Origin of the sequence: Citrobacter sp. KTE30, from assembly GCF_000398825.1 — a bacterium.
Classification (GTDB): Bacteria; Pseudomonadota; Gammaproteobacteria; order Enterobacterales; family Enterobacteriaceae; genus Citrobacter; species Citrobacter freundii.
The window spans coordinates 2,800,585-2,915,927 of record NZ_KB976055.1 but is presented as its reverse complement, the minus strand read 5'-3'; the positions used below and the strand labels follow the sequence as shown (position 1 = coordinate 2,915,927).

The 115,343-nt window shown below is 51.6% G+C and carries 99 protein-coding genes and 1 riboswitch (2 of these 100 only partly in view); of the genes, 59 read left to right on the top strand and 40 right to left on the bottom strand.

The features are described 5' to 3' along the window. Nucleotides 1-305, bottom strand: the 5' end (the start) of a protein-coding gene (locus WC1_RS09070; protein WP_016150648.1) for a class I SAM-dependent methyltransferase. The gene continues 430 nt to the left of window position 1, outside the view; 305 of the gene's 735 nt are visible here — the first part of the coding sequence; the start codon lies at nt 303-305; its stop codon lies off the left edge, out of view. A 169-nt stretch (nt 306-474) separates the two neighbouring features. On the opposite strand from WC1_RS09070, the gene mdtQ reads away from it, so the two are divergent. Next, on the top strand, nt 475-1,914 hold the full coding sequence (gene mdtQ, locus WC1_RS09075; protein WP_016150647.1) for a multidrug resistance outer membrane protein MdtQ: 1,440 nt from the start codon (nt 475-477) through the stop codon (nt 1,912-1,914). 37 nt (nt 1,915-1,951) lie between these two features. Here mdtQ and WC1_RS09080 read toward each other — a convergent pair whose 3' ends face one another. Further along, on the bottom strand, nt 1,952-2,521 hold the full coding sequence (locus WC1_RS09080; RefSeq protein WP_016150646.1) for a DedA family protein: 570 nt from the start codon (nt 2,519-2,521) through the stop codon (nt 1,952-1,954). Between the two features lie 242 nt (nt 2,522-2,763). Here WC1_RS09080 and WC1_RS09085 point away from each other — a divergent pair, with 242 nt between their 5' ends. Together WC1_RS09085 and pbpG are read left to right on the top strand one after the other, a co-directional pair. Beyond that, entirely contained in the window at nt 2,764-3,351 is a 588-nt protein-coding gene (locus WC1_RS09085; RefSeq protein ID WP_003840142.1) for a Yip1 family protein, read from the top strand. A 180-nt stretch (nt 3,352-3,531) separates the two neighbouring features. After that, nucleotides 3,532-4,479 carry a D-alanyl-D-alanine endopeptidase gene (pbpG, locus tag WC1_RS09090; RefSeq protein ID WP_003027363.1) on the top strand — a complete coding sequence of 316 codons (948 nt, stop codon included), beginning with the start codon at nt 3,532-3,534 and terminating at the stop codon, nt 4,477-4,479. Nucleotides 4,480-4,543: 64 nt separating this feature from the next. Here pbpG and dld read toward each other — a convergent pair whose 3' ends face one another. Continuing rightward, entirely contained in the window at nt 4,544-6,253 is a 1,710-nt protein-coding gene (gene dld, locus WC1_RS09095; protein ID WP_003027361.1) for a D-lactate dehydrogenase, read from the bottom strand. 232 nt (nt 6,254-6,485) lie between these two features. On the opposite strand from dld, the gene bglX reads away from it, so the two are divergent. From bglX to WC1_RS09120, 5 genes are all read left to right on the top strand, one after another. Then, nucleotides 6,486-8,783 (top strand): beta-glucosidase BglX, encoded by a 2,298-nt coding sequence (gene bglX / locus WC1_RS09100; RefSeq protein WP_016150645.1) that lies wholly within the window; start codon nt 6,486-6,488, stop codon nt 8,781-8,783. A 195-nt stretch (nt 8,784-8,978) separates the two neighbouring features. Then, nucleotides 8,979-9,896 (top strand): glycine betaine ABC transporter substrate-binding protein OsmF, encoded by a 918-nt coding sequence (locus WC1_RS09105; RefSeq protein WP_003840148.1) that lies wholly within the window; start codon nt 8,979-8,981, stop codon nt 9,894-9,896. Nucleotides 9,897-9,911: 15 nt separating this feature from the next. After that, complete coding sequence (locus tag WC1_RS09110; RefSeq protein WP_016150644.1) at nt 9,912-11,078, top strand: ABC transporter permease; 1,167 nt, start codon at nt 9,912-9,914, stop codon at nt 11,076-11,078. Beyond that, complete coding sequence (locus WC1_RS09115) at nt 11,071-12,018, top strand: ABC transporter ATP-binding protein (RefSeq protein WP_016150643.1); 948 nt, start codon at nt 11,071-11,073, stop codon at nt 12,016-12,018. The genes WC1_RS09110 and WC1_RS09115 overlap by 8 nt, the downstream gene beginning before the upstream one ends. Beyond that, nucleotides 12,002-12,733 carry an ABC transporter permease gene (locus WC1_RS09120; protein WP_016150642.1) on the top strand — a complete coding sequence of 244 codons (732 nt, stop codon included), beginning with the start codon at nt 12,002-12,004 and terminating at the stop codon, nt 12,731-12,733. Before WC1_RS09115 ends, WC1_RS09120 begins: the two co-directional genes overlap by 17 nt. On the opposite strand, the gene WC1_RS23845 is transcribed toward WC1_RS09120, so the two are convergent. Further along, nucleotides 12,714-12,821 carry a protein YohO gene (locus WC1_RS23845; RefSeq protein WP_003027354.1) on the bottom strand — a complete coding sequence of 36 codons (108 nt, stop codon included), beginning with the start codon at nt 12,819-12,821 and terminating at the stop codon, nt 12,714-12,716. The genes WC1_RS09120 and WC1_RS23845 overlap by 20 nt on opposite strands. Nucleotides 12,822-12,872: 51 nt before the next feature. Then, nucleotides 12,873-13,604 carry an HTH-type transcriptional regulator MlrA gene (gene mlrA, locus WC1_RS09125; RefSeq protein WP_003844381.1) on the bottom strand — a complete coding sequence of 244 codons (732 nt, stop codon included), beginning with the start codon at nt 13,602-13,604 and terminating at the stop codon, nt 12,873-12,875. A gap of 225 nt (nt 13,605-13,829) precedes the next feature. Between mlrA and WC1_RS09130 the strand changes: the two genes are divergently transcribed. The 3 genes from WC1_RS09130 to WC1_RS09140 are packed head-to-tail and all read left to right on the top strand — an operon-like array spanning nt 13,830 to nt 16,748. Next, a complete protein-coding gene (locus WC1_RS09130; protein ID WP_003027348.1) occupies nt 13,830-15,515 on the top strand; it encodes a sensor histidine kinase in 1,686 nt (561 codons plus the stop codon). Then, nucleotides 15,512-16,231 carry a two-component system response regulator BtsR gene (btsR, locus tag WC1_RS09135; RefSeq protein WP_003840155.1) on the top strand — a complete coding sequence of 240 codons (720 nt, stop codon included), beginning with the start codon at nt 15,512-15,514 and terminating at the stop codon, nt 16,229-16,231. The genes WC1_RS09130 and btsR overlap by 4 nt, the downstream gene beginning before the upstream one ends. A gap of 46 nt (nt 16,232-16,277) precedes the next feature. After that, nucleotides 16,278-16,748, top strand: coding sequence for a YehS family protein (locus tag WC1_RS09140; protein ID WP_003027346.1), 471 nt, complete (start codon nt 16,278-16,280; stop codon nt 16,746-16,748). Between the two features lie 42 nt (nt 16,749-16,790). On the opposite strand, the gene WC1_RS09145 is transcribed toward WC1_RS09140, so the two are convergent. Beyond that, nucleotides 16,791-17,249: a YehR family lipoprotein gene (locus WC1_RS09145; protein WP_016150641.1), complete on the bottom strand. Its 459-nt coding sequence runs from the start codon at nt 17,247-17,249 to the stop codon at nt 16,791-16,793. A gap of 206 nt (nt 17,250-17,455) precedes the next feature. Further along, complete coding sequence (gene metG / locus WC1_RS09150; RefSeq protein WP_003844377.1) at nt 17,456-19,489, bottom strand: methionine--tRNA ligase; 2,034 nt, start codon at nt 19,487-19,489, stop codon at nt 17,456-17,458. Nucleotides 19,490-19,653: 164 nt separating this feature from the next. On the opposite strand from metG, the gene apbC reads away from it, so the two are divergent. The 6 genes from apbC to WC1_RS09180 all read left to right on the top strand — a co-directional run bounded on the left by apbC (nt 19,654) and on the right by WC1_RS09180 (nt 26,396). Then, nucleotides 19,654-20,763, top strand: a complete 1,110-nt coding sequence (gene apbC / locus WC1_RS09155) for an iron-sulfur cluster carrier protein ApbC (protein WP_003027343.1) — start codon at nt 19,654-19,656, stop codon at nt 20,761-20,763. Between the two features lie 264 nt (nt 20,764-21,027). After that, the gene (locus WC1_RS09160; RefSeq protein ID WP_003844376.1) at nt 21,028-21,309 is read left to right on the top strand and encodes a DUF2574 family protein; all 282 of its coding nucleotides are present in this window, start codon (nt 21,028-21,030) and stop codon (nt 21,307-21,309) included. Between the two features lie 277 nt (nt 21,310-21,586). After that, entirely contained in the window at nt 21,587-22,117 is a 531-nt protein-coding gene (gene yehD / locus WC1_RS09165) for a fimbrial protein YehD (RefSeq protein ID WP_003844375.1), read from the top strand. A 63-nt stretch (nt 22,118-22,180) separates the two neighbouring features. Next, nucleotides 22,181-22,861, top strand: a complete 681-nt coding sequence (locus WC1_RS09170) for a fimbrial assembly chaperone (RefSeq protein WP_016150640.1) — start codon at nt 22,181-22,183, stop codon at nt 22,859-22,861. 14 nt (nt 22,862-22,875) lie between these two features. Next, nucleotides 22,876-25,362, top strand: coding sequence for a fimbrial biogenesis outer membrane usher protein (locus WC1_RS09175; protein ID WP_016150639.1), 2,487 nt, complete (start codon nt 22,876-22,878; stop codon nt 25,360-25,362). 11 nt (nt 25,363-25,373) lie between these two features. Continuing rightward, nucleotides 25,374-26,396, top strand: coding sequence for a fimbrial protein (locus WC1_RS09180; protein ID WP_016150638.1), 1,023 nt, complete (start codon nt 25,374-25,376; stop codon nt 26,394-26,396). A gap of 55 nt (nt 26,397-26,451) precedes the next feature. Here WC1_RS09180 and WC1_RS09185 read toward each other — a convergent pair whose 3' ends face one another. Beyond that, a complete protein-coding gene (locus WC1_RS09185; RefSeq protein ID WP_016150637.1) occupies nt 26,452-26,784 on the bottom strand; it encodes an RcnB family protein in 333 nt (110 codons plus the stop codon). Nucleotides 26,785-27,018: 234 nt separating this feature from the next. Next, a riboswitch (TPP riboswitch) is annotated at nt 27,019-27,115 on the top strand. A gap of 31 nt (nt 27,116-27,146) precedes the next feature. Here WC1_RS09185 and thiM point away from each other — a divergent pair. The 3 genes from thiM to WC1_RS09200 are packed head-to-tail and all read left to right on the top strand — an operon-like array spanning nt 27,147 to nt 29,521. Beyond that, nucleotides 27,147-27,929 (top strand): hydroxyethylthiazole kinase, encoded by a 783-nt coding sequence (gene thiM, locus WC1_RS09190; protein ID WP_016150636.1) that lies wholly within the window; start codon nt 27,147-27,149, stop codon nt 27,927-27,929. A 2-nt stretch (nt 27,930-27,931) separates the two neighbouring features. Then, a complete protein-coding gene (gene thiD / locus WC1_RS09195; protein WP_016150635.1) occupies nt 27,932-28,732 on the top strand; it encodes a bifunctional hydroxymethylpyrimidine kinase/phosphomethylpyrimidine kinase in 801 nt (266 codons plus the stop codon). Nucleotides 28,733-28,774: 42 nt separating this feature from the next. Beyond that, nucleotides 28,775-29,521, top strand: coding sequence for a GntR family transcriptional regulator (locus WC1_RS09200; protein ID WP_003027325.1), 747 nt, complete (start codon nt 28,775-28,777; stop codon nt 29,519-29,521). On the opposite strand, the gene WC1_RS09205 is transcribed toward WC1_RS09200, so the two are convergent. The 3 genes from WC1_RS09205 to WC1_RS09215 are packed head-to-tail and all read right to left on the bottom strand — an operon-like array spanning nt 29,495 to nt 32,735. Beyond that, complete coding sequence (locus WC1_RS09205; RefSeq protein ID WP_016150634.1) at nt 29,495-30,460, bottom strand: PfkB family carbohydrate kinase; 966 nt, start codon at nt 30,458-30,460, stop codon at nt 29,495-29,497. The two genes, WC1_RS09200 and WC1_RS09205, sit on opposite strands and share 27 nt — an antisense overlap. Further along, the gene (locus tag WC1_RS09210) at nt 30,457-31,461 is read right to left on the bottom strand and encodes an ADP-ribosylglycohydrolase family protein (RefSeq protein ID WP_016150633.1); all 1,005 of its coding nucleotides are present in this window, start codon (nt 31,459-31,461) and stop codon (nt 30,457-30,459) included. Before WC1_RS09210 ends, WC1_RS09205 begins: the two co-directional genes overlap by 4 nt. Beyond that, nucleotides 31,458-32,735, bottom strand: coding sequence for a nucleoside permease (locus tag WC1_RS09215; RefSeq protein ID WP_016150632.1), 1,278 nt, complete (start codon nt 32,733-32,735; stop codon nt 31,458-31,460). The genes WC1_RS09210 and WC1_RS09215 overlap by 4 nt, the downstream gene beginning before the upstream one ends. 252 nt (nt 32,736-32,987) lie before the next feature. Between WC1_RS09215 and fbaB the strand changes: the two genes are divergently transcribed. Further along, nucleotides 32,988-34,040 (top strand): class I fructose-bisphosphate aldolase, encoded by a 1,053-nt coding sequence (fbaB, locus tag WC1_RS09220; protein ID WP_003027312.1) that lies wholly within the window; start codon nt 32,988-32,990, stop codon nt 34,038-34,040. 22 nt (nt 34,041-34,062) lie between these two features. Here fbaB and yegS read toward each other — a convergent pair whose 3' ends face one another. The 7 genes from yegS to WC1_RS09255 form a co-directional block, all read right to left on the bottom strand. Continuing rightward, nucleotides 34,063-34,962, bottom strand: coding sequence for a lipid kinase YegS (gene yegS, locus WC1_RS09225; RefSeq protein WP_003027310.1), 900 nt, complete (start codon nt 34,960-34,962; stop codon nt 34,063-34,065). Nucleotides 34,963-35,093: 131 nt separating this feature from the next. Then, entirely contained in the window at nt 35,094-35,825 is a 732-nt protein-coding gene (gene artJ / locus WC1_RS09230; protein ID WP_003027308.1) for an arginine ABC transporter substrate-binding protein ArtJ, read from the bottom strand. A gap of 227 nt (nt 35,826-36,052) precedes the next feature. Then, nucleotides 36,053-36,721 carry an arginine ABC transporter permease ArtM gene (gene artM, locus WC1_RS09235; protein WP_003840185.1) on the bottom strand — a complete coding sequence of 223 codons (669 nt, stop codon included), beginning with the start codon at nt 36,719-36,721 and terminating at the stop codon, nt 36,053-36,055. Continuing rightward, nucleotides 36,721-37,437: an arginine ABC transporter permease ArtQ gene (gene artQ, locus WC1_RS09240; RefSeq protein ID WP_003027301.1), complete on the bottom strand. Its 717-nt coding sequence runs from the start codon at nt 37,435-37,437 to the stop codon at nt 36,721-36,723. The genes artM and artQ overlap by 1 nt, the downstream gene beginning before the upstream one ends. 6 nt (nt 37,438-37,443) lie before the next feature. Beyond that, entirely contained in the window at nt 37,444-38,175 is a 732-nt protein-coding gene (gene artI / locus WC1_RS09245; RefSeq protein WP_003027298.1) for an arginine ABC transporter substrate-binding protein ArtI, read from the bottom strand. 16 nt (nt 38,176-38,191) lie between these two features. Continuing rightward, complete coding sequence (artP, locus tag WC1_RS09250) at nt 38,192-38,920, bottom strand: arginine ABC transporter ATP-binding protein ArtP (RefSeq protein WP_016150629.1); 729 nt, start codon at nt 38,918-38,920, stop codon at nt 38,192-38,194. Nucleotides 38,921-39,145: 225 nt separating this feature from the next. Further along, nucleotides 39,146-39,661, bottom strand: coding sequence for a lipoprotein (locus WC1_RS09255; RefSeq protein ID WP_016150628.1), 516 nt, complete (start codon nt 39,659-39,661; stop codon nt 39,146-39,148). 126 nt (nt 39,662-39,787) lie between these two features. Between WC1_RS09255 and WC1_RS09260 the strand changes: the two genes are divergently transcribed. Together WC1_RS09260 and WC1_RS09265 are read left to right on the top strand one after the other, a co-directional pair. Beyond that, nucleotides 39,788-40,111, top strand: coding sequence for a heavy metal-binding domain-containing protein (locus WC1_RS09260; protein WP_001160725.1), 324 nt, complete (start codon nt 39,788-39,790; stop codon nt 40,109-40,111). Then, nucleotides 40,108-40,938 (top strand): N-acetylmuramoyl-L-alanine amidase, encoded by an 831-nt coding sequence (locus tag WC1_RS09265; protein WP_003027275.1) that lies wholly within the window; start codon nt 40,108-40,110, stop codon nt 40,936-40,938. Before WC1_RS09260 ends, WC1_RS09265 begins: the two co-directional genes overlap by 4 nt. Nucleotides 40,939-41,043: 105 nt before the next feature. Here the strand turns inward: WC1_RS09265 and WC1_RS09270 are convergent, their stop codons facing one another. From WC1_RS09270 to poxB, 4 genes are all read right to left on the bottom strand, one after another. Further along, complete coding sequence (locus tag WC1_RS09270) at nt 41,044-42,057, bottom strand: NAD-dependent epimerase/dehydratase family protein (RefSeq protein WP_003840192.1); 1,014 nt, start codon at nt 42,055-42,057, stop codon at nt 41,044-41,046. 97 nt (nt 42,058-42,154) lie between these two features. Beyond that, nucleotides 42,155-43,585: an SDR family oxidoreductase gene (locus WC1_RS09275; RefSeq protein WP_016150627.1), complete on the bottom strand. Its 1,431-nt coding sequence runs from the start codon at nt 43,583-43,585 to the stop codon at nt 42,155-42,157. A 10-nt stretch (nt 43,586-43,595) separates the two neighbouring features. Then, nucleotides 43,596-44,597, bottom strand: coding sequence for a low-specificity L-threonine aldolase (ltaE, locus tag WC1_RS09280; RefSeq protein ID WP_016150626.1), 1,002 nt, complete (start codon nt 44,595-44,597; stop codon nt 43,596-43,598). A gap of 155 nt (nt 44,598-44,752) precedes the next feature. Next, on the bottom strand, nt 44,753-46,471 hold the full coding sequence (gene poxB / locus WC1_RS09285; protein WP_003027264.1) for a ubiquinone-dependent pyruvate dehydrogenase: 1,719 nt from the start codon (nt 46,469-46,471) through the stop codon (nt 44,753-44,755). A gap of 153 nt (nt 46,472-46,624) precedes the next feature. Here poxB and WC1_RS09290 point away from each other — a divergent pair, with 153 nt between their 5' ends. Continuing rightward, nucleotides 46,625-47,059, top strand: coding sequence for a DoxX family protein (locus WC1_RS09290; RefSeq protein WP_003840198.1), 435 nt, complete (start codon nt 46,625-46,627; stop codon nt 47,057-47,059). 76 nt (nt 47,060-47,135) lie between these two features. Here WC1_RS09290 and WC1_RS09295 read toward each other — a convergent pair whose 3' ends face one another. The 5 genes from WC1_RS09295 to aqpZ form a co-directional block, all read right to left on the bottom strand. Next, a complete protein-coding gene (locus WC1_RS09295) occupies nt 47,136-48,749 on the bottom strand; it encodes an FAD-NAD(P)-binding protein (protein ID WP_016150625.1) in 1,614 nt (537 codons plus the stop codon). A 201-nt stretch (nt 48,750-48,950) separates the two neighbouring features. Continuing rightward, a complete protein-coding gene (hcr, locus tag WC1_RS09300; protein ID WP_003027256.1) occupies nt 48,951-49,919 on the bottom strand; it encodes an NADH oxidoreductase in 969 nt (322 codons plus the stop codon). A gap of 10 nt (nt 49,920-49,929) precedes the next feature. After that, nucleotides 49,930-51,582, bottom strand: coding sequence for a hydroxylamine reductase (gene hcp / locus WC1_RS09305; RefSeq protein WP_003840204.1), 1,653 nt, complete (start codon nt 51,580-51,582; stop codon nt 49,930-49,932). A 155-nt stretch (nt 51,583-51,737) separates the two neighbouring features. Continuing rightward, entirely contained in the window at nt 51,738-52,637 is a 900-nt protein-coding gene (locus tag WC1_RS09310) for a LysO family transporter (protein ID WP_016150624.1), read from the bottom strand. A gap of 144 nt (nt 52,638-52,781) precedes the next feature. Then, a complete protein-coding gene (aqpZ, locus tag WC1_RS09315) occupies nt 52,782-53,477 on the bottom strand; it encodes an aquaporin Z (protein WP_016150623.1) in 696 nt (231 codons plus the stop codon). 371 nt (nt 53,478-53,848) lie between these two features. Between aqpZ and WC1_RS09320 the strand changes: the two genes are divergently transcribed. After that, nucleotides 53,849-55,507, top strand: coding sequence for an ATP-dependent endonuclease (locus WC1_RS09320; RefSeq protein ID WP_003840210.1), 1,659 nt, complete (start codon nt 53,849-53,851; stop codon nt 55,505-55,507). On the opposite strand, the gene WC1_RS09325 is transcribed toward WC1_RS09320, so the two are convergent. Beyond that, complete coding sequence (locus WC1_RS09325; protein WP_016150622.1) at nt 55,504-56,451, bottom strand: VirK/YbjX family protein; 948 nt, start codon at nt 56,449-56,451, stop codon at nt 55,504-55,506. The two genes, WC1_RS09320 and WC1_RS09325, sit on opposite strands and share 4 nt — an antisense overlap. 159 nt (nt 56,452-56,610) lie before the next feature. Here WC1_RS09325 and macA point away from each other — a divergent pair, with 159 nt between their 5' ends. Next, nucleotides 56,611-57,726, top strand: coding sequence for a macrolide transporter subunit MacA (gene macA / locus WC1_RS09330; protein WP_016150621.1), 1,116 nt, complete (start codon nt 56,611-56,613; stop codon nt 57,724-57,726). After that, on the top strand, nt 57,723-59,669 hold the full coding sequence (macB, locus tag WC1_RS09335) for a macrolide ABC transporter ATP-binding protein/permease MacB (protein ID WP_016150620.1): 1,947 nt from the start codon (nt 57,723-57,725) through the stop codon (nt 59,667-59,669). The genes macA and macB overlap by 4 nt, the downstream gene beginning before the upstream one ends. 74 nt (nt 59,670-59,743) lie before the next feature. On the opposite strand, the gene cspD is transcribed toward macB, so the two are convergent. Beyond that, the gene (gene cspD, locus WC1_RS09340; RefSeq protein WP_003036813.1) at nt 59,744-59,968 is read right to left on the bottom strand and encodes a cold shock-like protein CspD; all 225 of its coding nucleotides are present in this window, start codon (nt 59,966-59,968) and stop codon (nt 59,744-59,746) included. Between the two features lie 323 nt (nt 59,969-60,291). On the opposite strand from cspD, the gene clpS reads away from it, so the two are divergent. Then, nucleotides 60,292-60,612 (top strand): ATP-dependent Clp protease adapter ClpS, encoded by a 321-nt coding sequence (gene clpS / locus WC1_RS09345; RefSeq protein WP_003036810.1) that lies wholly within the window; start codon nt 60,292-60,294, stop codon nt 60,610-60,612. A gap of 30 nt (nt 60,613-60,642) precedes the next feature. Then, on the top strand, nt 60,643-62,919 hold the full coding sequence (gene clpA, locus WC1_RS09350) for an ATP-dependent Clp protease ATP-binding subunit ClpA (protein ID WP_003036804.1): 2,277 nt from the start codon (nt 60,643-60,645) through the stop codon (nt 62,917-62,919). A gap of 269 nt (nt 62,920-63,188) precedes the next feature. Here the strand turns inward: clpA and yegQ are convergent, their stop codons facing one another. From yegQ to WC1_RS09390, 8 genes are all read right to left on the bottom strand, one after another. Continuing rightward, complete coding sequence (gene yegQ, locus WC1_RS09355; RefSeq protein ID WP_016150619.1) at nt 63,189-64,550, bottom strand: prephenate-dependent tRNA uridine(34) hydroxylase TrhP; 1,362 nt, start codon at nt 64,548-64,550, stop codon at nt 63,189-63,191. A gap of 159 nt (nt 64,551-64,709) precedes the next feature. Continuing rightward, nucleotides 64,710-65,042 carry a YegP family protein gene (locus WC1_RS09360; protein ID WP_016150618.1) on the bottom strand — a complete coding sequence of 111 codons (333 nt, stop codon included), beginning with the start codon at nt 65,040-65,042 and terminating at the stop codon, nt 64,710-64,712. A 135-nt stretch (nt 65,043-65,177) separates the two neighbouring features. Beyond that, the gene (gene baeR / locus WC1_RS09365; RefSeq protein ID WP_003036797.1) at nt 65,178-65,900 is read right to left on the bottom strand and encodes an envelope stress response regulator BaeR; all 723 of its coding nucleotides are present in this window, start codon (nt 65,898-65,900) and stop codon (nt 65,178-65,180) included. Then, a complete protein-coding gene (baeS, locus tag WC1_RS09370) occupies nt 65,897-67,300 on the bottom strand; it encodes an envelope stress sensor histidine kinase BaeS (protein WP_003841761.1) in 1,404 nt (467 codons plus the stop codon). Before baeS ends, baeR begins: the two co-directional genes overlap by 4 nt. Then, nucleotides 67,300-68,712 carry an MFS transporter gene (locus WC1_RS09375; RefSeq protein ID WP_016150617.1) on the bottom strand — a complete coding sequence of 471 codons (1,413 nt, stop codon included), beginning with the start codon at nt 68,710-68,712 and terminating at the stop codon, nt 67,300-67,302. The genes baeS and WC1_RS09375 overlap by 1 nt, the downstream gene beginning before the upstream one ends. Continuing rightward, the gene (gene mdtC / locus WC1_RS09380) at nt 68,709-71,789 is read right to left on the bottom strand and encodes a multidrug efflux RND transporter permease subunit MdtC (RefSeq protein ID WP_016150616.1); all 3,081 of its coding nucleotides are present in this window, start codon (nt 71,787-71,789) and stop codon (nt 68,709-68,711) included. The genes WC1_RS09375 and mdtC overlap by 4 nt, the downstream gene beginning before the upstream one ends. Continuing rightward, nucleotides 71,790-74,912 carry an MdtB/MuxB family multidrug efflux RND transporter permease subunit gene (locus tag WC1_RS09385; RefSeq protein WP_016150615.1) on the bottom strand — a complete coding sequence of 1,041 codons (3,123 nt, stop codon included), beginning with the start codon at nt 74,910-74,912 and terminating at the stop codon, nt 71,790-71,792. It abuts the gene before it with no gap. Continuing rightward, nucleotides 74,912-76,159 (bottom strand): MdtA/MuxA family multidrug efflux RND transporter periplasmic adaptor subunit, encoded by a 1,248-nt coding sequence (locus WC1_RS09390; protein ID WP_016150614.1) that lies wholly within the window; start codon nt 76,157-76,159, stop codon nt 74,912-74,914. The genes WC1_RS09385 and WC1_RS09390 overlap by 1 nt, the downstream gene beginning before the upstream one ends. A 278-nt stretch (nt 76,160-76,437) precedes the next feature. Here WC1_RS09390 and WC1_RS24750 point away from each other — a divergent pair, with 278 nt between their 5' ends. Beyond that, complete coding sequence (locus WC1_RS24750; protein ID WP_106672390.1) at nt 76,438-76,497, top strand: type I toxin-antitoxin system Ibs family toxin; 60 nt, start codon at nt 76,438-76,440, stop codon at nt 76,495-76,497. Nucleotides 76,498-76,596: 99 nt separating this feature from the next. Here WC1_RS24750 and yegD read toward each other — a convergent pair whose 3' ends face one another. Further along, the gene (gene yegD / locus WC1_RS09395; protein ID WP_016150613.1) at nt 76,597-77,949 is read right to left on the bottom strand and encodes a molecular chaperone; all 1,353 of its coding nucleotides are present in this window, start codon (nt 77,947-77,949) and stop codon (nt 76,597-76,599) included. A 136-nt stretch (nt 77,950-78,085) separates the two neighbouring features. On the opposite strand from yegD, the gene alkA reads away from it, so the two are divergent. Then, complete coding sequence (alkA, locus tag WC1_RS09400; protein WP_016150612.1) at nt 78,086-78,955, top strand: DNA-3-methyladenine glycosylase 2; 870 nt, start codon at nt 78,086-78,088, stop codon at nt 78,953-78,955. On the opposite strand, the gene WC1_RS09405 is transcribed toward alkA, so the two are convergent. Further along, entirely contained in the window at nt 78,923-82,252 is a 3,330-nt protein-coding gene (locus WC1_RS09405) for a diguanylate cyclase (RefSeq protein ID WP_032948115.1), read from the bottom strand. The genes alkA and WC1_RS09405 overlap by 33 nt on opposite strands. A 315-nt stretch (nt 82,253-82,567) precedes the next feature. Here WC1_RS09405 and udk point away from each other — a divergent pair, with 315 nt between their 5' ends. The 3 genes from udk (at nt 82,568) to asmA (ending at nt 85,762) form a co-directional block, all read left to right on the top strand. Further along, nucleotides 82,568-83,209 (top strand): uridine kinase, encoded by a 642-nt coding sequence (udk, locus tag WC1_RS09410; protein ID WP_003036776.1) that lies wholly within the window; start codon nt 82,568-82,570, stop codon nt 83,207-83,209. A 91-nt stretch (nt 83,210-83,300) separates the two neighbouring features. Next, nucleotides 83,301-83,882, top strand: a complete 582-nt coding sequence (dcd, locus tag WC1_RS09415; protein ID WP_003036774.1) for a dCTP deaminase — start codon at nt 83,301-83,303, stop codon at nt 83,880-83,882. A 26-nt stretch (nt 83,883-83,908) separates the two neighbouring features. Continuing rightward, nucleotides 83,909-85,762 (top strand): outer membrane assembly protein AsmA, encoded by a 1,854-nt coding sequence (gene asmA / locus WC1_RS09420; protein ID WP_003844331.1) that lies wholly within the window; start codon nt 83,909-83,911, stop codon nt 85,760-85,762. A 44-nt stretch (nt 85,763-85,806) separates the two neighbouring features. Here the strand turns inward: asmA and WC1_RS09425 are convergent, their stop codons facing one another. Continuing rightward, nucleotides 85,807-87,390: a TerC family protein gene (locus tag WC1_RS09425; protein WP_003841782.1), complete on the bottom strand. Its 1,584-nt coding sequence runs from the start codon at nt 87,388-87,390 to the stop codon at nt 85,807-85,809. A gap of 656 nt (nt 87,391-88,046) precedes the next feature. Between WC1_RS09425 and WC1_RS09430 the strand changes: the two genes are divergently transcribed. The 25 genes from WC1_RS09430 to WC1_RS09550 all read left to right on the top strand — a co-directional run. After that, the gene (locus WC1_RS09430) at nt 88,047-89,186 is read left to right on the top strand and encodes a polysaccharide export protein (RefSeq protein ID WP_003036765.1); all 1,140 of its coding nucleotides are present in this window, start codon (nt 88,047-88,049) and stop codon (nt 89,184-89,186) included. A gap of 5 nt (nt 89,187-89,191) precedes the next feature. Beyond that, entirely contained in the window at nt 89,192-89,641 is a 450-nt protein-coding gene (gene wzb / locus WC1_RS09435) for a low molecular weight protein-tyrosine-phosphatase Wzb (protein WP_016150609.1), read from the top strand. Then, on the top strand, nt 89,638-91,800 hold the full coding sequence (wzc, locus tag WC1_RS09440; RefSeq protein WP_016150608.1) for a tyrosine-protein kinase Wzc: 2,163 nt from the start codon (nt 89,638-89,640) through the stop codon (nt 91,798-91,800). The genes wzb and wzc overlap by 4 nt, the downstream gene beginning before the upstream one ends. 72 nt (nt 91,801-91,872) lie before the next feature. Continuing rightward, entirely contained in the window at nt 91,873-92,715 is an 843-nt protein-coding gene (wcaA, locus tag WC1_RS09445; protein WP_003036760.1) for a colanic acid biosynthesis glycosyltransferase WcaA, read from the top strand. Between the two features lie 2 nt (nt 92,716-92,717). Then, nucleotides 92,718-93,206 carry a colanic acid biosynthesis acetyltransferase WcaB gene (gene wcaB, locus WC1_RS09450; protein ID WP_003841792.1) on the top strand — a complete coding sequence of 163 codons (489 nt, stop codon included), beginning with the start codon at nt 92,718-92,720 and terminating at the stop codon, nt 93,204-93,206. Beyond that, nucleotides 93,203-94,420 (top strand): colanic acid biosynthesis glycosyltransferase WcaC, encoded by a 1,218-nt coding sequence (gene wcaC, locus WC1_RS09455; RefSeq protein WP_003841794.1) that lies wholly within the window; start codon nt 93,203-93,205, stop codon nt 94,418-94,420. The genes wcaB and wcaC overlap by 4 nt, the downstream gene beginning before the upstream one ends. Further along, nucleotides 94,395-95,612: a colanic acid polymerase WcaD gene (gene wcaD, locus WC1_RS09460; RefSeq protein ID WP_016150607.1), complete on the top strand. Its 1,218-nt coding sequence runs from the start codon at nt 94,395-94,397 to the stop codon at nt 95,610-95,612. The genes wcaC and wcaD overlap by 26 nt, the downstream gene beginning before the upstream one ends. 5 nt (nt 95,613-95,617) lie before the next feature. Continuing rightward, nucleotides 95,618-96,364 carry a colanic acid biosynthesis glycosyltransferase WcaE gene (wcaE, locus tag WC1_RS09465; RefSeq protein ID WP_016150606.1) on the top strand — a complete coding sequence of 249 codons (747 nt, stop codon included), beginning with the start codon at nt 95,618-95,620 and terminating at the stop codon, nt 96,362-96,364. A 9-nt stretch (nt 96,365-96,373) separates the two neighbouring features. Further along, nucleotides 96,374-96,928 carry a colanic acid biosynthesis acetyltransferase WcaF gene (gene wcaF, locus WC1_RS09470; protein WP_003036750.1) on the top strand — a complete coding sequence of 185 codons (555 nt, stop codon included), beginning with the start codon at nt 96,374-96,376 and terminating at the stop codon, nt 96,926-96,928. 24 nt (nt 96,929-96,952) lie between these two features. Continuing rightward, nucleotides 96,953-98,074 carry a GDP-mannose 4,6-dehydratase gene (gene gmd, locus WC1_RS09475; protein WP_016150605.1) on the top strand — a complete coding sequence of 374 codons (1,122 nt, stop codon included), beginning with the start codon at nt 96,953-96,955 and terminating at the stop codon, nt 98,072-98,074. A 2-nt stretch (nt 98,075-98,076) separates the two neighbouring features. Continuing rightward, nucleotides 98,077-99,042 carry a GDP-L-fucose synthase gene (locus tag WC1_RS09480; RefSeq protein ID WP_003841801.1) on the top strand — a complete coding sequence of 322 codons (966 nt, stop codon included), beginning with the start codon at nt 98,077-98,079 and terminating at the stop codon, nt 99,040-99,042. A 2-nt stretch (nt 99,043-99,044) separates the two neighbouring features. Continuing rightward, complete coding sequence (locus tag WC1_RS09485; RefSeq protein WP_016150604.1) at nt 99,045-99,524, top strand: GDP-mannose mannosyl hydrolase; 480 nt, start codon at nt 99,045-99,047, stop codon at nt 99,522-99,524. After that, entirely contained in the window at nt 99,521-100,744 is a 1,224-nt protein-coding gene (gene wcaI / locus WC1_RS09490) for a colanic acid biosynthesis fucosyltransferase WcaI (protein WP_016150603.1), read from the top strand. The genes WC1_RS09485 and wcaI overlap by 4 nt, the downstream gene beginning before the upstream one ends. Nucleotides 100,745-100,746: 2 nt before the next feature. Then, the gene (gene cpsB, locus WC1_RS09495; protein ID WP_032948011.1) at nt 100,747-102,183 is read left to right on the top strand and encodes a mannose-1-phosphate guanyltransferase; all 1,437 of its coding nucleotides are present in this window, start codon (nt 100,747-100,749) and stop codon (nt 102,181-102,183) included. Nucleotides 102,184-102,318: 135 nt separating this feature from the next. Next, nucleotides 102,319-103,689, top strand: coding sequence for a colanic acid biosynthesis phosphomannomutase CpsG (gene cpsG, locus WC1_RS09500; protein ID WP_016150601.1), 1,371 nt, complete (start codon nt 102,319-102,321; stop codon nt 103,687-103,689). Between the two features lie 54 nt (nt 103,690-103,743). Then, on the top strand, nt 103,744-105,138 hold the full coding sequence (wcaJ, locus tag WC1_RS09505; RefSeq protein WP_016150600.1) for an undecaprenyl-phosphate glucose phosphotransferase: 1,395 nt from the start codon (nt 103,744-103,746) through the stop codon (nt 105,136-105,138). A gap of 1 nt (nt 105,139) precedes the next feature. Continuing rightward, the gene (gene wzxC / locus WC1_RS09510) at nt 105,140-106,618 is read left to right on the top strand and encodes a colanic acid undecaprenyl disphosphate flippase WzxC (RefSeq protein ID WP_003841812.1); all 1,479 of its coding nucleotides are present in this window, start codon (nt 105,140-105,142) and stop codon (nt 106,616-106,618) included. Nucleotides 106,619-106,641: 23 nt separating this feature from the next. After that, on the top strand, nt 106,642-107,922 hold the full coding sequence (wcaK, locus tag WC1_RS09515) for a colanic acid biosynthesis pyruvyl transferase WcaK (protein WP_016150599.1): 1,281 nt from the start codon (nt 106,642-106,644) through the stop codon (nt 107,920-107,922). Then, a complete protein-coding gene (gene wcaL / locus WC1_RS09520; protein WP_003841815.1) occupies nt 107,919-109,139 on the top strand; it encodes a colanic acid biosynthesis glycosyltransferase WcaL in 1,221 nt (406 codons plus the stop codon). Before wcaK ends, wcaL begins: the two co-directional genes overlap by 4 nt. 11 nt (nt 109,140-109,150) lie before the next feature. Further along, a complete protein-coding gene (gene wcaM / locus WC1_RS09525) occupies nt 109,151-110,545 on the top strand; it encodes a colanic acid biosynthesis protein WcaM (protein WP_016150598.1) in 1,395 nt (464 codons plus the stop codon). A 165-nt stretch (nt 110,546-110,710) separates the two neighbouring features. Then, nucleotides 110,711-111,604, top strand: coding sequence for a GalU regulator GalF (gene galF, locus WC1_RS09530; RefSeq protein ID WP_016150597.1), 894 nt, complete (start codon nt 110,711-110,713; stop codon nt 111,602-111,604). Between the two features lie 342 nt (nt 111,605-111,946). Next, nucleotides 111,947-113,200, top strand: a complete 1,254-nt coding sequence (locus tag WC1_RS09535; protein WP_003844308.1) for a flippase — start codon at nt 111,947-111,949, stop codon at nt 113,198-113,200. A 6-nt stretch (nt 113,201-113,206) separates the two neighbouring features. Beyond that, a complete protein-coding gene (locus tag WC1_RS09540) occupies nt 113,207-114,040 on the top strand; it encodes a glycosyltransferase family 2 protein (RefSeq protein ID WP_016150596.1) in 834 nt (277 codons plus the stop codon). Between the two features lie 19 nt (nt 114,041-114,059). After that, nucleotides 114,060-114,968 (top strand): glycosyltransferase family 2 protein, encoded by a 909-nt coding sequence (locus tag WC1_RS09545; RefSeq protein ID WP_003844304.1) that lies wholly within the window; start codon nt 114,060-114,062, stop codon nt 114,966-114,968. Beyond that, nucleotides 114,961-115,343, top strand: the 5' end (the start) of a protein-coding gene (locus tag WC1_RS09550) for a glycosyltransferase (protein ID WP_016150595.1). Its footprint extends 757 nt past the window's final position; the window shows 383 of its 1,140 coding nt (coding positions 1-383); it begins with the start codon at nt 114,961-114,963; the stop codon falls past the right edge of the window. The genes WC1_RS09545 and WC1_RS09550 overlap by 8 nt, the downstream gene beginning before the upstream one ends.

Here is a 115,343-nt window from a genome sequence, read left to right as displayed (position 1 = left end):
AAGGTAAGCGTTTCGAGATCTTCACGCTGATAAACGATGCCATTACCCTGCGTCATACTGTGCGCCTGAGTTAACATTTTTTGTGAAATATCCAGTCCCACTACACTGGCAGCCTGATTATCGCGTGCGTAGCGGCAAAACCAGCCATATCCACAGCCCAAATCAAGAATGTTTTTGCCTTGAAGAGAGGGGAGCATCGCTTGTATTGTCGGCCATTCTGGCGCGCCGTCGAGCCCCTTTACTGAACGATCCAGCGTGGCATATCCGGCAAAGAACTCAGGATCGTCATAGATATTCTGTGACATAAAATCTCCATCCATTAATTATTAAAACTATTTAACCTATATTATTCGCGAGGTGTATATTTTTCTGATTTTATATTTTTATTGCCAAAGATGTATTGCCACGCGTAACTAAAAAAGCAAAAGCGACAAGTCGTAATCTCTGCACATCTTTTCTTACCTGTATATCTCCATGAATCGTAATTCTGTGTTTATCACCACGGCATTGTTGCCGCTTTTTGTTCTGATGACAGACTGTGCGCCTATGCATGATGACCGCCAGTCTCTGTCACAGCAGACCCCTGCTGCGAATGTCGATACCACATTGCCTGCCGCGTTAAAAAATGGCTGGCCGGACAGCCAGTGGTGGAGGGCATATCACGACCCACAACTTAATGCGTTGATTGACAGCACGTTGCGAAATTCTCCTGATATGCAGGTAGCGGAACAGCGCATTCAACTGGCGGAGGCGCAAGCTAAGGCTGTGGAAGCACAGGATGGCCCGGAGATCGACTTCTCCGCAGACGTTGAGCGTCAGAGAATGTCAGCTGAGGGGCTGATGGGACCGTTTGCCATTACCGATCCGGCCGCCGGAACAACAGGACCGTGGTACACCAACGGAACCTTTGGTTTAACTGCTGGCTGGAATCTGGATCTGTGGGGTAAAAATCGGGCTGAAGTGACGGCGCGCATTGGGGCCGTTAAGGCACGTGAGGCTGAGCGCGAGCAAACCCGGCAGTTGCTGGCGAGCGGTGTCTCCCGCCTTTACTGGGAATGGCAGACGCAGGCGGCGCTGAAAACTGTACTGACGCAAATCGAAAACGAGCAGCAAAATGTGATAACCGTCGATCGTCAGCTGTATCAAAACGGTCTAACTTCTTCAGTGGAAGGCGTTGAAACTGATATTGATTCCAGCAAAACAGAGCAGCAGTTGAATGATGTCAGCGGTAAAATGAAGGTGATTGAAGCACGGCTGAGCGCGCTGACCAATGCCCAGTCCACTGCCCTGAAGCTCCATTCGACCCCACTGCCCGCGGTCGAAAGCCAGCTCCCGTCACAATTGGGTTACTCGCTACTGGCCCGTCGCCCGGATTTACAGGCGGCGCACTGGTACATTGAATCATCGCTGAGCAGCATTGATGCGGCGAAAGCGGCGTTTTATCCCGATGTGAATCTGATGGCATTTTTACAACAGGATGCGTTACATCTGAGTGACCTGTTCCGCCATTCCGCGCAGCAAATGGGCGTAACCGCCGGGCTGACACTGCCTATCTTTGACAGAGGCAGGCTGAACGCGAATCTCGATATTACGAAAGCGCAAAGCAATCTGACGGTGGCGAATTACAACAAAGCGGTGGTGGATGCGGTGAATGACGTGGCACGTGCCGCATCGCAGGTAGAAACATTAGCGCAGAAAAATCAGCATCAGCAGCAGATTGAACATGACGCTCAGCGCGTAGTGGGGCTGGCTCAGGCACGCTTTAATGCGGGTATTATTGCGGGCTCCAGGGTCAGCGAGGCAAAGATCCCGGCATTACGTGAGCAGTGCAACGGTCTGCTTTTGCAAGGCCAATGGCTGGATGCCTCAATTCAGTTGACCAGTGCGCTGGGCGGCGGTTATCACGCGTCCTGATTAATCGGCCCGACGGTGTTCCGCTGTCGGGCCATCTTCATTGCGCTTTACGCGTGCTTCGCCGTTTCATCCACCAGCGGACGCCCGCGACAATCCCGATAACCAGCACCAGCCAGATGCCATGCTTGATATGCTGGTCAAGGCTGTGCAGCCACGGCGCTATCACTTCACCACCGATGTAGCCCAGAGTAGTAAATAACGATGCCCAGACAAACGCGCCAAGAATATTTAGCGGTAAAAAGATCTTCGGCGGCAGGTGACTGGCGCCAATCAGTAAGGGACCAATAACGCGAAAGCCGTACATAAAGCGCGTACCGACCACAAACAGGTAAGGACGTCGCTGGATCATCTTCTGTGCGTAATCAATTTTCGCCTGGTGGCGCGAGAAACGCTGCAAAATTTTGCCGCCAAAACGACGTCCGAGTAAATAAAGCAACTGATCGCCAATCATCCCGCCCAGCGCGACCGAGAGTACCACCAGGGGAAATTTCAGGACGCCCTGATGCGCCGCAACGCCGCCTAACAGGGTAATGGTTTCGCCTTCCGCCAGACTGCCGATGATTAACGCAGCATAGCCGTATTGCGCAACATAATGATTTATATCCATACGATTGTATGACCTCCACTGCTAATAGCATACACCCTATGATTATTTGATGCCGGAAAAGCCGCGTAGTAGCGCTTAAGGTCGCTCAGCTCTCCAATGCCTGATGGCGCTTCGCTTATCATGCCTACGCCTGAACAAACTTTTTACCCGGCGCTTCGGTATTTTTTCTGTGTACATAAAATAATCAAAAGCTGAATTATACTTGAAGTGTTGAGGTCCGGAGCTGACAACAAGGGGGCGGTATGAACCATGTCTGGGGGCTGTTTTCCCATCCCGATCGTGAAATGCACGTGATCAACAGCGAAAACGAAAGCGTTTCGCATCACTATACCCACCATGTACTGCTGATGGCGGCAATCCCGGTGGTTTGCGCATTTATCGGCACCACGCAAATCGGCTGGAATTTTGGCGATGGCAATATTCTGAAGCTATCTCTGTTGACCGGATTTGCGATGGCAATTCTGTTTTACGGGGTGATGCTGGCGGGCGTCGCCGTTATGGGGCGGGTTATCTGGTGGATGGCGCGTAATTACCCGCAGCGCCCGTCGCTGGCGCATTGTATGGTTTTTGCAGGATATGTCGCGACGCCTCTGTTTTTAAGCGGACTGGTCGCACTTTATCCGCTGGTCTGGCTGTGCGCATTGGTGGGGACCATCGCGTTGTTTTACACCGGCTATTTACTTTATCTCGGTATACCTACGTTCCTGAATATCACACGCGAGGAAGGGTTAAGTTTTTCCAGTTCGACGCTGGCGATCGGTGTGCTGGTACTGGAAGTTCTGCTGGCTATTACGGTAATTCTGTGGGGTTACGGCTACCGATTATTCTGACGGATAAACCTGTCTGCGCTGCGTTGTTGACGTAAAAGTCAGCAACGCAGCATTTCGAGACGATTCTCCTGTGGCGGCAAACCTGCCGGATCGCTATGATGCCTGAGCTAGCTTGAGATAATACTTAGTCTCTGGCGGTGTGCGTTGTGACGTGCGTGAACCATTATCAGAAATCTCATCATGCTGAAATTCCGAGTTTCATTATTAAGCCTTGCCCTGGTGCTGGCCGTTCCTTTTGCACCCCAAGCCGTGGCGAAAACGGCAACTACCGCAGCGGCTTCTCAACCTGAGATAGCGTCCGGTAGCGCGATGATTGTTGATCTGAATACCAACAAAGTTATCTATTCGAACCACCCGGACCTTGTGCGTCCGATTGCGTCGATTACCAAGTTAATGACCGCGATGGTGGTGCTTGATGCACGACTGCCGTTGGATGAGAAACTGAAAGTTGATATCAGTCAGACACCGGAAATGAAAGGCATCTACTCTCGTGTGCGACTGAACAGTGAAATTAGCCGTAAAGACATGCTGCTGCTGGCGCTGATGTCGTCAGAAAACCGTGCGGCAGCCAGTCTGGCGCACCATTACCCTGGCGGTTATAACGCGTTTATTAAAGCCATGAATGCCAAAGCGAAAGCGCTCGGCATGACTCAGACACGCTTTGTGGAACCAACCGGCTTATCGATTCATAACGTCTCGACAGCTCGTGATTTAACCAAGCTGCTGATCGCCAGCAAGCAGTATCCGCTGATTGGCCAGTTAAGCACTACGCGTGAAGATATGGCGACCTTTGCCAACCCGGCTTATACGCTGCCATTCCGTAACACCAACCATCTGGTATACCGCGATAACTGGAATATTCAGTTAACCAAAACCGGATTTACCAATGCGGCGGGCCACTGTCTGGTGATGCGCACCGTGATCAATAACAAACCGGTGGCGCTGGTGGTGATGGATGCGTTCGGTAAATATACCCACTTTGCCGATGCCAGCCGTTTACGCACCTGGATTGAAACCGGCAAGGTGATGCCGGTTCCGGCAGCAGCGCTGAGCTACAAAAAGCAAAAAGCGGCGCAGATGGCGGCGGCAGGTTCAGCTACGGGTGAGCAAACCGCGCAGAACGATTAAACCGTAGGTTGGCCAAGCGAAGCGCCCCCGGCAACGTGCCCGATGGCGCTTACGCTTATCGGGCCTACGATTCTTTCCAGAACTTTTGCTTACTCGTTTTACCAATACCCGGATTCATACTGTTGGTGGGGTCATTCTCGCGGTAAAAACGGGTTAATGTTTCCGGTGCTTTATACAGATGTCCGACGTTATGCTCTGCCGGATACTGTGCTCCGCGTTCGTGCAGAAGCTCCAGCATCTGCTCTTTCAGCGCATGTGCATCCACGCCTTTTTTCACGATGTAATCCTGATGGAATACATAGCACATAAAGTGACCGTAATAGAGCTTATGCACCAGTTGACTGTCGATTTCTGGCGGCAGATGCTCATACCATTCGGTGTCGTTACGACGCAGCGCGATATCCAGCGCCAGAATATCTTCTACTTCATCGGCATGTACGGCCTGATAACGAATCGCCGCGCCAGCAGCCGCAAAGCGATGCAAAAACGCCTTACTGCCTTCTTCTGGGGTACAGGCAAAGAAGTCGCCTTCAGCGGTTTTGAAATATTCGCTGAGCCAGTTTTGCGCTTCAGCCACGCCGCCGCCAGCCATTTTTAACAGCAGGTGATGCTCGTACTTATCGCGCCAGCTTTTCATGCGTGCCGGTAAGTGACTGGGGAACAAATGACCAAATTTCTGCATTGCCCGGTCGGTGAAATGCGGACGGAAAATTTTCACTTTTTCCAGCATCGCATCGGTGCGACCTTTCAGGGTGAAAAAGAACGGCATTTTGTCGGTGCCGAGCTTGTCGATCATTAGAAACGTATCTTTGCCATATTGCTCGGCGATGTCGTAAATATCGCGGTGCATATATTCACCGGCGACCGGCAGGTGCTCAAATTTTGCCAGAATATGACGGCGGATTTCTGTCAGCACTTCAGGCTGATTGGTACCGATGTAAAAGACCTGCTGATTTTTTTCGGCTTCGAAGGTGTCCAGACGCACGGCGAAAACCGCGAGCTTACCTGCACAACCGGATGATTCAAACAAGCGATCCGGGTCGGCGTTATAGCGGGCGGGCGTGTCCGCCTCAATATCTCTGACGCGGGTGACATAGTCGTGATCGTGCGCGTGTCGCCCGTCGTGGCGGACATCGTCATCTTTAATCCGCTCGTCATCAAGTTTGCTCAGGATCTGTTCCGGGGTCTGGCCCAGCTCGATACCCAGATGGTTGACCAGCTGCAATTTACCTTGTTCGTCAATACGCGCAAACAGCGACATCTCGGTATATGCCGGGCCGCGCTGTACCAGCGAGCCGCCGGAGTTGTTGCAAATGCCGCCAATTACCGAAGCGCCAATACAGGATGACCCGATCACAGAATGCGGCTCACGGCCAAACGGTTTGAGCGCCTTTTCCAGCGAATACAACGTTGTACCGGGATAAGCCAGCACTTGTTCGCCTTTGCCGATGACGTGCAGTTTATCCAGGCGCAGGGTGCTGATAATGACAATTTCGCGGTCGTAATCATTTCCGCTCGGCGTAGAGCCTTCGGTCAGGCCGGTATTGGCGGCCTGCATCAGGATAATTTTATCTGCGGCGACGCAAGCATTGAGAACGCGCCACAGCTCTAAAAGCGAGCCGGGGAACACAACGGCGAGCGCTTCGCCCTGGCCGGAGCGGAATCCCTTGCGATAGCGGGCCGTTTTAGCAGGTTCAGTGAGCAGGTGAGAATGACCAACCAGACGGGTCAGTTCATTCAGGAAAGCTTTATTATCTGTTGTAATGGAAGACATTCTCCACTCCTTGTGGTGGGACTCAATATCAGGAACAAGCATAGCGCTTTGTATGACAATACGCTTTCTCATTCATATTGTCTCTGGTTCGTCTTCTAATGATTTGCGCTGGTTTTGAAAATTAGGAGAATAACCTTAGCTTTCTTTATCGCTCCCGTTTAGTCTTACGGCAAACTGCGGTTTTTGTTATATTTTCGCTGCCTCGTCGGGAAAAAATAAAGAGAGAATCAACATGAAATGGCTATGTTCTGTAGGTGTCGCGGTGAGTCTGGCGTTGCAACCAGCGCAGGCGGACACGCTGTTTGGTAACCATCCTCTGACGCCAGAAGCGCGGGATGCATTCGTTACCGATTTACTTAAACAGATGACCGTGGATGAGAAAATTGGGCAACTACGCTTGATAAGCGTCGGGCCTGATAACCCGAAAGAAGCCATCCGCGAGATGATCAAAGACGGGCAGGTTGGGGCAATTTTTAACACCGTCACGCGCCAGGATATCCGCAAAATGCAGGATCAGGTGATGGAACTCAGCCGCCTGAAAATTCCTCTCTTTTTTGCCTACGACGTATTGCACGGCCAACGTACCGTGTTCCCGATAAGTCTCGGCCTGGCGTCCTCTTTTAATCTCGATGCGGTCAGAACCGTTGGCCGTATTTCCGCGTATGAAGCCGCCGATGATGGTCTGAATATGACCTGGGCGCCAATGGTCGATGTCTCTCGCGATCCGCGTTGGGGCCGTGCTTCAGAAGGTTTTGGTGAAGACACGTATTTAACGGCTACGATGGGTAAAACCATGGTTGAAGCGATGCAGGGTAAAAGCCCGGCGGATCGCTATTCGGTGATGACCAGCGTCAAGCACTTCGCCGCTTATGGCGCGGTTGAAGGTGGCAAGGAATATAACACCGTCGATATGAGCCCACAGCGTCTGTTCAACGACTATATGCCGCCGTATAAAGCCGGGCTGGACGCTGGTAGCGGTGCGGTAATGGTAGGACTTAATTCGCTAAACGGTACGCCTGCAACCTCAGATGCATGGCTGCTCAAAGACGTGCTGCGTGATGAATGGGGCTTTAAGGGTATTACCGTTTCCGATCACGGCGCGATTAAGGAACTGATTAAGCACGGTACTGCCTCCGATCCTGAAGATGCGGTGCGTGTGGCGATCAAGTCCGGCATTAATATGAGTATGAGCGATGAGTATTACAGCAAATATCTTCCGGGCTTGATTAAATCCGGCAAAGTGACGATGGCGGAGCTGGATGACGCCGCGCGCCACGTGCTGAACGTGAAATATGATATGGGGCTGTTTAACGACCCGTACAGTCATCTGGGGGCCAAAGAATCTGACCCACAGGACACCAACGCGGAAAGCCGTTTGCACCGTAAAGAGGCGCGTGAAGTAGCGCGAGAAAGCCTGGTGCTGCTGAAAAACCGTCTGGAAACGTTGCCGCTGAAAAAATCCGCCACCGTGGCAGTCGTCGGTCCGTTGGCCGACAGCAAGCGTGATGTGATGGGCAGTTGGTCCGCTGCCGGTGTTGCCGATCAGTCGGTAACGGTACTGACTGGGATTAAAAATGCCGTCGGCGATCAGGGCAAAGTGCTGTACGCCAAAGGGGCGAATATCACCAACGACAAAGGCATTGTCGATTTCCTCAATCTGTATGAAGAGGCGGTGAAGGTTGACCCGCGCTCGCCGCAGGCGATGATCGATGAAGCCGTGAACGCAGCGAAGCAGTCTGACGTGGTGGTTGCGGTAGTCGGCGAAGCGCAAGGTATGGCGCATGAAGCTTCCAGCCGCACCGATATCACTATTCCACAGAGTCAGCGTGACCTGATTGCCGCGCTGAAAGCCACCGGTAAACCTCTGGTTCTGGTACTGATGAACGGACGTCCGCTGGCGTTGGTTAAAGAAGATCAACAGGCCGATGCGATCCTCGAAACCTGGTTTGCCGGGACGGAAGGCGGTAACGCCATCGCCGATGTGCTGTTTGGTGATTACAACCCGTCAGGCAAGCTGCCGATGTCTTTCCCGCGCTCTGTCGGACAGATTCCGGTCTATTACAGCCATCTCAATACCGGTCGTCCGTATAACGCAGATAAGCCGAACAAGTACACGTCGCGCTACTTTGATGAAGCGAATGGTCCGTTGTATCCCTTTGGTTATGGCCTGAGTTACACCACGTTCACGGTTTCTGATGTGAAGCTCTCTTCTCCAACGATGAAGCGTGGCGGGACCGTGACGGCCAGCGTGCAGGTGACCAACACCGGCAAGCGCGAAGGTGCGACGGTGATTCAGATGTACTTGCAGGACGTGACCGCTTCCATGAGTCGTCCGGTAAAACAGCTGAAAGGTTTTGAGAAAGTGAATCTTAAGCCGGGTGAAACCCAGACCGTCAGCTTCCCGATTGACATTGAGGCGCTGAAGTTCTGGAATCAGCGTATGCAATACGATGCAGAACCTGGCAAATTTAACGTTTTCATCGGCGTGGATTCCGCCAGAGTGAAGCAGGGCGAATTTGAACTGCTGTAATTGATTAGCGAGTAAAGGCCGGGTTTCCGGCCTTTATCTTTAGACGTACGCGCCGCGTCTGCTTCTTATTTCTCATCACGTTATTGCTAACGAATCCCTCTCTTACTCCCCAATTGCCAGGTTAAGCCCTGATTTTTCGACTATGCTTTTTCCTCAAGTCTCTGAAAAGGGCCGCAAAAGGATGAGGAGTACAGCATGATAATCTCAAAAGTATCGGTGGGTTCGCTGGCGCTGTTAGCTGCGATAAGCCTACCCTTACAGGCCGCGTCACCCGTCACGGTCGGTTCAAAAATAGATACCGAAGGGGCGCTGCTCGGCAACATTATTTTGCAGGTGCTCGAAAGCCATGGCGTGAAAACCGTCAATAAAATACAGCTTGGTACCACCCCAGTGGTGCGTGGGGCAATCACCTCCGGTGAGCTGGATATTTATCCGGAATATACCGGTAATGGCGCATTCTTTTTTAAAGATGAAAATGATCCCGCGTGGAAAAATGCGCAGGCTGGATTCGACAAAGTGAAAAAGCTGGATGCAGAGCAAAATAAGCTGGTCTGGCTAACCCCTGCACCCGCCAACAACACCTGGACTATTGCAGTACGCCAGGATGTCGCGCAAAAGAACAAACTTGAGTCCCTTGCTGATTTAGGCCGTTACCTGAAGGACGGAGGAACGTTCAAACTTGCCGCCTCTGCGGAATTCATCGAACGGGCTGACGCGCTGCCAGCGTTTGAAAAAGCCTATGATTTCAAACTGAATCAAAATCAGCTGTTGTCGCTGGCTGGGGGGGATACCGCGGTAACGATTAAAGCGGCGGCGCAGCAGACTTCTGGAGTCAATGCGGCGATGGCTTATGGCACCGATGGCCCGGTTGCGGCGCTCGGTCTGCAAACTTTAAGCGACCCAAAAGGTGTCCAGCCCATTTATGCGCCAGCACCCGTCGTACGTGAATCGGTGCTGAAAGACTATCCGCAAATGGGAGAGTGGCTACAGCCGGTTTTTGCCAGTCTGGATGAAAAAACGTTGCAGCAGCTGAATGCCAGTATTGCCGTGGAGGGGCTGGATGCGAAAAAAGTCGCAGCAGATTACCTGAAGCAAAAAGGATGGGTGAAGTAACGGCGTTTGCAGCGGGTGGGTGTTTTGTCGAATATTTCAGTTAATCGGGTGCTGTTGCTGCTGGTGCTTCTTACTTTCGCGGCGGCAGCGCTGCCTTTCATTAGCTATGCACCTAATCGCCTGGTGTCCGGCGAAGGTCGTCAACTCTGGGATATCAGCTCCGACACGGCATGGGGATTGGCGGTGGCCTGTTTGCTGCTGTGTCTTCTGAGCGTTGTACCGGGAAAGCCCGGCAATATATTGGCGCTTATCGTTTGCCAACTGTTGGTGATCGCCGCGCTGGTAACCGCAGGTACAACGGCAACGTATCTGGCGAAGACAGGGAGTCCGCTGGCCAGAACCAGTCTGGGCAGTGGATTCTGGTTGGGCGTGGGGCTGATGCTGCTGGCCGCCAGTGACGCTATTCGTCGCATCACCGCTCAGGCACTGTGGCGTTGGGCGCTGCATGTTCAAATATTCATTGTGCCGCTGGTGCTTTTGTTCTCCGGCACGTTTAACGATCTATCCCTGCTTAAAGAATATGCCAACCGCCAGGATGTCTTCAACGACGCCCTGGCGCAGCATCTGACAATTCTGTTCGCTACCGTGGTGCCCGCGCTGCTCATTGGTGTGCCACTGGGCATCTGGTGTGCTTTCTCTGTCGCCCGTCAGGGGCCGGTATTTGCACTACTGAACATCATCCAGACCATTCCCTCCGTCGCGCTGTTTGGCCTGTTAATTGCGCCACTTGCCGGGTTGGTGAAGCACTTTCCTTTATTGGGCAAGTTCGGCGTCGCGGGAACTGGTATGACGCCTGCGCTTATTGCGTTGGTGCTGTATGCGTTGTTACCGCTGGTACGTGGCGTTGTGGCTGGGTTGAATGAGGTACCGCGGGATGTACTGGAAAGCGCACGAGCGATGGGAATGAACACTTTCCAGCGATTTGTCTCGGTGCAGTTCCCCCTGGCGCTGCCGGTCTTCTTACGCAGTTTACGGGTAGTGATGGTCCAGACGGTGGGGATGGCCGTGATAGCCGCTCTGATTGGCGCAGGGGGATTTGGCGCGCTGGTCTTTCAGGGATTGCTCAGTAGCGCCGTCGATTTAGTGCTGTTGGGCGTGATCCCGGTCGTTGTGCTGGCAGTGTTGATTGATGCGCTGTTTGATTTAGGTCTCGCGCTGCTAAAGGTATCGAATAATGATTGAATTTCGCCACGTCAGTAAAACCTATGGTCAGCAAAAAGCCGTTGATGACCTTAACCTGCATTTAGGGGAGGGCAGCTTTTCGGTGTTAATCGGCACGTCGGGTTCGGGGAAGTCCACCACGCTAAAGATGATCAATCGGCTGGTTGAACACGACAGCGGGCAGATCCGCTTTGCCGGAGAAGAAATTCGTAGCCTGCCGGTGCTGGAGCTACGACGGCGCATGGGGTACGCGATTCAGTCTATTGGCTTGTTTCCCCACTGGACCGTCGCGCAGAACATCGCCACCGTACCGCAACTGCAAAAGTGGTCGCGCTCACGTATTGATGACCGAACAGATGAACTGATGGCGCTGCTGGGTCTTGAGGAAAGTTTGCGCCACCGTTATCCGCATCAGCTTTCCGGCGGACAGCAGCAGCGGGTCGGGGTTGCGCGTGCGTTGGCGGCGGATCCGCAGGTGCTATTGATGGATGAGCCTTTTGGCGCGCTGGACCCGGTCACCCGCGGTGCGCTGCAGCAGGAGATGACGCGTATTCACCGTCTGCTCGGGCGTACCATTGTGTTAGTGACGCATGATATCGACGAGGCGCTAAGACTGGCGGAACATTTGGTGCTGATGGATGCAGGAAAGGTCGTGCAGCAAGGCACGCCGCTGTCGATGCTCACTGCGCCAGCGAATGATTTCGTACAAACCTTTTTTGGCCGCAGTGAACTGGGCGTACGTCTGTTGTCGCTGCGTACGGTAGGCGATTTTATCCGTCGAGGAGAACACTCAGACGGCGAGCCGCTGGTGGATGAGATGACGCTTCGTGATGCGTTATCGGTGTTCGTGGCGCGCGGTTGCGACGTTTTACCGGTCGTGACGCTGCAGGGGTTACCCTGCGGAACGCTCCATTTTCGCGATTTGCTTTCGGAGATGCCGACCCGTGAAACGTCTTGCTGATCCACTGCTGTGGCTTGTTACGTTGTTTCTGATCCTGTTGGTTGGATTGCCTCACAGTCAGACCCTGTTTAGTTCGCTGTTTCCTGAGTTGCCACGTCCCGTGTATCAGCAGGAAAGTTTTACGGCGCTGGCTTTGAGCCATTTTACACTGGTGGGGATCTCAAGCCTTATCGCCGTATTGATTGGCGTTGGGGCGGGAATTGCGGTAACCCGGCCCTGGGGCGCGGAATTCAGGCCGGTAGTGGAAACGATTGCCGCCGTGGGGCAGACCTTTCCGCCAGTTGCAGTGTTGGCGATCGCCGTACCAGTGATGGGGTTTGGTCCTGAACCGGCAATTATTGCGCTGATCCTGTATGGGGTATTACCGATCTTGCAGGCAACCCTGGCGGGACTCGGCGGTATTTCTCCCAGCGTGATTGAGGTAGCCAGCGGAATGGGCATGAGTCAGGTGCAGCGGCTGCGTAAAGTAGAGTTACCGCTGGCCGCCCCGGTTATTCTGGCCGGGATTCGCACGTCGGTGATTATTAATATAGGCACCGCAACCATCGCCTCAACCGTTGGAGCGAACACGCTGGGTACGCCGATTATTATCGGGCTGAGTGGGTTCAATACCGCCTATGTGATTCAGGGGGCGCTGTTGGTCGCGCTGGCAGCGGTAATTGTTGACCGCGGTTTTGAGAAATTAGCGAGACATCTTACCCGGCACGTAAAATAAAGGTATAACCTGCCAGCATGACACCGCCGATACCGCCGATGGCCATCAGCAGGAAGAGGGTAATGACACCGATTTTAGCTGCGCTCATTATGCACTCCTTATGTGAATCCAAGGATTGTACACGTTTGTTAATAGAATATTAAATACCGAGTGGATAAATATCGTGACCTAACGCGCGCCATTCATTCAGCTGTTGTTGCTGAGCGGGCGTTTGGTTCTCGCCGCACCAGACAAGCAAGGTGCGACCTTCAAACAGCTCCGGTCGCAGTTGGTTCAGCGAATGGGCAAGGACGTCAATGCGCCACCCCTGCTGGCTGGCGACCCAACCTTCCAGCCATAAGCGGGTCGTATCCTGAATGTTCCAGCCAACCACCAGAGCATCTTTGCCCTGTTTCTTGCGTGCTGAGGCAAGACAAATCGCGATGTAGTTGATCAGTACGCCGTCGAGGATCCCCAGTAACGCCTGGAGGATCGGCTGCTGACATTGCAGACGTCGGCGTAACGGAATGAATAAATGGGTGTTGAGCGTTTGTGCGGGATAATCCTGACCACGCTCTTTTATCCACAGTCTGAGGCTATGCAGATTATTACTTTGCAAATAGTTCAACAGCGTCTCTTGTTGTTCACGCCAGCCGTTATGCACATCAATGCTCTCATTGCTGAGCAACATTTTAACCTTGCTGACCTGGACACCGTTGTTGATCCAGCGTTTTATCTCACGGATCCGATCGATATCCGCGTCGTTAAACAGGCGATGTCCGCCGTCTGTCCGTTGCGGTTTCAGTAATCCGTAACGCCTCTGCCACGCGCGTAAAGTGACAGGGTTGATATCACAAAGCAAAGCCACTTCACCTATTGTGTAAAGCGCCATCGTCGTCTCACTTATGCTTGCGAGGTCCCAGTTTTACTTTAGACGCTCTTTTGCGAACCAGGTAGTTTTGCCTGTTTTTTGATCAATAAATGGGTGAGTTTGTAGTCATGATCGCGCTTTCGAGTGATCGTTCTCACAAATTCCTTTTTTTTTGCAACACTTCAAAGAAAGTTACGCGCAGCCCATGTATGTTACGCGCTTTTAAGAGATGTGTGGTTGGCGGGTATGTACGAGTTTAATCTGGTGTTGCTGCTGCTTCAGCAGATGTGCGTGTTTCTCGTTATCGCGTGGCTCATGAGCAAAACGCGTTTGTTTATTCCGCTGATGCAGGTGACTATCCGGCTGCCGCACAAACTGCTTTGTTACGTTACCTTTTCCATTTTCTGCATTTTGGGCACCTATTTCGGGCTGCACATTGATGACTCCATTGCGAATACTCGCGCTATTGGTGCGGTAATGGGCGGGCTGCTTGGCGGCCCTGTGGTTGGCGGCTTAGTCGGTCTGACCGGTGGTTTACATCGTTATTCAATGGGCGGAATGACGGCGCTTAGCTGCATGATCTCGACCATTGTGGAAGGGTTGCTCGGCGGACTGGTGCACAGCGTGCTCACCCGTCGTGGTCGTACCGATAAAGTATTCAGCCCGCTGACGGCGGGCGCCATTACCTTTGTTGCTGAACTGGTGCAGATGTTGATCATCTTATTGATCGCCAGGCCGTTTGATGATGCCTATCGACTAGTCAGCAATATTGCCGCGCCTATGATGGTGACCAATACCGTCGGTGCCGCCTTATTTATGCGTATTTTGCTCGATAAACGGGCGATGTTTGAAAAATATACCTCCGCTTTTTCCGCCACCGCGCTCAAAGTTGCCGCTTCAACGGAAGGGATTTTGCGCCAGGGGTTCAACGAGGTTAACAGCATGAAGGTTGCTCAGGTGCTGTATGAAGAGCTGGATATCGGTGCGGTGGCGATTACCGATCGTGAGAAACTGCTGGCATTTACCGGTATTGGTGATGACCATCATCTGCCGGGCAAACCTATCTCTTCCTCGTACACCCAGCGGGCGATTGAAACCGGAGAGGTGGTTTATGCTGACGGCAATGAAGTCCCTTATCGCTGCTCTTTGCATCCGCAATGCAAATTAGGTTCGACGCTGGTGATCCCCTTGCGGGGTGAAAACCAGCGGGTGATGGGGACCATCAAACTGTATGAAGCCAAAAACCGTCTCTTTAGCTCAATCAACCGCACGCTGGGGGAAGGGATCGCCCAACTGCTTTCGGCGCAGATTCTGGCCGGACAGTATGAGCGGCAAAAAGCGATGCTCACGCAGTCGGAAATAAAACTCCTGCACGCCCAGGTCAATCCCCATTTTCTGTTTAATGCGCTCAACACCATCAAAGCTGTGATCCGACGTGATAGCGAGCAGGCCAGCCAACTGGTGCAGTATCTGTCGACGTTCTTTCGTAAAAATTTAAAACGCCCGTCGGAAATTGTGACGCTGGCCGATGAAATTGAACACGTTAATGCTTATCTGCAAATTGAAAAGGCACGGTTCCAATCGCGTCTTCAGGTGACCTTGACGGTGCCAGAAGAACTTTCGCATCAGCAATTACCCGCTTTTACTCTGCAACCCATCGTGGAGAATGCTATCAAACACGGTACTTCTCAGTTATTAGATACCGGTGAAGTATCGATTACCGCCCGTCGAGAAGGGCAATATCTGATGCTGGATATCGAAGACAATGCCGGGCTGTATCAGCCAACATCAGAAGCCAGTGGACTGGGTATGAATCTGGTCGATAAACGACTGCGCGAGCGGTTTGGCGATGATTTTGGCATTAGCGTAGCGTGTGAACCTGACCGCTTTACCCGAATCACTTTACGACTTCCTCTGGAGGAACTGGCATGATCAAAGTGCTAATTGTCGATGACGAACCGTTAGCCCGGGAGAATCTGCGGATCCTGTTGCAGGAGCAAAGCGACATCGAGATTGTCGGCGAATGTTCGAATGCGGTGGAAGCCATTGGCGCGGTACATAAATTGCGTCCGGATGTTCTGTTCCTTGATATTCAGATGCCGCGAATCAGCGGCCTGGAAATGGTTGGCATGCTTGATCCCGAGCATCGTCCGTACATTGTTTTTCTGACCGCCTTTGATGAGTATGCGGTGAAAGCCTTTGAAGAACATGCGTTTGATTATCTGCTCAAGCCGATCGAAGAAGCTCGGCTGGAAAAAACGCTGATCCGTTTGCGTCAGGAGCGCACGAAGCAGGATGTATCACTCCTGCCAGAAAATCAGCAGGCGCTGAAGTTTATTCCGTGCAGCGGTCACAGCCGAATTTATTTGTTGCAAATGGATGACGTGGCGTTTATCAGCAGCCGTATGAGTGGCGTATATGTGACCAGCAGTGATGGTAAAGAAGGCTTCACTGAGTTGACGCTCAGGACGCTGGAGAGCCGTACTCCTCTGCTGCGTTGTCATAGACAATATCTGGTAAATATGGCGCAATTGCAGGAGATCCGTCTGGAAGACAACGGCCAGGCAGAACTGATTTTGCGTAACGGGCTGACTGTTCCGGTGAGTCGTCGTTATCTTAAAAGTCTAAAAGAGGCGATTGGACTGTAAAACTGATACACTGCGCGCCATTGCATCACCGACAGTTGAAGGCTCTATGCTAAGTAACGATATTCTTCGTAGCCTGCGCTACACCCTGAAAGCGAACAATAACGACATGGTGCGTATTCTTGCGCTTGCTGACATGGAATCCATCTCCGCAAATTTCGATACCTGGACGACAAAAGAAGATGAAGACGGGTTTGTTCGCTGCCCGGATATCATTCTCTCCGGTTTTTTAAACGGTCTGATTTATCATCTGCGTGGTAAAGATGATTCTGCACCGGAACTGGCGCTTGAGCGTCGTGTTAACAATAATACGGTGCTGAAAAAACTGCGTATCGCTTTTTCACTGAAAACCGATGATATTCTGGCAATTATGACCGAGCAGAAATTCCGTGTGTCGATGCCGGAAATTACCGCCATGATGCGCGCGCCGGACCATAAGAATTATCGCGAATGCGGCGATCAGTTCCTGCGTTATTTTCTGCGTGGTTTAACGTCGCGAGAGCATAAAAAGAAAGCGTAAAGCAGCGCTGGCGACCACGATCAAAATCGGGTCGCCGTTGCTTTACTTCACTTCTTTAAAACCCGTCGATTCCATTACCGTTTGCATTTGCTTCATGCTGATGTTTTTATCGGCGTTTTCAGATAGTTTCATCCCTGAAATGGCCTGCAACGCTTTTATATCAACTTTTTCCATATCGATAGTGACATTTTCTTGCGCGTAGGTATCTGAATAGGTGAGTTTTTCTTCTATACCAGTAATGTTTTGATATTTGGCGCTTAATGCGTCGAATACTTTTGCTGCTTCTTCTTTATTGCTGGCACCGACTGACGCATAGCTGATTTTACTTTCAGAGATTTGCTTCAGGACCTTATCACCTTTATAGGTGTAAGAGACAGTGATATCCGAACCGTTGAGGTTGGCATTAAATGTTTTTGTCTCTACTTTATCACCGCATCCTGCCAGGGAAAAAAACACAACCGATACCACGGCGAGAGTGAAAAATTTATGTAACGCTTTCATGTAAAACTCCATTTCATGAATATCGGATGTTAAACAATAACCTCCACGAATCTGGTAAGCCCGGACTATCTTGATCCCAGTGCAGTATAGAATAAATCTAATATTAACAACTGAGCAGTCCGAAAATGGATTAAGGGTTAAGATTAGAGGAAGCACTCACGTAGCAAAAAAAAAGCGCTGCGGTTGCAGCGCTTGAGATACTTGACTTACTTCACCTGTTGGCCTGGTTTTGCACCTTCATCCGGGCTTAACAGGAAGATATCTTTCCCGCCAGGACCTGCGGCCATTACCATCCCTTCAGAAATGCCGAAGCGCATCTTACGAGGAGCCAGGTTAGCAACCATAATGGTCTGGCGGCCAATCAGGGTTTGTGGATCCGGATACGCAGAACGAATACCAGAGAAGACGTTTCGTTTCTCACCACCGAGATCCAGCGTCAGACGCAGCAGTTTGTCGGAACCTTCCACGAATTCGGCGTTTTCAATCAACGCTACGCGCAGGTCAACTTTGGCGAAATCGTCAAAGGTGATGGTTTCCTGAATCGGGTCATCCGCCAGCGGACCGGTTACTGGTGCGGCAGCGGCTTTCACTTCTTCTTTCGACGCTTCCACCAGCGCTTCAACTTGTTTCATGTCGATGCGATTGTAAAGCGCTTTAAAGGTGTTGACCTTGTGACCGAGCAGTGGCTGCTCAATGGCATCCCAGCTCAGTTCGCAGTTCAGGAACGCTTCCACACGCTCAGCAAGCGTTGGCAGAACCGGCTTCAGGTAGGTCATCAGCACACGGAACAGGTTAATGCCCATGGAGCAAATTGCCTGCAGGTCGGCATCGCGGCCTTCCTGTTTAGCCACAACCCACGGTGCTTGTTCGTCAACGTAGCGGTTTGCCACGTCGGCCAACGCCATGATTTCACGAATAGCTTTACCAAATTCACGGCTTTCCCATGCTTCGCCGATCACTGCTGCTGCGTCGGTGAAGGTTTTATACAGCGCCGGGTCGGCCAGCTCAGTCGCCAGAATGCCGTCAAAACGCTTAGCAATAAAGCCTGCATTACGGGATGCCAGGTTGACTACTTTGTTGACGATATCGGCATTAACGCGCTGGACAAAGTCCTCCAGGTTCAGGTCGATGTCATCAATACGTGAAGATAGTTTCGCCGTGTAGTAATAGCGCAGACTGTCGGCATCGAAGTGCTTCAGCCAGGTGCTTGCCTTAATGAAGGTGCCACGAGATTTAGACATCTTCGCGCCGTTCACCGTCACATAACCGTGGACGAACAGGTTGGTCGGCTTACGGAAGTTACTGCCTTCCAGCATGGCAGGCCAGAACAGGCTGTGGAAGTAAACGATATCCTTACCGATGAAGTGATACAGCTCGGCGTCGGAATCTTTCTTCCAGTATTCATCAAAGCTGGTGGTGTCACCGCGCTTATCGCACAGGTTTTTGAATGAACCCATATAGCCAATTGGCGCGTCCAGCCAGACGTAGAAGTATTTGCCAGGCGCATTCGGGATTTCAAAACCGAAGTACGGGGAATCGCGGGAAATATCCCACTGTTGCAGGCCGGATTCGAACCATTCCTGCATTTTGTTGGCGACCTGCTCCTGTAACGCGCCGCTGCGCGTCCACGCCTGCAGCATTTCGCTGAATGACGGCAGATCAAAGAAGAAGTGTTCGGAGTCACGCATCACCGGCGTCGCGCCAGACACAACGGATTTCGGCTCGATAAGTTCGGTCGGGCTGTAGGTTGCGCCGCAGACTTCACAGTTATCGCCGTACTGATCCGGAGACTTACATTTCGGGCAGGTGCCTTTAACAAAACGATCCGGCAGGAACATGCCTTTTTCCGGATCGTAAAGCTGGGAGATTGTACGGTTCTTAATAAAACCGTTTTCCTTCAGGCGCGTGTAAATCAGCTCAGACAGCTCACGGTTCTCTTCGCTGTGCGTCGAGTGGTAGTTGTCATAGCTGATGTCAAAACCTGCAAAATCAGTCTGATGCTCCTGACTCATTTCACCGATCATCTGCTCTGGCGTGATCCCAAGCTGCTGTGCTTTCAGCATGATTGGCGTACCGTGTGCGTCGTCCGCGCAGATGAAGTTAACCTGGTGGCCGCGCATTCGCTGGTAACGGACCCAGACATCAGCCTGGATGTGCTCCAGCATATGGCCGAGGTGGATTGAGCCGTTGGCGTACGGCAGCGCGCACGTTACCAGAATTTTCTTCGCGACTTGAGTCATAGTGGGCAATTACTTCTTTTGTAGTGAAAAGGGCTTTGATAGTACCAAAATGGTAATTACTGCGCCAAGCGATAAGGGCATTTATCCGTAAATGAATAATTGTTGCGGTTGGAGTAAACTACCTGGTGACTATTGTATATTCAGAACAACAAAAAGGAGTCGGGATGAACGCACAATCCCAGGCCAAATCACCAGAGACCCTGCGCGCCATGGTTGCCGGGACGCTGGCGAATTTTCAGCATTCAACCCTGAAGCATAATCTGACGACGCTTAAAGCGTTGCACCACGTCGCCTGGATGGATGACACGTTGCACGTTGAGCTGGTCATGCCGTTCGTTTGGCATAGCGCGTTTGAGGACTTAAAAGAGCAATGTAGCGCCGATCTGCTGCGTATTACCGGCGCGAAAGCGATCGACTGGAAACTGTCGCATAACATCGCGACGCTGAAACGCGTGAAAAATCAGCCAGGTATTAATGGTGTGAAAAACATCATCGCCGTCAGTTCAGGTAAAGGTGGCGTGGGTAAATCCTCTACCGCCGTGAACCTGGCGCTGGCGCTGGCTGCAGAAGGGGCGAAGGTGGGGATTCTGGACGCCGATATTTATGGTCCGTCTATCCCGACAATGCTTGGCGCGGAAAACCAGCGTCCAACCTCGCCAGATGGTACCCACATGGCGCCGATCATGTCTCATGGTCTGGCAACGAACTCCATTGGTTATCTGGTCACTGACGATAACGCGATGGTGTGGCGCGGCCCGATGGCCAGTAAAGCGCTGTTGCAGATGTTGCAGGAAACCTTATGGCCGGATCTTGATTATCTGGTACTGGATATGCCGCCAGGCACTGGTGACATCCAGTTGACGCTGGCGCAGAACATTCCGGTAACGGGCGCGGTTGTTGTCACTACGCCGCAGGACATCGCGCTGATCGATGCGAAAAAAGGCATTGTGATGTTCGAAAAAGTCGAAGTGCCGGTATTGGGTATTGTTGAGAATATGAGTATGCATATTTGCAGCAATTGTGGCCATCATGAGCCAATCTTTGGCACCGGTGGCGCGCAGAAACTGGCCGAGCAGTACCACACCCAACTGCTGGGACAAATGCCGCTGCATATTTCTCTGCGTGAAGACCTCGATCGCGGTACGCCGACGGTTATCAGCCGTCCAGACAGCGAATTTACCGCCATTTACCGCGACCTTGCAGGGCGTGTGGCGGCACAGCTGTATTGGCAGGGAGAAGTTATTCCGGGCGAGATTGCTTTCCGCGCGGTGTAATTTATAGCGTTACAGATATTCACCGCATTAATGTATTATTGATGCGGTGAATATATTAAATTTAAAAATATTACGATATTGTTCATTCTGTGTTTATAATTCATACCTTTTTCCGAATAAATCATCTCAATGCATCATTGTAATTGATCAAATCTATCTCATTAATCTACAATTTCAATTGGATTGAACAGCGCGTTTTGCCCGTATTACGCTGACAGGCCATCTGCATGTTATTTGATGTTAACCACAGAGGTGACGATAAAAATGAAAATTAGCTCGCTGATGGGAACTATCATTCTGACTTATGGAATAAGTGCATCTGCGTTTGCTTCCGATACCGCGACCTTAACAATCAGTGGACGAGTAACCAAACCAACCTGTAGTACCGATGTTGTGAATAACGACGTGCAACAGCGGTGTGGCAAGACACTTCATTTTTCAACTGTTAACGATATTGCTTCTTCACCTGCGCGCGGGGTGGTGACGGAAGTGGTTACAGTCCCTGGCGATACCACGCGACAGATCGTACTCAATCGCTACGATTAAAAAGAACGCCTTTATTAACCACATATCATTTTAATGAATGATATGTGGTTTTTTATGCATAGAATAAATCCTTCCTGGCAGTTAATTGCATAGATTTATTAATTCTGAAAATAATACAAATCCTGATTTATTTGTTGCATGTATATTGCGATTTGTAACTTGTTTTAAATCAATAAAACAACGTGTTTACATTGCGGCAACGTTTCAGCTGTGAGAATTTCTTTTCAAGAGATAACTGCTCTTAACAAATCGAAATTAATTCATTAGGGAAGATATTATGAAACGTTCAATTATTTCTGCTGCTGTTCTGTCTGTTGTATTTATGAGCGCTGGGGCTTTTGCTGCTGATACCGATCAGGGTGAATTAATTATTACGGGTAAGGTGGTTGGAACTACCTGTAAATTTACTGGTGATTCCACCGCGACTATTGGTATGAACCAAATTGGTGCTGACAGATTAAATGCTTTGAGTGCTGGTGGTGTTTATGATGGTTACACAAATAAAACTACTGTACCACTGACAGTAGAGTGTACGGGGACTGAAGCACCGAAAATTACTTTTTCCAGTTCTCAATTCGACAGCACGAATAAATACATTACACGAAATACTGCCTCGAATAACGGTGCTGGTTTTGCAGTCTATTATGGTAATGAACAGGTTAATCCTGAGTCTGGTATTCAGTTAACCAAAACAGCCGACAATAAATATGTTCTGGACTTTAGTGCGCGTTATGCGAAAGTTGGAACTGGTATTGTCGAGAGTGGTGATGTTGCCTCTTCGCTTACGATGACCGTAGTTACTGATTAAGATTACTATCCTGTTTGTCGGCGGCTGCGGCCGCCGATTATTTCTGTAGTAAGGATAATTATAATGAAAAAGATATTAGCATTATTTTTGGCTGGCACAGTATTGCCTGCGTGGGGTGGGATTTATATTTACGGTACGCGTATCATTTATCCGGCGCAGAAAAAAGAGATTACCGTGCAGTTAATGAATGAAGGCAATCGCAGTGCACTCGTCCAGTCGTGGATTGATGATGGTGACACCGACCTGCCGCCGGAGAAAATTCAGGTACCGTTTGTGATGACACCGCCGGTGGCAAAGGTGAGCGGTGGTTCTGGCCAACAGCTGAAAATTAAGCTGTTGCCAAATACGTTGCCGAAAGATCGCGAAAGTTTATTCTTCCTTAACGTGCTGGATATCCCACCGAACTCTGCGGATTCCGAAGGTAAGAACATCATTAAATTTGCGATGCAAAACCGTATTAAATTTATTTATCGCCCACAGGGAATTGCCGGCGTTGATAAAAATAGCTTTACCCAACTGAACATCAGGAATAGTGGTAGCGGTATTACAATCAAGAATAATTCGGCTAACTGGATAACTATCCCTGAGCTTAGCGGTAAAGCGAAACTTAATAAAGAAACTATGCTGTTGGCACCGTGGTCAGAAAAAATGCTGAGCACTGCTGCTATTGTGAGTCATTACAATGTTACGCTTATTGATGATCACGGCAATTATTTGAGTGAAAAAATCAAAACTGAAAAATAGCTCAAGGACTGGCTATGTCAAAGATTAATTCGATTACACTGGCCATTTTGTCGGTGCTGGCGACTTCATCATCTGTATGGGCTGAAGAAGAAACGTTTGACACCCACTTTATGATTGGTGGTTTAAATGGTGAAAAAATATCACGCTATCTAATTGATGGTGATAAGCCCATGCCAGGCATGTACGAGATGGACGTTTATCTGAATAATCAGTGGCGTGGTCAGTATGATATTAATATTAAAACCGATCCCGATGAAACATGTTTATCCTGGGCACAATTACAGCAGATAGGCATTCGTACCGACGGTATTAAAGCGGATAAAAGCGTGGATTGTGTTTCGCTACGTTCAGCAGTCCAGGGCGGCAGCATAGGGTATGATATTGGGCAGTTTGCATTAAATCTGAGCGTACCTCAGGCATTTGTGAACGAATATGAACCGGGTTATATGCCTCCAGAAACTTGGGATCGTGGAATAAATGCGTTTTATACGGCTTATTATGTCAGCCAGTATTACAGTGATTATAAACACGGCGGTAATGATAAAAGTAGCTATGTTAATCTGAACAGCGGATTGAATTTGCTTGGCTGGCAGTTGCATTCGAATGCCAACTATACCAAAGGCAACGAAGGTAGCGGTGAGTGGAAAAGTAATACGTTATATGTGGAACGTGGTATTCCGTCAATTCTCGGTACATTGCGCGCCGGGGACATGTATACCGGGGCAGATATTTTTGACGCGGTACGCTTTCGCGGGGTGCGTATCTGGCGTGATATGCAAATGTTACCGAACTCAAAACAGAATTTTACCCCTGTAGTACGTGGTATTGCCCAGAGCAACGCGCTGGTAACCATCGAACAAAACGGTTTTGTGATTTATCAAAAAGAGGTCTCTCCAGGCCCATTTGCTATTGATGATTTGCAGCTTGCCGGCGGTGGTGCAGATCTGGATGTGAGTGTTAAAGAGGCAGATGGTTCGATAAGACATTACCTGGTACCTTATTCATCGGTACCGAATATGTTGCAGACGGGTGTGGCGAAATATGATTTAGCTGCCGGACGTAGCGATATTGCAGGTGCGAGTAATCAGTCTGATTTTATGCAGGGTAGTTATTTTTATGGCTTGAACAATCTGCTTACAGTTTATGGCGGCTCAATGTTATCGGATAACTATTATTCATTTGTGCTTGGCACAGGATGGAATACGCCAATTGGTGCGGTTTCGGTAGACGCCACACGATCGCACAGTGAGCAGGATAACGGCGTTTTTGACGGACAGAGTTATCAGGTAGCATGGAATAAATATGTTGCACAGACCGGAACTCAGTTTGCGCTGGCGGCCTTTCGCTACTCTTCGCGGGATTATCGTACCTTTAACGATCACGTTTGGGCGAATAACAAAAATAGCTACAACCGCGATGAAAATGATGTTTATGACATTGCTGATTATTATCAGAATGACTTTGGCCGTAAGAACAGTTTTTCCCTGAACATCAATCAGGCATTGCCTGGCGACTTGGGATTTCTGGCCGTAAGCGGTTTGTGGCGTGATTACTGGCAACGCAGCGGAACGGGTAAAGATTATCAAATAAGTTATTCGAACTCCTGGCAACGTATAAGCTATACCTTTGCCGTTAGCCAAACGTACGATGAGAATAATCACGAGGATAAGCGTTTTAACCTGTATATCTCCATCCCATTCTCGTGGGGGGACGGGATATCTACCCCTCGCCGCGATCTGTTTGTCTCTAACTCAACGACATTCGATGATGACGGTTATCAGTCGAATAACACCAGCTTAAGCGGGGTGGCGGGTAATCGCGATCAGTTTAGCTACGGCGCCAACCTCAGCCATCAGCGGCAGGGGAATGAAACAACTGCGGGCGGTAATATGGCTTGGCGCGCGCAGATAGCGACCATAGGCGGCAGCTACAGCCAGTCGAATAAGTATCAACAGGCCAGCGGTAATATTCAGGGCGGTGTTGTGGTGTGGTCTGACGGCGTGGCGCTGACGTCCCGGCTTTCCGATACTTTCGCCATTGTTAAAGCGCCGGGTTTACAGGGGGCGGCGGTGCAGGGACATCGTTACTTAACAACGGACAGCAAAGGTTACGCTGTGTATGACAGCCTGACGCCGTATCGTGAAAATATGCTGATGCTGGATTTGTCCGACAGTAAAAGCGACGTGGCGCTGCTGGGTAATCGTAAAGCTACTGTCCCTTATCGCGGCGCGGTCGTGATGACGGAGTTTGAAACCGATCGGCGTAAACTATGGTATTTCCTCGCCCAACGACCAGACGGCTCTCCGTTATCGTTCGGCTATGAGGTTGAAGATAGCGCAGGTAATAACGTCGGTCTGATCGGCCAGGGCAGTCGGTTATTTATTCGCACCAACGACATTCCCGCATCGGTACGCGTCGTGGTTAATAAAAAGCAGGGACAATTCTGCACGATTATCTTCGATAAGGTGATTGATGAGAATAAAGTCTATATTTGCCGATAAGGGATTCGTTTATGAAAAAATATTGGGTTTTAATTTTATGGTTGCTTCCTTTCTTGGGGCAGGCTAAATGTACCTTAGGTTCGAATACATCAGCACAACAAACGATAGAGCTGGACATGACGACAGTAAAGGTGGGTTCTCCTGTTCGTCTTTTAATAAACACAAACCTAAACGATACTTTTTCATGTAATGAAAATACAGATTTTATGGATTATACGACGCCATTTCAAAACTATGTCATAGAATTGAAGGAGCCCGGTGCGAATAAATCTATTTTTCTAAAATTTAACATGCTCGAAAATACTGAATTTCCTGTTGCGACGGGTAATGGGGGAGGGGTAATTGCCTCAAAATCATATACAACACAAGAGGCGTTTAACTCAAAACCATTTATTCTTGAAGTTTCATATATAACACCTGGCAGTGCTGATTTAGCGATATCTAGTGGTAATACGATAAATTTGGGGCGTCCGGCAATCAATATTTTAGCTGATAATTCATGTCGGAAGAGTCTTGGGGCGTGGCTATGGTGTTGGTTGACAGGTAAACTGAGCGGTAAAAACACTTACGCACAAAATATTACATTTACCGTCAAGCACAAACCAACAACCTGTCGTTTCTCCCAGTCGACATACGAAATTAAGATGCCGAATACGACGCTAAAAGAAATGTTAAGCGCAAACAATACTAAATCTGGTTCCACAGAACTGGAACTGAAATGCGAAAGCATCAATAACGTCACAACCAATCCAGTGAGTTTTAAAGTGGTACGCGGCGACTGGGATAGTAGTGGAACGATACTGAAAAATACCGTAATGAATGGCGCAAAGGGAGTGGGTTTCCAGATTTTTAACGGCAGTGCGACATCGCCGTTGAAATTGGGGGATACGCTGATGAACAAAATAGCTAAACTGACTGAAATAAAAAGTAGTTACACTTTTCCCATCACTGCGAAATATGTTCGCGTAACAGGAGAATCACTACAGCCTGGTGACGTACAAAGCAAAGTGACCTTTGCGGTATCTTACGACTAATTGATTGGTGGTTATCTCACGTACTTTCTTGCTGAAAGTACGTGTTTTTATTCGATTAACGGTGATAAAAAATCTCGCCATCGTAAGCTTTAATGATCTTAGCATCGGCATCATTGACCAGCACATACGCGCCGCCCATGTAGGTCCAGTGGGTGCCTGCCGTCGGCGCGGGCAGATTGCGTAGATTCCACTGTTTAATGGTGTATTCTTCGGTGAGATACAGTGGTGGAACCTTGTCACCGGGTTTGAAATGGGTGAAGTCAGCAATAAAGCTGCTTAGTTCATACTTATCGATACCGGTGGGGGCAGCTGTTGCGGTTGGCGCGGCCCAGACGACGCTGCTTGCAAGCAGAAGTGCACCCAGCAACATTTTATTCTTCATACCCATCCTCTCTACCTCTTCGGGTCATCAAAATCAGTCATGTATCATTCCTGGCATACCGGATGTCTGACAAGCACTATTTTGTGATCACTCCAGTCATTTCGTAAAAAGTGTAAATGAAAGTACAGAATTGCAGCAACCTTGACCAGTAGTTTCACTGTGAGGGCGGGTAGTACGCCAATTTACATCGCTAAGCACAGGCAGTATCCTGTTACTGAAACCAGCGTATTACGTTTGTGTTTCAACGACTCGGGGTGCCCTTCTTTGTGAAGGCTGAGAAATACCCGTACCACCTGATCTGGATAATGCCAGCGTAGGGAAGTCTGACACTGCCCGTGTCCCTTCTTCGCGCGGGCAGGAGCTGAACCATGCAGCCTGACCTGCACAGCCGCGCGCTCGCGGCTCACACTTTGCACCAATTTAGAACCCTATCCCCGCTCACACACTGTATGACCAATGAGGTCGTGCAAAGCTTTACTGCCAATACATTACTGGCGCTGGGCGCATCGCCGGCGATGGTGATCGAACCTGAAGAAGCCAGCCAATTCGCCGCTATTGCCAGTGCATTGCTGGTTAATGTCGGCACCTTAACTCAGGAGCGGGCCATGGCGATGCGCGCCGCCGTTGAGCGGGCTTATCATGCTAAAACCCCGTGGACGCTCGATCCCGTTGCCGTAGGCGCGCTTGAGTTTCGCCGCCGCTTTTGTCTGGATTTATTGTCGCTACAGCCTGCTGCTATTCGTGGCAACGCTTCGGAAATACTTGCTCTGGCCGGCATGAACGGTGGGGGACGCGGCGTGGATACAACCGATACAGCTGTCGCTGCGCTTCCGGCAGCGCAGGCGCTGGCTCGTCAGATTGGGACCATTGTCGTGGTTACCGGCGAAGTGGATTACGTCACCGATGGTCAGCGTACCGTTGGCGTGGACGGCGGCGACCCGTTAATGACTTGCGTGGTGGGCACCGGATGCGCGCTATCAGCGGTTGTTGCAGCCAGTTGTGCCTTGCGTGGTGACCGACTTGATAACGTCGCCTCCGCTTGTAGCTGGATGAAACAGGCCGGGCAAATCGCCACCGAGCAATCAAACGGGCCGGGCAGCTTTGTCCCGGCATTTCTCGACGCCCTCTATAACCTGAACGCCCAGGAGTAAGCATGAAACGGATTAACGCATTAACGATCGCCGGAACCGATCCAAGCGGTGGCGCGGGTATTCAGGCCGATTTAAAAACCTTCTCGGCGCTGGGCGCATACGGCTGTTCCGTTATTACGGCGTTGGTGGCGCAAAATACGCGCGGGGTGCAGTCGGTGTATCGTATTGAACCTGACTTTGTCGCTGCGCAGCTGGACTCTGTGTTGAGTGATGTGCGTATCGACACCACAAAAATTGGTATGTTGGCGGAGACGGATATTGTTGAAGCGGTCGCCGAACGTTTGCGTCGTCATCGGGTACAAAATGTGGTGCTGGACACGGTGATGTTGGCGAAAAGCGGCGATCCGTTGCTGTCACCCTCGGCGGTAGAAACGCTGCGTACCCGTTTGCTGCCACAGGTTTCGATTATCACCCCTAATTTACCCGAAGCTGCTGCACTGCTCGGGGCATCGCATGCGCAGACTGAGCAGGAGATGTTAGAGCAGGGAAGAGCGCTACGGGCGCTGGGTTGCGAGGCGGTGTTGATGAAGGGCGGTCATCTGGATGACGCGCAAAGCCCCGACTGGCTCTTTACTCGCGACGGCGAGCAGCGTTTTACCGCGCCGAGGGTGATGACCAAAAATACCCATGGCACCGGTTGTACGCTATCGGCGGCGTTGGCAGCCCTGCGTCCGCGCCATAACAACTGGTCCGATACCGTACAGGAAGCCAAACTGTGGCTTTCAGCGGCGCTGGCACAGGCAGACACGCTGGAGGTTGGCGAGGGAATTGGTCCGGTGCATCATTTTCACGCGTGGTGGTAATGGGTATACTGGCTGCAGAAACGGCGGCCAGGGAAAAGATAAATGGAACAAGCGCATACCCAGCTTATCGCACAACTGAATGAACGTATTTCAGCGGCGGATAACACGCCGCTGTATATGAAATTTGCGCAGACGGTGAAGAATGCTGTGCGCAGTGGGATCCTGGAGCACGGCAATATCCTGCCCGGCGAGCGCGACCTCAGCCAGTTGACCGGCGTTTCTCGGATTACGGTACGCAAGGCGATGCAGGCCCTGGAAGAAGAAGGTGTAGTAACACGTGCCCGCGGTTACGGAACGCAAATCAACAATATCTTCGAGTATTCGCTCAAAGAAGCGCGCGGTTTTTCTCAGCAGGTGGTGTTGCGTGGTAAAAAACCGGATACGTTGTGGGTTAACAAAAGAATTGTACCTTGCCCGGAAGAGGTGGCACAGCAGTTGGCAGTTGTCACAGGAAGTGATGTCTTTCTGCTCAAACGCATTCGTTACGTTGACGAAGACGCAGTATCTATTGAAGAGTCTTGGGTACCCGCACATCTAATTCATGATGTGGATGCCATTGGTGTTTCTCTGTATGACTATTTTCGTAGCCAGCATATTTTCCCACAGCGTACGCGCTCACGCGTTAGCGCCAGAATGCCGGATGCAGAGTTCCAGGCGCACATTCAAATGGATAGTAAAGTGCCGGTACTGGTGATCAAGCAGGTAGCGCTTGACCAGCAGCAACGGCCTATTGAATACAGCATCAGTTACTGTCGTAGCGATCTATACGTTTTTGTGTGCGAGGAGTAGCGCCTCGCGTGATGGGGCGCAATCGCCGCCACGATGCCCAACTACCCAGGACGCCACCGCGTTACCTAACAGCACTGAGTCGGCCAGCGTCCAGCCAGACGCTAGTCCGGCCAGCATGCCGCCGGCATGGCTGTCTCCTGCGCCGATAGTATCAATGACCGCCGTTGCAAATGCCGGTACGCAGCCGGATGTCTGTGCGCTGAAATACCATGCGCCGTCTTTATCGTGACGCACGACCACCGGTGCGGTGAAACGCTGCACCCATTCTGCGCCAAAACCTTCCACATCCTGACTCAATGCAAATCGCTCGGCAGCAATTTCCGCCTCCTGACGATTAAGTGACACCAGCGGACGGCAGGCCATAATTCGTACCAGTAAGGGCTCGGGAATGTCGCCGATGCGCGGGCCAAAATCGATAAACGGTGTCACCTCTTCCAGTCCTTCCAGCCACTGCACCAGCAATTCACCGCACGGGGACGCTAGCTGATAACCCGAGAGATACACCAGGCTATGACGCGGGATATCCAGCTGTGCCAGCCAGGCGGCATTCCACTGATTCTCAACGCCGCTAAAGGACATAAAGGTACGTTCGCCATCCGGTTCCACCAGCGCCAGACACCAGCCGTTATCGCCTTCGGCGTTGTCGATCAGGCTGTGCAGCCCCTCTTTTGCCATCCGATTGCGGATAATGTCGGCCCACACCCCCTGACCCAGCGGTAACGCATTACTGGCGTCGATACCTAAACGCTTGAGCGCTACGGCAATATTGAGTGCGCAGCCGCCAACGTTCACGCCTTGCTGTTTGAGTTCGATATCACAGCCTCGCCAGGGGAGGGCATACGCATCGGCAATGACATCAATCACCGCTGCACCCACCACCGTTACTGGCCGCTGTGTTCGTAACTGCGAGAGAAGTTGTTGCAGGCGCATGGTGCTCATAGCGCCTCCCGCTGCTCACGCAGTCGTATTAACCCGTTGGCGTAGCGGGTAAAGTCCAGCTCATTAACCGCATCCAACTCCTGCTTCAATGCCGGGTCAATCGCGTCGACGCCGTGCAGCGCGCCACAAATGGCGGTTGCCATCGCTCCGATGGTATCGGTATCGCCGCCGAGGTTCGCGCACAGAATGGCGCAGCGGTTGGGATCGGTCTGCGCCAGTTCGACCATCGCGATGGCGCAAGGCACAGACTCAATGGTGCTGGTTCCTGCCCCCACAACCTGATACAACTGCTCGCTGGCGGACTCAATGCCGTCGGCGTTACGGACGATTTTCAGCGCCATCTCAAGGCGTGCAGAGAGAGAGGCGCTAAAGGTAGTGATCCGCTTTTGCTGCGCATGCAGGGCAATGGCAGGCAGCGCATCAACAATCTCTGACCATGTTCCTCCGTCGATGGCGCGCGATACCGCCCACGCGACGACAACGGCTCCCGCGATAGCCAGATCCGATTTATGCGTCGGGCTGGAGGCCAGTGCCACATCATCGATAAAGGCATCAAGATTGCGAGCGGGTAGCAGGCATCCCAGTGGCGAAACGCGCATTGCCGCACCGTTGGTCACGCCATTATTCTCCAGTTCGGCGACAGGTTTGCCGTCGCGAATGGCTTTGAGCGCAATTTTTGAGGTCGGACCGAGCACGTTTTTATTAAAGGCATCAAAACGCTCTGCCCAGGCCAGAATATTGCGACCAATAACGTCGGGTACAATCTCTCCGTCGCACTCAAGCAGGGCATCTGCCAGACACAGCGCCATAGACGTGTCATCAGTAAACTCTGCCTGGTTAAAGTAGCAGGCAGCATTATTTTCCGCCGGACCAGGCAAAAAACTGTCGATCCAACCGAAATGGGCTTTAACCCGGGTTCTTGGCCACAGTTCCGACGGCATGCCCATCGCATCCCCTAACGCCTGCCCATAAAGAGCACCGAGAATACGTTCTGCTTTCATTTTACTTCCCCTTGTTTCAACGCTACATCGCGATCGTCCACCTTAATGGCGGTGATTTCTTTGTCAGATTCGCGAAAGAAAATCATAAACATCACGGCAATGACGGCAATCATGACCGCGCCAAATCCCCACATGCCAGCCCAGTTAAAGGTGAGACCATTAACCGGTTCCTGGTAAGCAAACATTTTTTCCATCATCACGCCGCCCAGGCGGTAACCGAGCAGGCTGCCGAATCCCTGACAGCAGAGGGTGATAAGCCCTTGCGCTGCGGTGCGCATGTGAACCGGCGCTTTTTTATCGACATAGATGTAGGCCGTGACGTAATAGAAGTCGTAACTGACGCCGTGCAGCAGAATGCCGAGAAACAGCAGGGCGTAAGTGAAATATTCTTCCGCACCGCCGTAAACGAAAAATCCGTAGCGGATCGCCGCAGTAATAAGACCAAGTAACAATACCTTTTTAATGCCAAAGCGTTTGGTGAAAAATGGTAGCGCCAGCATAAAGAAGATTTCAGAGAACTGGCCCAGCGTCATCCAGCCGGTGGCGTTTTTCATTCCGACCTCTGTCAGGTAGCCGTTGGCGAAGATGTAATAGAACGCCAGTGGCATCGCAAACAGGAAAGAGCAAAAGAAAAAGACGAGGAAATTTTTATCGCGCAGCAGGATCAGCGCATCCAGACCCAGCATGACTTTGAAATCCATTTTGCCGGTACTTTTTGGTGGCGTATCCGGTAAGAAGAACGCAAAGACGCCCAACAGTGCAGAGCTTCCGGCAGTGATCAGCAGGGGAATATTGGTGGGTGAAATGTCGCTATAGCCAAGCATTTGCGGTAAGAAACCACAGGCCAAACCAGAGGCAATCCAGCCGATGGTTCCCATCACTCGTATGCGCGGGAAATCACGCTCAACGTCCGGTACGTTGGCAAAAGCAATACTGTTAGTCAGCGCAATCGTCGGCATATAGGTCAACGAATAGGCCAGTAACAGCGGGAAGAATCCGTTGAAGGTTGTTTGCTGGGCGGCGAAGTACATCAGAATAGCGCCGACGAACATCAACACCGCCAGCACTTTTTGCGCGGAGAAAAAGCGGTCAGTGATTGAACCGACCAGAATGGGCGACAGGATCGCGGCGATCGCGGTACAAGCGTAGGACCAGCCGATCTCCCCGGCGCTAAAGCCGCTTTTACTCAGCCACAGCCACAGCGGTACAAACCAGGCGCCCCAGATAAACCACTCTACAAACATCATGAACGACAGCTTAACTGTAGTTTTCATCTTTAAATCCTTCATGACAGGTAAGGTACGCATTGATAGTACCATTAGGTAATACCTTTAAAATACCTTTGTGGTCTAAATTTGACCGCCTTAACATTATTTCTTCCTGAATCGAGCCAGCAGAAGTTGCTGAAAAGTGCGCTAAAGATGGAAAAAATACGCAGTCGGTACCAGGCTTAATGCTGCCCGCAAAAAGGCGGGTCAGGACAATCCACATTCCGGTTTCAAATCGGAAATTACGGGAGCATAGCTATGACTGATATTGCGCAGTTGCTTGGCAAAGACGCCGACAACCTTTTACAGCATCGTTGTATGACCATTCCTTCTGATCAACTTTACCTGCCTGGACATGATTACGTCGACCGTGTGATGGTGGATAACAACCGGCCGCCTGCCGTGCTGCGTAACATGCAGACGCTGTATAACACCGGGCGACTGGCCGGGACAGGGTATCTGTCGATTCTGCCGGTGGACCAGGGGGTGGAGCACTCCGCTGGCGCATCGTTTGCGGCTAACCCGCTGTACTTTGATCCGAAGAATATTGTGGAGCTGGCTATCGAAGCTGGGTGTAACTGCGTGGCATCGACCTATGGCGTGCTGGCTTCTGTCTCCCGTCGCTACGCGCACCGCATTCCGTTCCTCGTTAAAATTAACCACAACGAAACGCTGAGTTATCCGAATACGTTCGACCAGACGCTGTATGCCAGCGTAGAGCAGGCGTTCAATATGGGCGCGGTTGCGGTAGGGGCAACCATCTATTTCGGTTCTGAGGAATCTCGCCGCCAGATTGAGGAGATTTCGGCCGCGTTTGAGCGCGCCCATGAGCTGGGTATGGTCACCGTGCTGTGGGCGTATCTGCGTAACTCCGCGTTTAAAAAAGATGGCGTGGATTACCATGTTTCTGCCGATCTTACCGGACAGGCTAACCATCTGGCTGCCACTATCGGAGCGGATATCGTTAAGCAGAAAATGGCGGAAAATAACGGTGGGTATAAAGCGGTTAATTTTGGCTACACCGACGATCGCGTCTACACCAAGTTGACCAGCGAGAATCCAATTGACCTGGTACGTTATCAACTGGCGAACTGTTATATGGGGCGCGCCGGGTTAATTAACTCCGGCGGCGCGGCTGGCGGCGAAACCGATCTTAGTGATGCGGTACGTACGGCGGTGATTAACAAACGAGCAGGCGGCATGGGGCTGATTCTTGGACGCAAAGCATTCAAGAAAACCATGGCCGACGGCGTTAAGCTGATTAACGCCGTGCAGGATGTTTATCTGGACAGCAAAGTTACCATCGCCTGATTACAGCCGGGGTGTCGTTGTGTTAGCGCAACAGTGGACAACCCGGCGGCAGTCTGCAACGTAACGCCTCAGGCAGGATTTCAATATGAAACTCCTGTCCGCTGAGCGGTTCGCCGTCAAGATTAAAGGTAATTTCGTGTGGGGCGCGGATATCAAACCACGATGATGCGCCCTCGATGATGTTAGGGTTGTCTTCGGATTGCGTTAACGCCGAAAGCAGCCCTGGCAACAGTTCTTCGCCGGTAAAAATGCGCAGTTGCAACAGACCATCGTTGATCAGCGCCGTTGGGCAAAGCTGTTGCCCGCCTCCAGCCTGACGACCATTACCGATACCAATCACCAGCGCCTTACCTTGCCAGTGAAAATCTTCCCCACGAATATCGCAGACGTCGGGTTTGAGCGTATCCATGCGCATTAATCCGTGGATAAAGTATGATACGCCACCCAACGCAGCTTTGAGTTTTTCCGGCGTTTCGGTAGTGATACGTGTGCCGAAGCCGCCGGTCGCCATGTTGATAAAACAGGTTTTATCATTGACCTGCACCATATCGATCGCTGTCGCATTTGCGGCAATAGCCAGCTTTAACGCCTTATCAAGGTCGTCGGGTATCCCCACGCTGGTGGCAAAATCATTTGCCGTTCCCAACGGTAAAATACCCAGCGCCGGAATATTGTCGCCCTGCGACTGGATCAGCGCCGTCGAAACTTCGTTGATGGTGCCGTCGCCGCCGCCGGCAATCACCGTTTCAACGCCTAGCTGACGAGCTTCATCAACGTAGCGTTGGGCATCGCCTTTTTCCCAGGTCACGCGAACATGGATTTCCACGCCTTCATCGCGAAGCTTCGCAATGGCATCACGCAGGGGGAGATTATCAGCACTTTTTCCATTGAGGATCAGTAAACTGGCAGGGAACGCTATCATCCGTTTGCCTCACTTTTTTTCGTTTTAACAAGTGTATGCCAGGAAAGTGTTTATGGCGTAAGAACTGACTGAAAGCGCAGGCGAAGAGATAAAAAAAGCCGCAGAGCGCGGCTTTTCAGATTGGGCAGACGTTACTGCGGGAACCACTGATCGCTGATTTTCTGGTACGTGCCGTCAGCTTTGATTGCCGCCAGCGCGCTGTTCAGTTTTTCCAGCAGGGCTTTGTTATCCGGGCGAACCGCGATGCCAAGGCCAGTACCGAAGTATTGCGGGTCGGTTACTTTGTCAGTGGCTACGCCTAACTGCGGGTTGGTTTTCAGCCACTCGTTAACCACAGCAGTATCGCCAAATACGCCATCAATACGGCCATTTTTCAGGTCGATAATCGCATTCTGATAGCTATCGTAGGCCACGGTTTTCACCTCAGGATGTTTATCCTGCAGGTATTTCTGATGGGTGGTGCCGTTTTCCATACCGATGCGCTTACCTTTCAGGTCGGCAAAGGTTTTATAGGTGTCTTTTTTCGCAATCACCAGCGCGGAGTTGGCATAGTAAGGCTGAGTAAATGCAACCTGCTTGCTACGCTCAGGTGTGATATCCATTCCGGAAATAACCGCATCATATTTCTTGAATTTCAGCGCGGGGATCAGGCTATCGAAAGCGTGATTGGTGAAAGTACATTCTGCCTGCATTTGTTTGCACAGCGCCGTTGCCAGGTCGATGTCAAAACCGACAATTTTATTACTAGCGTCCAGTGATTCAAATGGCGGATACGTGGCTGATACACCGAAACTAATTTTATCAGCAGCTGAGGCGCCAGCGGCGAAAGTAGCAAGTAATGCGGCCAGTACTAACTTTTTCATGGTGGAACTCCCGTCTGTCAATCTTATGATTATTTACCGTGTCTGCGGCGTGGATTAACAATGCCATTTAATGAATTTATATGCAATAAAAATGATTAAATATTTTTAATGGCATAAAAAAAGACGGACAATTTAGGTTGTTGTCCGTCTTTATATTTTTTGCTTATGCACATTTTTCGGATGGCGGTATTAGACCTTATCCGACCTACAAAGGCACAAATACCGATTTAATTCCGATGTTCAAACGCCAGCGCTTTACGCTCTATTAAGCGCATCATCAGCGTCAGCAAGCCGTTGACGATCAGGTAAATCACACCCGCAGCACCGAATACCATAACGTCATAAGTACGGCCGTACAGCAGCTGGCTATAACCCATGACTTCCATCAGGGTGATGGTGTAAGCCAGTGAGGTACTTTTAAATACCAGCACCACTTCGTTGGAATATGAGGAGAGGGCGCGTTTAAAGGCGTACGGCAACAGAATAGCCAGCGTATCCTTTTTGCTCATCCCCAATGCACCGCAGGACTGCCACTGGCCTTCCGGGATTGCACGGATAGCGCCGTAGAACAGTTGCGTGGTGTAGGCCGCACTGTTTAACGACAGCGCAATTAAGGCGCATAACCAGGGTTCAGAGAGCAGATGCCACAGTACCGGATATTCTTGCAATGCCGGAAACTGTCCTGGTCCGTAGTAGATCAGGAAGATTTGCACCAGCAGCGGTGTACCGGTGAACAGCGTGATATAAGCGCGAACCAGCCACACCAGTACCGGCGTTTTCAGCGTCAGGATGACGGTGAAGATCAGCGCCAGTACCAGAGCAACCACGATGGAGGCGACCGTCAGCGTCAGGCTGGTATGCAGCCCTTTCAACAATTCAGGTAAATACTCAAGCATCATCCTGGTCTCCGCTCAAAACGTGTCGCGCGCAGGTCAATGCGTTTGAGAATGTACTGACTCACCAGCGTAATCACCAGGTAAATAGCGGCCGCCACAATGTACCAGGTAAACGGCTCCTGGGTACGGGTAGCGATGCTCTTGGTTTGCAACATCAGATCGTTCACGCTGATAAGGCTGACCAGCGCGGTATCTTTCAGCAATACCAGCCACTGGTTACCCAGTCCCGGTAAGGCATGACGCCACATCTGCGGCATCACCAGACGAAAGAAGATCGCGGCTTTAGACAAACCTAACGCCTGACCTGACTCCCATTGCCCGAGTGGCACGGCCTTCAGCGCGCCACGCAGCGTTTGCGACGCGTAAGCGGCATACAGCAATGACAGTGCAATGACACCGCACAGGAACGGGCTGACGTCGAAGTTTTCGATCTGCATCTGAACCGGGATTTGTACAAACCCGAGATTGATCGTAAAGCCATCGGCCAGCGTCAGCAGCAGTTGTGAGGATCCGAAATAGATAAACAAAACCACCAGAATTTCTGGCAGACCGCGCAGGATGGTGACCAGGGCCGAGCCCGCCCATGCCACCGGGCGCCATTTTACTGACTCCCAGACGGCAAAAAACATGGCGAGCGCAAGGCCAATGATCAGCGCACAAACGGCAAGGCCGACGGTCATCCCGGCGGCGCTTGCTAAAGGAAAAAATTCATTCATCAAATATTACTTCTGGAACCATTTGTTGTAGATGGTCTCGTAAGTCCCATCTTTCTTCACTTTTTCCAGCGCAGCGTTAAATTTCTGCTGCAGCTCAGTATTGCCCTGGCGCACAGCGATGCCCAGACCAGTACCGAAGTAATCTTTATCCGTGACTTTGTCGCCAACCGCGGCCAGTTTTGGATTGTCTTTCAGCCACTCTGTCACTACTGCGGTATCACCAAAGACGCCGTCAATACGACCGTTTTGCAGATCGAGTTTGGCATTCTGATAGCTGTCATACGGCACGGTAGTCACTTCCGGATGTTTATCCATGATGAATTTCTGGTGCGTCGTTCCGTTTTGAACGCCGACTTTTTTGCCTTTCAGCTGATCAATGCTGGTGTATTTACCCTGTTGGCCAACAAACAGCGCAGAGTTGTCGTAGTAAGGGGTGGTGAACAGAACCTGTTTTTCACGCTCAGGCGTGATGTCCATACCGGCCATCACCGCGTCAAAACGACGGAATTTCAGGCTCGGGATCAGGCTGTCGAAGGCCTGATTGGTGAAGGTACAGGTAGCGTCAATCTCTTTACACAGCGCATTCGCCAGATCAACGTCAAACCCTACGATCTTGTTGTTAGCATCGATCGATTCAAACGGAGGATAAGACGCTTCGGTGGCGAAACGAATGGTTTGGGCTGCGGTAGCGGAAAGGCTAAAACCTGCGATTAGCGCGGCAATCAGAACTTTTTTCATTGTATTGTCCCGAATCTTAGTGAGAAAGATAGTTTTTAAACGCTTCGGTTTGCGGGTTGGCAAAGCAGCTCGCATCCCCAAACTCGACGATATGACCGTTTTCCATGTACACCACGCGACTGGCCGTTTTACGAGCAACTTCCACTTCGTGGGTGACGATCACCTGAGTAATATTGGTTTCCGCCAGCTCACGAATGATGCTGACGATTTGGGCGGTGATTTCCGGGTCAAGCGCTGCGGTAGGCTCATCAAACAGCAGCACCTGTGGTTCCATCATCAACGCGCGGGCAATGGCCACACGCTGCTGCTGGCCGCCGGACAGATGCAGTGGATAGCGATCGCTGTACGGCTTCAGACGCAGTCGTTCCAGCAGTTTCTCGGCACGCGCCATCGCTTGCTCTTTTGTCAGACCCAGTACGCGGCAGGGCGCTTCAATCAGGTTCTGCACCACCGTGAGATGCGGCCAAAGATTATATTGCTGGAAGACCATGCCCACGTTTTGACGCAGATACCGAATGGCTTTATCTGACGGGGTTTTCGTGAAGTCGAAACGGTTACCCGCAATAGAGAGCGTGCCCGAGCGCGGCATCTCAAGCAGGTTGAGTACGCGCAGTAGCGAGCTTTTCCCGGCTCCACTTGGGCCAAGTAACACCAGTGTTTCACCCTGAGGGCAATCCAGCGTGATATCGAACAGCGCCTGATGCGCGCCGTAGAAGCAGTTAATGCCGTTTAATTGAATACTCATTGACACTCGATACTGGCAGTCTGATAGCTATTGAAGCCGCAGATACTACCTTTGACAGAATAGTTATGCAATATTTATGCGTTAAAAGTTAAATGCAAACCGCATTCTTCTCTAAACATAGCACAAAATAGCGGGGCCACCAGTGGGCAAGAATAATTGTCGGCATTCTATGCAGAATGCCAGACAATTAATGGGGGTTATGATTTGGGCGAGTAAATGGCGCGATTAACGGTTTTCGACAGACTGGCGCAACGTCCCGGCTGGCGCGTGTACGCTGCCGCCCAGATAGCGGACATCATCAACGACCCAGCACTGGCCTTCGCGGATCATCAGCACTTCATCACGCCAGCTCTGGTCACCCTGTTTCAGCTCTACGCGTAGCGGAATGTTGCGTGCATCACTATTCGGAATAGTCGATGCGCTGGCGACGCTGGCACTGTCCGGTAACGTAGCCCGACTGGAGAACGGATCGCTGTTAAACAGGTCGCGGTGTGCATTATCGCGGCTGGCGTCGGTCAGCAGTTTAGCCAGGTTGTCGCTAAGGTATGGACGAAGTGGGGTAAGATCATTGTTTCGATGCTGAATACGGTAATCATAGAATTGTTGAGCCACGCTGTCTGGCCCGCCTTCTACGCATGAACCGCTACGCGTGCCGTTATCTTTATAGACCGGCGTCACGGTCGTACAGGCGCTGAGAAGGAGTGCACAGGGAACCAGCAGAGAGAGTTTCGAGTAGCGCATAATGATTTCCTTATTAGCTTTCTACTATTAGTGTTCTACGTTGATAGAATATATCCTTTCAATGATAGTGGATCGGTTCGATAATGCTTTTGAGATCGTGCTCTTAGCGCAAAAAGGAGATTAACCATGCAGTTTTCGACTACCCCTACGCTGGAAGGGCAGAGCATCGTGGAATACTGCGGTGTTGTGACTGGCGAAGCCATTTTAGGCGCGAATATCTTCCGCGATTTTTTCGCCGGCATTCGCGATATTGTCGGCGGTCGCTCCGGCGCGTATGAAAAAGAGCTGCGTAAAGCGCGTGAAATTGCTTTCCAGGAGCTGGGCGAACAGGCCAAAGCGCTGGGTGCTGATGCGGTGGTCGGTATTGATATTGATTACGAAACCGTGGGCAAAGACGGCAGTATGCTGATGGTGAGCGTCAGCGGTACCGCGGTGAAAACTCGCCGATGAAGCGTCTGTTGTGTCTGCTGGCATTTACGCTGTTGCTGGTGGGATGTGCTGGCGAAAAAGGGATAGTCGACAAAGACGGGTATCAGTTAGATACCCGCCGTCAGGCACAGGCTGCTTATCCACGCATTAAAGTGCTGGTTATCCATTACACGGCCGATGATTTTGACTCTTCTCTGGCTACGCTGACCGATAAAAACGTCAGCTCGCATTATTTGATCCCGGCTGTGCCGCCGCTCTACCACGGCAAACCGCGTATCTGGCAACTGGTGCCGGAAAAAGATCTGGCCTGGCATGCGGGGATTAGCTTCTGGCGTGGCGCTACGCGTATTAACGATACCTCAATTGGCATTGAGCTGGAAAACCGCGGCTGGCAAAAATCGGCAGGGATAAAATATTTTGCGCCGTTTGAACCCGCGCAGATTCAGGCGCTGATCCCATTGGCGAAAGATATTATCGCCCGCTACGACATAAAACCGCAGAACGTGGTAGCCCATGCGGACATCGCGCCGCAACGTAAGGACGATCCTGGACCGCTTTTCCCATGGAAAGTGCTGGCCGAACAGGGAATTGGCGCGTGGCCGGACACTCAGCGCGTAGCGTTTTATCTTGCCGGGCGAGCGCCTCATACGCCGGTAGCAACCGAATCTTTACTCGATCTGCTGTCGCGTTACGGCTATGAGATAAAATCTGATATGACGCCGCGCGAACAGCAGCGGGTGATTATGGCCTTCCAGATGCACTTCCGCCCGACGCTGTGGAACGGCGTGGCGGATGCAGAAACTCAGGCGATTGCCGAAGCGTTACTGGAAAAATACGGGCAGGGTTAACGCAGAATATCAATGCCTGATGGTGCTTCGCTTATCAGGCCTACGGCTAATTTAGGCTGGATTTTGTAGGCCGGATAAGGCGCTTGCGCCGCCATCCGGCAATGGTTAACGCGGCAGCTTACCGTGGTCGCGCAGCCAGGCCGCGGTACGTTCAATCCCTGCATCCAGCGTCACAATGGGCTGATAACCCAACTCTTCCTGAGCGCGGGTAGTATCCAGCGTAAAATCAAAATTTAGCTTCGAGACGCCGTAATGCGTCAGCTTTGGCTCTTTTGCCGATTTATTGCCTAAACGCTCCATGCTGCGGGCAATCATGTCCAGCATCGGGTAGGGAACGGAGCGGATCCGACAATCAATATTCAGCTCGTCGATGAGCTTCTGCACAATGCTGCGCAGAGTGCGATGCTCGCCGTTGGTAATGTTGTACGCGCGACCTGACGGCAGCTTATCGCAGGCTTGCTGACTTGCCAGCCACATCGCGTGCACTGCATTTTCGTAGTAGGTCATATCTACCAGCGCACTTCCGCCGTGCGGCAACAGGATGCTGCCATAGTGGTACATCATATGGGCCAGGCGCGGGATAAAGACCTTATCGTGTGGTCCGAACAGGCTTTGCGGACGCAATACCGTAAAACGCGTCTGCGGGTTGGCCTGCGCCAGCAACGCGATCACGTCTTCGCCAGCTGCTTTGCTGCGGGCAAATTCATTGGCGAAGCGGTGCGGGCGAAAGTCCTCTTTGATATCGCGATGGTGGTGATAATCAAAATAGAGCGACGGCGAGGAGATATGAATGAAGTTGCGAACGCCCCAGGCCACGGCCCACTCGCCCAGACGGCGAGTTGCGCGAACGTTGGCCAGATCGAAGGCTTCCTGAGTTCCCCACGGTGAGGTAAAACTGGAGCAGTGCCACAGCGTGTCGATGCCGGCAAGCATCACTTTTGCTTGCGAAGAAACCAGCTCGGTCAAATCCGCATGCACAAACTCTGCGCCCATTTTCTCCAGCAGCTTGCCCATCGCTTCGTTGCGACCGGTGGCTCTGACGCTGACGCCTTTGCTGCATAAAAATTCAACCGCGTTTCGGCCCAAGCCGCTGGTGGCTCCGGTAACCAGTACCTTCATATCAATCCACTGTGTTTAAAAAACGTCGTGCGCATTCTTCCGTGAAATACGCATGTATGCAATGGGAAACATGAAAGAATACAGGCTCTTTTTATCATTAGTCTGTGATTTGTTCTGCAAGTTTGGCTATACGCTTCGCCATCCCCCTGAAAATGAACAGGTGGGCGGGGATCATCAACAGCCAGTAGAAGAGGCCAGGCATACCGTGTGGATGCCACCAGGCGCGTACATCAATGCGTCGATGATCGCCTTTATCTTCCAGTGTGAAGCTCAGGCGACCCAATCCCGGTGCTTTCATCCCAAACAGCAGCGTCAGCTGTTTCTCCGGCTCAACGATGATGACTTTCCAGCTATCAACGGTGTCGCCAACTTGCAATAGTGGGTGTTCGGGACGACCTTTTGCCAGCTTATGGCCGACCAGCAGGTCCAACGCCGCGCGCGTCTTCCATAGAATATTGCCAAAGAAATAACCTTCTTTGCCGCCGAGTCGATTCACTACCTGCCACAGTGCTTTTTTGCTGGCGGAGGTTTCAACGCTAAAGCCAGCTTGTTTGGCGAAATAGCCATATTCTGGACGCCAGCGGGCAAACGCCTGTGCGTCGTAACCCCAGTCGCTGGAGTTGACCAGCTTTTCTTCTTCCTTCAACGTACTGCGCACCGCGTCATCAAAGGCAATCAGCTTTTGCGGGATCAACGCACGTAGTTCGGTGTCATCGGCCAGCAGGTCGTGTTTTAAGCCCTGGATCAGCGCTTTGGCCGTGGTTGGCGGCACTGACGTAATGACGTTTAAAAACCAGATCGAAATCCAGCGGGTAGGGAAGGGGATGGGGATGAGCAGGCGATGTTTACCGCTGACCGCCATAAAATGCTCGAACTGTTCCTGATAGCTCAACACCTGCGGGCCGGCTGCTTCGAGTACGCGGTGATGTTGCGTGGGATGATCCAACAACGCCACCAAGTAGTACATCAAATTCTCCAGCGCGATAGGTGTGGTGCGCGAACGTACCCAGCGCGGAGGGGTGAGTACCGGCAGGTTGTAGACCATGTCGCGCATCACTTCAAAGGCAGCGGAACCTGCCCCCACGATAATGCCCGCACGCAATTCCGTCATTGGCACGCCTGATTCACGCAGAGTATCTGCCGTTATCTGTCGCGCACGCAGATGATCGGATTGTTCATGCCGGGGAGCCTGTAATGAGCTCAGGAAAATAAGCTGTTTGACCGGTGTATTACGCAGTGCATCGCGGACGTTCATCGCCACCTGACGTTCGTGGGCGATAAAATCACCGCCTTCACCCATGCCATGGACCAGGTAATAAACCGTATCAACACCCGCCAGCAGCGGGGTGAGATTATCTGGCCAATTCAAATCGACTTTATGGCAACTGACGTTGGCCAGTTGCTGCTTTTCCAGTCGTTCAATGCGACGTGCCGCAGCCAACACCTGATGCCCTTGCTGACTGAGCGCCTGTACCAAATGCTGACCAATGTAGCCACTGGCGCCAAGAACCAAAATCCGTTGCGGCACGCCCATCTCCTTATTGGGTTAAAAAAGCGCGCCAGTGGGCGACGACTTCAGCAAGTTGTTCACGTGATACGTCCAGATGCATCACCAGGCGCACAATCGGGGAGGCGTTAATCAGCACACCCTGCGCTTTCATATATTCACCCAGCGCGGCCGCGTGCTCTTCGCCAACGCGAACAAACAGCATGTTGGTGTCGTGGCGCATGACGTCCGCCCCTGCTTCGCGCAGTTGCTCCGCCATCCAGGCGGCGTTGTCATGGTCTTCCTGCAAACGCGCCACGTTATTTTTCAGTGCATACAGTCCGGCCGCCGCCAAAATACCCGCCTGGCGCATGCCGCCGCCGGTCATTTTGCGCCAGCGAATGGCACGCTTGATGTACTCGTGGCTGCCGACCAGCAGCGAGCCTACCGGCGTTCCCAGACCTTTGGAAAGACAAATGGTGAACGAGTCGCAGTATTGCGTGACATCTTTAAGCTCACAGCCATAGGCGACGATGGCGTTAAAAATACGCGCGCCGTCGACGTGCAGGGCAAGATTGCGCTCCCGGGTGAATTCCCAGGCCTCTTTCAGATACTCGCGCGGCAGCACTTTGCCGTTATGCGTGTTTTCCAGACTGAGCAGACGGGTGCGGGCAAAATGGATATCGTCTGCTTTGATTTTTGCTGCCACTTTGTCCAGCGGCAGGGAGCCATCCGGCGCGGCATCGATGGGTTGCGGTTGAATGCTGCCGAGCACCGCTGCGCCACCCGCTTCGTAGAGATAGTTATGCGCGCCCTGACCGGCGATATACTCTTCGCCGCGCTGACAATGGCTGAGCAGTGCCACCAGGTTAGCCTGAGTACCGGTAGGTAAGAAAATGGCGGCTTCTTTGCCAGAAAGCTCGGCCGCGTATTGCTGGAGGGCATTAACGGTAGGATCATCACCGTAGACGTCGTCCCCGACCGGGGCGGCCATCATCTCTTCGAGCATGGCGCGACTGGGTCGGGTGACGGTATCACTGCGTAAATCAATCATGGTATCTCCTTATTACACTTCATCCTTCAAGCTGCCTCGGCGTTGGCCGCACCCTCAAACCCCAGTCACATAGTATTCCTATGCTCCTGGGGATTTTCGGGCTTGCCGCCTTGATGCATCATGAATGATTTTGTGTGTGGTTTAATAAGGATGTTTTACCTGAGCCAGTTAGTTTTCGCCAGTTCGATCACTTCATCACCGCGTCCGCTGATGATTGCGCGCAGCATATACAGGCTAAAACCTTTGGCTTGTTCGAGCTTGATCTGCGGCGGGATCGCCAGCTCTTCTTTCGCCACCACCACATCGACCAGCACCGGACCGTCAATTGACATCGCCCTTTGCAGCGCCTCATCAACCTCTGAAGATTTCTCCACGCGAATGCCCGTGATGCCACAGGCCTCGGCAATCCGCGCGAAATTCGTGTCGTGCAATTCGGTGCCGTCAGTCAGATAACCACCAGCTTTCATCTCCATCGCCACAAATCCCAGCACGCTGTTGTTGAAGACAATAATCTTCACCGGTAACTTCATTTGTACCACCGACAGAAAATCGCCCATCAGCATGCTAAAGCCGCCGTCACCGCACATTGCCACAACCTGACGTCCTGGTTCGGTCGCTTGTGCGCCGAGTGCCTGCGGCATGGCATTAGCCATCGACCCGTGGTTAAACGATCCGAGCAGGCGACGTTTGCCGTTCATTTTCAGATAGCGTGCTGCCCACACCGTTGGCGTGCCAACGTCGCAGGTAAAGATGGCATCGTCAGCGGCAAAGTGGCTGATCTGTTGCGCCAGATATTGCGGGTGAATAGCTTTATCGCTGGGCTTGGCTAAATCATCCAGCCCTTTGCGCGCCTCGCGGTAGTGCTCCAGTGCTTTGTCCAGGAACTGCCGCTCGGTTTTCTCTTCCACCAGAGGTAGTAGGGCACGTAACGTGGATTTAATATCGCCTACCAGCGCCATATCAACTTTACTGTGCGCGCCAATACTCGCCGGATTGATATCAATCTGAATAATTTTGGCGTCGGTGGGGTAGAACGGGCGATAGGGGAACTGGGTACCGAGCAGGATCAGCGTGTCGGCATTCATCATGGTATGGAAGCCGGATGAAAAGCCAATCAGCCCGGTCATACCCACGTCATAGGGGTTATCGTACTCAACATGCTCTTTCCCGCGCAGAGCGTGCACGATCGGGGCTTTGATTTTAGCCGCAAACTCAACCAGCTCTTTATGCGCACCGGCGCAGCCGCTGCCGCACATCAGGGCGATGTTGCTGGAGTAGCGCAGCAGTTGCGCTAGTTTTCTCAGCTCTTCCTCTTCCGGGGTAACTACCGGGAGCGGCGCATGATACCAGTGCGTGGTGGCGCTTTCAGGGGCGGGCTTCAGCGCCACGTCGCCGGGTAATACCACCACGGAGACGCCACGGTTGAGCACCGCTTTACGCATAGCTATAGCCAGCACCTGGGGGATCTGCTCAGGGCTGGAGACCAGCTCGCAATAATGGCTACATTCACGGAACAACTCTTGCGGGTGGGTCTCCTGAAAATAACCGCTGCCTATTTCACTGGATGGAATATGCGCGGCGATTGCCAGCACCGGAACGTGGTTGCGGTGGCAATCAAACAGGCCGTTAATCAGGTGCAGGTTGCCAGGCCCACACGAGCCTGCGCAGACGGCCAGCTCGCCCGTCAACTGCGCTTCAGCGCCCGCGGCGAAGGCCGCAACCTCTTCATGACGGGTTGGCATCCAGTCAATTGTTCCCATACGATTCAGACTATCACTCAGACCATTTAGCGAGTCACCCGTTACACCCCAAATGCGTTTTACGCCAGCCTGTTCGAGTGTTTTAGCAATAAAAGCGGCAACCGTTTGTTTCATGGTTTTCCTTCTCCTCTAATGTGATACCGGTTACAAGTTTAGATGAAGATAATCGTTATGCTTCTCATTTCCCCCTTATTTCCGGCAGGTTTCATTTAACCTGTATTAAGCGTAGTTTGTTATTGGACATGGTGAAACAAGGAATAAATTCAAATGGTTATAAAACTATTAAATTCAGTTAACCGGGTACTGACTCACGAAGATTTTGGCAAGTTTTTGTTACGCCTTGCCGTCGGTGGGCTGATGCTGTTTCATGGGCTGCATAAACTGTTTGCTGGTATTGATGGCATCAGCGGCATGTTGATAGCGAAAGGTTTCCCGGGCTTTATTGCGTACGGCGTTCTGCTGGGAGAGGTTGTAGCGCCGTGTCTGATTATTCTAGGCATCCTGACGCGTCCGGCGGCGTTGGGGCTGGCGTTTACGATGGTTGTGGCATGGCTGATGGTCGGGATGGGCGAAACCTGGACACTGGATAAAACCGGTGCATGGGCGATTGAAAGTCTGGTGTATTTCTTCATCGGCGCGCTGGCCGTGGCGTTTTTGGGGGCGGGGCGTTACTCCGTTGCAGGAAATTCTGCCTGGCGATAGTTACCATTTGAGAGTCAATACCGAGGCGGGGGTGCGCTAACGGTTTGCCCGCCTCGTCGTTCAATCTGTCGCTAATCTATATGTCATCACTGTTCCATAGTTTGTGCCGACGTCTCAGCGCTCGCTGCGTCAATGCCCTTGCCATCGCGGCGCCTATTTCAGCACTGACAACCAGTCCCTGAATAAACGGACGATCGTGCATCAACCACGGCAGCCCGCCAAAAGCGATGCGATTGCGGGCGTTTTCCGGCGCTTGCAGCGTGTAATCTTCGCCGATATCCGGGATCTCATCGCCACAGGCCAGCAGTTGATCGCGTAGCGTTGGGAAAGGGACATCTTTGCTCTGCAATGCCCGTTGCCCTCGGGCGTCAATAAACACATCGAATTCGCTGCGTCGACCGTGGTGGTAAATTACCGTCATTTCCTGCTCATTCGTACGCTCATAATCCGCACCAAGTGTGAGGATCTCAATCATCCCGGCGTCGTGCAGCGCCAGCAGTCGGCGGACTGATTCAGACGGGATTGCCGCATAATTATCGATAAACACGCGCGCCAGTCCTTGCTTAAAGCGCTTTTCATCAGGCGGATCAAGATGTGGGACGATCTCTTCGATTACCTCGTGTAGCCGCAGCAGTGTATAGCGCCACGCGACGGTACGCTGTTCCTGTTTGTTGCGTTCAACTTCAATCAGGTTGCGCTTCGCCCATTCAAAAGGTTCGTGCTCAAGCCTGTCGGCAAAGTAGGCCTCGGGGAATGTATCGGCGTTGAGCGTCTCAAGTGCTATCTCTTGGCTCCATTGCGGGGCTGCATCTTGCAGTTGTTGTACAATAATCCGGAAAATGCGGTCCAGTAATCCTTTTTGCCCATGGACAATGACGTCTTCAATTGCTTCAGGCGTTGCGATATTCAACGATTCATAGGGCAGAGGGCAGTAAAAATCCGCTTCAGGCAGCACACCGCTGCGCGACATTAGGGTCAGCTTCAGGCTTTGGCTGTCGGATTTACAGATAAACTGGAGTGCGTTATCAGCCCCGGTGGTGAAGTCACCGTGTTGGCAGGCCACGGCCATCGCTGCGTCAATCGCGCTGAGCGAGGTGCCGAGAATTCCTACCCGGCAAGCGCTAATCTGGACGTCCATCAGACCGGTCCACGGGCTGGGGAAAAACTTCCGTGTCTGTACATCCGTTTCAGGCCACAGATGACCGGTGGCGATAGCGGCGAAGTCCACCTCGACAGGCTGTAAAGCATGATTGATCCACAGAGAGACCCCATTCGGGTTTGCGCGCAGGTCGGTGACTTCGCTTGATTCGTTTATGCTAATCGCGAAGCCTGAGCCTCGCGCTTTCTCGACGATAGCGAATAAACGATCGCGATAATAGTCACCGAGGATCACGCGGGGCAAAAATTGCCGTTCATGCAAAGAATTACGTTCAATCCGAAACTGCGCCAGATAGTCATCACTTTGATTCTGTAGCCACGTCAGATAACTGATATAAATCGGTGGGATCTCTATGCTGGCTATATTTGCCAGCATGAAGTCTGCGTTGTTGTCGCTGTTATAAGGCATGCCAACGCCCGCCTGTTCAGCTTGCTCATAAAGCTCTATTTCCAGCGGTTCACCGCGCTCAACCAGGGCATGAAACGTATAAATGCCGGTGGGACCGACGCCGACAATGGCCACTTTTTTCATGGGGATCCTTGTAGAAAGTTCGACGTGGTAGTCGGGGATTATGCTTAATCTGCGAAGGGTAAGTGTGGTCGATAATTCACGGGGGGAAGGAGGTATTTTGCCGGGTAGAGTGAAAATATCAGAATTTTGCAGCGCCTGAGAGCATAAAAAAAGGCCACCCGGTACAGCCAGGCAGCCTTTTGCACATCAGATACCGGCCAATTACGCCAGCACTAAATCACCCTGCGGATGGCAGGAACAGGCCAGCACATAACCTTCAGCGATTTCTGCGTCGGTCAGCGTCATGGTGCTGCTGACCGTGTAGTTACCGTCAACCACTTTGGTTTTGCAGCAGCCGCAAACGCCTGCACGGCATGCGGCGACAACCGGAACCTTGTTGCTTTCCAGCGCTTCCAGCAGCGTACTGCCCACCGGCGCATAGAACTCTTTCGCCGGCTGTAGCTTGGTAAACTTCAGACCACTGGTGGCGGCTTCGGCAACAGGTGTGAAGAACTGCTCTTTAAAGAAGCGCGTCACACCCAGTGCTTTGACTTCTTTCTCGACCAGATCCATATACGGTGCCGGGCCACAGGTCATCACGGTACGCGAGGTCAGATCCGGTACGCTTTTCAGCAGTTCGGTAGTCAGTCGGCCGGAAACAAAACCTTCGGTGGCATTGTTTTCAGCAACTAATGTCACCGGATATTCACGCCACTCGTCGGCAAAAATGACATCTTGCGGCGAGCGCACGTTAAAGATTACCTGTACATCCGCTTGCGGGCGGTACTTTGCCAACCAGCGACGCATTGACATGATTGGCGTAACACCACAGCCTGCGGCCAGCATCAGGAACTTGTCTTCCGCTTTATCTTCACAGGTGAACTCACCCATGGCATCGGACAGCCAGATATAGTCGCCGCGCTTCACGTCGCGGGTTAGCCACTGTGAACCTGCACCATCGTCAATCCGGCGGATGGTCAACGTAATGTACTCGCTAACGCCCGGCGTTGAGGAAATGGTGTAAGCACGCAGCGTATCCGCTGAATTACGTACGCTGACCAGTGCATACTGCCCGGCGCGGTAAGGATAATAATCGTGGCACAGCAACGAAATTGTCCATACATCCGGCGTTTCCTGATGGATGTGGTGAACCTGCATCCGCCATGGGCACTGATGAGTTGGCATTGTCATTCTTTACTCCTTACGCGCTCAGCAGTTGCTTCATGTCTTCTTCAACGGTGGTCACGGAACGCAGACCAAATTTCTCGTTGAGAACTGCCAGCAGATCCGGTGTGAAGAAACCAGGCGCAGTCGGGCCAGTTACGATGTTTTTCACGCCCAGAGACAGCAGGGTCAGCAGAATAACAATCGCTTTCTGTTCGAACCAGGAGAGCACCAGAGACAGCGGCAGATCGTTCACGCCACAGCCCAGTTTCTCTGCCAGGGTGACCGCCAGGATAATGGCAGAGTAGGCATCGTTACACTGACCGGCATCGACCAGACGCGGCAGACCTTCGATATCACCGAACTCCAGTTTGTTGAAACGGTATTTACCGCAAGCAAGGGTCAGGATCAGGCAGTCGTCCGGTACGCTGGTGGCGAAGTCGGTGAAGTAGTTACGTTCACCACGTGCGCCGTCACAACCGCCAACCAGGAAGATGTGACGCAGTTTTTCGCGGCTCACCAGGTCGATCAGGGTATCAGCAGCGCCCAGCAGGGTCTGACGACCGAAACCTACGGTGATCAGGTGCGGAATTTCACTGTACGGGAAGCCAGCCATCTGCTGCGCCTGTGCGATAACCGGACCGAAATCGTCACCTTCAAGGTGGCTCACGCCCGGCCAGCCGACGATGCTACGGGTCCAGATACGGTCGTCGTAGGCGCCAACGGTTGGGTCGATGATGCAGTTAGAAGTCATCACGATTGGGCCAGGGAAGCGGGCGAATTCAACCTGCTGGTTCTGCCAGCCGCTGCCGTAGTTACCGATTAGGTGTTTGAACTTACGCAGTTCCGGATAGCCGTGTGCTGGCAGCATTTCACCGTGGGTATAAACGTTAACACCGGTGCCTTCAGTCTGCTCAAGCAGGTTGTACAAATCTTTCAGGTCGTGACCGGAGATCAGGATGCACTTACCTTCGGTTGCTTTTACGTTGACCTGAGTCGGGGTCGGGTGACCGTATTTAGTGGTTTCACCGGCGTCCAGAATGCTCATCACTTTGAAGTTCATCTGGCCGATTTCCATTGAACACTCCAGAAGAGCGTTCATATCGGAAGGCCAGGTACCCAGCCACGCCATGATTTTGTGGTACTGAGCATAGATATCGTTGTCGTACTGACCAAGAACGTGGGCGTGCTCCATGTAAGCTGCCGCACCTTTCAGGCCGTACAGACACAGCAGACGCAGGCCGAGGATATTATCGCCGATGGTCGCTTTGTCTTTATTCGGGGTGAATTCAGCGGCCTGACGTTGCAGGTCGCCCAGATCGTCGCTGACCAGTTGCAGATCGGCCATCGGGTTGGTGACAGCTGCGTTCGCGTCGATGTTCAGGCATTGTGCTTTCAGGGCGTCGCGCATGGCGATAGCTTCACGGGCATAGCCAACAATACGCGGGGAATCGAAGTTTACGTTAGTCAGCGTGGAGAAGAACGCACGCGGCGCAAAGTTATCAACCTCATGGTCGATGATGCCGTATTCACGTGCTTTAACAGCCCATGCAGACAGACCTTGTAGGGAAGCAATCAGCAGATCCTGCAAATCGGAGGTTTCAGCCGTTTTACCGCACATACCCTGCGCGTAAGAGCAGCCGTTTCCTGCCGGAGTACGGATGGTTTGTTCACATTGCACACAAAACATGGTCACACCTTTTAAAGTTATATTTAATATACATGTTTAAGATTATGCCTGTGCGTGTAGGGATAAAAGGGATTTCTGCTACTACTTGCAGGGAGATTGATTTAGCGCAATTTTGGCGGTAGCTGACTACCGCCAGAGAGGTATTTGCCCTGGCGTCAGGCGGAGAAAAACGCCATCAGCAGAGGCACTAACAGACTCAAAATAAAGCCGTGGACGATGGCTGCCGGGACCATTTCCAGGCCGCCACTGCGTTGTAAAACGGGCAGGGTGAAATCCATTGATGTCGCGCCGCATAATCCCAGCGCGGTAGAGCGGCTGCGGCCCACCATTCCTGGAATCAACATAATGGCGATCAGTTCACGGGCCAGGTCGTTAAAGAAGGCGGCACTACCAATTACGGGTCCGAACGATTCGGTCAACAGAATACCGGACAGGGAATACCAGCCAAAACCTGATGCCATCGCCAGCGCGGTTTTCAGCGGCAGACCGAGGATCAATGCATTGATAACCCCCGCCAGCATCGAACTGGCGACGACGACGACGGCTACGATCATCCCCCGACGGTTCAGTACAATTTGCTTTAAGGTCATACCGCTGTTGCGCAGTTGGATCCCCACCAGGAACAGTAAAAAGATTAACGTATATTCGCTGGCTTCGGTGGCATGCTGCAGAATGGGAAGCCCAGTGAGGCCGAGCAGGAAACCGATGACGACGACGCCGCAAAGCTGGAGCGACTCAAGCGCCATTGCAATTCGCGAGGGGAGTTTTTCTTGCTTGTGGTTGTGTCTCCAGGGCAGCGAACGCTCCAGCCAGAACAGCGCCGCAATATTACACAGTATAATGACCGTCACGCTGACCGCAGAATAATGAAGAATAGCTAACAGGTTGCTGGCGAGATTATCCAGAAACGCCAGGCTAATACCCATAAAAAAGAGAATAAGGTAGACGATCCAGCTCAACAGGCGATTGATAAGTTGTAATGCAGTCCTGTGCCGGAGCGGAATAAGGTAGCCCACAATAAGGGGAACCAGAATGATTAACAGCCCTGAAAACATGAAAACCAGATCCTTGCTGAGAAGTAAGACGAAATGCGCTAGCACACACTACTCAAAGCAAAGAGGGGAGTAAAGTTGCAAATAAAAGGAAATATAGAGAGTCTAAAAAAGACCTGACTTGCGCCAGGCCTTTTTTGTTAGCGATTAAGCGCGTTTTTCCAGCAGAGTGCGGTAAATAAGGCCGCCGAGTACCCCACCGATAATCGGCATAACCCAGAAGAACCACAATTGTTGCAATGCCCAGCCGCCCTGGAAAATGGCTACTGCGGTACTACGTGCCGGGTTTACGGAGGTGTTGGTGACTGGAATACTGATCAAGTGGATCAAAGTTAACGCCAGACCAATTGCGATAGGTGCAAAACCTGCCGGAGCATGTTTATCGGTCGCGCCGTGGATCACTAATAAGAAGCCTGCGGTCAGAATAATTTCAATGACGACGGCAGAAAGCATGGAATAACCGCCTGGTGAATGTTCACCAAAGCCGTTTGATGCAAAACCACTGGCCGTTGCATCAAAACCCGCTTTACCGCTGGCAATAAGATACAGTGCCGCTGCTGCAACAATACCGCCTACAACCTGAGCAATAACGTAACCAATAACATCTTTTGCCGGGAAACGACCGCCAGCCCATAAACCGAAGGTTACCGCCGGGTTAAAATGCCCACCTGAAATATGACCCACGGCGAATGCCATGGTTAATACGGTCAGGCCGAATGCCAGCGCGACACCGGCAAATCCAATTCCCAATTCCGGGAATGCGGCTGCCAGCACTGCACTACCGCACCCACCAAAAACGAGCCAAAACGTACCGAAGAATTCAGCTGCTAATTTCCTGAACATAACCACCTCAATTAAAAGTTCCGGGTTCGTATTCCTTGCCCGGTAATTCATCGCTAAAAGGGACGATGATGAAAGAGCGGGTATTTTAGAAAAAAATATCATCCCTTCGCCAGTTAAATTGATGAAAAAATTTGATTTAAGGCAATATGTTGCGATTCCTTTTTGAATCTTGGGTGAATGAAGCATAGTCCAATTAGCGAAAGGACGATGATTAAGTTCTGAAATTATATTCAGGAGAAAACATAAGAAGAATATTCTTATTTTTTTTGCTTTTGCGATTCACGCCAGATTGATATCGGGTGTCCTGAGCCCCCGCTTGCCGTTATACTCCTGATAACTTGAAGGAAAAAGTTAGCATTTCCGGAGGCTATATGATTCTCGAACGCGTTGAGATTGTTGGATTTCGTGGTATTAACCGTCTGTCGTTGATGCTGGAGCAGAGCAACGTGCTGATTGGGGAGAACGCGTGGGGTAAATCCAGTCTGCTGGATGCCTTAACCCTGCTGCTGTCGCCGGAGCCAGACTTGTATCATTTTGTCCGCGAGGATTTCTGGTTCCCGCCGGGCGACATACAGGGCCGGGAACACCACCTGCACATTATCCTGACGTTTCGTGAATCCCAGCCGGGGCGTCACCGGGTACGTCGCTATCGCCCTCTGGAAGCCAGCTGGACGCCGTGCCAGGATGGCTATCACCGCATTTTTTATCGTCTGGAAGGCGAGTGTGCGGATGACGGTAGCGTTCTGACCTTGCGCAGTTTTCTTGACGGCGACGGCCATCCATTACCTCTCGATGACATTAACGATCAGGCGCGGCATCTTGTGCGCCTGATGCCGGTACTGCGTCTGCGCGACGCGCGATTTATGCGCCGGATCCGCAACGGTACCGTGCCGGATTCGGCGGACGTCGAAGTCACCGCCCGCCAACTGGATTTTCTGGCGCGTGAGCTGGCTACCCGACCGCAAAACCTGACCGACGGACAGATCCGCCAGGGGTTATCGGCCATGGTGCAGTTGTTGGAGCACTATTTTTCCGAGCAAGGGGCTGGCCAGTCCCGCTACCGTCTGATGCGCCGTCGCTCCAATAACGAACAACGGAGCTGGCGCTATCTGGACATTATTAACCGCATGATTGATAAACCCGGCGGACGTACGCACCGGGTTATTCTGTTGGGCCTGTTTTCGACCCTGTTGCAGGCCAAAGGCACGCTGAGGCTGGATAAAGACGCCCGACCTTTATTGCTGGTGGAAGATCCGGAAACGCGTTTACATCCCATCATGCTGTCGGTGGCCTGGCACTTGTTGAATTTACTGCCTCTGCAGCGAGTGGCGACAACCAATTCCGGTGAGCTGTTGTCCCTTACGCCCGTGGAACATGTTGTTCGTCTGGTTCGTGAATCATCCCGCGTCGCCGCCTGGCGGCTGGGGCCGGGTGGGATCAGTGCAGAAGATGGTCGGCGAATCGCATTTCATATTCGTTTTAATCGTGCGTCATCGTTGTTTGCCCGCTGCTGGTTGCTGGTAGAAGGCGAAACGGAAACCTGGGTTATTAACGAACTGGCCCGTCAGTGCGGACATCACTTTGATGCAGAAGGGATTAAAGTTATTGAATTCGCCCAGTCCGGCCTTAAGCCGCTGGTTAAATTCGCCCGCCGGATGGGTATCGAGTGGCATGTGCTGGTCGATGGTGATGAAGCCGGGAAAAAGTATGCGGCCACGGTGCGCGGTTTGTTGAATAACGACAGAGAGGAAGAGCGCGATCATTTAACCATGCTCCCCGCGTTGGATATGGAACACTTTATGTATCGCCAGGGGTTTGCTGATGTCTTTCACCGGGTGGCGCAAATCCCGGAGAACGTGCCCATGAACATGCGCAAAATTATCTCCAAGGCGATACATCGTTCGTCAAAACCGGATTTAGCCATTGAGGTAGCGATGGAAGCCGGGCGGCGCGGCGTTGACGCAGTGCCAACGCTGCTGCGAAAAATGTTTTCCCGCGTGCTGTGGCTGGCACGCGGCAGAGCGGATTAGTGGTGAAACATCGACGACAGCTGCGAATGGATGCTGTCCAGTAGCTGATAGCGGCGGCGGTATTCTGCGCGTTTTTTGCTGGCAATATCCGCCTCGCTTTTTCGCGCCAGCGTGCGCGGAATATGATAGTACCCGTGTCTGTCGCACTCGCCGCCAACCGATTCCCAAAATGCGTTGTAGTCGGAATGAATTACCTTATTTTTATCGTGGTAGCGTTGGCTGCGAAAGATATGCTGTTCATTGCTGACTGCCATAACATTATCGATATTCAATCGCTCTGCTAACCGGCAAATGGCTTCCATTACAATACGTTTTGGGAATATCCCGTGACAAGACTTGGTCGCTTTTTGGATTGCTTCGTGAGGAAGTTGCGCATTGCCCTGCACACCGCCAATAAATAATGTACTTTTGCCATTATATTCGCAGAACGTAAACGTCATTTTAGTCAGTACGTCGCCGTCGCCATTTTGCACCTGAATAGTGCTCTCTCCCTCTTTATCCAGCACCGGGAACATCATCATGGTTACGGTAAATATATCGCCATCTTTGCCTTCAATTTGCGCCAGTTGTAAGCCGTCATTGCTTAATAAGGCGTTAAATTCTGCGGGTAAAAATGCATGGCGGATAACATTATAATGAAAACGCACCGCGTCTAAACGCATTTTACGGGTGAAGTTTGCGGCAAGGTAAGGACGATGCAAACGCACCGGCAATCGGGGTTGGTGGGATAGCAGGTTTTCAAGATCCGGCCATTGGGACAGTTCTGTCATCCATTCCTGGGTGAGGCGAGGTATCAAGAGTGAGCGCCAGATAAACTTACGACGAAAGCTCCGCTTATCCCAGCAATGTGCGGGACGTAAATGACCGCTGCTCAGGCTGTAAAAAAGACCAAAGCTGGTGACGGGTTTGGTGGAAAGAAAAGTGCTTTCAGTTAGTTGACTCATAATATAAATCCGATTGATACCCTGGTACTAATTTCAGCACAGCGGATCTTAACCATTCATCAATAACTCTGTTATTCTTGCGCTTTTCAACGGCGATTTATTTAACGTTGATGTTTAGCACTCCACTCTGGTGGACGTATTGGGGGAATTGGGACATTTATGAAGCTCAAGGGAAAAATCAAAAAACGCTATTTTCTGTTCGCCATCATCCTTATTGTGGCGGTAATTGCACTTTGGCGAACGCTTAATGCGCCTTTACCTCAGTATCAAACATTAATTGTTCGTCCGGGCGATCTGCAGCAAAGCGTGCTGGCTACCGGTAAACTGGATGCGCTGCGTAAAGTTGACGTCGGGGCGCAGGTCAGCGGGCAGTTAAAAACGCTGTCGGTCGCGATTGGCGATAAAGTCAAAAAAGATCAGTTGCTCGGCGTAATCGATCCTGAACAGGCGCAAAACCAAATCAAAGAGGTTGAAGCGACGCTAATGGAATTGCGCGCCCAGCGTTTACAGGCAGAAGCTGAGTGGAAACTGGCGCGGGTGACGCTTTCCCGTCAGCAACAGCTGGCAAAAACCCAGGCCGTTTCACAGCAGGATCTCGACACGGCGGCCACCGAAATGGCGGTCAAACAGGCGCAAATTGGCGCAATTGACGCGCAAATTAAACGTAATCAGGCTTCTCTCGATACGGCAAAAACCAACCTTGATTACACCCGCATTGTCGCGCCAATGGCAGGCGAAGTAACGCAAATTACTACCCTACAAGGGCAAACCGTTATTGCCGCTCAGCAGGCACCTAATATTCTGACGCTGGCGGATATGAGCACCATGCTGGTAAAAGCGCAGGTTTCTGAGGCTGATGTAATTCACCTGCAACCTGGGCAAAAAGCCTGGTTTACCGTACTGGGCGATCCGCAGACACGCTACGAAGGCACGCTGAAAGATGTTCTTCCGACGCCAGAGAAAGTGAATGATGCGATTTTCTACTATGCCCGCTTCGAAGTTCCCAATCCGAAAGGGATCCTGCGTCTGGATATGACCGCGCAGGTCCATATCCAGCTCACTGATGTCAAAAATGTTCTGACGATCCCGCTGTCGGCACTGGGCGATCCTATTGGTAACAACCGCTATAACGTCAGGCTACTGCGTAACGGCGAAACCCGCGAACGTGAAGTGGTTATCGGCGCGCGGAATGACACCGATGTGGAGATCGTGAAAGGGCTGGAAGAGGGTGATGAAGTCATTACCGGCGAGGGCAACGCTGGAGCTGCAAAATGACAGCATTGCTTGAACTGAGCCATATCCGCCGCAGCTATCCCTCAGGTGAAGGCCAGGTTGAGGTGTTGAAGGACGTATCCTTGAGCATTCAGGCCGGGGAAATGGTGGCGATTGTCGGGGCGTCGGGTTCGGGTAAATCGACGCTGATGAACATTCTCGGCTGTCTGGACAAACCTACCAGCGGTACGTATCGGGTTGCCGGACGGGATGTCTCCACGCTGGATAGCGATGCGCTGGCACAGCTGCGCCGTGAGCATTTCGGCTTTATCTTCCAGCGCTATCATTTGCTGTCACATTTAACCGCGGCGCAAAATGTCGAGGTGCCTGCGGTCTACGCTGGCACCGAGCGTAAGCAGCGCCTGGCGCGTGCGCAGGAATTACTCCAGCGGCTGGGTCTGGGCGACAGGGTTGATTATCAACCTTCTCAACTTTCCGGTGGTCAGCAGCAGCGGGTCAGTATCGCACGTGCACTGATGAACGGGGGACAGGTTATTCTTGCCGACGAACCCACCGGTGCACTGGATAGCCATTCCGGCGAAGAGGTGATGGCGATTTTGCATCAGCTGCGCGATCGCGGACACACGGTAATTATCGTCACGCACGACCCGCAGGTTGCCGCACAGGCCGAGCGGGTCATTGAAATTCGTGACGGCGAGATTGTGCGCAATCCGCCGCCACAGAAACCCTCTGGTGGACGCGATATCGCGGAGCCAACGGTGAAAACGGCATCCGGCTGGAGCCAGTTTGTCAGCGGATTTCGTGAAGCGCTTACCATGGCCTGGCTGGCAATGGCTGCGAATAAGATGCGAACGCTACTCACCATGCTTGGGATCATCATCGGTATTGCTTCTGTGGTGTCGATCGTGGTGGTAGGCGATGCGGCTAAACAACTGGTACTGGCAGATATTCGCGCTATTGGTACTAACACCATTGATATCTATCCTGGCAAAGATTTCGGCGACGACGATCCGCAATATCAACAGGCATTGAAGTATGACGATTTGACGGCGCTACAGAAGCAGCCCTGGGTCAGTTCGGTAACACCTGCAGTGTCGAAGAACCTGCGGTTACGCTATGGCAATATCGACGTTGCTGCCAGTGCTAACGGCGTTAGCGGCGACTATTTCAACGTCTATGGCATGACATTTAGCGAAGGGACCACCTTTAACGCCGAGCAACTGGCGGGGCGCGCTCAGGTGGTGGTGCTCGACAGTAATACCCGGCGCCAGTTGTTCCCCAATAAAGCGAAAGTTGTCGGCGAAGTCGTGCTGGTGGGAAATATGCCGGCCAAGGTAATTGGCGTTGCAGAAGAGAAACAGTCGATGTTCGGCAGTAGCAAGATCCTGCGGGTCTGGCTGCCCTACAGCACCATGTCCGGACGAATTATGGGGCAGTCGTGGCTGAACTCGATCACCGTGCGAGTAAAGGATGGTTTTGACAGTGCCCAGGCCGAACAGCAACTGACCCGACTGTTGACGTTGCGCCACGGTAAGAAGGATTTCTTCACCTGGAATATGGACGGTGTCTTGAAAACCGCTGAAAAGACCACACGTACATTACAACTCTTCCTGACGCTGGTGGCGGTGATTTCGCTGGTGGTTGGTGGGATTGGCGTGATGAATATTATGCTGGTTTCGGTAACCGAACGAACGCGTGAGATTGGCATTCGTATGGCGGTAGGCGCGCGTGCCAGTGATGTGCTGCAACAGTTCTTAATTGAAGCGGTGTTAGTGTGTCTGGTTGGCGGCGCGTTGGGCATTAGCCTGTCGATGCTGATCGCCTTTACACTTCAGCTATTCCTGCCGGGCTGGGAAATTGGATTCTCACCCGTCGCGCTGTTGACGGCGTTCCTGTGTTCGACTGCAACCGGGGTGTTGTTTGGCTGGCTACCGGCGCGGAATGCGGCACGTCTGGATCCAGTAGATGCTCTGGCGCGGGAATAATGCCACAGAGATAAAAATGCCAGCCGCAAAGGCTGGCATTTTGACTGCAGGATGTACACAATGAGACAGAAGAGCTATGCGACAGCTTCTGCTTCAATGACAGGCACGATGACACTGGCATGATTGCCTTTTGGCCCCTGGTGGACATCAAACTGGACAGACTGTCCGGCTTTTAGCGTTCTGTAACCATCCATCTGAATGGTGGAATAATGGGCGAAAATATCTTCGCCGCCGCCTTCGGGGCAAATGAAACCAAACCCTTTGGCGTTGTTGAACCACTTAACAGTACCCGTTTCCATACTTCGACATCCTTCGTAAATCTTATATAAGTAAGATGGAATGAACCGGTGGCGGAGTGGGGGCTGTTCAAAACCTCGCCAACTCTCGAAACTACAATTTAGAGAAATCAGGCGGGGCGTCAAGCGCCAGGCAGACAGAATAGGGTAAAAATGCATCAAAATTTGAAGCAGTTAACGCTATTGTCGGTTATGTGACAGATGTCGCGGATGGCACTAATAGATGATAGTTATCTAATACTTGAGGTAGATTGATTGTGCGCATAGGCTGCTTGTCAGCGGCAAAATTTTCTGCCGGAAACCGTAACTGAAGATGACGACTGACAATGGGTAAGACGAACGACTGGCTGGATTTCGATCTGCTGGCGGAAGACAAATTGCGCGACGCGCTAAAACCGCCATCTATGTATAAAGTGATATTAGTCAATGATGATTACACTCCGATGGAGTTTGTTATTGACGTGTTACAAAAATTCTTTTCTTATGATGTAGAACGTGCAACGCAACTGATGCTTGCAGTTCACTATCAAGGCAAAGCGATTTGCGGCGTGTTTACTGCCGAAGTGGCTGAAACCAAAGTAGCGATGGTGAACAAATATGCGAGGGAGAACGAGCATCCGTTGCTGTGTACGCTGGAAAAAGCCTGAATGCAGGCATAAACATTGGGGGAGGTGCCTATGCTCAATCAAGAACTGGAACTCAGTTTAAACATGGCTTTCGCCAGAGCGCGCGAGCACCGACATGAGTTTATGACCGTCGAGCACTTGTTACTGGCGTTGCTCAGTAACCCGTCGGCCCGCGAAGCGCTGGAAGCGTGTTCTGTGGATCTGGTGGCGCTCCGTCAGGAACTCGAAGCCTTCATTGAACAGACCACACCTGTATTGCCTGCCAGTGAGGAAGAGCGCGACACGCAGCCGACGTTGAGTTTTCAGCGTGTACTGCAACGTGCGGTCTTTCATGTTCAGTCCTCCGGACGCAATGAAGTTACCGGCGCAAATGTGCTGGTTGCTATCTTCAGCGAGCAGGAATCTCAGGCGGCTTATCTGCTGCGTAAGCATGAAGTAAGTCGTCTTGATGTGGTGAATTTTATCTCTCATGGCACGCGTAAAGACGAACCCAGCCAGTCTTCTGACTCTGGGAATCAGCCAAATAACGAAGAGCAAGCTGGCGGGGAGGACCGTATGGAGAACTTCACGACTAACCTTAACCAGCTTGCCCGAGTGGGCGGAATTGATCCGCTCATTGGCCGGGACAAAGAGCTGGAGCGCGCCATTCAGGTACTGTGCCGTCGCAGAAAAAACAACCCGCTGCTCGTGGGAGAGTCCGGTGTCGGTAAAACCGCCATTGCCGAAGGCCTCGCCTGGCGTATCGTCCAGGGTGATGTGCCTGAAATCATGGCTGATTGTACCCTTTACTCCCTGGATATCGGCTCGCTGCTGGCAGGCACTAAATATCGCGGTGATTTTGAGAAACGCTTTAAGGCGCTGCTGAAACAGCTGGAACAGGATACTAACAGCATTCTGTTTATCGATGAGATCCACACCATTATCGGTGCGGGTGCGGCATCGGGCGGCCAGGTGGATGCGGCTAACCTGATCAAGCCGTTGCTCTCCAGCGGTAAGATCCGTGTTATAGGCTCCACAACCTATCAGGAATTCAGCAATATCTTTGAAAAGGACCGCGCGTTAGCGCGCCGTTTCCAGAAAATCGATGTCACTGAGCCATCGGTAGAAGAGACCGTGCAGATAATCAATGGTCTGAAGCCGAAATACGAAGCGCACCATGACGTCCGCTATACCGCCAAAGCGGTGCGTGCAGCGGTCGAACTGGCGGTGAAATACATTAACGATCGTCATCTGCCGGATAAAGCGATTGACGTGATTGATGAGGCGGGCGCACGTGCGCGTCTGATGCCGGTCAGCAAGCGCAAGAAAACCGTCAACGTGGCGGATATTGAGTCCGTAGTCGCCCGCATTGCGCGGATCCCGGAGAAGAGCGTATCGCAGAGCGATCGCGACACGCTGAAAAACTTGGGCAACCGTTTGAAAATGCTGGTATTCGGACAGGATAAAGCCATTGAGGCGCTGACTGAAGCGATCAAAATGAGCCGTGCCGGTCTGGGACACGAGCATAAGCCTGTCGGTTCGTTCCTTTTTGCCGGACCAACTGGCGTCGGTAAGACCGAAGTCACGGTGCAGCTCTCCAAAGCCCTCGGCATTGAACTGCTGCGTTTTGATATGTCCGAGTACATGGAACGCCACACGGTCAGCCGTCTGATTGGTGCGCCTCCAGGATATGTCGGTTTTGACCAGGGCGGTTTGCTGACTGATGCTGTTATTAAGCATCCGCATGCGGTACTGCTGCTGGATGAAATCGAAAAAGCGCACCCGGATGTCTTTAACCTGTTGCTGCAGGTGATGGATAACGGCACGCTGACCGACAATAACGGGCGTAAAGCGGATTTCCGCAACGTGGTGCTGGTCATGACCACCAACGCTGGTGTACGTGAAACTGAGCGTAAATCGATTGGGTTGATTCATCAGGACAACAGTACTGATGCGATGGGCGAAATCAAAAAAGTGTTTACGCCGGAATTCCGTAACCGTCTCGACAACATTATCTGGTTCGATCATCTCTCTACCGAGGTGATTCATCAGGTTGTTGATAAGTTTATCGTCGAGCTTCAGGTTCAGCTGGATCAGAAAGGTGTCTCTCTTGAAGTGAGTCAGGAAGCACGTGACTGGCTGGCAGAGAAAGGCTATGACCGCGCAATGGGCGCACGTCCAATGACGCGTGTTGTCCAGGATAACCTGAAAAAACCATTGGCTAACGAACTGCTGTTCGGTTCGCTTGTGGATGGCGGTCAGGTGACCGTTGCGCTGGATAAAGAGAAAAATGAGCTGACCTATGGTTTCCAGAGTGCACAAAAGCACAAGCCAGAAGCAGCACATTAATCTTTAATCACCTAATGAGCCGGGCGTAATGCCCGGTTTTTTTTCGCCTGAAAGTAAAGATTTGAATTGGGGAGATTCGGAGAGTTTAAATGGCAGGCAAAAAATAAGCCTGCGTAAGGGAGATTACGCAGGCTAAGGAGGTGGTTCCTGGTACAGCTAGCATTTATGGGTTATGTTTTTCAGCGGAGGGGATAATACCCTTAATGAACGAAACGGTATGTGATCGATTTCTAAGAATCTTCCGAACGCTGAAAAATAACCGTAATTAACTACTTAGCATGCGGGTTTCGTGTGGACTCGCTGGCAAAATTACGCATCAACAATGCATAATTCAGATCGATATCCTCTGGTACAGGCATCCACACGGTGTAACCATCGCCCGGCGCAACTGGCATGGCTTCGCCTTTCGCGTTTTCCATCTGCTCGAGAGTAAAGTTGATGTTGCCCTGTGGGGTCATCAGCTCCAGGCTGTCGCCGACGGTGAATTTGTTTTTTACCTGCACGGCCGCCAGTTCACCTTTACGTTCGCCGGTGAATTCGCCGACAAACTGCTGACGCTCGGAAACAGAGAAGCCGTATTCGTAGTTTTGATAGTCGTCATGTGTATGGCGGCGCAGGAACCCTTCGGTGTAACCACGATGCGCCAGGCCTTCCAGCGTTTCCAGCAGTTGCGGGTCGAACGGTTTACCGGCTGTGGCATCATCAATGGCTTTACGATAGACCTGCGCGGTACGTGCACAGTAATAGTACGACTTGGTGCGGCCTTCGATCTTCAGGGAATGCACGCCCATCTGCGTCAGGCGCTCAACGTGGGCAATGGCACGCAAATCCTTCGAGTTCATGATGTAAGTGCCGTGTTCGTCTTCGAATGCGGTCATGTACTCACCCGGGCGCTGGGCTTCCTCAATCATAAAGACTTTGTCTGTTGGTGCGCCAATACCCAGCGTGGGTTCGACGTTTTGTACCGGGATAGGCTCGTACTTATGCACGATATTGCCCACTACATCTTCTTTCCCTTCCTGCACGTTGTATTCCCAGCGGCAGGCATTGGTACAGGTACCCTGGTTTGGGTCACGCTTGTTGATGTAGCCAGAGAGCAGGCAACGGCCGGAGTAAGCCATGCACAGCGCGCCGTGAACGAAGATCTCAAGCTCCATATCCGGCACCTGGGTGCGGATCTCTTCAATCTCTTCCAGCGACAGCTCACGGGAGAGGATCACGCGGGTCAGCCCCATCTGCTTCCAGAATTTCACCGTCGCCCAGTTTACGGCGTTAGCCTGTACCGAAAGGTGAATGTCCATGTCAGGGAAGTTTTCGCGCACCAGCATAATCAGACCAGGGTCTGACATGATCAGTGCATCCGGCCCCATTTCCACCACCGGTTTCAGATCACGAATGAAGGTCTTCAGCTTGGCATTATGTGGGGCAATGTTAACCACCACATAGAATTTTTTACCCAGTTCATGGGCTTCATTAATACCGAGCTGCAGGTTTTCGTGGTTGAATTCGTTGTTGCGTACGCGCAGTGAGTAACGCGGTTGGCCCGCATACACAGCGTCTGCGCCATAGGCGAAAGCGTAACGCATGTTTTTCAGCGTTCCCGCCGGGGAAAGGAGTTCCGGTTTAAACATAATTTTCTCGTTCTGATGACAGGTCAGACTCGCCTCACTCAATGAGGCGGTTAGGGGAGTGCCCCCATATTAAGGGCGGGCATTGTAGCGCTGCAGGGAAGGCAGGTAAAGAAAAACGCCGGGCGACAGCGTTGCGTTACCCGGCTGAGCGAGTAATTATCAGGTCTTATCTTTTATCGTCTGACTGACACCATTGGTCTTAACCGAAGTAATACCGGTCTCGCGTGACTGTTCATTTGCATACAGTTGACCGCTACCAATAATCTGGTGGTTTGCAGCTTTCAGGTTGAAATGTAATTTTCCATTAGCCGCTGTTTTTTTCTCATAACGCTCATCCAGAGGGCTGTTAGCCTGGACAGATGCGATCCCTTTTTCCGCAGCGCCTTTGGTAGTGTAAAGCTCGCTGGTAAGGATTATTTCCCCGTTCCCAGCTTTAAGAACAAAGCGGTACTGATCATCGCTACTTTTACTTAATTCAAACCAACCAGCCATATGAACTCCTTGATTAAAAGTTTTAGATCAAACAGTTATTGACGACAGTGTTGTCAGAAAGAGTATGAGCGATATTTGGAGAGTTGCTAGTCACCAGGGCCCCATGGAGCAGCGGGCCCTGAAGGGCAGGAGTGTTTAAGCAATTCGGCAGGCGTCGGCTTCCCAGCGATACCCCACGCCATAGACCGCGCGGATAAACGACTGCTCAGCATCCAGCGACTCCAGCTTGCGTCGCAGGTTCTTAATATGGCTGTCGATGGTGCGGTCGGTAACGACGCGATAATCGTCATAGAGATGGTTAAGTAATTGTTCTCGGGAGAATACTTTTCCCGGCTCATGTGACAACGTTTTAAGTAAGCGGAATTCGGCGGGCGTTAAATCGAGCATCTTCCCACGCCAGGAGGCCTGAAAACGGCCTTCATCGACGATAAGCGGGCTTTCTGCATCCATTTGTTGTAGTTCGCGCTGCGGTTTGCATCGGCGCAGGATCGTTTTAACACGCGCGACGACTTCGCGCGGGCTGTACGGTTTACAAATATAATCATCTGCACCGATCTCCAGCCCCAGCAGGCGATCAATCTCTTCGATTTTAGCGGTTACCATCATGATGGGGACTTCTGAGAAGCGGCGGATTTCCCGACACAGGGTCAGACCATCGGTACCGGGCAGCATCAGATCCAACAAGATCAGATCGGGCGGTGTTTGGCGCACGTAAGGCAGAACCAGGTCGCCGTGGCTGATGAGCGTAGGAGCGTAGCTCGCTGCCCGCAGGTAGTCGATGAGCAGTTGCCCCAGCTTGGGTTCGTCTTCCACGATCAGAATACGCGGTGTGTTTTCATCAATGGGTAACTCAGTCATACATCTCTCTGTAAATCGCGTTCCAGCGGTAACTCTACTGTAATGCTAACCCCACCAAAAGGCGAATGGGCGGCGCGGATCAGACCATTATGCGCTTGTACGATATTGACGCAAATCGCCAGCCCCAGTCCGGAACCTCCGCTGGCGCGGTTACGCGAGCCTTCGGTGCGATAAAATCGTTCAAACAGCTTCTGTAACTGCTCGTCACTTACGCCGGGAGCGGAATCTGCGAAGGTTAATAACACCATACGTTCGCGTTGTTCGGCGCTGATGTGCAGCCCGCCACCGCTGTCGGTATAACGCAGACTGTTTTCCAGCAGATTGTTGAACAACTGCATCAGACGATCCCTGTCGCCAAATACCGTCATGCTGTCCGGGAGCGAGAGTTGAAGCGTTAGTCCACGACTGGCAAAGCGTTCACGAAATGCGCCGCTTGCCACCTCAAGCAGCGGGATAAGATCCAGCGATGATTTCTGATAGGCCAGCGCACCTTCATCTGACATGGAGAGCTGATGGAGGTCGTCAACCAGTTTGGTGAGCGTACCCACTTCAGCCTGCAAAGAGGCAACGGAGTCGGGCGTGAACTGGCGGACACCATCCTGAATGGCCTCCAGTTCACCGCGCAACACCGCCAACGGCGTGCGCAGTTCGTGAGAAATGTCGGCCATAAAGTCACGACGCATCTGCTGGTTTTTTTCCAACGTACTGGCGAGCTGGTTGAAGTCCTGAGCCAGCTTGCCTAGCTCATCCGTACTGGTTGGCGTAACGCGAGTGGTGAAATCGCCCGCCGCCAGTTTGTGCGTGCCTTCTACCAACCGTTTAACCGGGGCCAGCAGGCTGCGCGCCAGCGTAAACGTTGCCAGTGCTGCCAGGATCGTGGAGAGCGCGACAATAAGCCAGCTGGAACGTCTTTGCTGCATGTCGAAATTGATATCGGTATTACGCGTTAAACGCTCCACCGGAGAGGCAATCACAGCACCCACTTCGCTACCGTTGACGCGGATGGGATGGCGCATACCGTCGCGGGGGACAGGAGCCCGCGGGCCGACCAGTACGTGGGCATTTTGATCGACAACCCAAAACTGTGTACGCCAGCCGTGTGGCGGCATGCCTGGACCCGGTTTATCATCGTCGTTGTCGTGTTCAAAAGAGCGCAGGATCTGGAAAACAAAACGATCGTTATTGCGTAAGAATCGCCAGTTGCCGTGCTGCGCGTACTGCTCGCTTAACGCGTCGCTGAGCATTTGCAGCCGCTGTTCGTTACCGTGCTTAATATAGTCGATAAAACCGCGTTCGAAGCTTATGCGTACGGCCCAGTGCATGCTGATCAGCAACACAATGCAGGTGGCGAAAATCGCCAGAAACAGTTTGCCGGTGATACCGGGCCGCCAAAACTTCATCAGATGCTCCTTTTGCGTCGTGAAATCACCGCATTGGTTTGCGTGTCGTTCGGCACGCGGGCAAAAATAATGGCGGGCAGCGCAATAATGAATGCAATGCACAACCAGGTATACATAAAGACGCTATGCGTACTACCGCTGTCGATGGCGATATGCTGCTGGCCAAACATGCCTAACAGCAGGCCCGCGATGGTCACCCCGATACTCATCGACAGCTGCATGATCATCGACAGCAAGCTGTTGCCGCTGCTGGCGAGATCGTCAGGCAGATCTTTTAACGTCAGGGTATTCATGGATGAAAAGCGCGTTGAGTTGACCATTCCCTGTAAAAACAGCACGAAGGGCAGGGCGTAATACCAGCCCAGCAGTGCCGTGGTCATTAGCAACAGACTGACCAGCGACAGGCCAAGCGTGGTGGTAATCAGTACGCGACGGTAACCAAAGCGGTTAACGACCTGCACCACAATGCGCTTCATGCCCATACTGCCCAGCACCATCGGGATCATCATCAGTCCGGCATGAAACGGTGAAAAACCGAGGCCAATCTGTAAAAACACCGGCGTCATAAACGGCAGCATACCGCTGCCGATGCGTCCGGCAAAACTGCCGAACAGACCTAGCGAGAAGGTCGATGTGCGAAACAGATTCAGGCTAAACAGCGCGCGGGGATTTCGATGGGCGTGTTTCAGATACAGCGCAATAGCCAGCACCCCGCAGATGACCAACGCCGCCAGCGTGATACTGGAGAGTCCGGTTCCTTTGCTGCCATCGAGCGCCAGCGTCAGAACCGCCATACCGACCGCCAGCATCGCGAATCCGGAGAGGTCGAAGCGTCGGGTTTGCATGGTGTAGTTGGGCATCAACATTAACGTCGCTATCGCGCCGACAATGCCTACCGGAATGTTAATCAAAAAGATCCAGTGCCAGGAGGCGTATTCAACCAGAATTCCGCCTAACGCTGGGCCCAGCAGCGGGCCGATTTGACCGGGTAAAGTGACAAGCGTCATCGCCGCCATATATTGCTCACGCGGGACGATTTTCATCACCGTCAGCCTGCCGACTGGCACCATCATCGCACCGCCAACGCCTTGTAAGACGCGCGCCATCACCAGCTCGTTGAGCGTGCTGGACCAGGCGCAAAACAGCGAACCAAGCGTAAACAGGATAATGGCGGTGAAGAAGATATTACGCACGCCAACTTTGTCCGCCAGCCATCCGCTGGCGGGCAGCATCACGGCAACGGTTAAAACATATGACACTATGACCATATGCATGTGTAACGGGCTTTCCCCGAGGCTTGCCGCCATCGAGGGAAGCGCGGTATTAACGATGGTGGTATCCAGCGACTGCATAAAAAAGCCAAATGCCACAATCCAAAGTTGCCAGCGGGTGCTGTCGGGAAGTTCTGTCATAACTCTGCTACCGGTTTGCTGTTTTTACGCGAAAAACGCAGACGCAGACGGTCGAAAAAGAGATAGACCACAGGCGTGGTGTACAGCGTCAGGAGCTGGCTCACGACCAGTCCACCGACAATGGTTATCCCCAACGGCTGGCGCAGCTCGGAGCCATCCCCTGCGGATAACACCAACGGCAGTGCACCAAACAACGCCGCCAGCGTGGTCATCATTATTGGGCGAAAGCGCAACAGGCAGGCCTGGAAAATAGCTTCTTCCGGCTGCAGCCTACCGTTTCTCTGCGCTTCCAGCGCAAAATCGACCATCATGATGGCGTTTTTCTTCACAATTCCAATTAATAGCATGATCCCTATCAGGGCGATTAGGCTGAACGGGGCATTGAACAGCTCCAGCGCCAGCAAAGCCCCGACCCCTGCCGAAGGTAGCGTGGAGAGAATGGTCAGCGGATGTACATAGCTTTCATACAGCATACCCAGCACAATGTAGACTGTGGCGATGGCGGCGATTATCAGGATCACCTGCGAGTTCATAGTGTCCTGAAATACCTGGGCGGTACCGGCAAAGCTGCCACGAACCGTGGAGGGGACGCCGAGCTGGGTCATGGTTCTGTTGATGGCCTCTGTCGCTTCTGACAGTGAAGAACCTGTCGGCAGGTTAAAAGAAACGGTTGAGGCGGCGGACAAGCCCTGATGGTTCACAGACAGTGGGGCATTCGCTGGCTGCCATTTGGCAAAGTACGATAACGGGATCGCTTTACCGTCATTGTTGATGACGAACATTTTGTCCAGTGCGCTGATGTCCTGGGTGTAACGTCGATCGACCTCCATCACCACTTTGTACTGGTTCATCGGCTGATAGATGGTTGAAATTTGTCGCTGACCAAAGGCGTTATTCAGCAGGCTGTTGGCGGCTGCCACGTCGATCCCAAGACGAGACATGGTGTCGCGATCGTAAATCAGATTCATCTCCGCGCCATTGTCCTGCTGATCGGAGTTGACGTCCGCCAGTTGGGGCAGGGCGGCAAGCGCCTTACGGATCTTCGGTTCCCACTCACGCAGCGCCGCCAGATCGTCGGACAGCAATGTGTATTGATAGCTGGCGTTGGCCTGCCGTCCGCCAACGCGGATGTCCTGCACCGCCATCAGAAACAGATTCGCACCTGGTTCTTTTGAAAGCGCAACGCGTAGGCGGTCGATCACCTGCTGAGCGGTTTCACGGCGCTCATCGCGTGGCTTGAGGGTAATAAACATCATTCCGCTGTTAACCCGTGACCCACCGGTAAAGCCGGTGACATTGTTCACCGCGGGATCGTCGCGGATGATCTTCATAAAATCCTGCAGTTTACCGCGCATCGCCTGGAAAGAGATGCTCTGGTCAGCCTGGATCCCTCCCATCAATACGCCCGTATCCTGCTCCGGGAAGAAGGTTTTGGGGATGGAAATATAAAGCCAGATATTCAGCGCAATGGTGCCGAGTAATACCACGCCGACCAGTCGCGTGTGGCGCAGTACCCATTTAAGTGAAGTGCCGTAGCTTTGCTGCAGCGCTACCAGCACGCGACCAAATCCCCGTTTACGCGACTGTTCACGCGGGGCGCTGGATTTAAGCATCCAGCCGCACATCATTGGCGTTAATGTCAGCGACACCAGAAGCGAGATACCGATGGCAACCGACAGCGTGACGGCAAATTCGCGCAGCAGGCGTCCAGGCAATCCGCCCATTAACAGCAGCGGCAGGAATACCGCCACCAGCGACAGGCTCATGGAAAGCACGGTGAATCCCACTTCGCGCGTACCCTGTAACGCCGCCTGGAGTGGCTTCATTCCCGCTTCCAGGTGGCGGGCAATATTTTCCAGCACCACGATGGCGTCATCTACGACAAATCCCGTGGCAATGGTTAACGCCATCAACGACAGGTTGTTCAGGCTGAATCCGCACAGATACATGGCGGCAAAGGTACCGATCAGCGAGACCGGAACCGCTACCGCGGGGATCAGAGTCGCACGCCCGGATCGCAGGAAAACAAAGACCACCAGGATAACCAGCGCCACGGAGATAATCAGCGTCTGTTCGACTTCCTCTAGTGAAGCGCGAATGGTCGGTGAACGGTCCTGGGCGATTTGCAGATCGATGGCGGCCGGGACCAGCGTTTGTAACTCCGGTAATTTGGCGCGAATGCTATCTACCGTCTGAATAATATTGGCTTCCGGTAGCTTGCGGATCATCAGCAGAATGGCCGGTTTGGCGTTGGTCATCCCCGCGTTACGAACGTCCTGTACAGAGTCGGTTATAGACGCAACATCACCCAGTCGCACCGCTGCGCCGTTGTTATAGTGGATGATAATAGGTTGATATTCGGCGGCGGTTTTCAGCTCATCGTTAGTTTGTACCTGCCAGCGATGGGTATCATTCTCGATAGCACCCTGCGGCTTACGCACGTTGGCATTGTCGATCGCGCTACGCACGTCGTCCAGCGACACGCCCTGGTTAAACAGCGCCTGCGGGTTGAGTCCTACCCGCACGGCAGGCAGAGAACTGCCTCCAACGTCCACGTCGCCCACACCGTCGATTTGCGCGATGGTCTGCGCCAGTTGTGTTGATGCGAAATCGTACAGTTCACCCTGCGAGTAAGTGTCCGACGTCAGCGTCAGGATCATGATTGGCGCATCGGAAGGGTTAGCTTTGCGATACGTTGGTCGGCTCGGCATCCCGCTGGGCAGCAGGCTTTGCGCGGCGTTAATCGCGGCCTGAACGTCCCGCGCCGCGCCATTGATGTCACGGTCGAATTTGAATTCGAGAATAATACGCGTACTGCCAAGCGAACTACTCGAAGTCATTTCGTTTACGCCCGCGATGCGGCCCAGCGAGCGCTCCAGCGGAGTTGCGACCGAAGACGCCATCGTTTCAGGGGAGGCACCGGGTAATGATGCGCTGACCATAATCACCGGAAAATCCACCTGCGGCAGCGGAGCGACCGGCAGCAGACGAAAGCCCAGAATACCGCACAGGGTGATAGCCACCGAAATGAGAATGGTCGCCACCGGCCGATGAATGAAAAGCGCGAAAAATTTCATTTACGCTTCCTCTTCCTGACGCGGGAAACGGCTTTTCACATACAGCGACAGACGGTCAAACAGCAGATAAATTACCGGAGTGGTAAACAGGGTTAATACCTGACTCACAAGCAGTCCACCGACCATGCCAATGCCTAACGGACGGCGTAACTCTGCGCCCACGCCGGTACTTAACATCAGCGGCAACGCGCCGAGCAGTGCCGCCAGCGTAGTCATCAGAATTGGGCGGAAACGCAGCAGACAGGCCTGGAAAATAGCATCGCGCGGCGCCATGCCTTGTTCGCGCTCCGCGGCAAGGGCAAAGTCGATCATCATGATGGCGTTTTTCTTGACGATACCGATGAGCAAAATAATGCCAATAATCGCGATGACGTCCAGTTCGCTGCCGGCAATCATTAACGCCAGCAGTGCCCCGACGCCCGCCGTCGGCAGCGTGGAGAGAATAGTAATTGGGTGAATAAAGCTCTCATACAGCACGCCGAGGACGATATACATCGCGACAACCGCAGCCACAATCAACCAGATGGTATTTCCCAGCGCGGCCTGGAAGGCGAGCGTGCTACCCTGGAACTGGGTCGTAATATTTGCGGGCAGGTTAAGCGTTTTTTCGGCGTCCAGAATCGCCTGTACCGCATCACCCAGCGAATGTTCGTCTGGCACGTTGAACGAGATGGTGGTGACCGGGAACTGATCGAGGTGGTTAATCGACAGCGGGGCAAAACGCTGTTCAATACTGGCGATCGCGCTGAGCGGTACTATGCCACCGTCGCTACTGGTCAGACGTATTGTATCCAGTGCCGCAAGCCCCGGCGTATTGTTGGTGTTATGTTCTAACACCACGCGATATTGATTTGCCTGGGTGTAAATAGTCGAAATCAAACGCTGGCCGAAGGCGTTGTACAGGGCGTTGTCGACATCTGACATGCTGATGCCCAAACGGCTTGCACTGTCGCGATTGACGTTCACATACGCTACCAGCCCTTTGTCCTGCCAGTCGCTGCTGACGTCGGACAGTTGCGGTAGCTGATTTAGTTTTGCTATCAGCTGTGGCACCCAGGTGCTGAGGGCATCAAGGGATGTCGCTTGCAGCGTGAATTGATATTGCGTCCGGCTCACCTGAGTATCAATCGTCAGATCCTGAGTAGGCTGAAGATAAAGGTCAACTCCGGGAACCCTGTCAACCGCGTCCTGTAAGCGCGCAATCACTTTCTGCACCCGATCGTCACGTTCATCCAGTGGTTTAAGGTTGATTTGCAAACGCGCACTGTTCAATGCCGGATTAGTACCATCCACACCGACAAAAGCGGTCAGGCTCTCTACCGCCGGATCTTTAAGGATGACATCTGAAACCTGACGCTGGCGCTCGGCCATGCTGGCGAATGAGCTGGACTGCGGTGCCTGTAGCGTACCCTGGATAATGCCGTTGTCCTGGATTGGGAAGAAACCTTTGGGGATGAAAACCCATAGCATGACGCTCAATGTCAGCGTGCCGAGCGCTACGCTCAGCGTCAGCCACGGGTGGTTAAGTACTTTTGCCAGCCAATGACCGTACCCGGCGATGACGCGATCAAACATTCGCTCTGAGGCGCGGGAGAAGCGATTTTGCTTACGCAATGAGGCCTGATTCAGCATACGCGCGCACATCATCGGCGTAAGAGTGAGCGAGACAACGGCAGAAATCAGAATCGCCACCGCCAGCGTAACGGCGAATTCACGGAACAAGCGCCCGACGATATCGCCCATGAATAGCAGTGGGATCAATACCGCAATCAATGAAAACGTCAGAGAGATGATGGTAAAACCAATCTCGCCTGCGCCCTTCAGGGCAGCAGTCAGCGGTTTTTCGCCTTTTTCGATATAGCGTGAAATATTCTCGATAACCACGATAGCGTCATCCACAACAAAGCCTGTCGCGATGGTTAGCGCCATTAAGGTCAGGTTGTTGATGGAGAAATCAAGAAATACCATCACCGCGAAGGTGCCGATTAACGACAACGGTACGGCAACTGCAGGAATAATCGTCGCCGGAACATTGCGCAGAAACAGGTAGATAATCATCACCACCAGCGCTATCGCCAGCATCAACTCGAACTGGGTGTCTGCAACAGAGGCACGAATATTGGTGGTACGATCGGAAAGTACGCTGACCTTAACCGATTTGGGCAGGCTTTCGGTGAGTTGTGGCAGCATCTGGCGGATACTGTCTGCCGTGGCGATGATGTTCGCCCCAGGCTGGCGCTGCACATTCATCACTATAGCTTGTTGCTTATTTGCCCATGCACCCAGCCAGCTGTTTTCTGCTCCTTGTTCGACGGTAGCGACATCGCCCAGACGAACCGGCGCACCGTTTTTATAGGCAATAATGAGCTGACGATATTCATCTGCGGACTGCATCTGGTCGTTAGCTGAAAGGGTAACGGCGCGCGTTGGGCCATCAAGACTCCCTTTTGCTGAATTGACGTTGGCACCGGTAATGGCCGTACGGATGGTTTCGCTGGTCAGACCGAGTGCGGCAATGGCCTGAGCGTTAAGTTTCACGCGGACCGCCGGACGTTGCCCACCGGAAAGTGTTACCAGACCCACGCCGGATACCTGAGAGATTTTCTGCGCGACGCGGGTTTCGACCATATCTTCCACCTGCGTCATCGGCATGGCGCTGGAAGTGACCGCCAGCGTCATGATCGGCGGATCTGCCGGGTTTACCTTGCTGTAGACCGGAGGGTTAGGTAGATCGCTAGGTAATAAATTGGTGGCGGCGTTAATCGCGGCCTGAACTTCTTGCTCGGCAACATCCAGCGGGAGCGTCAGTTGAAACTGTAACGTAACGACCGATGCGCCACCGGAGCTTTGTGATGACATCTGTTTTAAGCCAGACATCTGGCCAAACTGACGTTCAAGCGGCGCGGTTACCGCCGAGGTCATAACGTCCGGGCTGGCGCCAGGGTAGAGCGTAACGACCTGAATCGTGGGGTAATCCACTTCAGGTAAGGCGGCGATTGGCAGGAAGCGATAACCGATAATACCGGCAAGCAAAATCGCGACCATCAGCAGCGTAGTGGCGACGGGGCGCAGAATGAACAGGCGCGATGGTCCGCCTGTGTTGTCCGGAGGTAACACCTGCATCAGGAGTTGGCTCCTTTTTTGCCGTATCCGCGTGGCGCTGTTTTCTCATCGGAAACAGAGGCGTCGTGCGCCTCAACGACTTCGACTTTTGCGCCTTCCGTCAGACGGTCAATACCGTCAGTCACGACCCGATCGCCTGCGGACAACCCAGCGGCGATCACCACTTTTTGGCTGTCCTGAATACCCGGTTTAACCAGATGCTTGCTCACTTTATTGTCGCTGTTCAGTACCCAGACAAAGTGCCCTTCGTTGCCCATCTGCAGGGCTGCTGTTGGGATCACAACGGCATTTTGCTGTGTGTCGACCAGCATGCGGGCGTTGACGAACTGGTTAGGGAATAACGCATCATCCTGATTGTTAAAACGGGCTTTAACTTTGATGGTTCCTGTAGTGGCATCAATCTGATTGTCGAGACTGAGCAGGACGCCTTCACTCAGTTTTTGTGAATTGGTTCGGTCCCAGGCTTCGACCTTCAGCTGGCTCCCCGATTTTTGTGCCTGCAACACGGTAGCAATGTCGTTTTCAGGCAAAGTAAATATCAGGTCGATGGGATGAGTTTGCGTAATGACGACGATCCCGGTGGTATCGCCGCTGGAAATTTGGTTACCGACATCGACCTGCTTCAGGCCGACACGACCATCGACAGGTGCGGTTATCCGGCTCCAGTCGAGCTGCAACTGAGCGCTGGCGACACTGGCTTCATCCGCTTTGATTGTGCCTAACGTCTCATTGACCAGCGCCTGCTGGGCATCCAGCTCCTGGCGGGAGACCAGATTGGTTTTAACCAACTGTTGATAGCGGGCAAGATCGCGACGGGCATTCGCCAGCGTGGCTTTATCTTTTGCCAGTTGTCCCTGCGCCTGAGCCAGAGCGACTTTGAACTGGCTGGGATCTATCTCTGCCAGCAGGTCGCCGGCTTTTACCTGTTGTCCTTCCTCAAAGTGTAAGGCAATGAGCTGACCGTCCACCCGGCTACGTACCGTGGCGGTATTGGCGGCAGTAATGGTACCCAGCCCTGTCAGGTAACGTGGAACGGCTTCCTCGGTGGCGGTGGCAGCCTGCACGGGAGCCAACGGTCCGGAGCGCATTCCACGGCGTGCCGACCCAGGCGTGTGCTGCGCTGGTTTGGTAGCGCCCGGTGCGGTTTCCTGGGAAGCGCTGCGGCTTTGCCAGAACCAGATGGCGGTGACGGCGGCCACGACGATCACGATTGCTATCACCCAGCGGGATTTATTACTGCCTTTCATTGTTATGAGTTTCTCATCCTGAAACGATTCGCGGAATGATACTAGTTTAGCCAGCGAACAAGGGAGAAAAATGGAGGAATTATGAAACACTGTCGGGATTCGTCTGAATGCTGACGCGGCTTTGCGAGGCGTTACGCAACAATTTGCGGCGAAAATAGCGAATGCGTCATTGCGCGTTAGAGTGCGGTCAAGGCAAAAGGAGGTAAGCCAGAGATTTCAGCGGGACGCTGGAACGGGAAAGCCCCTCCCGAGGAAGGGGCCAAAATAAGGAAAGGGTTATGATGAAGTACGTCATCATACTGGTGATACTCTTAGTCATTAGCTTACCGGCTTACTAAGACACCAGGGGGAGGGGAAACCTTCCCTAACCCTCACTCCTGAAAATAAGCCACAGCAACGGTGATGTCAATACGCACACCTTTCAGCTTGCGAGCCGCTTAGCGGAAAACAACCTCAGCCCAGCGGGCCAGACCGGCGGTGACAGAACCGAAGTCATCGCCACCCGCGATAGGGATCCCTGGAAGCTGCTGGGCGAGGGCTTTTTTAATCAGCGGTGAACGCGCGCTGCCGCCGGTCAGATAAATCACGTCCGGTTTTTCCTGCGCGTTGTCCAGCGCCAGTTTGACCTGCTCCAGAATGCGCGCCAGGGGCTGATTGAGCGCGGCCTCCAATCCATGTTGACTAATATCGGTTGCCAGCGTGTCGCTGATAAACGGTATCGCAGCCGTTACAATGGTCTGGTCGGAAAGCGCGATCTTGCTCTCTTCTGCGCTGCGCACCAGGCGATAGCTCAGACGCTCGCGCCAGACTTTAAGCAGCAAGGCTACTTTATCGGCTTCTTTCGCGTCGCGGACAAGATCGTTCAGTAAACGACCGTTGGCGCTGCTGTAGAAATCACTTTGCGCGGGAACATCGTTGATCGCGACCGCGTTCCACCAGGGGAGAATCGGTAAGGCGATCCCTTTTTCAGTCTCACCGCCCATACCTAGCAGCGGCATCAGGTGTTTAAACGCCAGCGCGATATCCAGATCGTTCCCGCCTACACGGCAGCCACTGTGTCCCAGCAGGCTGTTTTCGCGATCGGCGCGCTGATGCCATTGCGGCCCCATCAGCAGTAGTGAACAGTCGGTCGTACCCCCGCCAATATCTACCACCAGCACGCGTTTCTCATCCTGCAGTGTGGCTTCGTAATCCAGCCCCGCTGCTACCGGCTCGTACTGGAAGACGACATCCTGAAAACCGGCTCGTTTGGCTGCACGTTCAAGAATCCCCTGCGCCTGGGTGTTGGCGTCATCGCCGCCTAATCCCTGGAAGTTGATGGGGCGACCAATTACGGCCTGAGTGATAGCTTCCGGCAGTTGGCTTTGCGCCTGGTTGCGAATGTGCAGCATCATTGCACAGACGAGATCTTCAAACAGCGCAACTTGCTGCGGCTTCAGACCGCTGGCGCCCAAAAATGATTTTGGCGATTTAACGAAGTACACCTCTTCCGGGTCTTCAATATACTGACCCAGCGATGTCAGACCGAACTGCACGCTGTTGGCGTTAACGTCGATGTCCTCTTCGCGATTGTAGCGCATCGCACGGCGAAGCAGCGCCTGTGTTTCATCGTCCGTGGTTGGAACGTCGTGATGGCGATACAGCCACTCGCTAACCGCTTCGCGCGTTGGTGCACACAGCATTGAGGGTAGCAGCGTGCTGTTATTTTCCATTTTGAGCAGGTGGGGCTGCCCATCACGCATAACGGCCACTGAACAGTTTGCCGTACCGTAGTCAAAACCAATAAACACCGTAAAAATCCCCATGCCAGTGAAGAAGGGGCGTGACTTTAACGAATAGTTGACGCCCCGACAACTGGAATATGAAAGCAAGGCGTACTGATTGAATACCGTTTATGCTGTAAGTTTGCTTTAAAAGGAAAACCGAATGTTCACGCTGAGCTGGCAACCGCCTTATGACTGGCCCTGGATGCTGGGATTTCTTGCCGCCCGTGCGGTTGAAGGTGTCGAAACCGTAGAAGAACTGAGTTATGTCCGAAGTCTGTCCGTAGGGGAGTATCGTGGTCTGGTAAGCGTTGTCCCGGATCTGCACGCCAACGTGCTACACGTGACGTTGAGCTCAGGGTTACAGCCTGTAGCCTCTGAGTGCCTGGCAAAAATAACGCGCTTGTTCGATCTTTCCTGTTGCCCGCAGCAAATTGTCGGCGCGCTGGGTAACCTCGGCGCGGCGCGTCCGGGATTGCGCCTGCCGGGATGTGTCGATGCTTTTGAGCAAGGGGTACGGGCGATTTTAGGGCAGTTAGTCAGCGTGGCGATGGCCGCAAAACTGACAGCGAAAGTAGCGCACGCTTATGGCAATACACTGGAGGATGCGCCCGAGTATGTGTGTTTTCCCTCTCCAGAAGAGCTTGCCAACGCCGATCCGCTGCACCTGAAAACGTTAGGAATGCCGCTCAAACGCGCTGAAGCGTTGATTCACCTTGCTCATGCAACCCTTGAAGGAACGCTCGCGACAACAGCCCCTGCCGATATCGAACAAGGCGTTAAGCAGCTACAAACATTTCCCGGGATAGGGCGCTGGACCGCCAACTACTTTGCGCTGCGCGGCTGGCAGGCGAAGGACGTTTTTCTGCCGGATGATTATCTGATTAAGCAGCGTTTTCCCGGCATGACACCAGCCCAGATCCGGCGGTATGCAGAGCGCTGGAAACCCTGGCGCTCCTATGCGCTGTTGCATATCTGGTATACGGATGGTTGGCAACCGTCAGTTGATGGCGAAATTGCTGGTATTCAGTAGCAGATCCAGCGGTTGGGCGTCGGCAATAATATCGCCATAAATCATATCAATACCGATGCCAGAAAGCGTATCCATGATGAGCGGCAGTTGCACCGGACCGGCGATGGTTTTAATGTCCAGGCGCTGAGCATGACCCTGGATAATGGACACCCACATTTCGTCGATCAAGTTGCCGGGAGCGCTGGCACTTAGCTCGCTGTCGAGTAACAGGTAATCGACAATGTGATATTTCAGGTTGTCAAAAAGCTCTAAGTCGCGACCAACCTGACTTAACACAATTCGACAACCGTACTGGCGCAGTCGATGCAGGGCGGATACCGCCTGCGTTGGGTTTGTTTTGATGACGCTTGATGGAACGGTCAGATGCAGCAATCGTGGCGGTAGCGGGCTGCGTTGCAAGTGCTCCAGCAGCTCATCTACCAGCTCTGTGTTGAGCAGGCCGGCGGCGGAAAGGGGCAGGGCAATACTGAGGCCCTTGTTGGCGACAGCAGGGGCAGCACTCTGGAAGAACTCGCCGAACACCCGACGATCGAGCGCCTGACTCAACGTGGGATCGACCAACCCGGCATGGAAGGCTTGATCTTCAATGACTTCACCCTCAGCGGTGCCTAAGCGAAGCGAGATAATCCAGAAGCTAAAAGTCTCCGGTATACGCGGAGAAGCAACACCTCTGGCGATCATCAGCATAGGGTTGTGTGTAATAGTGTGTCTTTGTTCATCCAATGACAGTTGGCTACGCGCGGCATGGGCCTGGCTTTGCTGAGGTTCATAGACACAGACTCGCCCACGGCCGCTGTTTTTCGCCGCGTAGCAGGCGATATCGGCCTGAGACATAACGTCAGTCGCGACATGGTTTTTCTCATCAATCAGCGTAATTCCCGCACTGGCGCCAATACGGTGCAAACGGCCTTCCCACATAAATTGGTAATTGTTAATAGCACTGATGATGCGTCCTGAGATAAAGCGGGCGCTTTCGATATTACAATCCGGCAGCAACAGACCAAACTCGTCGCCGCCAAGGCGCGCCAGCATATCGCTGGATCGCAACATGCTGAGCATAAGCGCAGAGAGTTCACGCAGCAGGGCATCGCCGGCGGCATGACCCGCGCTGTCGTTCACCGCTTTAAAACGATCCAAATCGATAAAAACCAGTACATGGCACTGGCGCGTGTCGTGTACTGAATGCAGCAATTGTTTTAGATGGTTTTCGAAGCTGACCCGGTTTGCCAACTGCGTCAGGTCATCATGTGAGGCACTGTAGCTAAGCTGGCGGAGCATCTTCCGTGACTCTGTGACGTCCTGAATGACTAACACCGAACCAATGCTGCCGCCGTCAAGGGTGCTGAGGGGCGTGATGCTGTACTGGATGTCATAACTGTTGCCGTTACGACAATGCAGGACCACTTCCTGCTCGATTGCCGTACGCGACATGTCAGCACTGTAGATATTTTCCATCAGCGGACCGTTCTCGCCAAAAGTAATATGTAGTACCGTCAATAGCGGAATGCCGATGGCACTGTCCTGCTGCCAGCCGCTCATTTTCTCAGCGACCGGATTCATAAAGGTCACGTTCATATAGACATCAATACAAATTACCGCTTCGCCGATTGAGTCCAGCGTAATGTGCAGGCGCTCTTTTTCCTGATACAGCGCTTCGTTAAGCTGCTTCACTTCGGTCATATCCATATTGATACCAAGTAAGCGTTCAACTTCACCGTCTTTATTCAGCACCCGGTTGGCCAACGAGCGGATATGGCGTATGCCATCTTTTACTGCGATACGAAACTCAAGCTTAAACGGAACCCGCGCGGCCAGCGAATCACGAATCACATTTTCGGCGTACTCGCGATCTTCGGGTACAACGCACTCATACCAGACTTGCCAACTGGGTTTGATATGTGCGGGAACTTCATACAGATCGAACATCCGTTTATCCCAACTGATCACGTCAGGCTGCAGTTCCCATTCCCAAATCCCAATACCCCCGGCTTCATTGGCGAGGGTAATGCGTTCCATCAACCGTTTGTTAATCCACTCGGTATGCTTCAGGTCGTTAATGTCCTCAACCTGCGCGATAAAGTAGAGTGGAGTGTTGTCGCTATGACGCACCAGCGAAACGGCCAGCAACGCCCAGACGACGTCGCCCGCGCGGGTGTAATAGCGTTTTTCCATGGAATAGCTATTAATCTCTCCGCGTGCCAGCATGTTGAGCTGTTCAAGGTCGTTGTTCAGATCTTCCGGCCAGGTTAACTGCTGGAAGGTCAGCGAACGTAGCTCCTCCTGGCTATAGCCCAGAAACTGGCACAAGGCTTTATTGGCCTGTAGCCATTGCCCCTCGGTGCCAACCAGTGCCATGCCAATCGCGGAATATTCCATGGCGTTGCGAAAGCGTGACTCGCTTTCTGAAATGTTCTTGCGTTCGGCTCGAAACGCGTACATCACCATGGTCATCATGTTGGCGGGCAACAGGATCATCAAAAACGGCAACCAGGGGATGTCCGTCATCATGTTCTGTTTCGGGGTGTAAAGCAGTGAAGGGGCGGCGGCCAGCATCAGCGAAACCATCATCACGGTGCTGAGGAATATTAAAAACGCCTCCATACGCGGCAGACGGACAGCGCTCCACATCAGCAGGACAATAACGCAGGTAAATGGCCATGGAATGTACATCATGGATAGCCAACTGAACGTTAAGGTCACCAGAAGCGTAATCAGGGTCTCAAGCAATAATCGCGGGTCGCGATGGCGCAGCAGGTAATGTGGTTTAAACAGCAAACCTAACGGCACCAACGCCAGTGCGCCAATGGATTCTGACAGTACCCAAATGAGAAAGGTATTTAACGTAGTTTCCTTCGGCAACAACATCCACATCAATACGCCGCCCAGCAGTGGCGGAACAACCGCGCTGCCAAATGCCAGACGCGCCCAGTCGTTAAGATTTTGTAAGGGATTGTACCAGGGCAGCAGTTTACGCAATAACATTGCGCCAACAACAGCCTCAATAATGTTAATGACCGTATAGGAGAAATTAAGCGACTGTCCGGGGAAGAAGAGTAAAGAGGCGCCGATGCTACCGAATGAGCAAGCCAGCGCGATCCCAGGCCACATCTTTCCAGCGTGACGGTAAAAAGCCACCATCATGATAGAGGTTGGAAACCACAGCGGTGCAAGCTGTGCGCCGTAACGTGACAGTTCCAGCGAAAACAACGTAAAGATGAAAGCCACCAGACCTAAACTGGCCAGGCGCAGTAGAGGATGGGGTAAGGTAACTAAAACATGTTGGGATTGTTTACTCATTACCACTCTACCCAAATAGCCGTTGTCGCCCAGCAGAGATGCCGGACGCATCACATTTAATCTGGGATTATGCTAGTACAAACAATTTACAATTTATACGCCAGCTGCTCATAAATTAACACTCCCAAGCTATTAATTCCTAAGGCAGGTGAATAAATATAGCGGCTGTTCTAAATCTGACCATTTTAATTTGCGACAGGGACAGCATTGGTGCAGCCTGGGGTGGCATCGCGCCGCTGAAATCCCTATAATTGCCGCGTTTGGCGTTTCGGCGCCGCCCTTCCTTACATCCAGGTTAATCAGGTCGCTAAATTTATGACTGATCAGTCCCATCAGTGCGTCATTATCGGCATTGCCGGCGCATCGGCTTCCGGCAAGAGCCTTATTGCCAGTACTCTTTATCGCGAATTGCGTGAACAAGTCGGTGACGAACATATTGGCGTTATTCCCGAAGACAGCTATTACAAAGATCAAAGCCATCTGTCGATGGAAGAACGTGTAAAAACCAACTACGACCATCCGAACGCGATGGACCATAGCCTGCTGTTTCAACATCTGCAAACGCTGAAACGCGGCTCTGCCATTGAGCTGCCGGTATATAGCTATGTTGAGCACACGCGTACGCAAGACACTATTCATATCGAACCCAAGAAAGTCATCATCCTGGAAGGCATTTTGCTGCTGACGGATGCGCGTTTGCGTGACGAGATGAACTTCTCTATTTTTGTTGATACGCCGTTGGATATTTGCCTGATGCGCCGTATCAAGCGGGATGTGAACGAACGTGGTCGTTCAATGGATTCGGTGATGGCGCAATACCAGAAAACCGTCCGCCCAATGTTCCTGCAATTTATTGAGCCTTCAAAACAATACGCCGACATCATTGTGCCGCGCGGGGGTAAAAACCGCATCGCCATCGATATTCTGAAGGCTAAAATCAGTCAGTTCTTTGAATAAGTTCAGCGAATTGTGTACCGTTCAGTGATAACCTGGTTCACCCTTAACGCACCTGGCATTAAGGGTTTGAAGCACGAAAGGAGAAAGTGCCATGCGTTTATGTGACCGAGATATTGAAGCCTGGTTGGATGAAGGTCGCCTGTCGATCAATCCACGCCCTCCTGTCGAGCGAATCAATGGCGCCACGGTAGATGTGCGCCTTGGCAACAAATTCCGTACGTTCCGCGGTCATACGGCGGCGTATATCGATTTAAGCGGACCGAAAGATGAAGTCAGCGCCGCGCTGGATCGCGTGATGAGTGATGAAATCGTCCTTAAGGACGGCGAAGCCTTTTTCCTGCATCCGGGGGAACTTGCACTGGCGGTAACATTCGAATCCGTGACACTGCCTTCCGATCTCGTCGGTTGGTTAGATGGCCGTTCTTCGCTGGCTCGTCTGGGACTGATGGTACACGTCACCGCTCACCGTATCGATCCGGGCTGGTCTGGCTGTATCGTACTGGAGTTTTACAACTCCGGAAAATTACCGCTGGCTCTGCGTCCGGGGATGCCGATTGGCGCGTTAAGTTTCGAACCGCTTTCCGGTCCGGCAGCGCGACCCTACAACCGTCGTCAGGATGCGAAATATCGCGACCAGCAGGGCGCCGTTGCCAGCCGGATCGATAAAGACTGAGTGTTTATCAGTCCATTGGGGATAGCATGAGACGATTTCTGACGACGCTGATGATTCTTCTGGTCGTGCTGGTGGCCGGCTTTTCTGCGTTAGTACTGTTGGTGAATCCGAATGATTTCCGCGCGTATATGGTCAAGCAGGTTGCCGTACGTAGCGGGTATCAGCTGCAGTTGGATGGCCCCCTGCGTTGGCACGTATGGCCGCAACTGAGTATCCTCTCAGGGCGAGTGATGTTAACGGCTGAAGGCGCCAGCGAACCCCTGGTTCGTGCTGATAATATGCGTCTCGACGTTGCATTGTGGCCGCTGTTGAGCCACCAGCTCAGCGTGAAGCAGGTGATGCTCAAAGGCGCAGTGATTCAATTGACCCCGCAAACTGAGGCGGTACGCGGCAAAGATGCACCCGTTGCCCCAAAAGACAATATGTTGCCCGATCTGGCGGAAGACAAAGGATGGTCGTTTGATATCGCCCGTCTGCGTGTTGCCGACAGTGTTCTGGTGTTCCAACATGAAGACGATGAACAGGTTACCGTTCGCGATATTCGTCTGGAGATGGAACAAGATAGCCAGCACCGCGGCACGTTTGATTTCTCCGGGCGTGTGAACCGCGATCAGCGCGATCTCGCGTTATCCTTTAACGGTACGGTCGATGCCTCCGATTATCCGCACAACTTATCTGCGAATATTGAACAGTTAAGCTGGCAACTGCAGGGGGCCGATCTGCCGCCGCAGGGGATCAACGGTCAGGGACATCTTCAGGCGCAATGGCTGGAAGAGAAAAAACAGCTTTCATTTAGCCAGATAAATTTGACCGCTAATGACTCTTCTTTCTCCGGGCAAGCGCATGTGGCCTTGTTGGAAAAACCGGAATGGGCCGTTGACCTAAAATTTGGTCAGCTCAATCTGGATAACCTGCTCGTACAACATGACGCAGCGGTGACAGCAAAAGGTGAAGTTCAGCAAGGTCAGAGTCAGTCAACGCTGGCGCGCCCCGTTATTGCTTCCCAGGTTGATGCTGTTTCGTATCAGGGACTCAAGGGTTTTTCGGCAGACATCGCTTTGCAGGCTGACAAGGTGCTGTGGCGGAAAATGGCGTTTGAGAATGTCTCGGCAAAAATAGACAACCGGTTCGGCTTACTGAACATTGCACAGTTGCAGGGAAAAAGTGATGGCGGGCTGATCTCATTGCCCGGTACGCTGGATGCCAGAAAGGGAGAACCGCGAGCGGTATTTCATCCGCGCCTGGAAGGTGTTGAAATTGGCACTATTCTGAAGGCCTTTGATTACCCCATTGCACTCACCGGCAAGCTGTCGTTGGCGGGAGATTTTTCCGGCTCGGATATTGACGCCCAGGCGTTTCGTCACAGCTGGCAAGGGCAGGCCCATGTCGAAATGAACGATACGCGAATGGAAGGGATGAACTTCCAGCAGATGATACAGCAGGCCGTCGAGCGTAGCGGTGGAGATGCTAAAGCCCAGCAAAATATGGAGAACGTGACCCGTCTGGATCGTTTTGTAACCGATATGACGCTGGATAACGGTGAGGTGACGCTGGATAACATGGTAGGGGAGTCCGCTATGTTGGCACTGACCGGCAAAGGAACGTTAGATCTGGTGAAGCAGAATTGCGACACGCTGTTTAACATTCGCGTTCTGGGCGGTTGGGATGGCGAAAGTAAGTTGATTAATTTCCTGAAGGCCACCCCGGTTCCTCTCAGAGTCTATGGTCAATGGCAATCACTGAACTACAGTCTGCAAGTTGATCAGCTTTTGCGTAAACATCTGCAGGATGAAGCAAAACGTCGCCTGAATGACTGGGCCGATCGCAATAAAGATTCCCGCAACGGCAAAGATGTTAAAAAGTTGCTGGATAAGCTCTGATTTATATTGCCGGATGGTGGCTAATGCCCCATCCGGCTCGTGACTTACACCTCGTAATCCATCTCTTCTTCACTGTGTAGCGGTATCAGCTGGACTTTTTGCACGCGATGATTTTCCACCTGCAGGGTTTTTAGCCGATAGTCGCCAACCTGGACTTCCTCCCCGGTTTTTGGGATGCGCTGCAAATATTCCATTAAAAGCCCGGCAATGGTGTGATACTCACGTTTTTCATCTAATGGGATAGGGACGTACTGCACAAGGTCTTCCAGCGGCATATGCCCGTTAGCGGTCCATGAACCATCGGCGTTTTTCTGAATATCATGGCGGGCGTCGATTTCCTCTACCTCGTTTGGCAGATTGCCGGCGATGGTTTCCATCACATCACTCAGCGTCACAATCCCTTCGACGGAACCAAATTCATCGGCTACAAACGCGAAGTGCGTCCGGGCGTTTCGGAACTGCTCAAGCGCCGGAAGTAGCGGCAGAGTTTCCGGGAACACCAGCGGCTGGCGAATCAGGACGCGCAGGTCGAGCGGCTCGCCGCGCAGAGACTGTTGCAGCAAATCGATGACATGCACCACGCCAAGCAGTTCTTCCTGCCCGTCTTCGCCAGTGACCACCAGACGCGTATGCTGGTTTTTTTCCAGTAAGGCGCGGATTTCTGCTTCGGGAGCATTGAGGTCGATGTGTTCAATATCGTGACGCGAGGTCATGATACTGCTGACGGTACGCTGATTAAGGTTCAGCACACGTTCAATCATCCTCCGCTCCTGAGGCGCGAAAATCTGACCTTCATGATGGTCCGCCAGCATTGCCGCGGTTTCGGCATCCAGTTCGGCATCTTCTTTTTGCCCGCTCAGCAGCCGCATTACCGCTTCGGCGGTGCGCTGGCGCAGAGTATGGTTGGCTGAGAGGAAGCGACGACGGTTAAAAATAGCCAACTGGTTCAATGCTTCGATCATCACCGAGAAGCCGATGGCCGCGTACAGGTAACCTTTCGGGATATGGAAACCAAACCCTTCGGCCACCAGGCTAAAACCAATCATCAGCAAGAAGCTCAGGCACAGAATAACGATAGTTGGATGACTGTTGACAAAGCGCGTCAGCGACTTGCTCGCCAGCACCATCAGGCTGATGGCAATAATCACCGCAGCCATCATCACGGCCAGGTGATCGACCATCCCAACAGCGGTAATGACGGAATCGAGAGAGAATATGGCGTCCAGCACCACGATCTGCGCGACCACACCCCAGAACTTAGCGCCTTTACGCTGGGTGGGGTTATCGCTGTCTTTTCCTTCCAGCCGTTCGTTGAGCTCCATAGTGGCTTTAAACAGCAGGAAGAAACCACCGAACAGCATGATCAGGTCGCGGGCGCTGAAGCTGAGATCGCGAATGCTGAACAGCGGTGTGGTCAGCGTTACCAGCCAGGATATTGATGCCAGCAGCAGCAGGCGCATAACCATCGCCAGCAGTAGCCCGGTAATACGCGCCTTATCCCGCTGGGCAGGAGGTAGTTTCTCCGCGAGGATGGCAATAAAAACAAGATTATCAATGCCAAGAACAAGTTCGATCACGATTAACGTGACCAGTCCGGCCCAGATTGACGGATCGGCAATCCATTCCATAGTAAATGCTATACCCATAGTTGTATGACAATTGTCACAATTCGATCATGGGTAAAACTGGCGAAAAATGCAATGGCGAGAGGGGATTTCTCTGTCGGTTATATCAGAACAGATGCAGGATAATAGCCTTAATGTCACTACAGGAAATTATTTTATTAATCTAGATATATTTAGGAAATATCGCAGGTGGGATGTTTTTATATCAATGTTGTCAACATCAATAAAATCCTAAAAATATACAAATCCAACGCTTAATATTAATCTTAAAAGCTTGGTATCGGTGGTTTGTTATCTTGCCTGATATTCGCTTAGCTGCAACAATTCTTGCGGTAATAATCAAAAGATAAATATTCCCTCATTAACCAGTGGTACGTATTCCCGATGCGTTGCCGCGGTAAATGTGATGAAAATAAAGGAGAAGATAAAAATTTAAATTAATCAGTGCATTGGTAGCTAGTGAAGCCAGGGGCGGTAGCGTGTCTGGTCGCCTGAAACAAGCCTAAATTATTCTGTCAAGAGACCGCAGATGAATTCATTTTTTTTAGGACTGATGCCAGTTAAATTCCATTTCAATTAACGGCAAGGTAAATACATACAGGCGAAGTCGCTATTTAGATTGCATGTGATAATTACTCTGCCAAAGTGATAAATAATCAATGATGAAATCCAAACTTAAATTGATACCAGTATTGGTATCGGTAATCTTGATAAACGGTTGTACCGTGCTTCCGGGCAGCAATATGTCTACGATGGGCAAAGATGTGATTAAACAGCAGGACGCTGATTTTGATATCGATCGCATGGTGAATGTTTATCCACTCACCCCACGACTGGTAGAACAATTACGTCCTCGACCAAATGTTGCACAACCTAATATGTCGCTGGACCAGGAGATTGCCGGGTATCAGTACCGGGTCGGTCCGGGGGATGTCCTGAATGTGACAGTCTGGGACCATCCTGAACTCACCACACCAGCCGGGCAGTACCGTAGCTCAAGCGATACCGGTAACTGGGTGCAACCTGATGGCACGATGTTTTACCCCTACATCGGCAAAGTCAGCGTGGTAGGGAAAACGTTGGCAGAGATTCGTAGTGATATTACCGGGCGCTTAGCGAAGTACATTGCTGACCCGCAGGTGGACGTTAATATCGCCGCTTTCCGCTCGCAGAAGGCCTATGTCTCCGGACAGGTGAACAAATCCGGTCAGCAGGCCATCACCAACGTGCCACTTACCGTTCTCGATGCCATTAACGCCGCTGGCGGTCTCACCGAAGCGGCAGACTGGCGCAACGTTGTGCTGACTCATAAAGGGCAGGAGCAACGCATTTCACTGCAAGCACTGATGCAAAATGGCGACCTGAGCCAGAACCGACTGCTCTATCCTGGCGACATTCTGTTTGTCCCGCGTAATGACGATCTGAAAGTCTTTGTAATGGGGGAAGTGAAAAAACAGAGCACCCTCAAAATGGACTTCAGTGGCATGACGCTTACCGAAGCGCTTGGCAATGCCGAAGGTATTGACCTGACCACCTCCAATGCCAGCGGTATTTTCGTTATTCGACCATTGAAAGGCGAGGGCGGGAACAACGGCAAGATCGCCAATATCTATCAGCTTGATATGTCCGATGCGACGTCGCTGGTGATGGCAACATCATTCCGACTCCAGCCATACGATGTGGTGTACGTCACTACTGCGCCGGTTGCTCGCTGGAACCGTTTGATCAATCAGTTGCTGCCGACTATTAGCGGTGTTCGCTATATGACGGACACGGCCAGCGACCTTCACAACTGGTAATCGTCATGTTTAACAAAATCTTAGTTGTCTGTGTGGGGAACATTTGCCGTTCTCCGACGGCAGAGCGCTTGTTAGGGCAATTTCACCCGGCGTTGACGGTCTCTTCTGCCGGTCTTGGGGCGCTGGTGGGGAAAGGCGCGGATCCGTGCGCCATTAGCGTGGCGCAGGCGCACAACCTGTCACTGGATAATCATTGTGCCCGGCAGATCTCGGGACGAATGTGCCGGGAGTATGACCTGATCCTGGCCATGGAAAAGCGCCATATCTCTGCCCTGTGTGAAATGGTGCCGGAGATGCGCGGCAAAGTGATGCTTTTTGGTCACTGGGACAGCGAGCGCGAAATTCCCGATCCATATCGTAAAAGCCGTGATGCGTTTGACGCGGTGTACACATTACTTGAACGGTCTGCCCGCCAATGGGCTCAGGCACTGAACGCAGAGCAGGGAAAACGATGACAGAAAAAGTAAAACAGTCTGCTGCGCCGGTAACGGGCAATGATGAAATCGATATTGGTCGTCTGGTCGCAACGGTGGTGGAAGCCCGCTGGTGGGTACTTGGCATTACCGCGGCTTTTGCATTGTGTGCCGCGGTCTACACACTGTTCGCCACCCCCATCTATAGTGCGGACGCGCTGGTGCAAATTGAGCAAAATACTGGAAATTCACTGGTGCAGGATATTGGCTCGGCGTTGTCGAACAAACCCCCGGCCTCGGAAGCGGAAATTCAGCTCATTCAGTCACGACTGGTATTAGGGAAAACGGTAGACGATCTCAACCTCGATATCGGCGTTACCAAAGATACGTTCCCTATTTTTGGCGCGGGCTGGGACCGGCTGATGGGCCGTCAGAACGAAACGGTTAATGTGACTACCTTCACGCTGCCAAAGGCAATGAATGAACAGACCTTCACGCTCAATGTGCTGAATGACAAAAGCTATCAACTGGTGAGTGACGGGGGTTTTAGCGTTCGGGGGCAAGTCGGCAAGGTGTTGGAACACGATGGCGTGACGATGCTGGTTAAGGCGATTCATGCCAGCCCGGAGAGCCAATTTACTGTCAGTAAATTCTCCACGCTGGGCATGATAAACACCCTGCAAAATAATCTGATGGTGGCGGAAACAGGCAAAGATACCGGTGTATTGAGCCTGACTTTTACCGGTGAAGACCGCGAGCAAATCCGCCAGATCCTCGACAGTATTACCCGTAACTATCTGCAACAAAACGTGGAACGTAAATCCGAAGAGGCCGCCAAAAGTCTGGCGTTTCTGGCCAAGCAGTTGCCCGAAGTGCGTAACCACCTGGATGTTGCTGAAAACAAGCTGAACGCCTTTCGTCAGGATAAAGACTCCGTGGATTTGCCGCTGGAAGCCAAAGCGGTGCTGGATTCGATGGTGAATATCGACGCGCAGCTGAATGAACTGACCTTTAAAGAAGCGGAGATTTCCAAGCTGTTCACCAAAGCGCACCCGGCGTACCGCACGCTGCTGGAAAAACGCCAGGCGCTGGAAGATGAGAAAAGTAAGCTTAACGGGCGTGTAACGGCGATGCCGAAAACACAGCAGGAAATTGTTCGCCTGACGCGTGATGTGGAGTCCGGTCAGCAGGTCTATATGCAGTTGCTGAACAAGCAACAGGAACTGAAGATTACCGAGGCCAGTACGGTCGGTGATGTGCGCATTGTCGATCCCGCGATTGCCCAGCCTGGCGTGCTGAAGCCGAAAACGGCGCTGATTATTCTCGGCAGTATCATTCTCGGTTTAATGCTTTCGGTGGTGGGCGTACTGCTGCGTTCTCTGTTTAATCGCGGTATTGAAAGCCCCCAGGCGCTGGAAGAGCATGGTATCAGCGTGTATGCCAGTATTCCGCTGTCTGAATGGCAAAAAGCGCGTGATAACGTTCAGACCATTAAAGGTGTGAAACGCTACAAGCAAAGCCAACTGCTGGCCGTGGGGAATCCAACGGATCTCGCCATAGAAGCGGTCCGTAGCCTGCGTACCAGCCTGCACTTTGCCATGATGCAGGCGCGTAACAACGTATTGATGCTGACCGGCGTCAGTCCGTCGATTGGGAAAACGTTTGTCTGCGCTAACCTGGCGGCAGTTATTAGCCAGACTAACAAACGCGTGCTATTGATCGACTGCGACATGCGCAAAGGCTATACCCACGAACTGCTGGGGACCAATAATGTTAACGGCCTGTCTGAGATCCTCATTGGCAAAGGGGATATTTCATCCAGCGCTAAACCGACATCGATTCCGCATTTTGATCTGATCCCTCGCGGTCAAATTCCTCCCAATCCTTCCGAACTGTTGATGAGCGAGCGCTTCGGCGAACTGATTGCCTGGGCCAGCTCGCACTATGACCTGGTGTTGATTGACACCCCACCAATTCTGGCGGTGACCGATGCGGCTATCGTAGGGCGCCACGTCGGAACCACGCTGATGGTAGCGCGTTATGCGGTCAACACGCTGAAAGAGGTGGAAACCAGCCTGAGCCGCTTCGAGCAAAATGGCATTCAGGTGAAAGGGGTGATCCTCAACTCGATCTTCCGCCGCGCCAGCGGGTATCAGGATTACGGCTACTACGAATACGAATACACGTCGGATTCGAAATAACTAACAGCAACGCATATCGAATGTAGGCCTGATAAGCGTAGTGCCATCAGGCAACTTTTTTTGGAAACGAAAATGACCACAGAAAACCCGCTAATTTCAATTTACATGCCAACCTGGAACCGCCAGCAGCTGGCCATTCGGGCGATTAAATCGGTGTTGCGGCAGGACTATCCTCACTGGGAGATGATCATTGTGGATGATTGCTCTTCCTCATATGAGCAGTTGCAGCAGTTTGTTGAGGAACTCAACGATCCGCGCGTGTCGTATACGCATAATTCCACCAACTCCGGGGCCTGCGCGGTACGTAATCAGGCCATTATGCAGGCCAACGGGCAATACATTACGGGGATTGATGATGATGATGAATGGACGCCGAACCGACTGAGTGTATTTCTCAACTATCGCCATCATTTGGTCACGCGGGCGTTTCTGTATGCCAATGACTATGTCTGTGAGGGCGAAGTGTATTCGCAGCCGACCAGTCTGCCGCTCTATCCGAAGTCCGTTTATTCACGCCGCAGGTTTTATAAGCGCAACATCATTGGTAATCAGGTATTTACCTGGGCATGGCGGTTTAAAGCATGTCTGTTCGATACCACGCTGAAAGCGGCGCAGGATTACGACATCTTCCTGCGCATGGTGGTGGCGTATGGCAAACCGTGGAAGGTCAAGGAGGCAACGCAGATCCTGCATGTGAATCACGGTGAGATGCGCATTACCTCATCGCCAAATAAATTCTCCGGCTACTTTCAGTTTTACCGCAAGCACAAAGGCAAATTTGACCGGGCCAGCAAGAAATATCAGCTGTTTACCCTCTATCAGATCCGCAACAAACGGATGAACTGGCGCACGCTGCTGACGCTGCTTTCTGTTCGCAACAGTAAGCGTCTGGCCGACGGACTGCGAGGACGCTAATTATGCTGGAAGATTTACGCGTGAACGGCTGGAGTCTGCGCCCCTGCTGCATGGTGGTGGCCTATCGGATTGCCCATTTTTGCTCCGTCTGGCGTAAAAAAAATATCATAAACAACCTGTGGGCCGCCCCGGTACTGGTGATGTACCGCCTTATCACCGAATGCCTGTTTGGCTATGAGATTCAGGCTGCTGCATCAATCGGTCGTCGTTTCACCATCCATCATGGCTATGGGGTGGTTATCAATAAACACGTGGTTGTGGGGGATGATTTTACCCTACGCCACGGCGTCACCATCGGCAATCTTGGCACCAACGATTTGTCCTGCCCGGTAATCGGTAACAGCGTTGAGCTGGGGGCCAATGTCACTCTGCTTGGCGACGTTGCTATTGGCGATAACGTGACGATTGGTGCCGGGAGCGTCGTGGTGGATAGCGTTCCGGACAATGCGCTGGTCGTGGGCGAGAAGGCACGGGTGAAGGTAATAAAATGAAGATATTACAATTTAATGTGCGACTCGCAGAAGGTGGGGCGGCAGGCGTGGCGTTAGATTTGCATCTGAGGTCGCTGGAAAAAGGGCTGTCGTCGCGTTTTGTCTATGGCTATGGCAAAGGCGGTAAAAAAAGCGCCAGCCATGCGAAATACCCGCAGGTTATCAAATATACGCCGCGCCTGACGTCGGCGGCGAACATTGCGCTGTTTCGTTTCGCGAACCGCGACATGTTCGGCAATCTCGACAAGCTATATCGTACGGTTACCCGCACTAACGGCCCGCTGGTACTGCATTTTCATGTGTTGCACAGCTACTGGTTGAACCTGGAAGAGGTAGTCTCCTTTTGCCAAAAAGTGAAAGCGCATAAACCGGATATCACCTTCGTCTGGACGCTGCACGATCACTGGAGTGTGACCGGGCGCTGTGCCTTTACCGATGGCTGCGAAGGCTGGAAAACGGGCTGTCTGCAATGCCCAACGCTGAGCAACTATCCGCCGGTAAAAATCGATAAAGCCCATCAACAGTTGCCCGTTAAGCGGCAGATGTTTCGTGCGATGCTGGCGCTGGGTTGCCAGTTTATCTCGCCCAGTCAGCATGTGGCCGACGCATTCAACAGCCTGTATGGCGCGGGACGTTGCCGCATTATCAATAATGGCATTGATGTGGCAACTGAAGCCATTCTTGCCGAACTACCCGCGATGCCTGAGGAGAGCGGTCGGCCGAAAATTGCCGTGGTGGCTCATGACCTGCGCTATGACGGCAAAACCAGTCAGCAACTGGTGCGAGCGATTACCGCGCTCGGAGACAAAATTGAGTTGCATACCTTCGGCAAATTTTCGCCATTTGCGGGAGATAACGTCATCAATCACGGTTTTGAGAGCGATAAGCGCACGTTGATGAGTGCGCTTAATCAGATGGATGGACTGGTGTTCAGCTCCCGTGTCGATAACTACCCGCTGATTCTGTGCGAAGCGCTGTCCATCGGCGTACCGGTAATAGCCACGCACAGCGATGCCGCGCAGGAAGTGCTGGCTAAATCAGGCGGAAAAACGTTCAGCGAAGCTGAAGTGTTGCAACTGGTGCAGCTGAAAAAATCAGACATTGCGCAGGCGGTTTTTGACACGTCGCTTGCCGCATTTAGCCAGCGCAGCCGATTGGCATACAGTGGACAACAGATGCTGGAGGAATATGTCTCGTTCTATCAGAATCTGTAGCTATCTGGTGCTACCGCTGCTTTATCTGCTGGTAAACGTCAAACTCGCCCAGCTTGGCGAGAGCTTCCCGATCACTATCGTTACCTTTTTACCCGTTCTGCTGTTGCTGTTTATCGAACGCATCAATATCAAAAAATTAATGATCGCGCTGGGCGTAGGGGGCGGACTGACGGCATTTAACTATCTGTTCGGTCAGTCACTGGATGCCAGCAAGTACGTGACGTCCGCCATGTTGTTTATCTATACCGTGGTGATTATTGGCATGGTATGGAGTATTCGCTTCAAAACCATTTCATCGCATAACTACATTAAAATCTTGCGCTTTTTCTGGCTGGTTGTGGGACTGGTGGTGGGGTTAGCTGCAGCTGAAATGGCGCAGATAATTCTCAGCGGCGGCAGCAGTTTAATGGAAGTTATTTCGAAATATCTTATTTACAGTAACAGCTATGTTCTGAACTTTATTAAGTTTGGTGGGAAACGAACCACCGCGCTCTATTTCGAACCGGCATTCTTCGCTCTGGCATTAATCTCAATTTGGCTCAGTATCAAACAGTTTGGTATCAAAACACCTAAGTCCGATGCTATGATTCTGGTAGGGATAATATTATCGGGATCGTTTTCAGGAGTAATGACGTTTATTTTGTTTTACCTCCTGGAATGGGCGTTTCAGTACCTAAATAAGGATGCGATAAAAAAGAAGATACCTCTGGCGATAATCTCATTAAGCGTGTTTTTAGTTGGTGTGATATTTGCTTTTCCGTACATCGCAACGCGGCTTGGTGATTTAGGAACTGAAGGTTCGTCATCGTATTATCGTATCGTAGGACCATTAGTGATGGTCGGTTATTCGTTACTGAACGTTGATGGCGTAGTGAGATTTGGCTCACTTTATGAATACGTCGCGTCATTCGGAATTTTTAACGGTGCAGATGTCGGTAAAACAATAGACAATGGCTTGTATCTGCTGATTATTTATTTTTCATGGTTCGCGGTGATATTAGCCCTATGGTACATGGGGAAGGTCATGAAAATGATGATCAATGCGTTTGGCGATAATCAGAATTATCGGGTGCAGCTTTATCTTTTTACACCATTGTCACTGTTTTTTACAGGTTCAGTATTTAGTCCGGAATACGCATTTTTAATTGTGTGTCCGTTTATTTTGCGCAAGGCGCTGAATATCGCGAGGTAACTCACATGCTGCTCAGTATCATTACCGTCGCCTTTCGCAATCTGGAAGGGATCGTCAAAACTCACGCGTCGCTGGCACATCTGGCGCAAGCGGGTGATATCAGTTTTGAGTGGATTGTTGTTGATGGCGGCTCCTCGGATGGTACGTCGGCGTTTCTTGAAGGACTCAGTGGAGAACACCGGTTACGGTTTGTCAGCGAGCCGGATAACGGCATCTATGATGCGATGAACAAAGGCATCGCCATGGCGCGCGGGCGGTTTGCACTGTTCCTCAACTCCGGGGATATTCTGCATGCGAATGCGGCTTGTTTTATCCGCCAGCTAAAAATGCAGAGTGACCAAACTATGGTCATTGGCGATGCGTTGCTGGATTTCGGCAATGGCAACAAAATTAAGCGTCGGGCAAAACCGGGTTGGTATATTTATCACAGCCTGCCAGCCAGCCATCAGGCAATATTTTTTCCGCTCTCAGGACTGAATGTCTGGCATTATGATTTGCAATATAAAATATCGTCAGATTACGCGTTGGCAGCCAAATTATACAAGTCCGGTTACGCTTTTAAAAAGCTGCGCGGGTTGGTTTCGGAATTTTCTATGGGCGGAGTGTCAACGACGAATAATCTGGAATTGTGCCGGGATGCCAAAAAAGTACAGCGCCAGATATTACACATGCCAGGTTTTTGGACCGGTTTGTCAGAATATTTACGTCTGCGCACAACCGATAAAACAAAAGCCTTATATGGAAAAACGTAAGGGCACAATATGCAAGACTTAAGCGGATTTAAAGTGCCTGGCGGTTTTCGCGGCGGCGGCGCTATTAAAGTGCAATTATGGTGGGCGGTGCAAGCAACATTATTTCGCTGGTCTCCACAGGTCATGTATCGCTGGCGTGCTTTTTTATTACGGATGTTTGGCGCAAAAATAGGAAAAAACGTAGTCATTCGGCCTTCAGTAAAAATTACTTATCCGTGGAAACTAACTCTGGGAGATTATGCCTGGGTGGGTGATGACGCGGTTTTATATACGTTAGGTGATATTACGATTGGGGCACACGCAGTTATTTCGCAAAAAAGTTATTTATGCACCGGGAGTCATGATTATGCCAGCCAACATTTTGATATTAACGCCACACCGATAGTGGTTGGCGATAAATGCTGGCTGGCGACAGATGTCTTTGTCGCGCCTGGCGTGACGATTGGCGATGGCACCGTTGTCGGGGCACGAAGCAGCGTATTTAAATCGCTGCCAGCAAATGTCATTTGTCGGGGAAATCCCGCAGTAGTCACGCGCGAACGCGTCGAGAAAGTTACTCCCTGAGGGGATCACTGAAGAGGTTATAACATGTCAAAAGTCGCTCTCATTACTGGCGTAACCGGGCAGGATGGTTCTTACCTGGCAGAACTCCTGCTGGAAAAAGGGTACGAAGTACACGGTATTAAGCGTCGCGCTTCATCATTCAACACCGAACGTGTGGACCACATCTACCAGGATCCGCATTCAGGCAATCCCAAATTTCATCTGCACTATGGCGATTTGACGGACTCCTCCAATCTGACCCGTATTTTACAGGAAGTCCAACCGGATGAAGTCTATAACCTGGGTGCCATGAGCCACGTTGCGGTGTCGTTTGATTCACCGGAATACACCGCAGACGTTGATGCGATCGGCACCTTGCGCTTGCTGGAGGCGATCCGCTTCCTTGGTCTGGAAAAAAAGACCCGTTTTTATCAGGCGTCCACCTCTGAGCTGTACGGTCTGGTTCAGGAAATCCCGCAGAAAGAGAGCACGCCGTTCTATCCGCGTTCACCGTATGCCGTTGCTAAGCTGTATGCCTACTGGATAACCGTCAACTACCGTGAGTCTTACGGGATGTATGCCTGTAACGGCATTCTGTTTAACCACGAGTCTCCGCGCCGCGGCGAAACCTTTGTCACTCGCAAAATTACCCGGGCGATCGCCAACATCGCTCAGGGGCTGGAGTCTTGCCTGTACCTGGGCAACATGGATTCACTGCGCGATTGGGGGCATGCCAAAGATTACGTCAGGATGCAGTGGATGATGCTGCAGCAGGATAAGCCGGAAGATTTCGTGATTGCCACCGGCGTGCAGTATTCCGTGCGCCAGTTTGTAGAAATGGCGGCAGCTCAGCTGGGGATTAAATTGCGCTTTGAAGGTGAGGGCGTGAATGAAAAAGGCATCGTGATTTCCGTGACCGGACATGATGCGCCGGGCGTGAAGCCAGGCGATGTCATGATTGCCGTTGACCCGCGCTACTTCCGTCCGGCTGAGGTGGAAACGCTGCTGGGCGATCCGGCCAAAGCACATGAAAAACTGGGCTGGAAACCGGAAATCACGCTGCGCCAGATGATCTCGGAAATGGTTGCTAACGATCTTGATGCGGCGAAGAAACATTCCCTGCTTAAGTCGCACGGTTACGAGGTTGCCATCGCGCTGGAGTACTGAGGATGAAGACACAACGTATTTTTGTGGCGGGCCATCGCGGGATGGTGGGGTCCGCCATCGTCAGACAATTGTCGCAGCGAAATAATGTGGAGCTGGTGCTGCGTACCCGCGACCAGCTTAATCTGCTGGACGCCAGTGCGGTGCAGGCGTTTTTTGCCGCTGAACGTATTGACCAGGTTTATCTGGCGGCGGCAAAAGTAGGGGGGATTGTGGCAAACAATACTTATCCTGCTGATTTTATTTATGAAAACATGATGATTGAGAGCAACATTATTCATGCTGCACATCTGCATAACGTGAATAAACTGTTGTTTCTCGGGTCATCCTGTATTTATCCCAAGCAAGCTACCCAGCCAATCGCCGAGAGTGAACTGTTGCAGGGGACACTTGAACCGACCAATGAGCCGTATGCGATTGCCAAAATTGCCGGTATCAAGCTGTGTGAATCGTATAACCGACAGTATGGCCGTGATTATCGCTCGGTGATGCCGACCAATCTGTATGGGCCGCATGACAACTTTCATCCGAGTAATTCGCATGTGATCCCGGCGCTGCTGCGCCGCTTTCATGAAGCTCGCGGGCAAAATGCGCCGGATGTGGTGGTATGGGGCAGCGGGACGCCAATGCGTGAATTTCTGCATGTCGACGATATGGCGGCGGCCAGTATCCACGTGATGGAGTTGGCTCAGGAAGTGTTGCAGGAATATACCCAGCCGATGCTGTCGCATATCAACGTGGGTACCGGCGTGGACTGCACCATCCGTGAACTGGCGCAGACTATTGCGGAGGTCGTGGGTTACAAGGGGCGCGTGGTGTTTGACGCCAGCAAACCGGACGGCACGCCGCGCAAATTGCTTGACGTTACGCGTCTGCATCAGTTGGGCTGGTATCACGAGATATCTCTGCAAGCGGGACTTGCCAGTACATATCAGTGGTTTCTTGAAAACCAGCAGCGTTACCGGGGGTAAGCATGTTTTTACGTCATGAGGATTTTGCCACCGTTGTACGTTCAACTCCGCTGATTTCCATCGATTTGATCGTGGAAAACGCCCACGGTGAATTTCTGCTTGGCAAGCGCCTCAATCGTCCTGCGCAGGGGTACTGGTTTGTGCCCGGCGGTCGGGTGCAAAAAGATGAACCGTTGCACGCGGCCTTTGAGCGGCTTACTGAAGCTGAGCTGGGGTTACGTTTACCGCTGTCCGCTGCGCAGTTTTACGGTGTCTGGCAGCACTTCTATGACGACAACTTTTCCGGGGAAGATTTCTCAACGCATTACATCGTGCTGGGATTTCGTCTGCGGGTGTCGGAAAACGACCTGCAACTGCCTGACGTTCAACATGACGCGTACCGCTGGCTGGCAATTGAAGAGATTCTGGCCAGTGACCACGTGCACGACAACAGCCGGGCTTACTTCTGTGAGAAGAGTCAGGCCGGAGCACCCGGGCTATGAAGATCCTTGTGTATGGCATCAACTATTCGCCGGAGTTGACCGGTATCGGTAAATACACCGGTGAAATGGTGGAATGGATGGCGCAACAGGGGCATGACGTACGGGTGATCACTGCGCCGCCTTATTATCCGCAGTGGAAAGTCAACGGTCGCTATTCATCCTGGCGCTACCATCGTGAAGAGGGCGATGCCATCGTCTGGCGTTGCCCGCTGTATGTGCCTGAGCAGCCCTCCACGCTCAAGCGTCTACTGCATTTAGGCAGTTTCGCCCTGAGCAGTTTCTTCCCGCTGCTGGCGCAGCGCCGCTGGAAGCCGGATCGCATCATTGGGGTAGTACCGACGCTGTTTTGTACGCCGGGAATGCGCCTGCTGGCGAAGCTGTCCGGGGCGCGCACGCTACTGCATATTCAGGATTACGAAGTTGATGCCATGTTGGGACTTGGCATGGCGGGCAAAGGCAAGCGCGGCATGGTGGCAAAACTGGCCAGCGCCTTTGAGCGCAGTGGGCTGTTGAATATGGATCATATTTCGACCATTTCTCGCTCAATGATGAATAAAGCACAGGAAAAGGGCGTTGATGCACAGAAGGTTATTTTCTTTCCGAACTGGTCAGAAGTAGCGCGTTTTCGCGATGTGGACGCCGCCGATGCTCTGGCGTTGCGCCAGCAACTGGGCTTGCCTGATGGAAAAAAAATCATTCTCTACTCTGGCAATATTGGTGAAAAGCAAGGGCTGGAGAGTGTGATCGACGCAGCGGCCTTGTTGAGCGAGCGGCCCTGGCTGTTTGTGATTGTCGGGCAGGGCGGGGGTAAAGCGCGGCTGGAGAATATGGCCAGCGAACGCGGCCTGAACAATGTGATGTTCTTTCCGCTGCAATCTTATGACGCGCTGCCTGCACTGCTCAAAATGGCGGACTGTCATCTGGTGGTACAAAAGCGCGGTGCGGCGGATGCCGTACTGCCTTCCAAACTGACCAATATCCTCGCCGTTGGTGGTAACGCGGTGATTACCGCCGAGCCGGAAACCGAGCTGGGGCAGCTCTGTAACATTGTTCCAGGCATCGCAGTATGCGTGGAGCCGGAATCGGTAAATGCGCTGGTTTGCGGTATCCAACAGGCGTTGAGGATGCCAAAAGTCAATACGGTGGCACGTGACTATGCTGAACGCACGCTGGATAAAGATAACGTGCTTAGCCAATTTATTGCTGATATTCGGGGTTAATGATGAGTCAAAGCAAACTCTTTCCGGTAGTGATGGCCGGTGGCTCGGGTAGCCGTTTATGGCCTCTGTCCCGCGTATTGTATCCAAAGCAGTTCCTGTGCCTGAAAGGTGATCTCACTATGCTGCAGACAACGATCTGTCGTCTGAACGGCGTGGAGTGTGAAAGCCCGGTGGTTATCTGTAATGAACAACACCGTTTCATCGTCGCGGAACAGCTACGGCAACTGCACAAGCTGACTGAGAACATTATTCTCGAACCCGCCGGACGTAACACGGCACCGGCGATAGCGCTGGCCGCACTGGCGGCAAAACGTCAAAGCCCGGAGGAAGATCCGCTGCTGCTGGTATTGGCGGCCGATCACATGATTGCCGACGAAGAGGCATTTCGCGAGGCGGTTCGCAATGCTATGCCCTATGCCAGTGCGGGTAAGCTGGTGACGTTTGGTATCGTGCCGGACCAGCCGGAAACGGGCTATGGCTATATCCGACGTGGCGTGGTTTCGCCAACGAATACCGACGCCGTGGCGTTCGAAGTGGCGCAGTTTGTTGAAAAACCCAATCTGGAAACCGCGCAGGCTTATGTGGCGAACGGCGATTACTACTGGAACAGCGGCATGTTCTTGTTCCGCGCCGGACGTTACCTGGAAGAACTGGAAAAGTACCGCCCCGACATTCTTGAGGCTTGTGTGAATGCCATGAGTACGGTCGACCCCGATCTCGATTTTATCCGCGTTGATGAACAGGCGTTTCTCGCCTGTCCGGAAGAGTCTGTGGACTATGCGGTAATGGAACGTACGGCGGATGCGGTGGTAATGCCCATGAACGCAGGCTGGAGCGACGTTGGCTCCTGGTCATCGCTGTGGGAAATCAGCGCCCATACTGCTGAAGGCAATGTGCATCATGGCGACGTCATTAGCCACAAAACGGAGAACAGCTACGTGTATGCCGAATCTGGCCTGGTGACGACCGTCGGGGTGAAGGATCTGGTGGTGGTGCAGACCAAAGATGCGGTGCTGATCGCCGATCGCAACGCGGTGCAGGACGTCAAAAAAGTGGTGGAGCAAATTAAAGCTGACGGACGACATGAACACCATATTCACCGTGAAGTTTACCGTCCGTGGGGCAAGTATGACTCCATTGATGCCGGAGACCGTTACCAGGTGAAGCGAATTACCGTTAAACCCGGTGAAGGATTGTCCGTGCAGATGCATCATCACCGGGCTGAACACTGGGTAGTGGTGGCCGGTACCGCGAAAGTGACGATCAATGATGACATCAAACTGCTCGCTGAAAACGAGTCTGTCTATATTCCGCTTGGGGCGACCCATTGTCTGGAGAATCCCGGGAAAATCCCGCTCGATCTGATTGAAGTGCGCTCCGGATCTTACCTCGATGAGGATGATGTGGTGCGGTTTGCGGACAGATACGGGCGTACCTGATGCCGGATGTGCTTCGCTTATCCAGCCTACAACACCGTAGGCCCGGTAAGCGAAGCGCGCCGGGAAATGCATTTAACACTCATTAAAAGGCTCATTAAGAGTCAGGGCCTCCTGTTGCCTGAAGAAGGGTAAATCATGACGAAATTAACCTGTTTCAAAGCCTACGATATTCGCGGCAGGCTGGGCGAAGAGCTGAATGAAGATATCGCGTGGCGTATTGGCCGCGCTTACGGCGAGTTCCTGAAGCCAAAAACGATTGTCCTCGGTGGTGATGTGCGCCTGACCAGCAAGACGCTAAAGCTGGCGTTGGCGAAAGGACTTCAGGATGCGGGGGTGGATGTGCTGGATATTGGCATGTCGGGTACCGAAGAGATTTATTTCGCCACCTTCCACCTGGGTATTGACGGCGGTATTGAAGTGACCGCCAGCCATAATCCGATGGATTACAACGGCATGAAGCTGGTGCGGGAAGGGGCACGGCCCATCAGCGGTGATACCGGTCTGCGCGACGTACAGCGCCTGGCGGAAGCCAACGACTTCCCGGCGGTTGATGAGACAAAACGTGGCCGCTACCAGCGTATTACTACCCGTGATGCCTACATTGACCACCTGCTGGGTTACATCAATCCCGCCAATCTGAAACCGATGAAGCTGGTGCTCAATTCCGGTAACGGCGCGGCAGGCCCTGTAGTGGACGCCATTGAAGCCCGTTTTAAAACATTGGGCGTGCCGGTCGAGTTCATCAAAATCCACAACACGCCGGATGGCAACTTCCCCAACGGTATTCCCAATCCTCTGCTGCCGGAATGTCGGGCTGACACGCGCAATGCGGTGATTGAACATGGCGCCGATATGGGGATTGCCTTCGACGGTGATTTTGACCGCTGCTTCCTGTTCGATGAAAAAGGTCAGTTCATTGAGGGCTACTACATTGTCGGCCTGCTGGCGGAGGCGTTTCTGGAGAAGAATCCGGGGGCGAAGATTATCCACGACCCGCGCCTGTCCTGGAACACAGTGGACGTGGTGACGGCGGCAGGCGGTAAACCGGTGATGTCAAAAACCGGACACGCGTTTATCAAAGAGCGGATGCGCCACGAAGATGCCATTTACGGCGGTGAAATGAGTGCGCATCACTATTTCCGTGACTTTGCCTACTGTGACAGCGGCATGATCCCGTGGCTGCTGGTGGCTGAACTGCTTTGTCTGAAAGGACAGTCGCTGGGCGAACTGGTCCGCGACCGGATGGTGGCCTACCCGGCAAGTGGTGAAATAAACAGCACGCTGGCAGAGCCGGCGGCAGCGATTGCGCGCGTGGAGCAGCATTTTTCCCGTGAGGCGCTGACGGTAGACAGAACGGACGGTATCAGCATGTCGTTTGTCGACTGGCGCTTCAATTTACGCTCTTCCAATACCGAACCGGTGGTGCGCCTGAACGTGGAATCGCGCGGAGATATTCCGTTGATGGAAGCGCGAACGCGCACTCTTCTGGCGTTACTGAATCAGTAATGCTGGTGCTTCCTTTGCCCGATTCTGGGCAAAGGGTGACTAACAGGAACCACGATGACACATCTAAAGAAGCGCGAGCGCGCCAAAACCAATGCGTCGTTAATTTCGATGGTGCAACGCTTTTCAGATATCACCATCATGTTTGGCGGGTTGTGGGTAATCTGCGAATTTAATGGTTTGCCTTTCCTGTACATGCACCTGCTGGTGGCGCTGATCACGCTGGTCGTTTTTCAGATGCTCGGTGGCATAACGGATTTTTATCGCTCCTGGCGTGGTGTCAAAATGACCACTGAGCTGGTGCTGTTGCTGCAAAACTGGACGCTGAGCCTGATTTTTTGCGCAGGTCTGATCGCCTTTAATAACGATTTTGATAACCGCCTCGCCGTCTGGCTGGCATGGTATCTGCTGTCCAGCGTCGGCCTGGTGTTGAGCCGGTCGTTTATTCGCTACGGCGCGGGATGGCTGCGTAATCGCGGTTACAACACTCGCCGGGTGGCAGTGGCAGGGGACCTGCCAGCTGGACAAATGCTACTGGACAGTTTTCGCCATGAACCGTGGCTGGGGTTTGAAGTAGCAGGTATCTATCACGACCCTATCCCTGGAAAAAACTCCCGCGACTGGGCCGGTAATCTGCAACAACTGGTGGATGACGCCAAAGCCTCACGCATTCATAACGTTTATATCGCCATGTCGATGAGCGATGGTGCCAGCGTCAAAAAATTAGTGCGCGAGCTGGCCGATACCACCTGTTCAGTGATCCTTATTCCTGATGTCTTTACCTTCAACATTCTGCATTCACGGATTGAAGAGATGAACGGCATTCCGGTGGTGCCGCTGTATGACACGCCACTCTCGGGAATTAATCGTCTGTTGAAGCGCGCGGAAGATATCGTGCTGGCTTCACTGATCCTGCTACTTATTTCCCCGGTGCTGTGTGGCATAGCACTACTGGTAAAACTGACCTCCAAAGGACCGGTGATTTTCCGCCAGACTCGCTATGGCATGGATGGGAAGCCGATCAAAGTCTGGAAGTTTCGCTCAATGAAAGTGATGGAAAACGATGCGGTGGTGACGCAGGCCACGCAAAACGATCCGCGCGTTACTCCTGTGGGGAATTTCCTGCGTCGGACGTCGCTTGATGAACTGCCGCAGTTTATTAACGTGCTCACCGGGGGGATGTCTATCGTCGGACCACGTCCGCATGCGGTGGCGCATAACGAACAGTACCGCCAACTGATTGAGGGATACATGTTACGCCATAAGGTGAAACCGGGTATTACCGGCTGGGCGCAAATCAACGGCTGGCGCGGTGAAACCGATACGCTGGAAAAAATGGAGAAACGTGTGGAGTTTGACCTCGAATACATTCGCGAGTGGAGCGTGTGGTTCGATATCAAAATTGTTTTTCTGACGATATTCAAAGGCTTTGTTAACAAAGCGGCGTATTAACATGAGCTTACGAGAAAAAACGCTTAATGGCGCAAAGTGGTCGGCGATTGCCACGGTGATCATTATTGGGCTCGGACTTATTCAGATGACCGTCCTGGCGCGAATTATTGATAACCACCAGTTCGGGTTGTTAACCGTGTCGCTGGTGATCATAGCGCTGGCCGATACACTGTCGGATTTCGGTATCGCCAACTCAATTATTCAACGCAAAGAGATTGGTTATCTGGAGCTGACAACGCTGTACTGGCTCAACGTTGGGCTGGGTATCGTGGTATGCGTGGCGATGTTTCTGCTGAGCGAGACGATTGCCCATGTGCTCAATAACCCAGAACTGGCACCGCTCATCAAAACCTTATCACTGGCGTTTGTGGTGATACCGCACGGGCAGCAGTTTCGCGCGCTGATGCAAAAAGAGCTGGCCTTCAACAAAATTGGCATGATTGAAACCAGTTCGGTGCTGGCTGGATTTACCTTTACCGTGGTCAGCGCCCATTTCTGGCCGCTCGCGCTGACGGCCATTCTTGGGTATCTGGTGAATAGTACGCTACGTACGCTGCTGTTCGGCTATTTTGGCCGCCGGATTTACCGACCCGGGCTGCATTTTTCGCTGGCATCCGTTTCGTCGAACCTGCGTTTTGGCGCATGGCTGACGGCAGACAGCATCATCAATTACATCAATACCAACCTTTCCACGCTGGTTTTAGCTCGCACGTTGGGAGCTGGCGTGGCGGGCGGATTCAATCTCGCCTGGAACGTGGCGGTTGTCCCGCCGATCAAACTGAACCCGATTATCACCCGCGTGCTGTTTCCGGCGTTTGCCAAAATCCAGGACGACAGCGAAAAACTACGGGTGAATTTTTACAAGCTGCTGTCAGTGGTTGGGATTATCAACTTCCCAGCGCTACTGGGACTGATGGTGGTGTCGAATAACGTGGTGCCGCTGGTATTCGGCGATAAGTGGAACGGCATTATTCCAGTCCTGCAATTGTTGTGCATTGTGGGTTTGCTGCGATCCGTGGGGAATCCAATAGGATCGCTCTTGATGGCGAAAGCCCGGGTCGATATCAGCTTCAAATTCAATGTTTTCAAAACCTTTCTGTTTATTCCTGCCATTTTCATTGGCGGTCATCTGGCAGGGGCGATTGGCGTGACGCTGGGCTTTCTGTTGGTCCAGGTGATTAACACGATCCTCAGCTACTTCGTGATGATCAAACCTGTTCTTGGCTCCAGCTACCGTCAGTACATGCTCAGCCTGTGGCTGCCGTTGTATCTCTCCTTACCAACCCTTGTGGTGAGCTATGTGTTGGGCTTAACCCTGCGTAACCTGATGCCATTAAGCGCGCTGCTGGGGATCCAGATAGCGGCAGGAGCACTGGTGTTTGCGCTAATGATTGTGCTGTCGCGCCATCCGCTGGTGGTGGAAATAAAACGCCAACTCTGTCGCAGTGAAAAAATGAAAACCTTGCTCCGTGCGGGATAAGAACAACGTTTTAAGAGGTCATAATGAAATTACTAATTTTAGGCAACCATACCTGCGGGAACCGAGGGGATAGCGCGATCCTGCGCGGTTTGCTGGATGCCATTAACGCGTTGCGTCCCGAGACCGAAGTGGATGTGATGAGCCGTTACCCGGTGAGCTCTTCGTGGTTGTTAAACCGCCCGGTGATGGGCGACCCGCTGTATTTGCAGATGAAGCAACATAACAACGCAGCGGGTGTTATGGGGCGCGTGAAGAAAGTGCTGCGTCGTCGCTATCAGCATCAGGTACTGCTCTCGCGTGTTACCGATTCCGGTAATCTGCGCAATATCGCTATCGCCCAGGGCTTTACCGATTTTGTCCGTCTGCTGTCGCGCTATGACGCCATCATCCAGGTCGGCGGATCGTTCTTTGTCGATCTGTATGGCGTACCGCAGTTTGAACATGCCCTGTGTTCGTTTATTGCGAAAAAACCGCTGTACATGATTGGTCACAGCGTGGGGCCATTCCAGGATGAGCAGTTTAATCAACTGGCGAACTACGTGTTTGGCCACTGTAATGCGCTGATTTTACGTGAATCCGTCAGTCTGGATCTGATGAAGCGCAGCGCAATTATCACGGATAAAGTCGAAACAGGCGTAGATACGGCCTGGCTGGTCGACAATCATCATGAGGATTTTGAGCCCGGTTATGCGGTACAGCACTGGTTAGACATGGCGGCTAAACAGAAGACCGTTGCCATTACATTGCGTGAGTTGGCGCCTTTTGATAAGCGTCTGGGGACAACGCAGCAGGCCTATGAGCAAGCCTTTTCCGGGGTGGTGAACCGCATCCTTGATGAAGGTTATCAGGTGATTGCACTGTCAACCTGCACCGGTATTGATAGTTACAACAAAGATGATCGCATGGTGGCGTTAAACCTGCGCCAGTATGTTAACGATCTTACCCGATACCACGTGGTGATGGATGAACTTAACGATCTGGAGATGGGGAAGATTCTGGGCGCCTGCGATCTGACGGTGGGGACTCGCTTGCATTCTGCCATCATCTCGATGAATTTTATGACGCCTGCCATCGCCATTAACTACGAGCACAAATCGGCCGGGATCATGCAACAACTGGGGTTACCGGAGATGGCTGTTGATATTCGTCATCTTCTCGATGGCGGTCTCGAAGGGAAGGTTGCCGATACTCTCGGACAGTTACCTGAGCTGCGCATACGTCTCGGCGACGCGGTTATGCGCGAACGCGAACGTGGGGTACGCATGGTGCAGTCGGTTTTAACGCGTATTGAGGGGGAAAAATGAAGATTGGTTTTTTTCTGCTTAAATTTCCGCTCTCCTCCGAGACATTTGTACTCAATCAGATAACCGCATTTATCGATATGGGCTACGACGTGGAGATTGTCGCTTTGCAGAAGGGCGATCTTGAAAATACTCATGCCTCCTTTAATACCTACCGTCTGGGTGAAAAAACGCGCTGGTTGCTGAATGAACCGGAAAGCAAACTGGCGAAACTGAAATATAGGGCAGCGGCGGCTCTGCACGGTATTACCCGCGCAGCGACCTGGAAAGCGCTTAATGTTGCACGCTATGGTGAGGAGGCGCGCAATCTGATTTTGGCAGCTATTTGCGGCGGGAATCCGCGAGCGTTTGAGGCGGATGTTTTTATTGCTCATTTTGGGCCCGCAGGCGTAACGGCCGCCAAGCTGCGTGAGCTTGGGATGATCCGCGGAAAAATCGCCACGGTATTTCATGGGATTGATGTTTCGCACCGGGGCGTTTTGGCCCGCTATACCCCTGAGTATCAGCAGCTGTTTCAACGCGGTGATTTAATGTTGCCCATCAGCAATCTCTGGGCCGGACGGTTAAAAAACATGGGATGTCCGCCGCAAAAAATTGCCGTCTCGCGTATGGGAATCGATATGACACGCTTTACGCCACGCCAGTTGAAATCGCCAACTGCACCGCTGGAAATAATCTCTGTTGCCCGGTTAACCGAGAAAAAAGGACTGCACCTCGCCATCGAAGCTTGTCGTCAGTTAAAAGAGCAGGGCGTTTCATTTCGTTATCGAATTCTGGGTATAGGCCCTTGGGAGCGTCGTTTACGTACGCTGATCGAGCAATATCAACTCGATGGCGTTATTGAGATGCCCGGCTTTAAGCCCAGTCATCAGGTAAAGGAGATGCTTGAACAGGCGGATGTATTTTTGCTGCCTTCGATCACCGGAAGAGACGGCGATATGGAAGGGATCCCGGTGGCACTGATGGAGGCGATGGCGGTGGGTATTCCGGTGATTTCCACCGTTCACAGCGGGATCCCGGAGCTGGTCGAGTCGGGTAAATCAGGCTGGCTGGCACCGGAAAACGACGCGCAGGCACTGGCAGAGCGTTTAGCGGCATTTAGCCTGCTCGACAGTGAGCAGGTACAGTCGATTGTGCAGTGTGCGCGCGAAAAAATTGAAAATGAATTTAATCAGTTAGCTATCAATAAACAGTTAGCCAGTCTGCTGCAAACGATGTAAATCGAGGTTGTATGTCAGAGAACAAACTCTCACGCCGTACTTTTCTGACGGCGGGCTCTGCGCTTGTCATGCTGCATTCTCCCGTTGTTCGCGCGCTTGAATCATCGGGCAGCGTCAACATTCAGGATTACAACCCACAGGATTGGGTGGCCTCTTTCAGGCAGGCGTTCAAAGAAGGGCAAATGGTCGTCGTACCAAAAGGCCTGGAATGTAAGGATCTCAATACTGCTATTGTTATTCCGCCAGGCAAAACGCTCTTCATACAAGGGCGAATAAGTGGCAATGGCCGTGGGCGCTTTATTTTACAGGATGGATGCAACGTTGTGGGCGAGCAAGGCGGGAGCCTGAAGAACGTTACCCTGGATGTACGTGGTTCGGACTGTGTAATAAAAGGGATTGCCATGAGCGGTTTCGGTCCGGTGACGCAAATTTATATCGGCGGTAAAACTTCAAGGTTGATGCGTAATCTGATTATTGATGATATTACTGTCACACGCGCTAACTATGGGATTTTACGTCAGGGTTTTCATAACCGAATGGATGGCGTAAAGATTACAAACTGCCGATTTAGCGATCTCCAGGGAGATGCCATTGAGTGGAATGTGGCTATCAACGACAGCAACATCCTCATTTCTGACCATGTCATTGAACGTATTAACTGTACCAATGGCAATGTGAACTGGGGCATCGGTATCGGGCTGGCGGGCAGTACCTATGACAATAGCTATCCCGATGAACTGGCGGTAAAAAACTTCGTGGTGGCGAACATCACCGGTACCGACTGTCGGCAGTTAGTTCATGTGGAGAACGGCAAGCATTTTATCATTCGTAATATTACCGCGCGAAATATCACACCGGATTTCAGTAAGAAAGCAGGCATTGATAATGCGACGGTTGCTATTTATGGATGTGATAACTTCGTGATTGATAATATCAATATGGAGAACAGCGCAGGTATGCTCATTGGTTATGGCGTCATCAAAGGTCGATATTTATCCATTCCACAAAACTTTAAGCTAAATAATATCCATCTCGATAACACCAAACGTGAATACAAATTACGCGGAATTCAGATCTCCTCTGGTAATGCAACGTCATTCGTGGCCATCACCAACGTGGAGATGAAGCATGCCACGCTTGAGTTGCACAACCAACCGCAGCACCTTTTTTTACGTAACATCAGGGTGATGCAGCAATCGGCTACGGGTCCCGCACTTAAGATGCACTTCGATCTGCGCCAGGACGTACGCGGTAAGTTTATGGCCAGGCAGGACACATTACTCTCACTGGCCAACGTACATGCAGTAAACGAAGCTGGGCAAAGTTCAGTTGACATCGACCGTATAAACCATCAGGTAGTGAATGTAGAAGCGGTGAATTTTCGACTACCGGGGCAGGGGGGGTAACTTTGCGACCATTCCTGGCTCAAGTCGCACATACTTGAGCTTAAGATTACTGCATTCTACAGATAAGCGGCGTAACATACGCGGCAACTGTACAATGTAATTCATACTGGCTAAAACAAGCTAAAAAGCTATAATTCAGCAACTAATGAATAGGTGAATGACTTAATGATTAATTTGAAAGCAGTTATTCCGGTAGCGGGTCTGGGGATGCACATGTTGCCAGCCACTAAGGCAATCCCTAAAGAGATGCTGCCGATCGTAGACAAGCCGATGATTCAATACATTGTCGACGAAATTGTAGCTGCAGGTATCAAAGAAATCGTTCTGGTAACTCATGCGTCTAAGAACGCGGTTGAGAACCACTTCGACACCTCTTACGAACTCGAATCGTTGCTTGAGCAGCGTGTTAAGCGCCAGTTATTAGCCGAGGTGCAGTCTATCTGTCCTCCGGGCGTGACTATCATGAACGTCCGTCAGGCTCAGTTACTGGGTCTGGGTCACTCCATTCTTTGTGCTCGTCCTATCATTGGTGATAACCCGTTTGTCGTGGTATTACCTGACGTTATTCTGGATACCGCAAGTGCGGATCCGCTGCGCTATAACCTCGCTGCTATGGTTGCTCGTTTTAATGAAACCGGGCGCAGTCAGGTGCTGGCTAAGCGTATGGAGGGCGATCTGTCTGAATACTCTGTTATTCAAACCAAAGAGGCTTTGGACAACGAAGGTAAAGTCAGCCGTATCGTTGAGTTCATCGAAAAACCGGATCAGCCGCAGACGCTGGATTCCGATCTGATGGCTGTAGGCCGCTACGTACTTTCTGCTGATATCTGGGCAGAACTGGAAAAAACTGAACCAGGTGCCTGGGGACGTATTCAACTGACTGATGCCATTGCCGAGTTGGCTAAAAAACAGTCTGTTGATGCCATGCTGATGACGGGTGACAGCTACGACTGCGGTAAAAAAATGGGCTATATGCAGGCATTTGTAAAGTATGGACTGCGTAGCCTGAAGGAAGGTCCGAAGTTCCGTAAGAGCATTGAGAAGCTTCTTAGCGAGTAGCGATTTACAGGTCTTTGTGACGGTAAGCCAGAAAAAATAGCGGCAGCTAACACCCCTGAGTCAATGCTTTATGCTGTGGGGTGTTACTGTCGCATTTTTATGAAAAATGACCAATAACAACAAGTTAACCTACCAGGTTTAATCATGGCTTTGTCAGATTTTTTCTTGTTTCTGGTGGCATTTGGTAAGACAATTAGCGTTTGAATTTAACAGAGTTTTGCGATAGCTGGCGGGGCTGGTTACATCTTTGGAATTTAGGTAGTGCTCTGGTAGCTGCAAGGCCAGGGGCGGTAGCATACCTAAAAATGTGCAGGCTTCTGCAGGTTTTCAAAAAATAGAGTTATGAGTCTAATAAAGAATAGTTTTTATAATTTGGCAGGTTTTGCAATTCCAACATTAATTGCTGTACCTGCCTTAGGTTATCTTGCTAGAGTTATAGGCGTCGAAGCTTTTGGTATATTCACATTGGCATTTGCAATTGTGGGTTATGCTAGTATTTTTGATGCAGGGCTCAGTCGTGCTGTCATTCGAGAAATTTCTATTTATCGTGATGACTTGCAAGAACAGTATAAAATTATCGCCACATCAGGTATAGTAGTATTGTTTATGGGCTGTACGGCCGCAATTCTTTTATTACTGAGTGTACCGCATCTTAATTCGTTTTTAAAAGTGTCAGTAGATATGAGAGATGAAGTTCGTCAGTCTTTCATATTACTGGCATTTATTATTCCAATTTATCTATTAAATCAGATATGGTTAGCATGGTTGGAAGGCCATGAGAAATTTATTAACATTAATATACAGCGTTCAATTAGTAATTCAGCAATTGCTGGGCTCCCTGCTTTATGCTGTATTTTCCAGCCTACATTAAAATCCGCGATCATTGGTTTAATATTCGGTAGGTTAATTTCATTTATAATTACATGTTTTATTTGTAGAAAAATAATAATTTCCAGTGGTATAAATTTTAGCAGGAAAACATTTATACGGCTTATAAAATTTGGAGGATGGCTAACGATTAGTAATATAATCAGCCCTATGATGGTCTATTTTGATCGGTTTGTAGTGTCAAATTTATTAGGCGCGGGTAAAGTCGCTTTTTATACTGCCCCCTCAGAGGGCATCGGTCGACTATTAAATATTCCAGCTGCTTTAGCAAGAGCCTTATTTCCTAAGCTTAGTTATGCGCAATCAGCTGAGGAAAGAATAAAGCTTGAAAAGCAAAGTATTCTATTGATGTCTATTATTTGTGTTCCCGTGGTCATCATATGCTTGTTCTTTTCAAAGCAGCTAATGTCCTTATGGATGGGAGAGGAGTTTGGCATTCATTCAGCGCACATCTTACAGGTCCTAATTGTAGGGTTTTATTTTAACGCCTTAGCTCAGATCCCATATTCACTAATACAGGCCGCAGGAAAAGCTAAGTTTACAGCATTTATTCATCTTTCTGAGATAATCCCGTATCTTATCATTCTGTATGTTTTAACTTTACATTATGGATTATTAGGTACAGCTATCGCTTGGACAGGCCGAGTAGCTTTAGATGCGCTGTTGCTAAAGATTGTATCAAATAAATTACGAATTTATAAAAGATAAATTAATATGGACTACAAAATATTTGCAATCATTGTCACCTATAATCCGGATAATTCAGTACTTGATGAGTTTGTCAGAAAAATAACACATCAGGTATCTAAGGTGATTATTGTTGATAATAGTGAGCCTTCACAAGTTAATAGCTACAAGGATGTGGATATTGTTCGACTGAATGACAATGTCGGTATCGCTGAGGCGCAAAATATAGGGTTGCAGAAAGCGATGGATGAAAATTGTGATTTTATTTTTACCTTTGATCAAGACTCGCAGATTTCAGATTCATACTGCAAAAAAATGATTGCTGAGTATAATAAATTTAAAGATCAGTATCCTATTGCTTGCATAGGTCCAACAATTAATCAGCAATCAACAGATCATCAACCAAAAAATTTGGGACTAGCTGAGAAAGATTTTATTATTTCTTCTGGCGCTCTTTTTCCTCTACATGCCTTTCAAACCGTGGGGATGTTTAAAGCCGATTGGTTCATCGATATGATTGATGTTGAGTGGAGCCATCGTGCACGAAAGAAAGGATATCTTTCTTTTGAAACTCCACGTGTAATAATGAACCATAATATTGGTGAAAACGAGTATCCAAAACTCTTTATTTGGGAGGTTAGAATAGGCTCGCCTGTACGACAATATTATCTTGTACGAAATTGGATTTTCTCATTAAAATCAAAGAGTTTTGACATGAGGAGCAAACTTATAATTATTTTTCTTTTGCTAAAAAAAATACCTCTTTTTGCGATTATGACACCCAAAAGGAAACGAATTAAATTTATTTTGCAAGGTATTTGGGATGGAGTTATAGGCAAAGGAGGAAAATACTCATATTAAAATGAGTGTTTAAATAACTATGAATCAGGATATCCATGTTGATGTTATTCTTGCGGCTCATAATGGTGCCAAATTTATTCAGCAGCAAATTTTTTCTATTTTGGAACAATCGCATACGGCGCTAAATTTAATTGTTACAGATGACGGGTCTTCTGATGGTACAGTTGACCTTATTCATAATATTTCGAAGCAAGATCCTAGGGTTAGTTGTCATGTTTGTAATAATGCCGCAGGAGTTGTGAAAAACTTCAATAATGGAATCCAATTCAGTACAGCGGATTATATTCTTTTTTGCGATCAAGACGATGTGTGGGAAAAAGATAAAATAGAACTGATGCTTAATGAGATTCGTAAACAAGAGATAATCAACGGAGAAAAAGTCCCTTGTTTAGGCTTTTCAAACCTTAGAATAGTTGATGAAAATCTTAACTTAATAAATGATGATTTTTACAATTATTCAAAACTTGATCCGAATAATAATTTGGCATTAAATTATTTAACTTGGCGATCGTCGGTTTATGGCTGTACCGTTATTATGAATTCAATACTTCTCAAAATGGCCGGAATGGTGCCTGAGCATATTGCAATGCATGATCACTGGTATGCTTTTCAGGCTGCGAGGAGTGGGAAAATATTTTATCTGGCTCGGCCTCTTGTTAATTATCGCCAACACTCAGCAAACGTTGTAGGTGCCCAACAACGTAGTACCTTCGCTAGAGCTAAAAGAGTGAAAAAGACCTTATCAGGAATTAAGCGCTCAGTCGTATCGGCGCGAATAATGCTTAATCTGTTAGAAAATAATGAATGTAAAAGGAAATTAACTTTTTTACAAAAGATACGTTTCTTGCATAAATATGTTAAACCCTATTATACTGAGAGGTTTGCCTACAGTGCAATTTTCTCAATACTTTGGTTGATTTATGAATAAGCTAATTGTTCTTTCCGGTGTTAATATGGTTGAAGGCGGTATTTTGACCGTATTCAGGACGATGATCACTACATTTAGCAAAGTCTCTGGGGTGAGGTTAATTTGCTTGGTTCACGATGTCAATCTATTTGAACAATTTAAGTCACAAGAAAATATTGAATTTTATGAGTATAAAAATATTAAAACAGGCTGGCTTAAAAGACTCAAGTTTGAATATATAACTAGCTTTACATTGAGTAAAGAACTAAATCCAGATGCTTGGATATGTCTGCACGATATGTCTGCACGGGTAGCTACGGCCAACCAATTTGTGTATTGCCATAACCCATCTCCATTTTATCAGGCAAGTCATCTCGATCTTAAGTATGATCGAAC

Excerpts from the sequence above, each read along its gene's own strand:
- WC1_RS09385 (WP_016150615.1), bottom strand. The coding sequence starts at position 74,912 with ATGCAGGTGTTACCTCCGGACAACACAGGCGGACCATCGCGCCTGTTC.
- WC1_RS09545 (WP_003844304.1), top strand. The coding sequence starts at position 114,060 with ATGAATCAGGATATCCATGTTGATGTTATTCTTGCGGCTCATAATGGT.
- WC1_RS09200 (WP_003027325.1), top strand. The coding sequence starts at position 28,775 with ATGGAACAAGCGCATACCCAGCTTATCGCACAACTGAATGAACGTATT.
- galF (WP_016150597.1), top strand. The coding sequence starts at position 110,711 with ATGATTAATTTGAAAGCAGTTATTCCGGTAGCGGGTCTGGGGATGCAC.
- macA (WP_016150621.1), top strand. The coding sequence starts at position 56,611 with ATGAAGCTCAAGGGAAAAATCAAAAAACGCTATTTTCTGTTCGCCATC.
- artP (WP_016150629.1), bottom strand. The coding sequence starts at position 38,920 with ATGAGTATTCAATTAAACGGCATTAACTGCTTCTACGGCGCGCATCAG.
- WC1_RS09535 (WP_003844308.1), top strand. The coding sequence starts at position 111,947 with ATGAGTCTAATAAAGAATAGTTTTTATAATTTGGCAGGTTTTGCAATT.
- yehD (WP_003844375.1), top strand. The coding sequence starts at position 21,587 with ATGAAACGTTCAATTATTTCTGCTGCTGTTCTGTCTGTTGTATTTATG.
- WC1_RS23845 (WP_003027354.1), bottom strand. The coding sequence starts at position 12,821 with ATGAGCGCAGCTAAAATCGGTGTCATTACCCTCTTCCTGCTGATGGCC.
- baeS (WP_003841761.1), bottom strand. The coding sequence starts at position 67,300 with ATGAAGTTTTGGCGGCCCGGTATCACCGGCAAACTGTTTCTGGCGATT.
- WC1_RS09185 (WP_016150637.1), bottom strand. The coding sequence starts at position 26,784 with ATGGGTATGAAGAATAAAATGTTGCTGGGTGCACTTCTGCTTGCAAGC.
- artQ (WP_003027301.1), bottom strand. The coding sequence starts at position 37,437 with ATGAATGAATTTTTTCCTTTAGCAAGCGCCGCCGGGATGACCGTCGGC.
- wcaL (WP_003841815.1), top strand. The coding sequence starts at position 107,919 with ATGAAGATTGGTTTTTTTCTGCTTAAATTTCCGCTCTCCTCCGAGACA.
- WC1_RS09130 (WP_003027348.1), top strand. The coding sequence starts at position 13,830 with ATGTACGAGTTTAATCTGGTGTTGCTGCTGCTTCAGCAGATGTGCGTG.
- gmd (WP_016150605.1), top strand. The coding sequence starts at position 96,953 with ATGTCAAAAGTCGCTCTCATTACTGGCGTAACCGGGCAGGATGGTTCT.
- yegQ (WP_016150619.1), bottom strand. The coding sequence starts at position 64,550 with ATGTTTAAACCGGAACTCCTTTCCCCGGCGGGAACGCTGAAAAACATG.
- yegS (WP_003027310.1), bottom strand. The coding sequence starts at position 34,962 with ATGATAGCGTTCCCTGCCAGTTTACTGATCCTCAATGGAAAAAGTGCT.
- wcaK (WP_016150599.1), top strand. The coding sequence starts at position 106,642 with ATGAAATTACTAATTTTAGGCAACCATACCTGCGGGAACCGAGGGGAT.
- cpsB (WP_032948011.1), top strand. The coding sequence starts at position 100,747 with ATGAGTCAAAGCAAACTCTTTCCGGTAGTGATGGCCGGTGGCTCGGGT.
- wcaD (WP_016150607.1), top strand. The coding sequence starts at position 94,395 with ATGTCTCGTTCTATCAGAATCTGTAGCTATCTGGTGCTACCGCTGCTT.
- asmA (WP_003844331.1), top strand. The coding sequence starts at position 83,909 with ATGAGACGATTTCTGACGACGCTGATGATTCTTCTGGTCGTGCTGGTG.
- pbpG (WP_003027363.1), top strand. The coding sequence starts at position 3,532 with ATGCTGAAATTCCGAGTTTCATTATTAAGCCTTGCCCTGGTGCTGGCC.
- WC1_RS09085 (WP_003840142.1), top strand. The coding sequence starts at position 2,764 with ATGAACCATGTCTGGGGGCTGTTTTCCCATCCCGATCGTGAAATGCAC.
- WC1_RS09270 (WP_003840192.1), bottom strand. The coding sequence starts at position 42,057 with ATGAAGGTACTGGTTACCGGAGCCACCAGCGGCTTGGGCCGAAACGCG.
- WC1_RS09215 (WP_016150632.1), bottom strand. The coding sequence starts at position 32,735 with ATGAAAACTACAGTTAAGCTGTCGTTCATGATGTTTGTAGAGTGGTTT.
- baeR (WP_003036797.1), bottom strand. The coding sequence starts at position 65,900 with ATGACTGAGTTACCCATTGATGAAAACACACCGCGTATTCTGATCGTG.
- bglX (WP_016150645.1), top strand. The coding sequence starts at position 6,486 with ATGAAATGGCTATGTTCTGTAGGTGTCGCGGTGAGTCTGGCGTTGCAA.
- WC1_RS09175 (WP_016150639.1), top strand. The coding sequence starts at position 22,876 with ATGTCAAAGATTAATTCGATTACACTGGCCATTTTGTCGGTGCTGGCG.
- WC1_RS09260 (WP_001160725.1), top strand. The coding sequence starts at position 39,788 with ATGCAGTTTTCGACTACCCCTACGCTGGAAGGGCAGAGCATCGTGGAA.
- WC1_RS09325 (WP_016150622.1), bottom strand. The coding sequence starts at position 56,451 with ATGAGTCAACTAACTGAAAGCACTTTTCTTTCCACCAAACCCGTCACC.
- clpS (WP_003036810.1), top strand. The coding sequence starts at position 60,292 with ATGGGTAAGACGAACGACTGGCTGGATTTCGATCTGCTGGCGGAAGAC.
- WC1_RS09160 (WP_003844376.1), top strand. The coding sequence starts at position 21,028 with ATGAAAATTAGCTCGCTGATGGGAACTATCATTCTGACTTATGGAATA.
- WC1_RS09170 (WP_016150640.1), top strand. The coding sequence starts at position 22,181 with ATGAAAAAGATATTAGCATTATTTTTGGCTGGCACAGTATTGCCTGCG.
- dld (WP_003027361.1), bottom strand. The coding sequence starts at position 6,253 with ATGTCTTCCATTACAACAGATAATAAAGCTTTCCTGAATGAACTGACC.
- WC1_RS09375 (WP_016150617.1), bottom strand. The coding sequence starts at position 68,712 with ATGACAGAACTTCCCGACAGCACCCGCTGGCAACTTTGGATTGTGGCA.
- WC1_RS09310 (WP_016150624.1), bottom strand. The coding sequence starts at position 52,637 with ATGTTTTCAGGGCTGTTAATCATTCTGGTTCCCCTTATTGTGGGCTAC.
- apbC (WP_003027343.1), top strand. The coding sequence starts at position 19,654 with ATGAACGCACAATCCCAGGCCAAATCACCAGAGACCCTGCGCGCCATG.
- wcaF (WP_003036750.1), top strand. The coding sequence starts at position 96,374 with ATGCAAGACTTAAGCGGATTTAAAGTGCCTGGCGGTTTTCGCGGCGGC.
- artI (WP_003027298.1), bottom strand. The coding sequence starts at position 38,175 with ATGAAAAAAGTTCTGATTGCCGCGCTAATCGCAGGTTTTAGCCTTTCC.
- WC1_RS09115 (WP_016150643.1), top strand. The coding sequence starts at position 11,071 with ATGATTGAATTTCGCCACGTCAGTAAAACCTATGGTCAGCAAAAAGCC.
- WC1_RS09180 (WP_016150638.1), top strand. The coding sequence starts at position 25,374 with ATGAAAAAATATTGGGTTTTAATTTTATGGTTGCTTCCTTTCTTGGGG.
- udk (WP_003036776.1), top strand. The coding sequence starts at position 82,568 with ATGACTGATCAGTCCCATCAGTGCGTCATTATCGGCATTGCCGGCGCA.
- WC1_RS09425 (WP_003841782.1), bottom strand. The coding sequence starts at position 87,390 with ATGGAATGGATTGCCGATCCGTCAATCTGGGCCGGACTGGTCACGTTA.
- artJ (WP_003027308.1), bottom strand. The coding sequence starts at position 35,825 with ATGAAAAAGTTAGTACTGGCCGCATTACTTGCTACTTTCGCCGCTGGC.
- WC1_RS09295 (WP_016150625.1), bottom strand. The coding sequence starts at position 48,749 with ATGAAAAAAGTGGCCATTGTCGGCGTCGGTCCCACCGGCATTTATACG.
- WC1_RS09210 (WP_016150633.1), bottom strand. The coding sequence starts at position 31,461 with ATGAAAGCAGAACGTATTCTCGGTGCTCTTTATGGGCAGGCGTTAGGG.
- poxB (WP_003027264.1), bottom strand. The coding sequence starts at position 46,471 with ATGAAACAAACGGTTGCCGCTTTTATTGCTAAAACACTCGAACAGGCT.
- btsR (WP_003840155.1), top strand. The coding sequence starts at position 15,512 with ATGATCAAAGTGCTAATTGTCGATGACGAACCGTTAGCCCGGGAGAAT.
- metG (WP_003844377.1), bottom strand. The coding sequence starts at position 19,489 with ATGACTCAAGTCGCGAAGAAAATTCTGGTAACGTGCGCGCTGCCGTAC.
- wcaA (WP_003036760.1), top strand. The coding sequence starts at position 91,873 with ATGACCACAGAAAACCCGCTAATTTCAATTTACATGCCAACCTGGAAC.
- WC1_RS09320 (WP_003840210.1), top strand. The coding sequence starts at position 53,849 with ATGATTCTCGAACGCGTTGAGATTGTTGGATTTCGTGGTATTAACCGT.
- hcp (WP_003840204.1), bottom strand. The coding sequence starts at position 51,582 with ATGTTTTGTGTGCAATGTGAACAAACCATCCGTACTCCGGCAGGAAAC.
- wcaM (WP_016150598.1), top strand. The coding sequence starts at position 109,151 with ATGTCAGAGAACAAACTCTCACGCCGTACTTTTCTGACGGCGGGCTCT.
- WC1_RS09430 (WP_003036765.1), top strand. The coding sequence starts at position 88,047 with ATGATGAAATCCAAACTTAAATTGATACCAGTATTGGTATCGGTAATC.
- WC1_RS09105 (WP_003840148.1), top strand. The coding sequence starts at position 8,979 with ATGATAATCTCAAAAGTATCGGTGGGTTCGCTGGCGCTGTTAGCTGCG.
- wzb (WP_016150609.1), top strand. The coding sequence starts at position 89,192 with ATGTTTAACAAAATCTTAGTTGTCTGTGTGGGGAACATTTGCCGTTCT.
- fbaB (WP_003027312.1), top strand. The coding sequence starts at position 32,988 with ATGACTGATATTGCGCAGTTGCTTGGCAAAGACGCCGACAACCTTTTA.
- dcd (WP_003036774.1), top strand. The coding sequence starts at position 83,301 with ATGCGTTTATGTGACCGAGATATTGAAGCCTGGTTGGATGAAGGTCGC.
- mdtC (WP_016150616.1), bottom strand. The coding sequence starts at position 71,789 with ATGAAATTTTTCGCGCTTTTCATTCATCGGCCGGTGGCGACCATTCTC.
- clpA (WP_003036804.1), top strand. The coding sequence starts at position 60,643 with ATGCTCAATCAAGAACTGGAACTCAGTTTAAACATGGCTTTCGCCAGA.
- WC1_RS09255 (WP_016150628.1), bottom strand. The coding sequence starts at position 39,661 with ATGCGCTACTCGAAACTCTCTCTGCTGGTTCCCTGTGCACTCCTTCTC.
- mlrA (WP_003844381.1), bottom strand. The coding sequence starts at position 13,604 with ATGGCGCTTTACACAATAGGTGAAGTGGCTTTGCTTTGTGATATCAAC.
- cspD (WP_003036813.1), bottom strand. The coding sequence starts at position 59,968 with ATGGAAACGGGTACTGTTAAGTGGTTCAACAACGCCAAAGGGTTTGGT.
- WC1_RS09080 (WP_016150646.1), bottom strand. The coding sequence starts at position 2,521 with ATGGATATAAATCATTATGTTGCGCAATACGGCTATGCTGCGTTAATC.
- WC1_RS09290 (WP_003840198.1), top strand. The coding sequence starts at position 46,625 with ATGGTTATAAAACTATTAAATTCAGTTAACCGGGTACTGACTCACGAA.
- WC1_RS09480 (WP_003841801.1), top strand. The coding sequence starts at position 98,077 with ATGAAGACACAACGTATTTTTGTGGCGGGCCATCGCGGGATGGTGGGG.
- wcaJ (WP_016150600.1), top strand. The coding sequence starts at position 103,744 with ATGACACATCTAAAGAAGCGCGAGCGCGCCAAAACCAATGCGTCGTTA.
- thiD (WP_016150635.1), top strand. The coding sequence starts at position 27,932 with ATGAAACGGATTAACGCATTAACGATCGCCGGAACCGATCCAAGCGGT.
- aqpZ (WP_016150623.1), bottom strand. The coding sequence starts at position 53,477 with ATGTTCAGGAAATTAGCAGCTGAATTCTTCGGTACGTTTTGGCTCGTT.
- WC1_RS09390 (WP_016150614.1), bottom strand. The coding sequence starts at position 76,159 with ATGAAAGGCAGTAATAAATCCCGCTGGGTGATAGCAATCGTGATCGTC.
- WC1_RS09145 (WP_016150641.1), bottom strand. The coding sequence starts at position 17,249 with ATGAAAGCGTTACATAAATTTTTCACTCTCGCCGTGGTATCGGTTGTG.
- ltaE (WP_016150626.1), bottom strand. The coding sequence starts at position 44,597 with ATGATTGATTTACGCAGTGATACCGTCACCCGACCCAGTCGCGCCATG.
- WC1_RS09540 (WP_016150596.1), top strand. The coding sequence starts at position 113,207 with ATGGACTACAAAATATTTGCAATCATTGTCACCTATAATCCGGATAAT.
- macB (WP_016150620.1), top strand. The coding sequence starts at position 57,723 with ATGACAGCATTGCTTGAACTGAGCCATATCCGCCGCAGCTATCCCTCA.
- wcaI (WP_016150603.1), top strand. The coding sequence starts at position 99,521 with ATGAAGATCCTTGTGTATGGCATCAACTATTCGCCGGAGTTGACCGGT.
- alkA (WP_016150612.1), top strand. The coding sequence starts at position 78,086 with ATGTTCACGCTGAGCTGGCAACCGCCTTATGACTGGCCCTGGATGCTG.
- WC1_RS09265 (WP_003027275.1), top strand. The coding sequence starts at position 40,108 with ATGAAGCGTCTGTTGTGTCTGCTGGCATTTACGCTGTTGCTGGTGGGA.
- WC1_RS09360 (WP_016150618.1), bottom strand. The coding sequence starts at position 65,042 with ATGGCTGGTTGGTTTGAATTAAGTAAAAGTAGCGATGATCAGTACCGC.
- wcaB (WP_003841792.1), top strand. The coding sequence starts at position 92,718 with ATGCTGGAAGATTTACGCGTGAACGGCTGGAGTCTGCGCCCCTGCTGC.
- WC1_RS09485 (WP_016150604.1), top strand. The coding sequence starts at position 99,045 with ATGTTTTTACGTCATGAGGATTTTGCCACCGTTGTACGTTCAACTCCG.
- wcaE (WP_016150606.1), top strand. The coding sequence starts at position 95,618 with ATGCTGCTCAGTATCATTACCGTCGCCTTTCGCAATCTGGAAGGGATC.
- wcaC (WP_003841794.1), top strand. The coding sequence starts at position 93,203 with ATGAAGATATTACAATTTAATGTGCGACTCGCAGAAGGTGGGGCGGCA.
- wzxC (WP_003841812.1), top strand. The coding sequence starts at position 105,140 with ATGAGCTTACGAGAAAAAACGCTTAATGGCGCAAAGTGGTCGGCGATT.
- hcr (WP_003027256.1), bottom strand. The coding sequence starts at position 49,919 with ATGACAATGCCAACTCATCAGTGCCCATGGCGGATGCAGGTTCACCAC.
- thiM (WP_016150636.1), top strand. The coding sequence starts at position 27,147 with ATGCAGCCTGACCTGCACAGCCGCGCGCTCGCGGCTCACACTTTGCAC.
- cpsG (WP_016150601.1), top strand. The coding sequence starts at position 102,319 with ATGACGAAATTAACCTGTTTCAAAGCCTACGATATTCGCGGCAGGCTG.
- mdtQ (WP_016150647.1), top strand. The coding sequence starts at position 475 with ATGAATCGTAATTCTGTGTTTATCACCACGGCATTGTTGCCGCTTTTT.
- wzc (WP_016150608.1), top strand. The coding sequence starts at position 89,638 with ATGACAGAAAAAGTAAAACAGTCTGCTGCGCCGGTAACGGGCAATGAT.
- WC1_RS09405 (WP_032948115.1), bottom strand. The coding sequence starts at position 82,252 with ATGAGTAAACAATCCCAACATGTTTTAGTTACCTTACCCCATCCTCTA.
- WC1_RS09140 (WP_003027346.1), top strand. The coding sequence starts at position 16,278 with ATGCTAAGTAACGATATTCTTCGTAGCCTGCGCTACACCCTGAAAGCG.
- WC1_RS09205 (WP_016150634.1), bottom strand. The coding sequence starts at position 30,460 with ATGAGCACCATGCGCCTGCAACAACTTCTCTCGCAGTTACGAACACAG.
- artM (WP_003840185.1), bottom strand. The coding sequence starts at position 36,721 with ATGCTTGAGTATTTACCTGAATTGTTGAAAGGGCTGCATACCAGCCTG.